The organism is Undibacterium sp. MH2W, assembly GCF_049340215.1.
Taxonomy (GTDB): domain Bacteria; phylum Pseudomonadota; class Gammaproteobacteria; order Burkholderiales; family Burkholderiaceae_D; genus Undibacterium.
Genome location: NZ_JBMPPA010000003.1, coordinates 460,651 through 575,993 on the forward strand (window position 1 = coordinate 460,651; position 115,343 = coordinate 575,993).

At 47.4% G+C, this 115,343-nt stretch carries 100 protein-coding genes (1 of these 100 running past the window's edge); 41 read left to right on the plus strand and 59 right to left on the minus strand.

All coding sequences use genetic code 11. From position 1 onward, the window contains the following. The 4 genes from ACO0K2_RS10020 to ACO0K2_RS10035 form a co-directional block, all read right to left on the minus strand. Window positions 1-739: the 5' portion of a PilW family protein gene (locus ACO0K2_RS10020; RefSeq protein ID WP_423018261.1), read on the minus strand. Its footprint begins 155 nt before the window's first position; only the first 739 of its 894 coding nucleotides appear in the window; its start codon is at window positions 737-739; its stop codon lies off the left edge, out of view. Then, a complete protein-coding gene (pilV, locus tag ACO0K2_RS10025) occupies window positions 736-1,317 on the minus strand; it encodes a type IV pilus modification protein PilV (protein WP_423018263.1) in 582 nt (193 codons plus the stop codon). Before pilV ends, ACO0K2_RS10020 begins: the two co-directional genes overlap by 4 nt. Then, window positions 1,314-1,862, minus strand: a complete 549-nt coding sequence (locus ACO0K2_RS10030) for a GspH/FimT family pseudopilin (protein ID WP_423018264.1) — start codon at window positions 1,860-1,862, stop codon at window positions 1,314-1,316. The genes pilV and ACO0K2_RS10030 overlap by 4 nt, the downstream gene beginning before the upstream one ends. 591 nt (window positions 1,863-2,453) lie before the next feature. Next, window positions 2,454-3,545, minus strand: a complete 1,092-nt coding sequence (locus tag ACO0K2_RS10035) for a site-specific integrase (RefSeq protein ID WP_423018266.1) — start codon at window positions 3,543-3,545, stop codon at window positions 2,454-2,456. Between the two features lie 175 nt (window positions 3,546-3,720). On the opposite strand from ACO0K2_RS10035, the gene ACO0K2_RS10040 reads away from it, so the two are divergent. From ACO0K2_RS10040 to ACO0K2_RS10055, 4 genes are all read left to right on the plus strand, one after another. Then, window positions 3,721-4,797: a DNA-binding protein gene (locus ACO0K2_RS10040; protein WP_423018268.1), complete on the plus strand. Its 1,077-nt coding sequence runs from the start codon at window positions 3,721-3,723 to the stop codon at window positions 4,795-4,797. A 190-nt stretch (window positions 4,798-4,987) separates the two neighbouring features. Continuing rightward, window positions 4,988-5,377 (plus strand): FeoA family protein, encoded by a 390-nt coding sequence (locus tag ACO0K2_RS10045; RefSeq protein ID WP_423018270.1) that lies wholly within the window; start codon window positions 4,988-4,990, stop codon window positions 5,375-5,377. Then, the gene (gene feoB, locus ACO0K2_RS10050) at window positions 5,377-7,266 is read left to right on the plus strand and encodes a ferrous iron transporter B (protein ID WP_423018272.1); all 1,890 of its coding nucleotides are present in this window, start codon (window positions 5,377-5,379) and stop codon (window positions 7,264-7,266) included. The genes ACO0K2_RS10045 and feoB overlap by 1 nt, the downstream gene beginning before the upstream one ends. Before the next feature lie 485 nt (window positions 7,267-7,751). Next, window positions 7,752-8,249: a hypothetical protein gene (locus ACO0K2_RS10055; protein ID WP_423018274.1), complete on the plus strand. Its 498-nt coding sequence runs from the start codon at window positions 7,752-7,754 to the stop codon at window positions 8,247-8,249. Window positions 8,250-8,298: 49 nt separating this feature from the next. Here ACO0K2_RS10055 and ACO0K2_RS10060 read toward each other — a convergent pair whose 3' ends face one another. The 16 genes from ACO0K2_RS10060 to mltG all read right to left on the minus strand — a co-directional run bounded on the left by ACO0K2_RS10060 (window position 8,299) and on the right by mltG (window position 26,469). Then, window positions 8,299-9,900 carry an ABC-F family ATPase gene (locus ACO0K2_RS10060; RefSeq protein ID WP_423018275.1) on the minus strand — a complete coding sequence of 534 codons (1,602 nt, stop codon included), beginning with the start codon at window positions 9,898-9,900 and terminating at the stop codon, window positions 8,299-8,301. A 121-nt stretch (window positions 9,901-10,021) separates the two neighbouring features. Beyond that, on the minus strand, window positions 10,022-11,263 hold the full coding sequence (locus ACO0K2_RS10065) for a voltage-gated chloride channel family protein (RefSeq protein WP_423018277.1): 1,242 nt from the start codon (window positions 11,261-11,263) through the stop codon (window positions 10,022-10,024). A 71-nt stretch (window positions 11,264-11,334) separates the two neighbouring features. Beyond that, the gene (locus ACO0K2_RS10070) at window positions 11,335-12,018 is read right to left on the minus strand and encodes a GAF domain-containing protein (RefSeq protein WP_423018279.1); all 684 of its coding nucleotides are present in this window, start codon (window positions 12,016-12,018) and stop codon (window positions 11,335-11,337) included. A 186-nt stretch (window positions 12,019-12,204) separates the two neighbouring features. After that, on the minus strand, window positions 12,205-14,283 hold the full coding sequence (locus ACO0K2_RS10075; protein ID WP_423018281.1) for a 3-hydroxyacyl-CoA dehydrogenase NAD-binding domain-containing protein: 2,079 nt from the start codon (window positions 14,281-14,283) through the stop codon (window positions 12,205-12,207). 149 nt (window positions 14,284-14,432) lie between these two features. Then, entirely contained in the window at window positions 14,433-15,146 is a 714-nt protein-coding gene (locus ACO0K2_RS10080) for an ABC transporter ATP-binding protein (RefSeq protein WP_423018283.1), read from the minus strand. Beyond that, window positions 15,143-15,910 (minus strand): ABC transporter ATP-binding protein, encoded by a 768-nt coding sequence (locus ACO0K2_RS10085; RefSeq protein WP_423018286.1) that lies wholly within the window; start codon window positions 15,908-15,910, stop codon window positions 15,143-15,145. The genes ACO0K2_RS10080 and ACO0K2_RS10085 overlap by 4 nt, the downstream gene beginning before the upstream one ends. Continuing rightward, window positions 15,907-17,193, minus strand: coding sequence for a branched-chain amino acid ABC transporter permease (locus ACO0K2_RS10090; protein WP_423018288.1), 1,287 nt, complete (start codon window positions 17,191-17,193; stop codon window positions 15,907-15,909). The genes ACO0K2_RS10085 and ACO0K2_RS10090 overlap by 4 nt, the downstream gene beginning before the upstream one ends. Before the next feature lie 3 nt (window positions 17,194-17,196). After that, the gene (locus ACO0K2_RS10095; protein ID WP_423018290.1) at window positions 17,197-18,144 is read right to left on the minus strand and encodes a branched-chain amino acid ABC transporter permease; all 948 of its coding nucleotides are present in this window, start codon (window positions 18,142-18,144) and stop codon (window positions 17,197-17,199) included. Window positions 18,145-18,318: 174 nt separating this feature from the next. Continuing rightward, window positions 18,319-19,554, minus strand: a complete 1,236-nt coding sequence (locus ACO0K2_RS10100; RefSeq protein ID WP_423018292.1) for a branched-chain amino acid ABC transporter substrate-binding protein — start codon at window positions 19,552-19,554, stop codon at window positions 18,319-18,321. Between the two features lie 183 nt (window positions 19,555-19,737). After that, window positions 19,738-21,390, minus strand: a complete 1,653-nt coding sequence (locus tag ACO0K2_RS10105) for a 3-(methylthio)propionyl-CoA ligase (RefSeq protein ID WP_423018294.1) — start codon at window positions 21,388-21,390, stop codon at window positions 19,738-19,740. A 355-nt stretch (window positions 21,391-21,745) separates the two neighbouring features. Next, window positions 21,746-22,672, minus strand: a complete 927-nt coding sequence (locus ACO0K2_RS10110) for a 23S rRNA (adenine(2030)-N(6))-methyltransferase RlmJ (protein WP_423018296.1) — start codon at window positions 22,670-22,672, stop codon at window positions 21,746-21,748. Between the two features lie 202 nt (window positions 22,673-22,874). Continuing rightward, complete coding sequence (locus tag ACO0K2_RS10115; protein ID WP_423018298.1) at window positions 22,875-23,378, minus strand: GNAT family N-acetyltransferase; 504 nt, start codon at window positions 23,376-23,378, stop codon at window positions 22,875-22,877. A gap of 6 nt (window positions 23,379-23,384) precedes the next feature. Beyond that, window positions 23,385-23,765, minus strand: a complete 381-nt coding sequence (locus ACO0K2_RS10120) for a PilZ domain-containing protein (protein ID WP_423018300.1) — start codon at window positions 23,763-23,765, stop codon at window positions 23,385-23,387. A gap of 17 nt (window positions 23,766-23,782) precedes the next feature. Further along, window positions 23,783-24,817 (minus strand): DNA polymerase III subunit delta', encoded by a 1,035-nt coding sequence (holB, locus tag ACO0K2_RS10125; protein WP_423018302.1) that lies wholly within the window; start codon window positions 24,815-24,817, stop codon window positions 23,783-23,785. Then, window positions 24,810-25,460, minus strand: coding sequence for a dTMP kinase (gene tmk, locus ACO0K2_RS10130; protein WP_423018304.1), 651 nt, complete (start codon window positions 25,458-25,460; stop codon window positions 24,810-24,812). The genes holB and tmk overlap by 8 nt, the downstream gene beginning before the upstream one ends. A gap of 22 nt (window positions 25,461-25,482) precedes the next feature. After that, window positions 25,483-26,469 (minus strand): endolytic transglycosylase MltG, encoded by a 987-nt coding sequence (mltG, locus tag ACO0K2_RS10135; RefSeq protein ID WP_423018306.1) that lies wholly within the window; start codon window positions 26,467-26,469, stop codon window positions 25,483-25,485. Window positions 26,470-26,989: 520 nt separating this feature from the next. Between mltG and ACO0K2_RS10140 the strand changes: the two genes are divergently transcribed. From ACO0K2_RS10140 to ACO0K2_RS10150, 3 genes are all read left to right on the plus strand, one after another. Beyond that, a complete protein-coding gene (locus tag ACO0K2_RS10140) occupies window positions 26,990-28,027 on the plus strand; it encodes a YgfZ/GcvT domain-containing protein (protein ID WP_423018308.1) in 1,038 nt (345 codons plus the stop codon). A 64-nt stretch (window positions 28,028-28,091) separates the two neighbouring features. Beyond that, window positions 28,092-28,379, plus strand: coding sequence for a DUF4936 family protein (locus ACO0K2_RS10145; protein ID WP_423018310.1), 288 nt, complete (start codon window positions 28,092-28,094; stop codon window positions 28,377-28,379). Next, window positions 28,370-29,113 carry an NRDE family protein gene (locus tag ACO0K2_RS10150; RefSeq protein ID WP_423018312.1) on the plus strand — a complete coding sequence of 248 codons (744 nt, stop codon included), beginning with the start codon at window positions 28,370-28,372 and terminating at the stop codon, window positions 29,111-29,113. Before ACO0K2_RS10145 ends, ACO0K2_RS10150 begins: the two co-directional genes overlap by 10 nt. A 20-nt stretch (window positions 29,114-29,133) precedes the next feature. Here the strand turns inward: ACO0K2_RS10150 and ACO0K2_RS10155 are convergent, their stop codons facing one another. From ACO0K2_RS10155 to ACO0K2_RS10165, 3 genes are all read right to left on the minus strand, one after another. Beyond that, window positions 29,134-30,375, minus strand: a complete 1,242-nt coding sequence (locus tag ACO0K2_RS10155) for an MFS transporter (protein WP_423018314.1) — start codon at window positions 30,373-30,375, stop codon at window positions 29,134-29,136. Window positions 30,376-30,544: 169 nt separating this feature from the next. Next, on the minus strand, window positions 30,545-31,855 hold the full coding sequence (locus tag ACO0K2_RS10160; protein WP_423018316.1) for a homoserine dehydrogenase: 1,311 nt from the start codon (window positions 31,853-31,855) through the stop codon (window positions 30,545-30,547). A gap of 24 nt (window positions 31,856-31,879) precedes the next feature. Beyond that, window positions 31,880-33,109: a pyridoxal phosphate-dependent aminotransferase gene (locus tag ACO0K2_RS10165; RefSeq protein ID WP_423018318.1), complete on the minus strand. Its 1,230-nt coding sequence runs from the start codon at window positions 33,107-33,109 to the stop codon at window positions 31,880-31,882. Window positions 33,110-33,500: 391 nt separating this feature from the next. Between ACO0K2_RS10165 and ACO0K2_RS10170 the strand changes: the two genes are divergently transcribed. The 14 genes from ACO0K2_RS10170 (at window position 33,501) to ACO0K2_RS10235 (ending at window position 48,551) form a co-directional block, all read left to right on the plus strand. Continuing rightward, the gene (locus ACO0K2_RS10170; RefSeq protein ID WP_423018320.1) at window positions 33,501-33,878 is read left to right on the plus strand and encodes an Mth938-like domain-containing protein; all 378 of its coding nucleotides are present in this window, start codon (window positions 33,501-33,503) and stop codon (window positions 33,876-33,878) included. Further along, window positions 33,875-35,572, plus strand: a complete 1,698-nt coding sequence (locus ACO0K2_RS10175) for a glycosyltransferase family 39 protein (protein ID WP_423018322.1) — start codon at window positions 33,875-33,877, stop codon at window positions 35,570-35,572. The genes ACO0K2_RS10170 and ACO0K2_RS10175 overlap by 4 nt, the downstream gene beginning before the upstream one ends. 27 nt (window positions 35,573-35,599) lie before the next feature. Then, window positions 35,600-35,971, plus strand: coding sequence for an EamA family transporter (locus ACO0K2_RS10180; RefSeq protein WP_423018324.1), 372 nt, complete (start codon window positions 35,600-35,602; stop codon window positions 35,969-35,971). Window positions 35,972-36,089: 118 nt separating this feature from the next. Beyond that, window positions 36,090-37,217 carry a DegT/DnrJ/EryC1/StrS family aminotransferase gene (locus ACO0K2_RS10185; protein ID WP_423018326.1) on the plus strand — a complete coding sequence of 376 codons (1,128 nt, stop codon included), beginning with the start codon at window positions 36,090-36,092 and terminating at the stop codon, window positions 37,215-37,217. Window positions 37,218-37,235: 18 nt separating this feature from the next. Next, a complete protein-coding gene (locus ACO0K2_RS10190) occupies window positions 37,236-38,201 on the plus strand; it encodes a glycosyltransferase (protein WP_423018328.1) in 966 nt (321 codons plus the stop codon). Window positions 38,202-38,246: 45 nt separating this feature from the next. Further along, window positions 38,247-39,164 (plus strand): formyltransferase, encoded by a 918-nt coding sequence (locus ACO0K2_RS10195; RefSeq protein WP_423018330.1) that lies wholly within the window; start codon window positions 38,247-38,249, stop codon window positions 39,162-39,164. Between the two features lie 63 nt (window positions 39,165-39,227). Continuing rightward, on the plus strand, window positions 39,228-40,268 hold the full coding sequence (locus ACO0K2_RS10200) for a bifunctional UDP-4-keto-pentose/UDP-xylose synthase (RefSeq protein WP_423018332.1): 1,041 nt from the start codon (window positions 39,228-39,230) through the stop codon (window positions 40,266-40,268). Window positions 40,269-40,294: 26 nt separating this feature from the next. Beyond that, window positions 40,295-41,230 carry a polysaccharide deacetylase family protein gene (locus ACO0K2_RS10205; protein WP_423018334.1) on the plus strand — a complete coding sequence of 312 codons (936 nt, stop codon included), beginning with the start codon at window positions 40,295-40,297 and terminating at the stop codon, window positions 41,228-41,230. A 43-nt stretch (window positions 41,231-41,273) separates the two neighbouring features. Then, window positions 41,274-41,750 (plus strand): peroxiredoxin, encoded by a 477-nt coding sequence (locus ACO0K2_RS10210; protein ID WP_423018336.1) that lies wholly within the window; start codon window positions 41,274-41,276, stop codon window positions 41,748-41,750. Between the two features lie 116 nt (window positions 41,751-41,866). Further along, complete coding sequence (locus ACO0K2_RS10215; protein ID WP_423018338.1) at window positions 41,867-43,594, plus strand: PhoH family protein; 1,728 nt, start codon at window positions 41,867-41,869, stop codon at window positions 43,592-43,594. Between the two features lie 118 nt (window positions 43,595-43,712). Then, entirely contained in the window at window positions 43,713-44,183 is a 471-nt protein-coding gene (locus ACO0K2_RS10220) for a MarR family winged helix-turn-helix transcriptional regulator (RefSeq protein WP_423018340.1), read from the plus strand. Window positions 44,184-44,239: 56 nt separating this feature from the next. Beyond that, window positions 44,240-45,760, plus strand: a complete 1,521-nt coding sequence (locus ACO0K2_RS10225; protein ID WP_423018342.1) for an efflux transporter outer membrane subunit — start codon at window positions 44,240-44,242, stop codon at window positions 45,758-45,760. Next, window positions 45,760-46,989 carry an efflux RND transporter periplasmic adaptor subunit gene (locus tag ACO0K2_RS10230; RefSeq protein ID WP_423018344.1) on the plus strand — a complete coding sequence of 410 codons (1,230 nt, stop codon included), beginning with the start codon at window positions 45,760-45,762 and terminating at the stop codon, window positions 46,987-46,989. The genes ACO0K2_RS10225 and ACO0K2_RS10230 overlap by 1 nt, the downstream gene beginning before the upstream one ends. Next, entirely contained in the window at window positions 46,989-48,551 is a 1,563-nt protein-coding gene (locus tag ACO0K2_RS10235; protein ID WP_423018346.1) for a DHA2 family efflux MFS transporter permease subunit, read from the plus strand. The genes ACO0K2_RS10230 and ACO0K2_RS10235 overlap by 1 nt, the downstream gene beginning before the upstream one ends. Window positions 48,552-48,679: 128 nt before the next feature. Here the strand turns inward: ACO0K2_RS10235 and ACO0K2_RS10240 are convergent, their stop codons facing one another. From ACO0K2_RS10240 to ACO0K2_RS10260, 5 genes are all read right to left on the minus strand, one after another. Beyond that, complete coding sequence (locus ACO0K2_RS10240) at window positions 48,680-50,566, minus strand: MFS transporter (protein ID WP_423018348.1); 1,887 nt, start codon at window positions 50,564-50,566, stop codon at window positions 48,680-48,682. A gap of 150 nt (window positions 50,567-50,716) precedes the next feature. After that, window positions 50,717-51,451 carry a polysaccharide deacetylase family protein gene (locus tag ACO0K2_RS10245; protein ID WP_423018350.1) on the minus strand — a complete coding sequence of 245 codons (735 nt, stop codon included), beginning with the start codon at window positions 51,449-51,451 and terminating at the stop codon, window positions 50,717-50,719. Then, window positions 51,451-52,761 (minus strand): hypothetical protein, encoded by a 1,311-nt coding sequence (locus tag ACO0K2_RS10250; RefSeq protein ID WP_423018352.1) that lies wholly within the window; start codon window positions 52,759-52,761, stop codon window positions 51,451-51,453. Before ACO0K2_RS10250 ends, ACO0K2_RS10245 begins: the two co-directional genes overlap by 1 nt. 37 nt (window positions 52,762-52,798) lie before the next feature. Continuing rightward, the gene (gene lolD / locus ACO0K2_RS10255) at window positions 52,799-53,500 is read right to left on the minus strand and encodes a lipoprotein-releasing ABC transporter ATP-binding protein LolD (RefSeq protein ID WP_423018354.1); all 702 of its coding nucleotides are present in this window, start codon (window positions 53,498-53,500) and stop codon (window positions 52,799-52,801) included. Continuing rightward, on the minus strand, window positions 53,493-54,749 hold the full coding sequence (locus tag ACO0K2_RS10260) for a lipoprotein-releasing ABC transporter permease subunit (protein WP_423018356.1): 1,257 nt from the start codon (window positions 54,747-54,749) through the stop codon (window positions 53,493-53,495). The genes lolD and ACO0K2_RS10260 overlap by 8 nt, the downstream gene beginning before the upstream one ends. Before the next feature lie 318 nt (window positions 54,750-55,067). Between ACO0K2_RS10260 and ACO0K2_RS10265 the strand changes: the two genes are divergently transcribed. From ACO0K2_RS10265 to ACO0K2_RS10290, 6 genes are all read left to right on the plus strand, one after another. Then, on the plus strand, window positions 55,068-55,991 hold the full coding sequence (locus tag ACO0K2_RS10265) for a hypothetical protein (RefSeq protein WP_423018358.1): 924 nt from the start codon (window positions 55,068-55,070) through the stop codon (window positions 55,989-55,991). Next, window positions 55,988-57,679, plus strand: a complete 1,692-nt coding sequence (gene recJ / locus ACO0K2_RS10270) for a single-stranded-DNA-specific exonuclease RecJ (RefSeq protein WP_423018360.1) — start codon at window positions 55,988-55,990, stop codon at window positions 57,677-57,679. The genes ACO0K2_RS10265 and recJ overlap by 4 nt, the downstream gene beginning before the upstream one ends. Window positions 57,680-57,897: 218 nt before the next feature. Then, the gene (locus ACO0K2_RS10275; RefSeq protein ID WP_423018362.1) at window positions 57,898-59,055 is read left to right on the plus strand and encodes a hypothetical protein; all 1,158 of its coding nucleotides are present in this window, start codon (window positions 57,898-57,900) and stop codon (window positions 59,053-59,055) included. 79 nt (window positions 59,056-59,134) lie between these two features. Beyond that, window positions 59,135-59,548 carry a hypothetical protein gene (locus ACO0K2_RS10280; protein WP_423018364.1) on the plus strand — a complete coding sequence of 138 codons (414 nt, stop codon included), beginning with the start codon at window positions 59,135-59,137 and terminating at the stop codon, window positions 59,546-59,548. Between the two features lie 533 nt (window positions 59,549-60,081). Continuing rightward, window positions 60,082-62,142, plus strand: a complete 2,061-nt coding sequence (locus tag ACO0K2_RS10285; protein ID WP_423018366.1) for a M13 family metallopeptidase — start codon at window positions 60,082-60,084, stop codon at window positions 62,140-62,142. Between the two features lie 436 nt (window positions 62,143-62,578). Continuing rightward, on the plus strand, window positions 62,579-63,328 hold the full coding sequence (locus ACO0K2_RS10290) for a substrate-binding periplasmic protein (protein WP_423018368.1): 750 nt from the start codon (window positions 62,579-62,581) through the stop codon (window positions 63,326-63,328). An 18-nt stretch (window positions 63,329-63,346) separates the two neighbouring features. Here the strand turns inward: ACO0K2_RS10290 and ACO0K2_RS10295 are convergent, their stop codons facing one another. After that, a complete protein-coding gene (locus ACO0K2_RS10295) occupies window positions 63,347-65,380 on the minus strand; it encodes an ATP-dependent DNA helicase (protein ID WP_423018370.1) in 2,034 nt (677 codons plus the stop codon). Between the two features lie 37 nt (window positions 65,381-65,417). Then, complete coding sequence (locus ACO0K2_RS10300) at window positions 65,418-65,618, minus strand: YdcH family protein (protein ID WP_423018372.1); 201 nt, start codon at window positions 65,616-65,618, stop codon at window positions 65,418-65,420. A gap of 91 nt (window positions 65,619-65,709) precedes the next feature. Here ACO0K2_RS10300 and ACO0K2_RS10305 point away from each other — a divergent pair, with 91 nt between their 5' ends. Continuing rightward, window positions 65,710-66,510 carry a PP2C family protein-serine/threonine phosphatase gene (locus ACO0K2_RS10305; RefSeq protein WP_423018374.1) on the plus strand — a complete coding sequence of 267 codons (801 nt, stop codon included), beginning with the start codon at window positions 65,710-65,712 and terminating at the stop codon, window positions 66,508-66,510. A 122-nt stretch (window positions 66,511-66,632) separates the two neighbouring features. Here ACO0K2_RS10305 and ACO0K2_RS10310 read toward each other — a convergent pair whose 3' ends face one another. Together ACO0K2_RS10310 and ACO0K2_RS10315 are read right to left on the minus strand one after the other, a co-directional pair. After that, window positions 66,633-68,459 carry a type IV pilus assembly protein FimV gene (locus ACO0K2_RS10310; RefSeq protein WP_423018376.1) on the minus strand — a complete coding sequence of 609 codons (1,827 nt, stop codon included), beginning with the start codon at window positions 68,457-68,459 and terminating at the stop codon, window positions 66,633-66,635. 285 nt (window positions 68,460-68,744) lie between these two features. Continuing rightward, window positions 68,745-69,503, minus strand: a complete 759-nt coding sequence (locus tag ACO0K2_RS10315; RefSeq protein ID WP_423018378.1) for an RNA methyltransferase — start codon at window positions 69,501-69,503, stop codon at window positions 68,745-68,747. Between the two features lie 158 nt (window positions 69,504-69,661). Between ACO0K2_RS10315 and ACO0K2_RS10320 the strand changes: the two genes are divergently transcribed. The 3 genes from ACO0K2_RS10320 (at window position 69,662) to mutS (ending at window position 74,968) form a co-directional block, all read left to right on the plus strand. Continuing rightward, window positions 69,662-70,465, plus strand: a complete 804-nt coding sequence (locus ACO0K2_RS10320) for an inositol monophosphatase family protein (RefSeq protein WP_423018380.1) — start codon at window positions 69,662-69,664, stop codon at window positions 70,463-70,465. 99 nt (window positions 70,466-70,564) lie between these two features. Further along, the gene (locus tag ACO0K2_RS10325; protein ID WP_423018382.1) at window positions 70,565-71,956 is read left to right on the plus strand and encodes a DEAD/DEAH box helicase; all 1,392 of its coding nucleotides are present in this window, start codon (window positions 70,565-70,567) and stop codon (window positions 71,954-71,956) included. 372 nt (window positions 71,957-72,328) lie between these two features. Beyond that, window positions 72,329-74,968, plus strand: coding sequence for a DNA mismatch repair protein MutS (gene mutS, locus ACO0K2_RS10330; protein ID WP_423018384.1), 2,640 nt, complete (start codon window positions 72,329-72,331; stop codon window positions 74,966-74,968). A 38-nt stretch (window positions 74,969-75,006) separates the two neighbouring features. Here mutS and ACO0K2_RS10335 read toward each other — a convergent pair whose 3' ends face one another. Further along, window positions 75,007-75,564, minus strand: a complete 558-nt coding sequence (locus ACO0K2_RS10335; RefSeq protein WP_423018386.1) for an FKBP-type peptidyl-prolyl cis-trans isomerase — start codon at window positions 75,562-75,564, stop codon at window positions 75,007-75,009. A 77-nt stretch (window positions 75,565-75,641) separates the two neighbouring features. On the opposite strand from ACO0K2_RS10335, the gene ACO0K2_RS10340 reads away from it, so the two are divergent. Together ACO0K2_RS10340 and ACO0K2_RS10345 are read left to right on the plus strand one after the other, a co-directional pair. Next, window positions 75,642-76,775 carry a JmjC domain-containing protein gene (locus tag ACO0K2_RS10340; RefSeq protein ID WP_423018388.1) on the plus strand — a complete coding sequence of 378 codons (1,134 nt, stop codon included), beginning with the start codon at window positions 75,642-75,644 and terminating at the stop codon, window positions 76,773-76,775. A 304-nt stretch (window positions 76,776-77,079) separates the two neighbouring features. Beyond that, window positions 77,080-77,298: a hypothetical protein gene (locus ACO0K2_RS10345; RefSeq protein ID WP_423018390.1), complete on the plus strand. Its 219-nt coding sequence runs from the start codon at window positions 77,080-77,082 to the stop codon at window positions 77,296-77,298. A 192-nt stretch (window positions 77,299-77,490) separates the two neighbouring features. Here the strand turns inward: ACO0K2_RS10345 and bamC are convergent, their stop codons facing one another. From bamC to ACO0K2_RS10425, 16 genes are all read right to left on the minus strand, one after another. Then, the gene (gene bamC / locus ACO0K2_RS10350) at window positions 77,491-78,654 is read right to left on the minus strand and encodes an outer membrane protein assembly factor BamC (protein WP_423018392.1); all 1,164 of its coding nucleotides are present in this window, start codon (window positions 78,652-78,654) and stop codon (window positions 77,491-77,493) included. Window positions 78,655-78,732: 78 nt separating this feature from the next. Then, complete coding sequence (dapA, locus tag ACO0K2_RS10355; RefSeq protein WP_423018394.1) at window positions 78,733-79,617, minus strand: 4-hydroxy-tetrahydrodipicolinate synthase; 885 nt, start codon at window positions 79,615-79,617, stop codon at window positions 78,733-78,735. A gap of 110 nt (window positions 79,618-79,727) precedes the next feature. Further along, complete coding sequence (locus ACO0K2_RS10360) at window positions 79,728-80,312, minus strand: class I SAM-dependent methyltransferase (protein WP_423018396.1); 585 nt, start codon at window positions 80,310-80,312, stop codon at window positions 79,728-79,730. A 14-nt stretch (window positions 80,313-80,326) separates the two neighbouring features. Continuing rightward, the gene (locus ACO0K2_RS10365; RefSeq protein ID WP_423018493.1) at window positions 80,327-80,998 is read right to left on the minus strand and encodes a site-2 protease family protein; all 672 of its coding nucleotides are present in this window, start codon (window positions 80,996-80,998) and stop codon (window positions 80,327-80,329) included. Between the two features lie 92 nt (window positions 80,999-81,090). Beyond that, complete coding sequence (locus ACO0K2_RS10370) at window positions 81,091-81,714, minus strand: L-threonylcarbamoyladenylate synthase (protein ID WP_423018398.1); 624 nt, start codon at window positions 81,712-81,714, stop codon at window positions 81,091-81,093. Window positions 81,715-81,764: 50 nt separating this feature from the next. Beyond that, complete coding sequence (htpX, locus tag ACO0K2_RS10375; RefSeq protein ID WP_423018400.1) at window positions 81,765-82,649, minus strand: protease HtpX; 885 nt, start codon at window positions 82,647-82,649, stop codon at window positions 81,765-81,767. 63 nt (window positions 82,650-82,712) lie between these two features. Continuing rightward, on the minus strand, window positions 82,713-83,567 hold the full coding sequence (locus tag ACO0K2_RS10380) for a 3',5'-nucleoside bisphosphate phosphatase (protein ID WP_423018402.1): 855 nt from the start codon (window positions 83,565-83,567) through the stop codon (window positions 82,713-82,715). 81 nt (window positions 83,568-83,648) lie between these two features. Then, window positions 83,649-85,967 carry a TonB-dependent receptor plug domain-containing protein gene (locus ACO0K2_RS10385; RefSeq protein WP_423018404.1) on the minus strand — a complete coding sequence of 773 codons (2,319 nt, stop codon included), beginning with the start codon at window positions 85,965-85,967 and terminating at the stop codon, window positions 83,649-83,651. Window positions 85,968-86,218: 251 nt separating this feature from the next. Continuing rightward, window positions 86,219-87,739: an amidophosphoribosyltransferase gene (gene purF / locus ACO0K2_RS10390; protein WP_423018406.1), complete on the minus strand. Its 1,521-nt coding sequence runs from the start codon at window positions 87,737-87,739 to the stop codon at window positions 86,219-86,221. Between the two features lie 22 nt (window positions 87,740-87,761). After that, window positions 87,762-88,250 (minus strand): CvpA family protein, encoded by a 489-nt coding sequence (locus ACO0K2_RS10395; RefSeq protein WP_423018408.1) that lies wholly within the window; start codon window positions 88,248-88,250, stop codon window positions 87,762-87,764. Window positions 88,251-88,262: 12 nt separating this feature from the next. Further along, a complete protein-coding gene (locus ACO0K2_RS10400; RefSeq protein WP_423018410.1) occupies window positions 88,263-89,351 on the minus strand; it encodes an SPOR domain-containing protein in 1,089 nt (362 codons plus the stop codon). A 79-nt stretch (window positions 89,352-89,430) separates the two neighbouring features. Next, complete coding sequence (folC, locus tag ACO0K2_RS10405) at window positions 89,431-90,720, minus strand: bifunctional tetrahydrofolate synthase/dihydrofolate synthase (RefSeq protein WP_423018412.1); 1,290 nt, start codon at window positions 90,718-90,720, stop codon at window positions 89,431-89,433. Window positions 90,721-90,777: 57 nt separating this feature from the next. Continuing rightward, window positions 90,778-91,650 carry an acetyl-CoA carboxylase, carboxyltransferase subunit beta gene (gene accD / locus ACO0K2_RS10410; RefSeq protein ID WP_423018414.1) on the minus strand — a complete coding sequence of 291 codons (873 nt, stop codon included), beginning with the start codon at window positions 91,648-91,650 and terminating at the stop codon, window positions 90,778-90,780. 91 nt (window positions 91,651-91,741) lie between these two features. Continuing rightward, window positions 91,742-92,539: a tryptophan synthase subunit alpha gene (trpA, locus tag ACO0K2_RS10415; RefSeq protein WP_423018416.1), complete on the minus strand. Its 798-nt coding sequence runs from the start codon at window positions 92,537-92,539 to the stop codon at window positions 91,742-91,744. A 207-nt stretch (window positions 92,540-92,746) separates the two neighbouring features. Further along, complete coding sequence (gene trpB / locus ACO0K2_RS10420; RefSeq protein ID WP_423018418.1) at window positions 92,747-94,027, minus strand: tryptophan synthase subunit beta; 1,281 nt, start codon at window positions 94,025-94,027, stop codon at window positions 92,747-92,749. A 50-nt stretch (window positions 94,028-94,077) separates the two neighbouring features. Next, the gene (locus tag ACO0K2_RS10425; RefSeq protein ID WP_423018420.1) at window positions 94,078-94,737 is read right to left on the minus strand and encodes a phosphoribosylanthranilate isomerase; all 660 of its coding nucleotides are present in this window, start codon (window positions 94,735-94,737) and stop codon (window positions 94,078-94,080) included. A 134-nt stretch (window positions 94,738-94,871) separates the two neighbouring features. On the opposite strand from ACO0K2_RS10425, the gene ACO0K2_RS10430 reads away from it, so the two are divergent. Continuing rightward, window positions 94,872-95,663 carry a WecB/TagA/CpsF family glycosyltransferase gene (locus ACO0K2_RS10430; RefSeq protein ID WP_423018422.1) on the plus strand — a complete coding sequence of 264 codons (792 nt, stop codon included), beginning with the start codon at window positions 94,872-94,874 and terminating at the stop codon, window positions 95,661-95,663. Between the two features lie 134 nt (window positions 95,664-95,797). On the opposite strand, the gene aceA is transcribed toward ACO0K2_RS10430, so the two are convergent. Then, complete coding sequence (gene aceA / locus ACO0K2_RS10435; protein WP_423018424.1) at window positions 95,798-97,096, minus strand: isocitrate lyase; 1,299 nt, start codon at window positions 97,094-97,096, stop codon at window positions 95,798-95,800. A gap of 417 nt (window positions 97,097-97,513) precedes the next feature. Further along, window positions 97,514-99,787 carry a hypothetical protein gene (locus ACO0K2_RS10440; protein WP_423018426.1) on the minus strand — a complete coding sequence of 758 codons (2,274 nt, stop codon included), beginning with the start codon at window positions 99,785-99,787 and terminating at the stop codon, window positions 97,514-97,516. A 197-nt stretch (window positions 99,788-99,984) separates the two neighbouring features. On the opposite strand from ACO0K2_RS10440, the gene ACO0K2_RS10445 reads away from it, so the two are divergent. Continuing rightward, the gene (locus ACO0K2_RS10445; protein ID WP_423018428.1) at window positions 99,985-101,343 is read left to right on the plus strand and encodes an O-antigen ligase family protein; all 1,359 of its coding nucleotides are present in this window, start codon (window positions 99,985-99,987) and stop codon (window positions 101,341-101,343) included. Here ACO0K2_RS10445 and ACO0K2_RS10450 read toward each other — a convergent pair. Genes ACO0K2_RS10450 through ACO0K2_RS10470 form a run of 5 tightly spaced genes read right to left on the minus strand, consistent with a single transcriptional unit; the run spans window position 101,314 to window position 106,682 of the window. After that, window positions 101,314-102,363 carry an acyltransferase family protein gene (locus tag ACO0K2_RS10450; RefSeq protein WP_423018430.1) on the minus strand — a complete coding sequence of 350 codons (1,050 nt, stop codon included), beginning with the start codon at window positions 102,361-102,363 and terminating at the stop codon, window positions 101,314-101,316. The genes ACO0K2_RS10445 and ACO0K2_RS10450 overlap by 30 nt on opposite strands. A gap of 24 nt (window positions 102,364-102,387) precedes the next feature. Then, window positions 102,388-103,323, minus strand: a complete 936-nt coding sequence (locus ACO0K2_RS10455) for a glycosyltransferase (RefSeq protein ID WP_423018432.1) — start codon at window positions 103,321-103,323, stop codon at window positions 102,388-102,390. A gap of 3 nt (window positions 103,324-103,326) precedes the next feature. Beyond that, on the minus strand, window positions 103,327-104,295 hold the full coding sequence (locus ACO0K2_RS10460; RefSeq protein WP_423018434.1) for a polysaccharide biosynthesis tyrosine autokinase: 969 nt from the start codon (window positions 104,293-104,295) through the stop codon (window positions 103,327-103,329). A 17-nt stretch (window positions 104,296-104,312) separates the two neighbouring features. Beyond that, window positions 104,313-105,722: a Wzz/FepE/Etk N-terminal domain-containing protein gene (locus tag ACO0K2_RS10465; RefSeq protein WP_423018436.1), complete on the minus strand. Its 1,410-nt coding sequence runs from the start codon at window positions 105,720-105,722 to the stop codon at window positions 104,313-104,315. A gap of 9 nt (window positions 105,723-105,731) precedes the next feature. Further along, the gene (locus ACO0K2_RS10470) at window positions 105,732-106,682 is read right to left on the minus strand and encodes an SLBB domain-containing protein (RefSeq protein ID WP_423018438.1); all 951 of its coding nucleotides are present in this window, start codon (window positions 106,680-106,682) and stop codon (window positions 105,732-105,734) included. Window positions 106,683-106,899: 217 nt separating this feature from the next. On the opposite strand from ACO0K2_RS10470, the gene ACO0K2_RS10475 reads away from it, so the two are divergent. Next, the gene (locus ACO0K2_RS10475) at window positions 106,900-107,847 is read left to right on the plus strand and encodes a glycosyltransferase (RefSeq protein ID WP_423018440.1); all 948 of its coding nucleotides are present in this window, start codon (window positions 106,900-106,902) and stop codon (window positions 107,845-107,847) included. A 25-nt stretch (window positions 107,848-107,872) separates the two neighbouring features. Continuing rightward, the gene (locus ACO0K2_RS10480) at window positions 107,873-109,291 is read left to right on the plus strand and encodes an undecaprenyl-phosphate glucose phosphotransferase (RefSeq protein ID WP_423018442.1); all 1,419 of its coding nucleotides are present in this window, start codon (window positions 107,873-107,875) and stop codon (window positions 109,289-109,291) included. 52 nt (window positions 109,292-109,343) lie between these two features. Here ACO0K2_RS10480 and ACO0K2_RS10485 read toward each other — a convergent pair whose 3' ends face one another. Together ACO0K2_RS10485 and ACO0K2_RS10490 are read right to left on the minus strand one after the other, a co-directional pair. Further along, a complete protein-coding gene (locus tag ACO0K2_RS10485; protein WP_423018444.1) occupies window positions 109,344-110,399 on the minus strand; it encodes a GNAT family N-acetyltransferase in 1,056 nt (351 codons plus the stop codon). Next, a complete protein-coding gene (locus tag ACO0K2_RS10490) occupies window positions 110,396-111,640 on the minus strand; it encodes a YihY family inner membrane protein (RefSeq protein WP_423018446.1) in 1,245 nt (414 codons plus the stop codon). The genes ACO0K2_RS10485 and ACO0K2_RS10490 overlap by 4 nt, the downstream gene beginning before the upstream one ends. An 87-nt stretch (window positions 111,641-111,727) precedes the next feature. Here ACO0K2_RS10490 and wrbA point away from each other — a divergent pair, with 87 nt between their 5' ends. Genes wrbA through ACO0K2_RS10510 form a run of 4 tightly spaced genes read left to right on the plus strand, consistent with a single transcriptional unit; the run spans window position 111,728 to window position 114,610 of the window. Continuing rightward, entirely contained in the window at window positions 111,728-112,339 is a 612-nt protein-coding gene (wrbA, locus tag ACO0K2_RS10495; RefSeq protein WP_423018448.1) for an NAD(P)H:quinone oxidoreductase, read from the plus strand. Beyond that, on the plus strand, window positions 112,336-112,716 hold the full coding sequence (locus ACO0K2_RS10500; protein ID WP_423018450.1) for a DUF2069 domain-containing protein: 381 nt from the start codon (window positions 112,336-112,338) through the stop codon (window positions 112,714-112,716). Before wrbA ends, ACO0K2_RS10500 begins: the two co-directional genes overlap by 4 nt. Further along, window positions 112,709-114,115: an FAD-binding oxidoreductase gene (locus tag ACO0K2_RS10505; protein ID WP_423018452.1), complete on the plus strand. Its 1,407-nt coding sequence runs from the start codon at window positions 112,709-112,711 to the stop codon at window positions 114,113-114,115. Before ACO0K2_RS10500 ends, ACO0K2_RS10505 begins: the two co-directional genes overlap by 8 nt. An 18-nt stretch (window positions 114,116-114,133) precedes the next feature. Next, window positions 114,134-114,610 carry a hypothetical protein gene (locus tag ACO0K2_RS10510; protein WP_423018454.1) on the plus strand — a complete coding sequence of 159 codons (477 nt, stop codon included), beginning with the start codon at window positions 114,134-114,136 and terminating at the stop codon, window positions 114,608-114,610. 234 nt (window positions 114,611-114,844) lie between these two features. Here ACO0K2_RS10510 and ACO0K2_RS10515 read toward each other — a convergent pair whose 3' ends face one another. Continuing rightward, the gene (locus ACO0K2_RS10515; protein ID WP_423018456.1) at window positions 114,845-115,045 is read right to left on the minus strand and encodes a hypothetical protein; all 201 of its coding nucleotides are present in this window, start codon (window positions 115,043-115,045) and stop codon (window positions 114,845-114,847) included. Window positions 115,046-115,343: the final 298 nt, after the last annotated feature.

Below are 115,343 nucleotides of genomic sequence, written 5' to 3' on the forward strand. Positions count from 1 at the left end.
AGCATAATTGGGCCGTTTGAGGTCCCTTTAACCCAGAAGCATCAACGTAAGCATCCACGTTTAATGGCGGTGCCTGCTGAGCATTCAAACAATTTGGCATTTGTGACTGCACGCCATACACAAATTTCATCGAAGAAATATTATCCGCGAGAACTGTCGGCGTTCCTGGTGCCTGACCGTTTACACTCACGGTGCAGACCAACTGATTTGATGCATTGATGGAGAGACTGCTTGTCCAAATAATGGGAGAAGCCGTTTTATTCAAATCACCTTGGCAATTCGTAATTGTGCCGTTACTCGGCGCGATCACTCTGACGTTGATGGTGTCACTTCCCCCTGCTACCGTAGTGCCAACAATGACCTGCCCAGCAGCAAATGTTGTCCCATCCGGATTCGCGACCGTCGTCGCGGGATACGCATTTAATTGCCCCGCTGCTTGGGTAAAGAACTGCACACCACCTGGCGTAGAAAAATTCTCGGCACCGGGGAAATATCCAGTATTTCTGATGGTTGAATCGAGCACAGAAATTGCAAATCGTTCGTTTTCCTGCGTTTGGGTCATTGCATCTTGCGCCGTAAAGCTACGTGTAAGATTGACGATCATGCCAACGATCCCAGCAACAAGGACCAAAGTGACAGTGATGGCAATCATCAATTCAACGAGCGTGAATCCTCGCTGAAAAGTACTATGCGGCGTCAAAACGCTACGGTTGGATCTAAAACTAAATGAACGCTTCATGGTTTTACGTAAACACTAAAAGACTGAGTGGATATCTGCGTCGCAGAACCTGTGGCGGTGTTCGCATTAACAGCAAGCTGCTTCTCCGTCCAAGTCACATTGATCGAACAGTCGATTGGCGCCGGCGCTGTTGATGATGTCGTAATTTGTATCTGCGCAGCAGCACTACACGTGATTGTTGCTCCATAGGTTGGGAACTGGTTATTCATATCGTTAACCCATTTATTGACATCGACAGCCGCAATTTGGGCAGGCGTACAAATTGCCGGTGCAACGCACCCATTGCCTGGGAGTGCTGTTAAATTATTGGTTGCATCGGTAATCGTGGTGCCGCTGGCAGTAAATGAGGTAATGGTCCCCGATTGCCAGAAATTCCGATTGGCGTGCATCATCGACGCGAGACTCTCCATCTGCACCGCAATGAGCGACCTCGACCCAGCATTTTGCGTCGTTGAGACGGCCAACGCCGCCATTTTCGCCAAACCTAACAAGCCGATCGCACAAACAACCATCGCCACCAAGACTTCAAACAAGGTAAAGCCAGTGCCATATCGGGAATTTTTTATGTTTTTTATCATGATGGACAATTTCCTGTTGCCGCTTTTTGCATCACATGCCGACCAGCGATATTGATTGCTACGCACTGTGTTAATGACGTTGTTACCGGCGACGTTTGCAACGCAAATGTTACGGGATTGCCCGGCAATGAGACGGTGAACCCTTCACTCGAAAAACTAATCGCGGATGTATTGTTATCACTGACCAACTTGTCAGTAGAGGTAAAAGCCACCTGTTTGCGAAGTGGCGTGCCGGCTGGATTGGCTGAGAGCGTCGGATTAGAAAAAATGATCCACCCACTCTGCCACGACGTACTTCCCGAACATTTCGCGCCGTCGGAAGAAGCACATATTGTCACTGGCACCCCTTCCTTGATGGCCTCCGCACGCGCAAAACCGAGGTCGCCAACAAACGCATTGATCTCGCGTGTCGTACTCGCGGTTTGAATTGCGGACTTAAAACTCGGCACGACAATCGCAATCAAGACAGCAGCGATTGCCATGACCATAATTAATTCAATGGTCGTGAACCCAGCATGACGCAAAAATTGTCTTTTACTTACCATTAAAAATGCTCATTAGAAAAATGAATATATATTGAATAAAAATACAAATAAGTACCGGAAATTGGCCGTATCAACAAAACAAGCTATACGGACCTGTCGCATTCAATTGACATTGCAAGGACACCAATAAGGCGAAACTGTATCGATATCTACGCAACAACAAAATTAAAGAACGATTATATCTCTATGATTTAACAATGCTTTTCAAAGTTTATTTCCTTACCGCAACTAACTCAAGTACTTCTTCATCATTGCCAATCAGCTACCAAACATCGTCGTCACCAAAATAATCTAAAAACGACTTCCAACGTGCGGCATTGGCACAAAAAAATGAAAGATGCACAAAATAAACCAACCAAATAGGTCGTTAAATTCAATTTAATGCAAACTAAATAACGAATTTTGTTTTCTCGTCTATTGTGGCGATACATTTACTTACACTTAAATCGTGTGTAATGCGGGGTCATTTTCAGCAAATAAACCACAAGTGTGCGTACGGAGTACTGAATAGAACAAAATCAACAAGACCTATCCATCAAATATTGCGTCAATTTTCCCTTTTTCTCCATTGCCGCTGTAATGCTCTCCACATCAAAGACCGCCACTTTTAGGCTTGAGTAAGCTATTCACGGCATTCTCAGTAAAACGATCGGCATCATCAATATAGCCTTGCACCGTCCCATCAAATCGCCAACCACCTTGTCGTTTAATATCCCTAAAACTTGCTCCTGCACGATAGGCGCTGGTAGCCATACCCCTTCGAAGACTATGACTGCTCATTTCCTTCATGTGCGTAAGGCCAGCAATGCTTGCCCAGCGAGCCAAAATTGGATTAACGCTCCCAGCATGAATAGACAACTCCCCTATTTCACCCCACTTATTAACGCTCCTAAATATGGAGCCATTATGAATTTTCGCACTTTCCAGCCATTTTTTTAGGGCTGTAGCAGGACAGCAAACACCTTTACCATAAGGAATCGCCTTGGTGATCCCTTGCCCCGTTTGATCGGTCTTTGATCGAGGTAACAAAAGAAGCACACCCTCCTTACCCCAAGTCACATGATTCACTTGCAAGCTGACTAGCTCAGAGCGCCGAAAACCACCAAAGAAACCAATTTGTAACAAAGCGCAATCACGCAACGCTTTTAGAGATGCGTCTTGCTGTTGCACCAGCACCATTTTCTCAAGGTCATCCAATAGCAATGGTGGCGCTTTACTTTTGGGCTGACCGCGAGCACGAGTGATGCCAAGAAGTAGTTTGCGTACCCCGAGGGTCGCGCATGGATCGACAAATCCTTGGTGACGATGCCATTGGGAGATCGCCGTCACCTTCAAGCTCAATGTCCTAGGATTAAGCGAATCGGAAAAACTAAGCAAGTAGCTCACCACCATTGATTCATCCGCAGGCAAACGCCCACCCCAAGTTAAAAAATGACGAATGGCAGAACGATACGTACGTCGCGTGTTCTCCGACGTTGCCGCAGAAACAAACTCTTTCTTCAAGGCGTTAAGCGCCTCCACTGACAACCCGCCCTCGCCAACACTAACAAGATCAACGGGCGCAACACCCTGCCCCCGTTGCTGCCCTTGATTTTGCAATTGGGGTAGTTGCGATGGTTGCGATGGTTGCCATGGGCGCGTTAGTTGCGCTTGTCGCGCTTGGTCATTGTTGAATTTTTTCATCTTACATTTTTACGTTTCTAGCATCGGTTCTTGAAAACGTACCGCGAATCGGTATTACGCAAAGAAAGCTAGATTATAACATGCGATAAATTACCTTATCACATGTTACAACTTACTAATATAAATCGCATTTTATATGTTTTGTTATGTAATATTACGTATTATGTAATTTGACATGAAATTTGAGGATAATATGGCACGCGCAGGAATTCTGTATTCAGATGTCGTAAGGGCAGCGGAAAAAATTAGCCAATCAGGTGTCGCGCCCACCGTCGATAAGGTTCGGGCGATGCTCGGCGATACAGGAAGTAAAAGCACCATTGCACCCATGCTAAAACAATGGAAAGACGCGCATTCAAGTGATGCCGCCGCGATAAAGTCTGGGCTACCCGAATCCATACTCAATGCAGTAAGGGCTGTTTATGAGCTAATACAAGCAGAGTCTGACAATGCGATCTCTCAAACGAAAGCCGAGTGCGATCAACAGCTAGCGGAGAAAAACAATCAACTCTCCACCTTAACGAAAAAAGTCACCCTCCTCGAAGAGACTCAACGCGCATTGCAAGAACAGCTTTCACGCGAACAAACGAGCAATCAGTCGCTGAATAAGCAACTAAACGAATGCAAGACATCCCTATCAACGCTTGAGAGTGAAAAATTAGGGTTAACGTCGCGCTTGATTGATAACGAAAAGCAACTTGACGCCCTTCACCATCAACTCACTTCTTCAAGACAGCAGTTCGAACACTTTCAAGCCGCGAGCGCAGAGCAACGTAATGACGATCGCCGTTTGTACGAAGCAAAAATAACGCGACTTGAAAGCGAGTTGCGCCAGATGCACGCGATCAATGCAACAACACAAACGGAAACAGCGCAACTCAAGGCCGAGATTCTGCGTTTGGAGACAACCCAGTCGAAAATGAAAGAATTCGCGCAAATTCAACTTAACGAGCTCTCATCACTCGATGCGAACTACAACAAAACGACGTTTAAACTAGAAGACGCCGAACGACGCAATGGGTTGCTGTCTGAGCAATTGCGGGAAACGACCCAACGTCTACAAGATGCATCCATTCAAATCGCATTACTCTCAAAGAACCAAACACTGCTTGAGCAACAAATTACTGAATTACAAGAGAAAGATGCGAGCGATGAACAGGCGAAACTGCACCTGATTGCGCGTATCCTCGAAAAGCATGAAGCAAACGCGAGCAGGGCCTCAGAAAACCTCAAAGAGGATCAGGGGAAATAGATCAAATTAGCCCATAGCGCTCACCTATTCGTTCATGATCACGCATAGATAGTCGCCGCGCTCGACTATCTATGTAGGATGACCATACACACAGCTGATATCAGAGAGTCAACATCTCAGGTTGAGCAAGATTAAATGCGGGCGATATTCAGCCCTTGGAACCTGCTCCAGCGCGCATTTCGTTTGTACGATGAGTCATATTGATATATATTCTCATTATCATTTAGAATTACAACGTGCGTTAATGCAATGTAATTCCCTTCTCAAGGTACAAGCGAAGTCACTCATGGATAAAATATCCACATCACACCTCCCAACCACTACATTAAATCAACTTAATGTTGGTGAAAAAGCAATCGTTCGAGGGGTCGCTGATCAAGTTCAGCAAAAACAAACGCATTTGCTTGATATTTCGCGCCGATTAAAAGAACTGGGATTTGTCGAGGGTGAAGAGCTTGCGATATTGCACAAAGGCTACTTTGGTGGCGAACCTATTGCTGTACGCATCGGTCAATCTACATTTGCATTACGTCACTTTGAAGCCGCATTGATCGGCGTGACAAAGCTCGGGCAACATTAATGACAGTTACTACTTTATTCTCTCCACGTATTGCCCTGGTTGGTAATCCAAATTGCGGAAAGACGGCACTTTTCAACCGACTTACCGGCGCACGACAAAAAGTTGCCAACTATGCCGGTGTGACGATTGAGCGAAAAGAAGGTAAATTCACCTCACCGACCGGACGCCACTGGAACGTTTTAGATTTACCTGGAACCTATAGTCTGAGGGCACTCACCCCAGATGAAAAAATCACCGAAGAGGTCGTCACGGGTGTGCGCGCTAACGAGGCGCTGCCTGATGCTGTTTTATGCGTTGTTGACGCCACTAATTTGAAGCGTGGTTTGCGTTTGGCGCTGGAACTTAAAGCATTAGAAATCCCGCTTATTCTGGCCGTCAATATGATGGACTTAGCGAAAAAGCGCGATATTCATATTGATATCAAAGCACTTCAAACTCAGTTGGGCTTTCCTGTGATCGAAACGATTGCTGTTGAAACGGATGGCGTGAGCAAGCTTCTTGCCGAAATGGAGACACTGGCCCAACAGTTGCCAGAAAACCCACCAGCGCGCGTGATTACGCTCGACCAGCATTCGCCAGAGGACATACAAAAAAGTGTGAATGCACTTCTCGCACAGTGTGTAAAACAGAATACAGACAACGCCTCCGCTGTACTGCCTTTAAGCTACAGGATCGATAACTTTCTCCTTCATCCCATTTTAGGTCCAGTCATCTTTGCCTTTTTGATGTTCTTTGTGTTTCAGGCAGTGTTCACATGGGCGCAACCGCCGATGGACTTCATCAAAGACACGATGGAAAGCCTAGGCGGAAAGATCGAGGGATCAATGGCACCAGGTATGCTTCAAGGACTCTTGGTGAAAGGCGTCGTTGGAGGCGCGGGAAGCGTTTTGGTATTTTTACCGCAAATTGTTATTTTGTTCTTCTTCATTCTGGTCATGGAAGACTCGGGGTATCTGCCACGCGCCGCGTTTCTGCTCGACAGAATTATGGGGAAAGTAGGTTTATCTGGACGTGCATTTATCCCCCTCTTGTCTAGTTTTGCTTGTGCAATCCCAGGCATTATGGCAACGAGAACAATTCAAAATCCGCGCGATAGACTGGTGACGATCATGATCGCGCCCTTGATGACCTGCTCGGCGCGTCTTCCTGTCTATGCCTTGATTATTGCCGCCTTTATCCCTGACCGTACTGTATTCGGCATCTTGAGCCTCCAAGGATTGGTTCTCTTCGTTTTATACATTGCTGGCATCGTATCTGCGATGCTTGTAGCACTGGTATTTAAACGAATTTGGGGCAAAGCTGAACAGCACCCGCTCATGCTCGAGTTGCCTGATTATCGCTGGCCTAATTCGCGTAATTTGCTACTCGGCCTCTGGGAGCGAATCAAAATTTTCGTGACGCGCGTGGGCACGATCATCCTCTCGCTCATGGTCTTACTATGGTTTTTAAGTAGCTTCCCTGGCGCGCCGGAGAATGCACCACAGCCAGCTATTTACTACAGTATTGCTGGATATCTAGGGCGCATACTCGAATACGTTTTCGCACCGATTGGGTTTAACTGGCAAATTTGTATTGCATTAGTACCCGGCCTCGCAGCAAGGGAAGTAGCAGTCGCGGCGCTTGGAACAGTCTATGCGTTATCTCAGACGGGTGAAGAATTAAGTCATTCCCTTGAGCCACTGATCGCGCATTCTTGGAGCTTGCCTACCGCCTTGTCTTTGCTTGCGTGGTATGTCTTCGCGCCACAATGTATCGCAACACTGAGTGTCGTTAAACGCGAAACGAACACGCTTCGCTATCCAGTTCTCATGGCGGCATATTTGTTTGGATTAGCGTACTTTGCTTCGCTCATCACATTCCAAGTCGCGCGCTTATTGACAGGAGCTTGAACATGCAAACGGCAATTACATTCGCACTTTTGGCGGCATCTGCGCTGTACCTGTTTTTAAAATGGATGCCAATCTCATTGAAAGAAAAAATTCGGACACGGCTGTCGACAACGCATCCGCGCTTAGCTACCCATTTCGAGACTACGGTCAAAAAATGTGCATCCTCCTGCTCCTCGTCTTGCAACAACTGCGAAACGTCAACAATTGTTAATCGTCAAACTGAAGTGAAACCAATTCACTTCATTCACAGATCTTGACATATTTATCGTAGAGGCAAGAATTTAATACAAATTAACCTATGGCATGACATTGCAAGCTGTTGTATCCTTTTGTCAAATTTCCAGAATCAAATTCTGGCTTACTGACAATACTCAGGGTCGCAACAGAACATGCTAAGTTACACGTACGACAAGACAGAAAAGGGTCGGGAAGAAATAGCCACGAGAAAGCACCAACTGGCAAATCGTCTCAGGACATTGCTAGTCATGGTTGACGGCAAACAAAGTGCAGCGCAACTTCTTAAGAAGTTAACCGCCATTGGCTTGAACGAAACAAGTTTAAAAGAACTCATTGACCTAGGCTTCATTGCTGCGACAGCCCCGATAGAATCGGCTACGGAACACCTGGCTGACGACGTCAACGCGACATTGGAAAACCACGACGATTTATCCGATGCAAAAGCCACTGAGGATACGTTAGAGAAGACCGAAGCAGAACAATTTGAATTGCTGTACAGCTTCTTTAATGAAACGATCAAAAGCGTGCTTGGCCTGCGCGGAATCCCGCTGCAACTGAAAGTAGAACGCGCTAGAAATATCGATGATCTGAAGGCGCTACGACAACCATATCTAGAGGCTGTACTAAAATCCAAAGGTCGTGAAATCGCGAGGAGCCTGCGAGATCGACTTGATATGCTGCTTTACGAGAGTGAGAAAGCAAGACAAAACAGTTTGACGAGAATGTCGATGCTCGATTTTGAATAAGTCCATAAAAAAACCCGGATTCAACCGGGTTTTTTATGAGATAAACAGCTTATTCAATACCTTGGCTGGTCAGGTACTCTTCGTAGCTACCGCGGAAATCAATAATCTCGTTTTCTTTGATTTCTAAGATACGGTTTGCGAGCGACGAAACAAACTCACGATCGTGAGAAACAAACACTAATGTACCAGCGTACTTCTCGAGAGCGATATTCAACGACTCAATGGACTCCATGTCCATGTGGTTTGTTGGTTCATCAAGAAGCAACACGTTATGACGTCCCAGCATCAGTTTTCCGTACATCATCCGGCCTTTTTCACCACCAGACAACACTTTGACTGATTTTTTTACATCGTCACCACCGAAGAGTAAGCGACCGAGAATCGAGCGCACTGCTTGATCATCGTCACCTTCTTGCGTCCACTGTCCGATCCAATCCGTGAGGTTTTTATCGACAGCGAATTCTTCTGTAGGATCTTGCGGCATATAGCCGACGTTCGCGTTTTCAGCCCATTTCACTGTTCCGCTATCCGCACTCAATCCAGTGATATCCGCACCGCCAATGCAGCGCAACAGCGTGGTTTTACCAATACCGTTAGAACCAATAATCGCAATGCGTTCACCCGCTTCAACCATCAATTCAACGTTCTTAAACAGAGTGCGATCGTAAGATTTCGTAATTCCTTGCACTTCAACAGCAAGACGGTGTAATTTTTTCTCGCCATCGAAACGGACAAATGGGTTCTGGCGGCTAGAAGGCTTGAAGTCTTCAATTTTAATTTTTTCAATCTGCTTCGCACGCGACGTTGCCTGACGTGCTTTGGATTTGTTTGCAGAGAAACGACGAACGAAGTCCTGCAACTCAGCCACTTTTTCTTTTGCTTTCGCGTTATTGGCTAATTGCTGCGCACGTGCCTGCGAAGAAGCAAGCATGTAATCATCATAGTTGCCCGGATAGATCTTCAGCGTCCCGTAATCCATGTCCGCCATGTGTGTGCACACTTGATTGAGGAAATGGCGATCATGGGAAATGATGATCATCGTTGAATTACGCTGGTTCAACACATCTTCCAGCCAACGAATGGTATTAATATCCAAGTTATTGGTTGGTTCATCGAGCAACAGAATATCTGGGTTCGAGAACAGCGCTTGCGCAAGTAACACACGCAATTTCCAACCCGGTGCCACTGCGCTCATGGTGCCTTGATGTTGTTCGGTAGGGATACCTACACCTAACAACAACTCGCCTGCACGCGCCTCTGCAGTGTAGCCGTCGTATTCAGCGAATTTGGCCTCCAGATCGGCCGCTTTCATATAATCGTCGTCAGTCGCTTCTGGATTGGCGTAAATCGCATCACGCTCAGACATAGCAGCCCACATCTCTGTGTGGCCCATCATCACAACGTCGAGCACGCGCATATCTTCAAAAGCAAACTGATCTTGGCGCAATTTACCGAGACGCTCATTCTGATCCAGCATGACGGTGCCAGACGATTGTTCGAGATCACCACCCAGAATTTTCATGAAAGTGGATTTGCCGCAGCCATTCGCGCCGATCAGGCCGTAACGGTTGCCTTCGCCAAATTTGACGGTAATATTTTCAAACAGCGGCTTAGGGCCGAACTGCATCGTGATGTTAGCTGTGGAGAGCACGGAAAACCTTTTGCAATAATGATATGAATTAACCTTACATTATAACATTGCATTGGTCCAAGATTTTAACTCTGACGAGTAAGGTCGGCGATTTTTATCCAAGCCCCCACGTTACTCGCCTCTACGACGCCGCACCAACATCATGTTTGTGCTTTGCTTTTCGTTGCGCCCGATAAATACCTGTCTCGCCAGAAAATAAGTAACTCATGACACATGCGAGAGCTGCGAACACCGCCACATCCGTACCGAAGAGCTCGACGGCCATGAATGTGGATGCAATGGGCGTGTTGGCTGCACCCGCAAAAACCGCCACAAACCCTAGTCCGGCAAGAAAAGCAAACGGCAAATGAAATAGCGGTGCTAGCGCATTTCCCAGCGTTGCGCCAATGTAAAACAAGGGAGTGACCTCGCCCCCCTTAAATCCTGAGCCGAGCGACCCCATGGTAAATAATGCTTTTTCTGCAAAATCGTAGCTCAACGCTGGATGTTGAAATGCATCAACAATGCTTGGAATCCCGAGACCGATAAAGCGATCTGCAGATAATCCATAAAATGCCAGCACAACCACAACACCACCGACAAGAGGACGTAACGGCGCATAACCGATGTGTTTTTTCATCTGCGCGCTCAACCAGTGGGTACCAGTGGCAAATACCCTCCCCGCCAAACCAAAAATGCCGCCAGCAAGAATAACCGCGAAGAGTAAAAAGAATGAAAACTCAGGAATTACACCGATAGCATAATGTGTATGATGAACACCCAGCATCAACCCCACTCTGTCGGCAATGATCGCAGCGATCAGACACGGTAAAAGCGAGTCGAAACGCAAGCGTCCTACTGCCAAGACCTCCAAACCAAAAATCGCCCCTGCCAACGGCGTCCCAAACACCGAAGCAAACCCGGCACTAATCCCCGCCATCAATAGAATGCGTCTGTCTCCAGTTTTTAATCGACATAAATGCGTGAGCTGATCGGCAAGCGCCCCTCCCATTTGAACTGCAGTACCCTCCCGCCCGACGGAGGCCCCGAAAAGATGCGAGATGACAGTTCCTGCGAGCACCAAGGGCGCCATACGCAAGGGAATGACTTTTTGCGGATCATGAATCTCGTCAATCAATAGATTGTTACCTGCCTCTACTTGCTGCCCAAACCGTAGATACATCCAGCCGACAAGAAAGCCAGCCAACGGCAACAGTAAAATCAAATCGCGATGGGCGATACGCGTCGCAGTTGCCCATTCCAGAGAAAATAAAAAAAATGCAGATGCCACGCCAGCCAACACCGCGACAATGCTTGCCAACGCAAGCCATTTGACGATATATCTCATCAACATGACGCTCTCTACACGCTCTTTATTTTGCATTCTTATCCAATCAAAAATTCAAGCCCACTTCAACGTCACCATACACAGGGAGGAATGGCAACAACGGAGTTTTAACTAAGAATAGCGCCTAGTTTCACCGCTACGGAGAGCAATAATGATAATTCTTTCTCGACGAAAACATTTTTAGCAAACGCTTCAGAGTCGATAATACCAACAAGTCGTCTATCTTCAGCAAATAACGGCAAACAAGCCTCCGACTGCACCTTAGGGTCACACGTGTAATACTCCCCACCTGCAGAAAGGTACACACCAACATCATTGATAATCCGTGCTTTACCAGACAATCCAACGGTACTGTTATTGCTCATGGCAGCAAATTCTGGTGTGAGAGGAAATTCCGCACGCGATGCTGCACCGTAATAAGCCAACTTGACGAGTACGGTCTCTCCTTGAGGATTGATTCTCTTTTGATACACACCAAACCACTGACTACCACTATTCTTTTGGTAAAAATCAACAATCGCTGTAACCCGTGCTAGCAGTGCTGTCGTCAGCTCCGTCTTACCTCCCAAAATAGGTTCAAGGTCATACGGTTGCGCTGCTAACTGGTCAAACAGCGAACACGATCCACCCTCGCCCAATTCGGGAACTTGATATTGCCACTTCAATTGATCAGTGGAAGCCTCTTTTTCATTGGCGAGTGCCTGTTGATACGTGTCGATTTGCCGATAGAATTGGTCCGGCACCTGCGTAACGTCGATGCCACTCAGGGAGATGTACTGTTCAATTAACATAATTAATCCGACGATAAAAATGCTAAGAAGTGTAGCAGAACCGTCGCATGCCGTCAGACCCAAGACACGCCTTCGATGATCTTCATGCCACCATCAATATGAAGTGAGTAATGTAATAAAAAAACGCAGCTCAGAGGGAGCTGCGTTGATGGGAGCAAAACGAACTAAAACGAACTAGGCCGACATTTAATTAAAGGTCTTGCCCTCTTCTGCCAATTTTGCAAGCAAGGGAGCAGGTTTCCATGCATCACCGTGGCGACCTTTGGCATATTTATCCATCGAGCGCACCACGTTTGCCAAACCAACTGTATCAGCATAGAACATCGGACCACCTGTATGGAGTGGGAATCCATAGCCTGTCAGGTACACCATATCGATGTCGGATGCACGAGTCGCAATGCCTTCTTCAAGAATATAGGCAGCTTCATTCACTAAGGCATAAATCAACCGTTCAACGATTTCCTGATCGGAAATTTTCCGACGTTCAATACCAAGATCAGCAGAATGTTTCACGATCATGTCGTTGACGATCGTTGATGGATAGGCCTTGCGATCACCCGGTTTGTAGTCATACCAACCTGCACCCGTTTTTTGACCAAAACGTCCCATTTCACAGAGTAAATCTGCTGTTTTTGAGTAGGTAATTTGTGGTTTTTCAACGTAACGGCGCTTACGGATATACCAGCCGATATCATTACCAGCCAAATCGCCCATACGGAATGGTCCCATCGCAAATCCCAGCTTTTCAACCGCTTTATCGACCTGCTCTGGCGTGCAACCTTCCTCTAGCAGGAAACCTGCCTGACGGCTGTATTGCTCGATCATACGGTTGCCGATAAAGCCATCACAAACACCTGACACCACGCCCGTTTTTTTGATTTTTTTAGAAATCGCCAAGATCGTCGCCAGCACATCTTTCGCTGTCTTCTTACCGCGAACGATTTCCAATAATTTCATGACGTTCGCAGGGCTGAAGAAATGCGTTCCGATCACATCTTGCGGACGCTTCGTGAAGTCAGCAATCTTATCGACGTCTAATGTCGATGTGTTAGACGCCAAAATAGCGCCAGGCTTCATGACTTCATCGAGCTTTTTGAACACTTGCTCTTTGACACCCATGTCTTCAAAGACGGCTTCAATCACCAGATCTGCTTGGCCAATGTCGTCATATGACAAAGTGCCTGTAATCAAAGAAACACGTTGGTCAAATCTTTCTTGCGTAAGTTTTCCCTTTTTCAAGGTATTTTCGTAGTTCTTGCGAATCGTTGCCAAACCTTTGTCCAACGCTTCTTGCTTCATTTCAAGAATTTTGACTGGAATGCCGGCGTTAGCGAAATTCATCGCAATACCACCACCCATCGTACCGGCACCAATCACTGCAACAGATTTGACGGAGCGCAGCGGTGTATCTTCAGGTACATCTGGCAATTTACTTGCGGCACGCTCACCGAAGAAAGCATGGCGTAAGGCCTTAGATTCTGTGGACTGGACCAGTTCGAGGAACAGGTCTCGCTCGACCTTCATGCCATCATCAAACTTCTTCGTCACTGATGCAGCAACGGCTTCGACACACTTCAATGGCGCTGGGAATGGCCCCGACATTGCACGCACAGTGTTGCGTGAGAATTGCAAAAATGCCTCGTAGTTTGGATAATCCACTTTGATATCGCGCACTTTTGGCAATGGTCGTACTGCAGCGACCTTGTTAGCAAAGGCGATGGCTGCCTGCATCAAGTCACCTTCTGCGACTTCATTAAACAGAGCGGTTTTCGCCAGCTTTTCGGAAGCGATTGGTGTCCCTGACACGATCATATTCAGTGCCAACTCAAGACCAACCACACGCGGCAAACGCTGTGTACCACCTGCACCAGGCAAGATACCTAATTTGACTTCAGGCAGCGCGATCTGCGCGCCAGGGCTTGCAATCCGGTAATGGCAACCCAACGCCAATTCAAGCCCTCCGCCCATGCAAACAGTGTGGATCGCCGCAATGACTGGCTTTTCAGACGATTCGATCACATTGATGACGGTGTGCAGGCTTGGCTCGGCAAACGCCTTGGGAGAATTAAATTCTTTGATATCAGCACCACCGGAAAACGCTTTACCAGCGCCAGTGATGACAATAGCGGTGATCTCGCGATCGTTCAGAGCTTGCTTCATGCCCTCCACAATCGCATGTCTAGTTGCAAAACCTAATCCGTTGACCGGTGGATTATTCAGGGTAATAACGGCAATATTCCCCTCTGCTTTGTATTCTGCGCTCATGTCTCTTCCTAAGGTTTGATTACGATTGAACTACGTAGCTAATCAAGTTTTACTATAACCTAAAAATAGTACGATCGTATTATTTTTTTCAAAAAAGGTAAAAAAAGGGTGGGAATATTGTCATGGGTGGGTCAGGCTCATCGACGGACTTATACCTCTAACCACTCTTGGCGTATCTGAGAATTGGCCATCAATTCGTCGGGGGTTCCCTCAAAAACGATGCTGCCATGTCCCATCACGTAAACACGTTGCGATATCTGCAGGGCAATCGCCAATTTCTGCTCTACGAGCAACACAGAAATTCCCCGGCGACGGAGTTCTTCAAGATAATCGGCAACCAATTGGACAATCATCGGCGCAAGCCCTTCAGTAGGCTCATCGATCATGATCAAGTCGGGGTCACCCATGAGGGTTCTGCAGAGCGTCAGCATTTGCTGCTCGCCACCAGACATCACCCCCGCAAGCGTATTTCGTCGCTCCCGCAAACGTGGAAACATCTGGTACATGTCCTCAATCGACCAACGCGACGGCACCAATTTATTGCGTCCTGATTTTTCACCAAGTAATAGATTTTGCTCTACTGTCAACGTCGGAAAAATGTCACGATTCTCTGGCACATACCCTACGCCTTTGTGAGCGACCTCAAAGGCCTTCAACCCAAGCAGTTGCTCTGATTTAAAGAGAATCGAGCCTTGGGTCTGCACCTGTCCCATAATTGCCTTGACCGTCGTGGAGCGTCCCACGCCGTTACGACCCAGCAAACTCACGATCTCTTTTTCATGGACCTGTAAATTGACGCCATGGAGAACATGACTCTTGCCATAAAACGCGTGTAAATCCTTTACATCTAAAAGTACGGTCATGCTGCATTCTCCACTGGGGCATGGCCGCCAAGATAGGCGTCTTTGACGGCCTGGTTATGACGAATATTTTGGGGCGTATCACAGGCGATGACCTCGCCGTAAACAACAACGGCAATCTTGTCCGCCAACCCAAAGACCACGCTCATATCGTGCTCCACCATGAGCAACGTCTTGTTGACCGTCATTTTTCGAATGAGCTCAACGGCAGCATCGGACTCAGACCGGCTCATCCCTGCTGTTGGTTCATCCAGCAATATCACCTCCGCACCACCAGCAACCGTAATACCAATTTCAAGCGCACGTTGTTCCGCGTAGGTCAGCAACCCTGCAGTAACGTTCCGCCGCGCGGTCAATCCAATTTCCTCCATGATTGCCACGGCTCTTTGGTGGACATCCTTGAGGGCATTGAGACGATGCCAAAATGAATAGCGATACCCGAGCGACCACAAGACGGCACACCGGAGGTTCTCATACACGCTCAAGCGATGGAAAATGTTCGTAATTTGGAAGCTACGTGACAGCCCGCGACGATTGATTTCGTAGGGCTGCAATCCCGCGATACTTTGACCATGTAAAAGAATATCGCCAGAGCTAATGCCAAATCGTCCAGAGATCAGATTAAACAGCGTCGATTTGCCCGCGCCGTTAGGACCAATGATCGCCACCCTCTCTCCCTTAGTGACTTGCAAATTCGCACCGCGAATAATTTCAGCAGAGCCGAAGCTTTTACGAACATCTTTTAATTCAAGCGAAAACTGACTCATTCAGCCCCCTTCAAAATCGCCGCTTCAATTTCACTGACTGCCGTGCCCCACGCTGATGTAAATGCTGTTTTGAACAAGGAAAGTAAAACAAACCCAGCCATGACCAATACACCCGCGATAAGCCAAGAACTATTTTCCATGACGTTGAGTGTCATGCCAAAGATCGTCACTTCGGGTCCCTGATCCAAGGCGAGCGAGCGTTGATACAACATTTCAATCGCCATCACACATCCCACAAAGATCAACGCACTTGCTAAGAGCACTTTCCAAAGCGACGGCAACAGTTGTTGCCATTTTTTAAATTTCACCATTCGGTAATTGGCGACCCAAATACCCGCCAAACCACCTGGGGCATACATCACAATCAAAATAAAAAAAACACCAAGATACAGCTGCCACGCCTTCGTGAAGTCCGACAACATCACTGTCAGAAACACGCCGACGACAGCACCAATCATCGGACCAAAAAAATAGCCAATCCCGCCAATAAAGCTGAATAGCAGGACGGCCCCCGAGCGAATGGCACTGACATTTTCAGCAGTGACGATCTCGAAGTTGATCGCCGACAATCCGCCCGATATGCCTGCGAAAAACGCGGACAAAATCAACGTCAAATAACGCACCCACTGGGTGTTATAACCAATAAACTCGGCGCGTTCCGGATTATCTCTAACGGCATTGATCATCCGACCTAACGGTGTTTGCGTGAATGCAAACATCGCGATGGTGCAAATAAACAGCCAGAAAGCGATCAGGTAATAGACTTCAATTTGTGGACCGTACGTAATTCCCCATACGGCCTTACCGATCACTCGGTTCGTCGAAATACCGCCTTCACCCCCGAAGAATTTTGGAAACATCAGTGAAGACGCAAACACCAACTCGACCATACCCAAAGTGATCATCGAGAACGTCGTACCTGATTTTTTTGTTGTCACGTAGCCGAATAGCACGCCAAAAAACATACCTGCGACACCGCCGACAAGCGGAATCAGTGAAACAGGGATGGGGAGCGTCCCTTCTGTTGCTAGATTCATCGCATGGATGGCAAAGAATGCACCCAAGCCTGAGTACACAGCATGTCCAAAAGAGAGCATTCCTCCTTGCCCTAACAACATGTTGAAGGACAAACCAAAGATCATCAATGTACCGATCTGCGACAACAGCGACAGAGAGGCACCTTGGCTAAAAATCTTTGGTGCGATCACCAAGGCAACGGCGAATCCCGACCAGATCAACCACCGTCCGGCAGACGATTTACTGATATGCATTGCTGTTTTCATCCCTTAACCCTCTCTTGTACCTAATAAACCACGTGGTCTGAATATCAGAATCAATACCAGCAAGAAATAAGGCATGACTGGCGCAACTTGGGAAATAGTGAGGCTCAACAAGGCATACAGAGGTGAGCTCGGTGTCATGACGATTCCACACTGCTGCAGAATACTCGACAATGAATAATCCAAAGCGACGGCGAACGTCTGCAAAATACCGATCAGTAATGAGGCGACAAATGCACCAGCCAACGACCCCATTCCTCCAACGACAACAACGACGAAAATAATACTGCCAAGTGTCGCCGCCATCCCGGGCTCAGTGACGAAAGCGTTTCCACCAACGACCCCTGCGAGTCCGGCTAACGCGCATCCTCCACCAAACACCAGCATGAAGACACGTGGAACGTTATGCCCCAACGCCTCGACGGCATCAGGGTGAGTCAATGCGGCTTGAATAATGAGCCCAATTCTCGTTTTGGTCAGTAGCAAGTAGATGGACATCAACATCGCGACAGCGACCAGCATGATAAAGCCACGATAGATAGGAAACGTAGTGGTGTAGAGCGTGAATAATGGTCCATCCAGACTTGCTGGAATAGGGTAAGGAATGCTTGCCCTGCCCCAAATCAATTGCACCACTTCAACAATGACATAAGACAAACCAAACGTGAACAAAAGCTCGGGGATATGACCGTATTTATGGACCGTTCGTAGACCATAACGCTCAACGAGTGCGCCAAGAACGCCTACCATCAGCGGTGCAACGACCAAGGCCGTCCAGAAACCAAAGTGAGCGCTGAGCATCGCCGCAAAATACGCGCCGATCATGTAGAAACTAGCATGTGCAAAGTTCAGTACACCCATCATGCTGAAGATCAGGGTGAGCCCTGAAGAGAGCATGAACAATAACAACCCATAGCTCACGCCGTTGAGCAAGGTGATCAGTGTAAATTCCAAAATGAATATTCCTTTTGTGTCAGGGCACCAGATACGCATTTTGGTAGCAAACGTGTCGCCATCAGAAATGCAGAACCGCTGCCCAATGTCGAAGACAATTGCACGATCGTACTAATTTTTCGCATAAAAAAGAGCAGATAAGCCGCAACAACGCCCCCTGCTCTTTTGCCTTGATTAGCCCGGTCTCTTCATTTGGCAAGACGATGGTTGTGCAGCCACATAGGAATCGATCTTGACGTCCGTTCTCCATCCAAGACCTGTGTTTTCCTGATCAAACAACACATCTTTTCCATTGGTCTTCACCCATGTAGCAATGTACAGAGGTTGTTGGAGTTGGTGATCCATCTTGCGCATGCTGACATCGCCGTTCAGACTCTTGAAATTCGCTCCCTCTAGAGCAAACGCCACTTTGACAGGGTCTGCAGATTTGACTTGCTTCACGGCTTGGGCCATTGCCGTCAAAATGGAATACGTTGCCATGGAATAATAATCGTCTTTGTACTTCGTCTTAAAGCCTTGGACGATATCTTTACCAACAAACCCTTCGTTATTCGTATTCCAGTAAGCGACATATTTCACTTTATCAATACCCGAAGCCCCCATCGCAGTAGGAACACCGGTGGTCGACGCATAGTAAGTAAAGAAGTTCGCTTTAAGGTCAGCATCCTTTGCCGCTTTGACCAACAACGCTAAATCCGCGCCCCAGTTTCCGGTGATGACCGTATCGGCACCAGATGCTTTAATTTTTGCGACGTAAGGTGAAAAATCTTTGACCTGACCGATCGGATGTAAATCATCACCCACAATTTGAATGTCTGGGCGTTTTCTTGCGAGATATTCTTTCGCGGCTCTTGTTACCTGATGGCCGAAAGAATAGTTCTGACCAATGATATAGACCTTCTTGATATTCTTATCGTTCGCCAGATAAGTGGTTAACGCTTCCATTTTCATGTCAGAGTTAGCATCAAACCTGAAATGCCAGAAACTACACTTACTGTTAGTCATATCAGGATCAACGGCTGCATGATTTAAGAAGACAATTTCTTTGCCAGGATTCCGTTCGTTATATTTATTCACCGCGTCCAGCAAAGCAAGACCCACACCCGAACCGTTACCTTGCGTAATATACCGGTAGCCTTTATCGATCACCGTTTTCAACACATTCAACGACTCTTGTGGGCTACCTTTATTATCAAACCCATCAACCTCAAAGGTATTATTGCCAGCCCATTTTTCTGCGTTCGCTTTGGCAGCGATGAATTGAAATGAATTCAGAATATTTTGACCCACTGGCGCGAAAGGCCCAGACAAGGGATCAATATAAGCAATTTTGATAGTCTCTGCCGTTGCGAGCGGCGCGACGATGGTGAATGCGACTGCGACGACCGATGCACGTAGTGGGAATTTCATTTGTCTCTCTCCAATTATTTTATGTGGAAATCTGTTTTTACCCTAGCGAACGACTTGCTGCCTAAACTGACGCGGTATTACTAATCATCCATTTTTGACGTTGATATATCCTTTTGAGAATTGACATTCATTCAAAGGAAAGAAGCTGCCGTAACGCGCCTCTTTCCCTGCCATGATTTACGGTTAAGCGGTGGGTAATTGGTGATCTTTGAACTGATCTCGTAATTTATTTTTGAGGATTTTCCCAGTGGCGCCAACGGGTAAGGCATCAATAAATACAATATCGTCTGGCGTCCACCATTTGGCTACTTTACCTTCAAAGAAAGAAAGCAGCTCTTCTTTTGATACGTCGGCACCCGCTTTTTTGACAATTAACAACAATGGACGCTCATCCCATTTAGGATGGAAAACGCCGATACATGCTGCCTGCAATACTGCGGGATGCGATACAGCAACATTTTCAAGGTCGATCGTGCCAATCCATTCCCCCCCTGACTTAATCACATCTTTGCTACGATCAGTAATTTGCATGTAGCCGTCTGGATCGATCGTTGCGACGTCACCGGTAGGGAACCATCCGTTTTCTAACACGTCCCCGCCCTCTGCCTTGAAATACGATGCGATGATCCATGGACCTTTCACCAAGAGATTGCCGTAGGTTTTGCCATCCCACGGTAACTCTTTACCCGCATCGTCCACAATTTTCATATCAACGCCGTACAGGACATGCCCTTGCTTCGCGAGAATTTTTTCTTTCTCTTCCTCACTTAAATCGTGGTGACGGGACAATAAAGTGCAGGCTGTTCCCAATGGAGACATTTCTGTCATCCCCCAAGCGTGAACCACTTCAACGCCATAGGTTTGCCGCAGGGTTTTCATCATTGCTGGAGGACATGCAGAGCCCCCGATGACGGTGCGTTTAAACGTGGAGAAGGTCAAATTATGCTGTCCCACATAAGTCAGCAGCCCCAGCCAGACCGTCGGCACACCGGCAGAAAAAGTCACTTTCTCTTGCTCAAATAATTCATACAACGATTTGCCATCGAGATGCGGCCCGGGGAAAACAAGCTTCGCGCCGGTCAACGGTCCTGAGTACGGCAAACCCCAAGCGTTCACATGGAACATGGGAACCACTGGCAAGATCGAATCTCGTGCTGAAACGTTGAGTCCATCTGGCAAGGCGGATGCATAGGAGTGCAATATCGTCGAGCGATGAGAATACAGTGCTCCTTTGGGATGGCCGGTCGTGCCGGAGGTGTAACACAAACTAGAAGCAGAATTTTCATCAAATTCCGGCCAAACGAAATCATCTGTATGTTGAGCGATTAAATCCTCATAACACCATAGATTTGGCACACCGCTATCGGATGGCAGTCGGTCTTTATCGCACATCATAATGTAGCCTTTGACGTGTGGACAATGTGGCGCTATCGCCTGAATAATCGGCAAGAACGTGATATCAAAAAATAGATACTGGTCCTCAGCATGGTTGACGATGTACGCAATCTGCTCGGGATGAAGGCGAGGATTGACAGTATGTAGCACGGCACCAGAGCCTGACACCGCGTAATAGATCTCTAGGTGACGATAGCCGTTCCATGCGAGGGTCGCAATCCTATCACCAAGTTTAACCTCTAATTGTTTGAGTGCATTCGCTAATCGCTTGGCACGGCGATGACATTCTGTGTAGTTATAACGATGAATGTCCCCTTCAACCCGCCGAGAAACAATCTCGTTTTTCCCAAAATATCGATCCGCATGTTCAATAATGCTGGAGATCAGCATAGGTTTGTTCATCATCTGACCTACTACCGGACTCATTGCATAACCTGACATGTGCGCTCCTTCAATTTGGTTCTAAGGGACAAAGGGAAATAGAAATACGACTGTTGCTGAATAGCTAAATTAGAGTACCTGATCGATTTTTGTACGACCGTTCTAATTCGTCAATCACTATTTCTCCTGCGCCGCACAAATTACAACGGCAATATCAAGGCGCAATGCCAAATTCATCGACAAATCAATACAAACTCTCGTTCCGCATCGCACCAAAATGAATGTTGAAAGTTCTCTTATTTGTCACACGCAATCAAAAGAAAAGTAAAAAAAAGCCAAGTGGATTGATCTCCACTTGGCTTTCTTTCGGTAAAAAGTACCCTGACGCAATGACCTACATCATTGATGTGCGTTTTTAGGTGCGTTTTGGGCGCAGGTTCACACCTGCACCGGTCACAGGCGCGCCGGATTCGAGCACAAAATTGGCCTCTTTATCTGTGCCTAGTGCGGCAACCAGATACGGCATCACTTCTTTGAGTGTGGCCATTAATGTCCAAGGTGGGTTCAATATGAACATGCCACTGCTGCGCAATCCAAAACCATCAGGTGTTGGCCCACTGATCGATAACGTCACATTTAACCAATCTTTACTCGGCAGTCGCTTCAATTTATCAGGCAGCTGACGAGATTCTTGCCTATTTAATGCCGGATACCAGATCGCATAGGTTCCTGTTGGAAAACGCTTTAGCGCATCCTCTAATGCGACCTTAACGCGCCGATAATCATCTTTCACCTCATAAGGCGGGTCGATCAAGACCAGACCTCGACGGGAAGGTGGCGGCAGAAGCGCTTTCAAGCTTTCAAACCCATCCGCGTCAGAAATAATCACCCGCTTACCGCGAACAGTCGGACGACGCCCTTGTTCGGCAGCGTGGGCGTCGAGTTTTCTGAAATTTTCGCTCAGAATTTTGATTTCGCTCGGGTGCAGTTCAAACAAGCGCAATCGGTCTTGCTCACGCATCACTTTATCGGCGCAATAAGGCGACCCTGGGTAATAGCGCATTTTGCCGCTCGGATTCAATGCTTTTACCAGATCCAGATAATCGGCCAACGCAGGTGGAAGATCTTTTTTATCCCACAGAGGCGCGATGCCAGTCTCAAATTCCGCGTTTTTACTGGCATAGCCGCTGTCCAGCGCGTACAAACCCGCACCAGAGTGCGTATCGATGTACGTGTAGGCAGCTTCTTTTTGATTCATATATTGCAACAATTGAATCAACACAAAGTGTTTGAGCACGTCGGCATGATTGCCAGCATGGAAGCCATGGCGATAGCTGAGCATGATGTAATTCCTATAAAAATGAAAGGCAACTTACAGTCGTAAGTCGCCAGTGTAATGATAAAGATCGATTGTTGCTATCAAACTCGCGTGCTGGCATTGAGGACAATTTCTTTGTCCTCATGCGTCCAAACACCAGAGAGAAATCAGTCAATAATGCAATAGAGCGATATGCTTCTTTTTCTTATGTTATCTATCGCAACTATCAATCGATACGCTTACCCAAGATAATTAAATCCCGTTCAATGCCATCTAAGTTGGCAACGCAAGGCATGTTTGCCCAAACGGTAAAATCGAACGCCTCGAATAACTTGAGGCTAGGCGTGTTGTGACCAAAAATAAATCCTAGCAAGGTATGCACACCAATCTTTGGGGCATGCTCGATAGCAAGTGTTAAGAAGCGACGGCCCAAACCTTGCCCTCGCGCGTCTTCATGGAGATAAATAGACAACTCAGCCGTGCCAGAATAAGCCGGACGACCATAAAAATTAGAAAAAGAAAGCCAACCCGTAATTTTACCATCAGATTCACTCACCCAGAGCGGACGGCGTTCGGGTGTGTGTTCATGAAACCAAGCATGTCGGGATTCGACAGAGACAGGTTCGGTATCCGCAGTGACCTGGCGAGACGCAATCGTTGAGTTATAGATAGCAACAATTTGTGGTAAATCGTCAAAGCGAGCGATTCGGTATGAAAAGTGATCTGCCATATCGTTTTAAATAGTGTGTGTAGGACGGCTTGAACGTAAAGCAGCGCCGAGTGCTTCCTCCACGCGCAGACGAATACGCTTTCCGCTTTCGTCATCAGGAAAATGGACTCCGATGCCCTGCGTCTTGTTGTTTCCCGCGCCAGCTGGCGTAATCCACGCAACTTTGCCTGCAATCGGGTACTTCGCTGGGTCGTCCAACAAGGTCAAGATGAGATAAATTTCCTCACCCAAGCGATAATTTTTATTCGTTGGAACAAAAATACCGCCATTCTTCAAGTAAGGCATATATGCCGCAAATAATGCGGCTTTTTCTTTAATCGCCAACGACAAGACTGACGGGCGATTCGGTGCACTTGAGGCACCTAAATCTGGTGATAAATCGGACATTTTGTATTTCCGCAGGTTTATGCAAAAAGAGAAGAATACTCCAGCAACATATCTTCTAAAAATAACTTCGCTGACAGTGGATGGCTCGAGATTGCCTGTCGTTCATTCGTGCTTTTGATGATTCTCAACAATGAATTGACATCGACACGCATGACCAACGCCTTTATTTCACGTTCATAACGAGGATAATACCGGATTCTCGCTGCTTGTTTGTACGAAAAAAGATCATATAACCATCGCTGCATCCACGCCACGGTCATGGTCATTTCCATCTTCTGCATTTTATCTGCCAACTTAAGACTACTATCGGCGCTCGGTTTGCTTAATTGTCGGAGAAAGTCATCCAGCTCATCACGATAATCCGATTGCGCGACATCCAACGCTGCCAACGGCGCTCCGCCTTGCTGCGCTAACCATACATCAGCATCCTTCACACCCTGCGCGGTCAACCAAGCAAGCGCCTGCTCTTTTTCTGGCATCGCTAAGGCAAATTTGTGGCAACGAGAGAGGATCGTCGGCAATAATTTGTCCAAACTGTTACACACTAAAATGAACACAGTGTCGTTACTTGGCTCTTCAAGCGATTTTAATAGCGCATTGGCTGCCGGAATATTCAGCGCTTCAGCGGGGTATAGGACAATGACACGCCGCCCTTGACGATGCGTTGAGATATTCATGAAATCGGACAAGCCACGAATCTGATTGATCACAATCTCTTTCGATGGAGCCTTACTCGTCTTAGCGGTCTTCGTCGTGGCCTCTGCTTCTGATTCTGCTGCCGACGCATCCTCTTCATCTAATAATTCAGGCCGGACCCGTCGGTAGTCAGGATGGCTATATTGCGAAAACCATCCACAGGAACCACATTGCTGACATGCGTGCCCATTCGCATCGGGATGTTCGCACAACAGCGATTGCGCCATGTGCTCGGCGAAGAGCGTCTTCCCTATCCCTTGAGGACCATAGAGTAAGAAAGCATGCGGCATACGATCACGAAGGGACTGAAAATAATCCCACGCAGACGTCTGCCAAGTGAATAATGGATTACTCATCGCTCACCATTGATGTCGCCACCAGCGTGTCGATCAGTCCATCGAGCTCGCGACGAATCGCTTCAATGCTCTGGGTTGAGTCAATAATTCTGAACCGTGCTGGGAACTGCGCAGCGCGTCGTAAATACTCATTGCGCGTATCAAAGAAAAAGTCGGCCTTCTCTTGCTCAAACTTATCCAATTGACGGGTCGCATCGAGTCGGGCTCTCGCCACTTCCAAGGGCACGTCAAATAAGAAAGTTAAATCCGGTTGTAAATGCGGATGCACCCATTGTTCAAGCGCATCGAGTTTTTCCAGCGACAAATGGCGACCGCCCCCTTGATACGCGAAACTTGCATCAGTAAATCGATCTGAAATGACCCAATCGCCACGTGACAACGCAGGCTCAATCACTTGGGCGATATGCTCACGACGCACGGCAAACATTAACAATGCCTCCGTTTCCAGATGCATTTTTTGTTGGAGCAGTACTTCGCGTAGCGTTTCTCCGAGAGGGGTTCCTCCTGGTTCGCGAGAGCATACGACTTGTACTTGATGAACAGACAATGCCGACTGCAAACGTTCAGCGACATAGGAGATATGAGTCGACTTACCGGCACCGTCGATCCCTTCAAAGCTGATAAATTTTGCTGTTGGTTTCATAATGAATGATTAAAAGAAGCGATCAACGCTGGTATTTGTTCACGGCACGGTTATGTTCGGAGAGATTCTCGGAGAACACACTCGTGCCATCGCCACGCGCTACGAAATAAAGCGCCTCACTTTTAGCAGGGTTGAGAGCAGCATTCAACGAAGCGAGCCCAGGTAACGCAATTGGCGTTGGTGGCAAGCCTGCTCTGGTGTACGTGTTATAGGGTGTATCAGTTAATAAATCTTTTTTATGAATTTTACCTTGATAGCGATCACCCATTCCATAAATCACTGTGGGATCGGTCTGCAGCAACATCCCAGAGCGCAGGCGATTGGTAAATACCGCGGAAATCATCGATCTCTCTTCTTTTTGCCCAGTTTCTTTTTCAATGATGGATGCCATGATCAGCGCTTCATAGGGATTTTTGTACGGTAACCCTTTCGCACGTTTTTCCCAGGCTTCATTCAATTTTTTTATTTGGGCTGTGTACGCTTGCTGAAATACTTGGAAATCACTGGTTCCTTTTGCGAACAAATAGGTATCGGGGAAAAACAGCCCTTCAGGATGAGTTTGATCGGCATGAAGCTTTTCCATCAAGGCGCTTTCAGACATCGCTTTGGTGTCATGCTTGAGATCTGGATTCGCGTCGATCGCTTTTCGCATCTGACCGAAGGTCCACCCTTCAATCACAACCACCGCTCCTTGAGAAAATTCACCATTGACGATCTTATCTAACAATTGCAATGGCGTCTGTCCGGGGGATAATTCATAAGAGCCCGCTTTGAGCCTGCCTGCCTTAGCGGTGGCACGAGCCAGTAACTCAAAAAAGAGCGCAGGCATCGGGACACCAGCTTCTTGAATTTGCTTACTCGCACTGCGAACACTGCTACCTGGTTTAATCGAAAACTCAACAGGTTGATCATCCGTCACTAACGGTTGACCAGACCAATACACCATGCCGCCCACGCTCGCGATCGAGAGCAACAACAATAACAAAATTAAATTTCTTATCAGACGCATCGTTAGCTATGTATGGTTTTTCGTTTATTTCGTTGGAATCAAATCACTGTGTGGCGATCGCCTTACTTTTACATTCTTTGCTTTTACTTCAAAGCATTTCACAGTCTCAACGATTCAACGTTTTTCTGGTTAATGCGTTATCACATCAAGAGGTGCGCAGTTTATCAAGTAAATGATATATTTAAAGCATGTAAGAAATGCAGAAGCATGGAATCGATGCTGTTCTAGTAACCATCTGCCAAATGATACATGGTCGCTATTGTAAAGCCTTCATGCCATGAAATTAAAGAACTTAGACCATAACATTATTTACCAAATGAAAAGATTGCCGAAGCTCAAACTCCTCAAAACACAGCAAGGGCAAGCGAGCAATTGATATTTGCGCTAAGCTTGAGTGAAGGAAGTGACTGATCGGGGTGAAAAATCGTGTCATGGTTGCACGGATGTCCACAAGCACGGGCGCCCTATCGCTCTCTGAACATTGTTGTAGAAGTCGTATGAATAGAAGGTTGAATAACTTATGTCTCAAGAAATGATTGCTCCATCGTTAGATCAAAGCTGGATTGCGTCGTTGCCCCAGATGGAATCGCTCTGGTCCACTCCCGCTTTTGAAGCAGGATACGTTACCGCATTAACACAAACTGGCCACATGCTTGTCCAAGGTGACGATGCTGCGACTTTTTTGCACAATCAGTTAAGTAACGATGTTGAGCGACTACAGCAAGGAGAGATGCGCCGCGCTGCCTACTGCACAGCAAAAGGTAGGATGTTGGCGAGCCTTGTATATTGGAAAGCAACGGATGGGATCACTCTCCAGTTACCTATCGAGTTACTCCCAGCGATCAAAAAACGATTGGGCATGTTCATCCTCCGTGCGAAAGTGACCATCACTGATATCAGTACCGAGCACGTCGTCTTTGCACTCGGCGGCAAACAGGCTGCCGATGCACTCTCCGCTTGGTTTCCAACGCTTCCTCCAACAGAAAATACGACCATCAGTAACGAATACGGCACACTCATTCGTTACCATGCAGACCAAGCCGCGCCGAGATATCAGTGGATTTGCCCGTCACAGCACGCAACAACAATGTGGAACGCACTGACGAAAACCCTGCAAGCATGCGATCCAAACGACTGGCAGCTTGCAGAAATAAGTGCTGGCATCCCCACAATTACCTCTCGCACGCAAGAAAAGTTTGTCCCGCAGATGATTAATTTTGAGTTAATCGGCGGTGTCAATTTCAAAAAAGGCTGCTACCCAGGGCAAGAAATTGTGGCTCGCAGCCAGTATTTGGGTAAGTTGAAACGCCGCATGTCGTTAGCATCCCTACCAGCAGTCGATCTTGTCGAAGGCACAGAAATATTCAAAGAGAGCGACCCAACCCAACCGTGCGGCATGATTGTCAACGTCGCAGTGAGTGGCCAACAGCGTAGTCTTGCGCTGATTGAAATGAGTCTCGCCGACCAAGAAGGAGGCGGACTTCGTTGTGGCAGCGCCGAGGGGCCACCGGTAACGATACTACCCTTGCCTTATGAGATTACGGATATCACTCGTTGATGTACATGATCAACGAATATCACTCAGCTCTTGAATTTGTCAGCTTTACACCAAAATGCGCACCATGAATTGCTATGTTTATTTCAAATCGGCGATTGAAAAAGAATCGACAATCATTGCCGAGGAAAAGGTGTTGCAACATGCTTTACGGTCCAATGGCATGACATCGATGTCATTGGAAAGACGCCCCGAAGTCGTCAATGGTATGCAAACCTGGATGGAGACGTATAAGAACGTTCCGGATCATTTCGGGACGTTGCTAGAGACAACCGTCGCTCAAACGGCATTGCCGGTTTTGCAGTCCTGTGAACGTCACGTAGAATTTTTTTTGAATGTCGAAGTATGTGCCTGATTGTCTTTGCCTGGAAATTACTTCCTTGTAGCCCCCTCGTTGTTGCTGCTAACCGCGACGAATTTTATGATCGCCCAGCGAGCCCAGCAACATGGTGGCCTGACGCGCCGCAGGTGTACGCCGGACGCGATCTACAGTCAGGAGGAACTTGGCTCGGTATTCAGAGCAACCAAGACGGCTCGCCAGCGAAAAAATTCGCAGCAATTACGAACGTGCGAGCACCATCAGAAAAACGTGAAGATGCGCCATCACGCGGTGAATTGGTGGCGAACTTTTTACGCTCTGACATTTCCGCCCAAGACTATGTCAATGCGCTCAAAGGCCAAGTTGATGATTACAACGGTTTCAATCTGATTGTGGGTGATGAAAATACGTTGATTTGGTATTCCAACCGGCATCAAGATCATCCTAAAAATGGCGTCCCATTACCTCCAGGAATCTACGGAATCTCGAACGCAGCCCTAGACACATGCTGGCACAAAGTCGTCCGCACCAAAGCGGAATTTGCGAGTTTGATTTGTCAATTGGCACCAGAAGACGCGTTTTTTGAAATGCTAGGCAACACTACACAAGCACCCGACTGTCGCCTGCCAGATACCGGTGTCTCTTTTGAGATGGAACGCTTGCTATCGTCGCCGTGTATTGTCTCTGAGAGTTACGGGACGCGGGTCTCCACCCTACTCAAAATCCACGCGCATCAACCGGCTGAATTTCACGAAAAAATCCTGCGGTAATCCGTGAACGCCAATTGACGTCAGAGTGATTTCAGCGATGATCGCCAAAGTAAAACGGCGGCAATGCATTTTAAAAGACAAGGAATGATTGCATAGGCAACGCCTAATGCAAAGAGTCCGTCTTGCGACGTCACGTCTGGTCGATAGCCCAATAGTTCGAGTAACGGCAAGGCCAATCCAGCCGCTAACGCAAGATTCATTTTGCCTGCCCAACTCCACACGCCAAAATAGCTCCCTTCATAACGCTCACTATGGCCCGCTCCATGAATAACCGCAGCAAGTAAGGCCGGAGGAAGAGCCAGATCGGCCCCCAAGGAAAACCCAGTCAGCACACAAATAATGCTAAACCCGATAAGTCCATTCGCCTGCAAATTAAATACCCAAATAAAACTGATGATCGTCATTCCCATCGACAACAGCCATGCGTCTCGCTCATGACTGCGCCGTGCAATCAACAACCAAAACGGCATCGATAGCGCCGCTGATAGAAAGTAAATGAGAAGGAGATAGCCTGACTGCGCCTCCAAATGCAATTGGTCTTTTGTGAAGAATAAAAATAAGGTTGCGGGTATCGCCGCAGCAATACCGTTCAGTACGAAGACGAAAAACAAGCGACGAAAAGTGGGATTCGCCAACATATCAGCCCATCGCAATGACGCTTTTCCCTTATCTTGTCGAAGCTGAATAACAGGGATCCAACGCACTAAGCAAGCCGCCCCGATACAAAGACTGATTGCTAACGTCCACGTCAGCCACGTGAAATCAGCAAGTTGCCCCATCAACGCCGCACTCAACACACCAAGCAAACCACAGCCCTCACGTACTGAACTAAGCTTTAATCGTTGGTCAGGCCATTGACTCAATGCAGCGCCCCACGATTGATACGCAATGCTAGCGAGACTAAAGCCTGCATAGACAACGATAAGTGAAACGAAGAACCAGACAAAGACCAACCATCCGCGTAGCACGGGGGGATGAAAAAGTGCGCCAAAGCCGACAATCAGTAGCGGGATGGCAAAGACAATGTACCTTGCATATCCCTGTCCCTGTGGTCGACGGTCAATAATGCCACCAATATACGGATCAAAAAAGGCATCCGCCATGCGAGAGAATAACAAGGCAGTACCAATGTAGCTCAAGGAAATACCAAAGTGCTCCGCATAAAACTGTGGGACATAGACATAGATGGGGAGTGCCACAAAGGCCAAGGGAAACGCAAGCAGACCGTAAGCCAATAAACGTTGAAACGATAATCGAATCATTACCCGATGCCTTTCGATTGGAGCAGCGAAGATCACGGAAGGTCCCCATAGGGACATAAAAAAAGCGCGCCCATTATTTCATGAACGCGCTTTTTCTGCTTTCGTGTGATCACGCCAATGGCAGGCAGACACTTTCGTTGCTGTCTCTCTTGCGTCGGCGTGTAGGCGATTAGCTCAATTCTTCTAAACGCAACTTGGTCACTTGACCAAACACAGCGGGTAAACCCTCAATTTTCTCAATCGCAGCGACAATATTCTTTTCCTTCGTCTGGTGCGTGAGGATAATGATATCCGTCCGCGTTTCGCCATCACCAGGCTCTTTTTGTAGCATCGCGTCAATCGAAATGGTCAGATCTGCGAGGATGCGCGTGACATCAGCTAACACGCCAGGGCGATCTTCCACATGCATTCTCAGGTAATAGCTCGTCACCACTTCAGACATCGGCAGAATCGGCAAATCACTGATGGAACCTGGTTGGAACGCCAAATGTGGCACACGGTGTTCTGGATCAGCGGTTGCAAGACGCGTGATATCGACCAAATCAGCGATCACAGCAGATGCGGTTGGCTCTGAACCAGCGCCCTTACCGTAATACAGTGTCGCACCGACGGCATCGCCTTGTACTAACACCGCGTTCATCGCTCCTTCAACGTTAGCGATCAGGCGCTTAGACGGAATCAATGTCGGGTGAATACGCAATTCAATACCATCCACAGTGCGCTTTGCGATACCAAGCAGCTTAATCCGGTAACCGAGTTCTTCGGCATAACGAATGTCGTTTGCCTCTAACTTTGTAATTCCCTCAACGTGTGCTTTGTCAAATTGCATCGGCACACCAAACGCGATTGATGCCATGATGGTCGCTTTATGACCAGCGTCAACGCCCTCAATATCAAACGTAGGATCCGCTTCCGCGTAGCCAAGCGCTTGAGCTTGCTTGAGCACGGTGGCGAAGTCCAATCCTTTGTCTCGCATTTCTGACAAAATGAAATTGGTCGTACCGTTGATGATGCCTGCAATCCATTCAATACGGTTGGCAGTGAGGCCTTCGCGCAATGCTTTGATGATCGGAATACCACCAGCAACCGCCGATTCAAACGCGACCATCACACCTTTGTCATGGGCGGCTGAAAATACCTCGTTGCCGTGTATTGCTAACAATGCTTTGTTCGCGGTAATGACATGCTTACCATTGGCAATTGCTTGCAAGACGAGGTCTTTCGCAATACCACAACCACCAATGACTTCCACAACGATTTCAATATCCGGATGATTTACGACCAACATCGGGTCGCTCACCACCTCAACGCCATCTCCAACGATGCCACGTGCACGTTCTACATTTCGGGCTGCGACCATTACAATCTCAATCGGACGTCCGGCGCGGCGAATAATCTCTTCCTGATTCCGCTTTAATACATTGAAGGTGCCGGTACCAACGGTGCCTATGCCTAACAGACCTACTTTGATTGGTTTCATATCTTTTTAAACAATAAAATTAAATTAATTAGTGCCGTGGCGCTTTCGATAACTTTCAAGGAAGTGATCAATGCGTCCAAATGCCTCAGTCAAATCATCCGTATTTGGCAGGAAAACCACCCGGAAGTGGTCAGGTTTGATCCAGTTGAAACCTGTTCCTTGTACCAACAACACACGCTGCTCGGTTAATAGCTCGTGGATAAACTCCTGGTCATCTTTGATCGGATAGATCTCAGGGTCCAGTTTCGGAAACATATACAACGCCGCTTTGGGCTTCACGCATGTGACGCCTGGGATGGCGGTTAAGAGTTGGTGGGCGAGATCACGCTGCTTCAGCAAGCGCCCTCCTGGGCCAACCAAATCTTGAATACTCTGATAACCGCCCAAAGCGGTCTGAATGGCAAACTGCCCCGGTGCGTTCGCACACAAACGCATCGAAGCCAACATGTTCAAGCCTTCGATGTAGTCTTTTGCATGGCGCTTTTCACCAGAAATAACCATCCAACCCGCTCGGTAACCACAAGAACGGTAATTTTTTGACAAACCATTGAGCGTTAAAAATAACACATCATCTGCCAATGAGGCGATCGAAACATGCTCCGCTTCATCGTACAGGGTTTTATCGTAGATTTCATCTGCAAAAACAATCAACTGGTGTTGACGTGCGACCTCAACAATTTGTTGCAATACCGACACTGGGTACAATGCCCCAGTTGGGTTATTCGGGTTAATGACGACGATCGCTTTTGTATTTGGCGTAATCTTGCTCTTAATGTCGTCAATATCTGGCATCCAGTCTGCGGATTCGTCGCAGACATAATGAACTGGCTTACCACCAGACAGACTAACCGCCGCAGTCCACAAAGGATAATCAGGCGCAGGGACCAATACTTCGTCGCCATTGTTCAGTAAGGCATTCATGCCCATAACAATCAACTCTGAAGCGCCGTTACCTATATAAATGTCTTCGATCGTGACGCCGCGGATTTTCTTTTCCTGGGTGTAATGCATGATCGCTTTTCTTGGCGCAAACATCCCCTTGGAATCTGTATAACCGGCAGCGTTATGCATGTTGCGAATCATATCCTGCACAATTTCGTCAGGCGGATCGAAGTTAAACACGGCCAAATTACCGATATTTAACTTGATGATCTTATGACCCTCGTCTTCCATTTGTTTGGCTTTTTCAAGCACTGGACCACGAATGTCATAACAAACGTCAGCTAATTTTTGTGATTTTTGTATAGGTCGCACTAGCAATTTCCTTCTTATCATTTGGCATGCAAATCGCCATGCAGCAACCAAGAAGTCTTTGCTTATGCTGCACTGCCGAACGAAGCATTTTGCACAAGGAATGCTGTTTAATCAAATTGTTTTAGGATTATTTGTCTTTCTATGGACAATTTAGCGAAACCTTATACCTTTCAGCTATAAACTTATATGTCTAGCGAATGAAAGACTCTCTAACATTGATTCTTGCCCAAGGAAGCGAAACAGAAGTAGGAGCAGAAGCAGGAGCAACAATCACACGATCCAGCGTCGCGGAGTAAATTTCCAGGAAACAAGCGTCATCCCTTGGAAAACCGTAAAAAAAAGTTACAATGCCGCACTCACTCGGCACATTAATTAGCATAGAGCCATTATTATGAAGTTGCATTCGACACAAACTCAGCAGTACCAGACAATCACTGGCTATGAAACAGACAGCGTTGAGATCAATGCCATCACATTCAAGCACAGTCTCATTGTTCTCCCAGAAACAAAGCCGGTCGAATGGCCCGTTAGCCGTTTTGAGACTTTAACGGCCAATGATTTTGCACAAATCGATGCGACCCAACCGGATGTCGTCATCCTCGGTACTGGAAACAAACAGCGATTCATTCACCCAAAACTAATCGCGGCGCTGACTGCGCGGCGCGTCGGTGTTGAATGCATGGATAACAAAGCCGCATGTCGCACGTATAACATCCTGATGGCTGAAGGACGCAAAGTGGCGCTCGCCTTGATCATGGAAAACGAATGAGTCAATTAAACAAAAACAACCTACTTCCACTTGAGTCACCCAAGGTCCTGTGGGCTGTTGCTATCAGTTTCCTGTGTATCTGGTTTTACATGTTAGGTGCAAGAACCCTTGTACCGACCGATGAGGGTCGCTACGCCGAGATGGCGCGTGAAATGTTGGCGACCGGCGATTGGATTACATTGCGCCTCAATGGCATTAAGTACTTCGAAAAGCCCCCGTTACAAAATTGGATGAATGCGCTGACCTTTGCTGCCTTTGGGCTGGGCGATTGGCAAGCACGTCTGTGGACGGGGTTGTGCGGTCTCATCGGGGTATTCTCTGTTGCGTACACTGGTCGCCGATTATTCGGTGCCCGCACAGGGACTATCGCCGCCATCGTCCTCGGGTCGAGCTTCTATTGGGCGGGTATGGGCCATGTCAACTCACTGGACATGGGCTTGTCTGGCATGCTGGCGATTACCATGTGCGGCTTACTGCTCGGCCAAGATGAGTCGGCATCACCCGCCGCAAGACGCAATGCCATGCTCATTTGCTGGGCTGGTATGGCACTGGCAACCATGTCTAAAGGCTTGATTGGCTTTGTATTACCTGGGGCAGTGTTAGTGATTTATACCTTGGTCACCCGTGACTGGCGCCTCTGGGCGCGCCTTTATTTTGGCCGTGGACTCATCCTGTTTTTTGCTATCACCGCACCGTGGTTTATCCTCATCGCACTCCGCAACCCCGAACATCCGCATTTCTTTTTCATTCATGAACATTTTCAACGCTTTACGAGCGATGTTCACCACCGATCAGGGGTCTGGTATTACTTTTTCCCCTTTTTAATCCTAGGGATCGTCCCATGGATAGGGCTGCTTGTTCAAGGAATGTGGACGGGCGTCAAAGAACAACAAAAAGGATTTAAACCGCTTTTGATGCTGTTAATTTGGGCAGTATTTTTCTTTTTCTTCTTTAGTATTTCGCATTCAAAATTGCCTGGCTATATTCTGCCGATCTTTCCAGCGCTCGCATTAATGATTGCCGTCTATCTGGAAAGCGCAAAACCCAACGCTCTGAAGCTGGCTGCAGGATTACTGGGACTGTTAGGCGTCGTCGGACTCTTTAGCGTCAACAAAATAGCGCATATGGGCAAAGATGCGATCGACATTCCACTCTATGCTAACGCGGCACCTTGGATCGCCGCTGCCAGTGCGATTGCGTTGGCTGGTGCTCTCGTTGCATGGTTTTTTGCTGGACGAGAAAAAGTCGGAAAAGACATCGCCATTTTAAGTCTTGCATTTGGTGGCTTCTTGGCGGGACAGGTCGCATTTTTGGGACACAATCCTTTTGGTCAGTATATCGCTGGCACTGCCCATGTCGCGGCGATTAACGCTGAACTCACATCGCCCACGACACCGATTTACGCAGTCGGGCGTTATGAACAAGCTTTACCCTTCTATTTACAACGCACAGTCACGCTCGTTGAATTTCCAGATGAAATGGAATTCGGCCTACAACAACAACCGGAGTTATGGATTCCGACACGCGCAGGTTTTGTGAAGAAGTGGCTCGCACATCAAGCCAATCATGAACATGCTGTGGCGATTGTCAGAACGGATATTTTTGAAGAATTCCAGAAACAACATGTACCGATGCGCGTTATCGGTCAAGATCCACGGCGCGTGATTATCGCGACACCCGTACCTTCACAATAATAAAACGACGATCCACTTATTTCTATTATGAATCTCACTACTTTCGGTTTCATTCTCACCGGCATCCTCCTCAACGCCGTCGCACAAGTTTTGTTAAAAGCCGGCACAAAAGCCGTTGGGGCCATTCATCTCAATGCAGAGAACTGGTTTTCGATCGGTTTGCAATTAGCAACGCAATTACCCATCATTGGCGGCCTGAGCTGCTATGTCATCTCCGTGGTTGTTTGGATTATTGGCCTCTCTCGTGTTGACGTATCGATTGCCTATCCGATGCTGTCTATTGGGTATATCGTCGCCGCACTTGGTGCTTGGTATTTCCTCGGAGAAGCCTTATCAATGCAACGGATTCTGGCTATTTGCGTCATTATTTCAGGGGTAGTTCTTCTGGTAAGAAGCTAATTTGCCATTTTTTTCGAACAAATAGAACCACTATCCTCACAGAGAGTCAGATGGTAACGATTCAACCCGTTCAATCGCGCCAAACGCCGCGCAGTGAACACAAGTAAAAAGGACGACAATGAACGACTCAATGGCTTTTTTGCCTTTCACCAAACCTACTATGGATGAAGAAACCATCGCTGCTGTCGGCGAGGTCATGCGCTCGGGTTGGATGACGAGCGGCCCGAAGGTTCAGGCCTTGGAAGCGCAACTTTCTGACTATTTTGGTGGTCGCCCGGTCCGGACATTTAATTCCGGTACCTGTACGATGGAAATTGCCCTACGTATCGCGGGTATCGGTGCTGGCGATGAAGTCATCACCACGCCAAATTCTTGGGTTGCCACCGCCAACGTTATTATTGAAACGGGTGCAACGCCAGTATTTGCGGACATCGATCCTAAGACCCATAACATCGATCTCGACAAAGTCGAAGCAGCGATTACGCCGCGCACCAAAGCGATCATTCCTGTTCACATGTGTGGATTACCCTGTGACATGGACCGACTATATGACATTGCTCGCAAATATAACCTTCGCGTCATCGAAGATGCTGCGCAGGCAATCGGTTCAAGCTGGAAAGGTAAGCGCATTGGCTCTTTTGGTGATTTTGTTTCATTTAGCTTTCAAGTCAACAAAAACATCATGACTGGCGAAGGTGGCTGCCTCGTGTTGAACAATGCAGAAGAAGCGCGCCTCGCTGAAAAATACCGCCTACAAGGCGTCTCACGTAGCGGGCTCGATGGCATCGACGTTGACGTGCTCGGTGGTAAATTCAACATGACCGATATCGCCGGCGCGATTGGTCTGGGTCAAATGAAACGTCTTGCTGAATTTAATGCAAAACGTCTCGAGTTGGCAAAATACTATTTTGAACAGTTTGGACCCGACTTCGAAACCCAGACTGGCGCAGAATTACCGGTCGCAGACTTCGAGCAATCCAATTGGCACATGTTCCACCTGGTTTTACCAGAAAGAATCAATCGTGCCGAGTTTATGCAACAAATGTTGGATGTCAAAATTGGGCTGGGCTATCATTACCGCGCTATCCATTTGTTCACTTACTACCGTGAACGCGGCTTTACGGATGGGATGTTCCCCATTGCAGAACGCGTCGGAAAACAGATCGTCACGCTCCCTTTGTTTCCATCAATGACAAAGGAAGATGTCGAAAGAGTCGTGTCTGCGGTAAAATCCCGCCTTCTTTGAAATTTGCACGTATAAATAATGAAACCCGAACTCTCCGTCGTCATCCCTGTCTACAATGAAGAAGCTGGCCTGGCAAAGCTTTTTGCGAGGCTGTATCCAGCACTAGACACGCTGGCAGCCCGTGGCGTCAGTTATGAAATTGTTTTTGTGAACGACGGAAGTCGTGACAACACGGCACTGATTTTGTCTGATCAGTTCCGTTTACGTCCCGACGTGACACGTGTCGTCTTGTTCAACGGCAACTATGGCCAGCATATGGCGATTTTGGCGGGATTTGAGGCGACTCGCGGCGATATCGTGGTCACGCTGGATGCCGATCTGCAGAATCCTCCAGAAGAAATTGGTGCCTTGGTCGATAAAATGCGTGAAGGATACGATTACGTTGGTTCTATTCGCCGCAAACGCCAAGACAGCGCATGGCGCACGTATGCCTCTAAAGCGATGAATCGTTTCCGCGAAAAAATCACACGGATTAAGATCACAGACCAAGGTAACATGTTGCGTGCTTATGGCCGTAACGTCATCAACTTGATGAATCAGTGCAGTGAAGTTAACACGTTCGTCCCTGCCCTTGCTTATACATTTTCGCGTAATCCGACTGAAATCACGGTTGAACATGAAGAGCGATCCGCTGGGGAATCAAAATATTCCATCTACAGCCTGATTCGTCTTAATTTTGATTTAATGACCGGCTTTTCCATCATGCCATTACAGTGGTTCTCCATGTTAGGGATGATTTTGTCTGCATTGTCTGGCGGACTGGTGAGCTTATTGCTGATTCGACGCTTCATTTTCGGCGCAGAGGCAGAAGGTCTGTTCACGCTGTTTGCGATTGCCTTCTTTATGATGGGCGTGATTTTGTTTGGTATTGGGTTGCTTGGTGAGTACGTGGGTCGTATTTATCAACAAGTTCGCGGACGTCCTCGCTATGTCGTGCAAACAATTTTACAAGACATAGGCAACGACCAGCCGAGTAATCACTAAGCAGAAGCCAAGATCAACACCGCTATGACTACAAAAGAACCACGCATGAATCAGCCCACCGCAACCGCTGTCGTATTCGCCTACCATAACGTAGGTGTACGATGCATCAAGACACTGCTCGCTCGTGGTATCGACATCAAATTAGTGGTTACCCATGAAGATAATCCGGCGGAAACCATTTGGTTTGAATCTGTCGCTGCCTTGTGCAAAGAACACGGGATCGAAAGCATCAGCCCGAGCAATCCTGCCACGCCAGAACTCGCAGCGAGGATCGCAGCCATCGCACCGGAATTTATTTTTAGCTTCTACTATCGCCACATGCTTCCAGTTGACATGCTCGCATTGGCCAAGCGTGGTGCCTACAACGTGCATGGATCGCTACTTCCCAAATACCGGGGTCGCGTTCCAGTCAATTGGGCTGTGTTGCATGGGGAAACAGAAACCGGTGCAACCCTCCATGAGATGGCGGCAAAGCCAGACGCAGGCGCTATCATTGGTCAAACCGCTGTTCCTATTTTGCCTGACGACACCGCCTTTGAGGTTTTTGGTAAATTGACAGTTGCTGCTGAACAAACCTTGTGGCAAGCTCTGCCATCACTGATTAATGGCACCGCATTACCGTTACCCAACGACCTAGCCAATGGAAGTTATTTTGGTGGTCGTAAGCCAGAAGACGGACGCGTCGACTGGTCGAAGAGTGCCAGCGAGGTCTACAACTTGCATCGTGCAGTTGCGCCTCCCTACCCCGGCGCTTTTTTTGAGCAATTTGGCCATCATTTTGTTATTGAAAAAGCACGTTTATCAGATTTATCCGCAGCAAATTTGCCGACAGGCTTACATGTAGTGGATAATGCTATTTTGGGCGTGTGCGGCGATGGCCGTGCATTGCGAATTATCGAATTACGCTGTGATGGCAACATCGTCACAGCAAAAGAATTGCAGCAATTGACATCCAATGCTTGATAAAAGCAGCAACATCAAGGTCAACGCAGTACAGCAATCACATTTACTAAAGAAGAACTCACCATGAAAAAAGTCCTCATTCTCGGCGTGAACGGTTTTATCGGTCACCATTTGTCCAAACGCATTCTCGAAACCACTGACTGGGAAGTCTACGGTATGGACATGCAAACCGAGCGTTTAGGCGACATGATCAACCATCCTCGTATGCACTTTTTTGAAGGTGATATCACCATCAATAAAGAATGGGTTGAATACCATATCAAAAAATGCGATGTCATTCTGCCGCTGGTCGCGATTGCCACGCCTTCCACTTATGTCAAGCAACCTTTGCGCGTCTTCGAACTCGATTTCGAAGCGAACTTGCCTATCGTTCGCTCTGCTGCAAAATACGGAAAACACCTCGTATTCCCATCAACTTCTGAAGTCTACGGCATGTGCCACGACGACGAATTTGATCCAGAAGAATCTGAACTGATCTGCGGTCCAATCAACAAACCACGTTGGATCTATTCTTGCGCGAAACAATTGATGGATCGCGTGATCTGGGGCTATGGCATGGAAGGCTTGAATTTCACACTGTTCCGTCCGTTCAACTGGATCGGCGCAGGTTTGGATAACATCAACACACCAAAAGAAGGCAGCTCACGCGTTGTGACGCAATTCTTTGGTCATATCGTTCGTGGCGAGAACATTTCCTTGGTCGATGGCGGCGCACAAAAACGTGCGTTCACTTACATCGACGATGGTATCGACGCTTTGATGCGCATTATCGATAACAAAAATGGTGTTGCTTCTGGCAAAATTTACAACATTGGTAATCCAACCAACAACTACTCCATCCGTGAGTTGGCACACATGATGCTGGAATTGGCCACTGAATACCCAGAGTACGCTGAATCCGTTAAGAAAGTACAACTGACCGAAACCACATCGGCCGCGTACTACGGCAAAGGCTACCAAGACGTTCAGAACCGTGTTCCAAAAATCACAAACACCTGTGAAGAGCTGGGCTGGAAGCCTGTGACGACAATGAAAGATACCATGCGCAATATTTTCGATGCGTATCGTTCACAAGTCGCTGAAGCTCGCGCATTGATGGACTAATTGGTAGCGTCAACGATTACATATACATGCCTTCTATCGTACTAAAGATTGATGTCGATACCTTTCGCGGCACAAAAGAAGGCGTACCTAACTTGGTACGCCTTTTAAAGCAACACGAGGCCGGTGCTACTTTCCTTTTTTCTCTTGGTAAAGATCACACCGGCTGGGCATTACGCCGCGCCTTCCGTCCTGGTTTTTTTCAAAAAGTCTCCCGCACCTCGGTCGTTGAACATTACGGCGTGAAAACGCTTATGTACGGTGTTCTTTTACCTGCACCAGATATCGGCTCCTGTGTGACAGAAATGCGCGCAGTTCAGGACGCCGGTTTCGAATGCGGAATCCATACGTGGGATCACGTGGTCTGGCAAGACAACGTACGTCAACGAGATGCGCGCTGGACCCAGCACCAGATGCTCCAAGCTCACGCCAAGTTCAAACAGATTTTTGGCAGCGTTCCAAAAACACATGGTGCCGCAGGCTGGCAGATGAACCCATATGCATTTGAGCAGCTCGATCAATTTGGCATGAAATACGCCTCTGATGGTCGTGCCATGCTCAATGAGGATGGAAGCCTTTCGAATCCCGGTTATGGGCCTTATCGATTAAAAATCGGCGAGGACGTGCGTACCTGCATCCAAATGCCAACCACACTTCCCACGTTAGACGAGTTATTAGGTCGCACACTGAGCGGTAAAGAGATTACCACCGCGAATATTGCCGATCACCTCCTCAGTTTAACGAAAGACCCTAGGGATCATGTGTTTACTCTGCATGCAGAACTTGAAGGGCAGAAACTTGCCCCCATATTCGAAGAATTGCTGATTGGCTGGCGTAAGCAAGGATACCATTGCGTCTCCATGGCTTCATATTACGACACCATTCAAAACACCGATTTACCTGTACATTCGCTGTCCTGGGCAAGCTTACCAGGACGTTCCGGAGAGCTCGTCGCCCTGGTCTAAACGGTGAGCAGCGAGTTCTCCCACAATTATTAAGGAGATCACAGTGGCTGATACCCCTTCTGCGCTGAATTGTTTAGTACCAGACTTCACCGCCACCATGACTGGTGGCAAAGCGTTTGAGCTACAAGAATACGCTGGCAAGAATATCGTCATTTATTTTTACCCTAAAGACAACACACCAGGTTGCACGACAGAGAGCATCGCCTTTCGGGACTTGCACCCGCAATTTTTAGAGAAAAATACCGTCGTCTTTGGCGTAAGCCGCGATAGCCTTCGCTCTCATGAAGGCTTTAAGAACAAGCTGGCATTGCCTTTCGAGCTCATTTCTGACCCAGATGAGACACTCTGCACCATGTTTAACGTCATGAAAATGAAGAATATGTACGGAAAAAAGGTGCGCGGTGTCGAACGCAGCACGTTTGTGATTGACGCCACAGGCAAATTAGTGAAAGAATGGAGAGGCGTCAAAGTACCAGGACACGTTGATGACGTACTTGAATTTGTGAGCGCCCAAACCTAATTGAACTCGCCAGAATTTATATTGAATAAAGCCGCCAATGGCAAAGCCAGCTTACTGCTGGTAATGCCTTGGCGGCTTTTCATTTTTTTAGCTCTCACTTTTTAATTGAGGTTTTCATGCCATTGCCCAAAATGCCGACAAAACCCGCTGCATTGCTTTCACCCAAAGAATATCCGAAAGCAGAAAAAGCGAAGCCCACCAAGGCGACCAAAGCTGTATTGCCTGAAAAAACAAAAGCTGACAATGCAGTGAGTGCTTCACGTAAGAAACCGGTCTCCACAGAGACAGCACAAGTCGCGAAAACCACCCGCGTCACGGCGGAGAAATCTGCACCTGCAGTAACAGCCCCGATCGCTACAGCGATCGTCGCAGCAGCAAAAAATAAGCTGGTCTCCAACCCCAATAAATCGGGGACAAGTCGCGCTGCAGATAAGTCTGGCATCACGAAGCTGTTCGTTCTCGATACCAACGTCTTAATGCACGATCCAACGTCGCTTTTCCGCTTCGAAGAGCACGACGTTTACCTGCCAATGATTACGCTCGAAGAATTGGACGACCATAAAAAAGGGATGTCCGAAGTCGCGAGAAACGCACGTCAAGTCTCTCGCTCTCTTGATGCCTTAGTGGGTGATATTTCGCATCAAGATATCGAAAAAGGTATTGCCCTTTCTAAACTAGGTAACAAAGATGCCGGTGGACACCTGTATTTCCAAACCAAATTGCAAATTGGCGCGTTACCAGTCGGCCTACCTCAAGGTAAAGCAGACAACCAAATTTTGGGCGTCGTTCGGGCGTTAGAACAAGAATTCCCAGGTCGTCCTATCGTCTTGGTGTCTAAAGACATCAATATGCGCATTAAAGCACGGGCGATGGGCTTACCCGCCGAGGACTATTTCAATGATCATGTTCTCGAGGATTCCGATCTGCTCTACTCCGGCATCGTTCAATTACCAGATGATTTCTGGAATAAGCACGGTAAAGGCATTGAGACTTGGCAAGAAAATAAGAATGGTCTCAGCAGCACGTTCTACCGAATTACGGGCCCAGTCATTCCGAGCTTGCTGGTGAATCAATTTGTGTACTTAGAACCTAAAAATGGAGAAGCCTCCTTTTATGGTCAAGTACGACAGATCAATGGTAAAACCGCCGTTTTACAAACCTTACGCGATTACGGACATATCAAGCATAGTGTCTGGGGTATCACATCACGTAACCGCGAACAGAATTTCGCACTCAATCTGTTGATGGATCCAGAATGCGATTTCGTGACCTTGCTCGGTCAGGCAGGTACAGGCAAAACATTACTCGCCTTAGCCGCAGGCTTAGCACAAGTGCTGGAAACGAAAACCTACAACGAGATTATCGTCACACGGGTAACCGTTCCCGTTGGTGAAGACATTGGCTTTTTACCAGGTACCGAAGAAGAGAAAATGTCACCATGGATGGGGGCTTTTGACGACAACCTCGAGGTATTGAATAAATCAGATAACGATGCCGGCGATTGGGGACGCGCCGCTACGCAGGATTTGATTCGCTCGAAGATCAAGATCAAATCCTTGAACTTCATGCGTGGTCGTACGTTTGTGAATAAATTCCTGATTATCGATGAAGCGCAAAACTTAACACCAAAACAAGTAAAAACCTTGGTGACACGTGCTGGTCCTGGAACGAAAATCATCTGCTTAGGTAACATCGCGCAGATCGATACACCGTACTTGACGGAAGGCTCCAGTGGATTGACGTATGTCGTGGACCGCTTCAAAGGCTGGGCGCATAGCGGGCACGTGACGTTAGCTCGAGGTGAACGCTCGCGCTTAGCGGATCACGCAAGCGAGATCTTATAAGTTTCCGCCAGTCAACAACACCCATCACAAGGCGCTGCAATGCAGTGCCTTTTTTTACGTCCTGCAAAAAAAATTTAGTTGCGGTAGACTATTGCCTAGGCAACGATTTATTGCATGTATGAATGACGAAATTCCCTCTTTACAGTTTGATGTCAACCAAGTCGAAGACAACGTAGGCTATCTGCTCGCCCGAGCAAGAACAATGCTGTCACGCGGCGTGGATGAGTCTCTTCGATCACTTGATATCACGCATTCTCAGGGAAGCGTCTTCATGATGCTATCGATTGGAAAATGCAATACAGCGGCCGAGTTGTCGCGTGATTTATTCATCGACTCAGCCGCGATGAAGCGCACACTAGACAAACTAGAGTCAAGAGGGTTCATCCAACGGATCACCGACCCAAATGATAAACGTTTGAATAAGCTCGAGTTAACCGCCGCAGGGAGCGCATTGGCACGACAACTCCCAGCAATTTACAAAGAAGTATTGGACATTGGTTTTACTGGTTTTACCAATGAAGAAATAGGTTTTCTGAAGTGTTTACTCAGAAAATTGCTTGCCAACCGCGGATTATTTGAATCACGCTAATATCGTTGCTATGACAATTAATTTAAAATCAACATTTAAATGTTGAATGGTCCACTATGAAGCCACTAAATACACCTCATTTCACTTCACGCAGTATTCTCAGCCTTGCTGTGACCACTGCCGCGCTGGCAATGCTAAGCGGCTGTGTGAGTTACAACGGCATTGAGAGCAATGCCAAGCTCAATGCTGTCGCGCAGACCGCGAATCTCGACATTTACGGCCAACAGAATGGTCAATGGCCAGACAATCAATGGGCAAAAACCATCGGTGGTCAAGACCTGCAAGACGCCATTGATTATGCGTTAGCAAACAGCCCAACACTGCAAGTTGCTGCGGCCAGAATTAGTGCTGCACGCGCCCAGAGTGACTATGTTGGTGCTAACAAGCTACCGACCGTCAACGCTGGCTTTGAGAACACCTATGAGCGATTCACCGAACACGGTTTAATCCCTCCACCGCTCGCTGGCAACTACTATTCAGATAACGAACTGACACTCAGTGCGTCTTATGATGTTGACTTCTGGGGCAAGCATAAAGCAGAAATGCGCTCTGCTCTCTCACAAGAGCAAGTCGCCGCTGCCGAACAACAAAGCGCCCGTCTGATGCTGAGTAATGCGGTCGCACGTAGTTGGATACAATTAGCCCGCCAATACGCTCAGCTGGATTTGAGCAAACAACAGTTGGCAGTCCGGGAAAAATTTGACGAATTGATTGCCCAACGCGTCAAAGCTGGCCTCGATACAAAATCGGATATTCAACAAGGTTTGATTCAGATTTCTGCACTGAAAAATGATATTTCAGCATGGGAATCAGCGATTGCACTCACGCGCAACCAACTTGCCGCTTTAATGGGACAAGATCCAACGCAGGGGCTTCAGCTACCACGACCACAGTATCGTCCTGACCTTCAGACCCAGTTGCCAGCAAACTTACCACTCGAGTTGCTCAGCCGCCGCCCCGATATCGTTGCAGCACGTTGGCGCGTGGAAGCAAGTCAAGGTGATATCGATATCGCCAAAAAACAATTCTATCCAAACATTAACATCGTTGGCTTTGCTGGTCTCTCTGACATTGGACGAGGCGCAGGTCTGGATAATTTGTTTCAAAGTAGCAGCCGAATACTAGGTATCGGACCATCAATCCACTTGCCGGTCTTCGAGGGCGGTCGTTTGCGTGCCCAGTTAAAAACGAAGGTGGCTGGTTATGACATGGCTGTTGCCACTTACAATCAAAGCCTGACGGATGCCTTGCGTGACGTTGCTGATCAAATCCAAACGATGCGATCCAGCGACATTCAGTTGACTGAACAAGCCAAAGCAGAGCAAGCAACAAAAATCAATTTGCAATTGGCTCAGCAACGTCAAAAGGCGGGCACGGCCAACATGCTCCCTGTGCTTGCGGCTGAGAGCGCATTACTCACCCAACAAAAACAAACGATCGACATCACTTTCCGTCGCGCTGAAAGCCACGTCAATCTGATTAAAGCGCTTGGCGGCGGCTATGACAGCAAAGCTGAGCAACAAAATTCCGCAATGACCCCAGTAACCACTGTATCTAACAAACCGGAGGCAGCGTAATGAACGCTCCATCTCAACAAACACAAAATACCTCTACTTCCCCTGCAACCACAGTCGAGGCAGCGCCTGATTCCAACAAGCGCCGCGGATTATTGATCATCGTGACGACACTGCTCGTACTCGGGATCGCTGCTTATGGCGTATGGTGGACGTTGGTAGGAAGCCACTATGAACATACCGATGATGCCTATGCAGCAGGTAACGTCGTTCAAGTAACACCCCAAGTCGCCGGCACAGTTGTCGCTATCCACGCAGACGATACCGACTTGGTGCAAGCAGGAAAAGCATTGGTTGATTTGGATAAAACCGACGCGAAGGTTGCGCTCGACCAAGCAGAAGCACAGTTGGCGCAAACAGTGCGTGAAGTCAAAGTCTTGTTCGCCAACAATGCAAGCCTGCAAGCAAATATTGATGTACGTAGTACTGATGTCGAACGCGCCAAATCTGATCTGGCACGTCGTCAGCAATTATTGAGCACGGGTGCTATTTCTTCCGAAGAATTGGAACACGCACGTAACACGCTCAAGACTGCGGAAGCGGCATTGATCGCCGCGCGTGAACAATTAGCATCCAACCACGCGCTCACAGAAAATACAAACGTTACCCAGCATCCAAACGTCTTGCGCGCCGCTGCAAAATTGCGCGAAGCAATGCTCGCTTACAGCCGCACGAGTTTGCCTGCACCATTAACTGGCTACATCGCAAAGCGCGCTGTGCAAGTAGGACAACGTATTGCGCCAGGCACTCCGCTGCTTTCTATCGTGCCACTCAACTCTTTATGGGTAGATGCCAACTTTAAGGAAGTCCAATTAGCGCATATGCGCATCGGACAAGACGTTGTATTGCACTCTGACTTGTACGGCAGCGACGTCGAATTCCACGGCAAAGTGTTAGGTATGTCGGCTGGTACTGGTTCAGCGTTCTCTTTATTGCCTGCGCAAAATGCAAGTGGTAACTGGATTAAGGTTGTTCAACGCGTTCCAGTACGTATCTCGCTCGATCCAAAAGAATTAGCACAACATCCGCTGCGTATTGGCGTGTCGATGCAAGTTCAGGTCAACATCTCACAAGAGCAAGGTGCGCCTATCGCGTCAACACCAAAAGTAGGCGAAGTACCCGTCTATCAAACAAATGTATTTGAACAAGCGGCGAAAGATGCTGATGCGCGTATCGCACAGATCATCAACGCTAATCTGGCAACGGCAGCAGCCTCAATGAAGGCAAAGTAATGAGCTCTGGAACAAGTACACCACATGCACCTCATCCTCCCCTTGAGGGAGGCAAGCTGGCATTGGGTACCTTAGTACTCTCGCTTGCGACGTTTATGAATGTGCTGGACTCATCGATCGCGAACGTGTCGATTCCAGCGATTTCAGGTAACTTGGGCGTGTCACCGCAACAAGGGACGTGGGTCATTACGTCTTTCGCGGTTGCTAACGCGATCTCGGTACCGCTGACAGGTTGGCTGACAATGCAGTTTGGTCAGGTGCGTCTGTTTATGACCTCCATTCTGCTCTTTGTGATTTCGTCTTGGTTGTGCGGCATGGCACCCAACATCGAAATGCTCATCGCAGCGCGGATCTTGCAAGGGGCAGTTGCTGGCCCGATGATTCCATTGTCACAGGCCTTGCTACTAGGTAGCTACAAGCCTTCGAAAAGTTCGATGGCGCTCGCGCTTTGGGGGATGACGACGCTTGTCGCTCCCATCATGGGGCCATTACTCGGCGGGTGGATTTCAGACAACTATTCGTGGCCGTGGATTTTTTATATTAACGTTCCGGTTGGTCTCTTTACGGCGTATGCCACATGGGCACTGTATAAGACGCGCGAATCACAGATCAGAATTCTTCCGATCGATAAAGTTGGTTTGTTCTTGTTAGTTGTCTGGGTCGGTGCATTGCAGATTATGCTCGATAAGGGCAAAGAATTAGATTGGTTTAATTCTGGTGAAATTATTCTCCTTACCGTCATTGCTGCTGTGGGCCTGATCTACTTCATCATCTGGGAGCGCGGACAGGAACATCCCGTCGTTGACCTGACGTTGTTTAGCGGCCGAAATTTCTCGGCGGGTGTGTTAGCGATTTCCATCGGTTACGGGTTGTTCTTTGGTAGCTTGGTCATTATGCCGTTGTGGCTGCAAACGCAATTGTCTTACACAGCAACAGAGGCTGGGAAAATCATGGCACCCGTAGGTATCTTCGCCATTATTTTATCGCCAGTCATTGGAAAAACCTTACCCAAAGTCGACGCCAGAAAAGTAGCCTCGATGGCGTTCATTTTGTTTGCTGTTGTATTTTTTCTTCGGGCGAGGTTCACGACGGACGTTGATACGATCAGCTTGCTCATCCCTACCTTGATTCAAGGGGCGGCGATGTCCATGTTCTTTATTCCATTGACATCGATCATCCTCTCCGGCTTAAAACCAGAGAAGATCCCAGCAGCATCAGGTCTGTCGAATTTCGTCAGGATCATGTGCGGCGGCATGGGTGCATCCATCATGACAACGCTGTGGGATAGTCGAAGCACACTACACCACGCACAAATCACTGAAAACACTGGTAGCAGCTTCCCTGTGTTTGTACAGACGGTGCAGTCGCTGGGACAGCAAGGCCTCCCCGAAACAGGCGCTTATGCTGTGATTGATCGCTTGATCTCTGTGCAAGCAAGTACGATGGCTGCCACTGATATTTTTTATCTTGCAGCGTTTATGTTTTTAGGTTTGATTGGCTTTGTTTGGCTGACGAAACCGAAGAAATCCTCAGCACCTGTGGACGCAGGCGGAGCGCATTAACTTCCGTTATCAAAGAAAAGGCCGACTGGATTCACAGTCGGCCTTTTTTTTCATCTTCTTTGCGCCACGCTGAGATGAATTTCTATTCAGATACCATCAACCCATATGGATATGACCTGAACTGAAGACTACTTCCACTCGCCACGTAATTCTTTGACTTTCTCTTGTAGCACCAATGGCGTCACCAAATCCGGTGCCATGACGTCACCAACCACAAGCTCTAGTTTCGAAAATGGATAGCGTCTGAATGCGCGCTCAAAAGGATTACTTTTATCTCTCGAGAAAATACTACCCCATAAACCCCGCAACGCCATTGGATAAACGGGAACAGGAGAACGATCAAGTATTTTACGGATACCGCCTTTAAACTCATTCATGTCGCCTGTGCTTGTCAGCTTGCCCTCAGGGAAAATACACAAGAGCTCCCCCTCATGCAGCGCTTGTGCAATATCAACGTACGCTTTTTCCATAATCCATGGATCTTCTTTGGCTGGTGCGATAGGAATCGCTTTCGCTGTTCTGAAAATCCAAGATAAAAATGGAATCTTAAAAATCCGATGGTCCATGACAAACCGAATCGGCCGTGGACTACACGCCATAATCACGATCGCATCCATGTAACTAACATGATTACAGACCAACACCCCGGCACCCTGTTCAGGAATCACGGCTGCATTCACCGTCTTCACTTTGTAGACGGTCTGAATCAATATCCATGCAATAAACCGCATCAAGAATTCTGGTACAAGACTAAAAATATACGCAGCAACTATCGCATTCAAGATGGCAGTTGCCATAAATAGTTGAGGGATCGTCACCCCTCTCACCAACATTGCCGATGCCGTCAGTGAAGCCACCACCATAAACAACGCATTGAGAATATTCATACCGGCAATGGTGCGCGATAAATGCTGCGGATCACAACGCGTCTGAATCACGGCAAACAGTGGGACAACATACAGACCACCAAAAACGCCTAACATGACAATATCAAACAAAATCCTGACGCTACCCGTCTGTTCAATAAAGTGCCAAAGATCAACTGCCCCCGTATTGACATAGGATTCACTGGCCAAATACAGTTCAAATCCAAAGACAGACATACCAATCGCGCCAAAAGGGACAAGACCGATTTCTACCTTATGACCAGAGAGCTTCTCACATAACAACGATCCTGCTCCGATACCGAAAGAAAACACCGTCAGTAACAAGACAAACACCGTGTGATCGCCATGCAAATAGTTTTTTGCATAAAGAGGAAACTGCGCCAGCACAATCGCGCCGTAAAACCAAAACCAGGAGTTACCGAGCAAAGACAGAAAAACAGGGCGATTCTTTTTGCTGAATGCGATGTTACGGATCGTTTCGCTCAATGGATTTTTGTTGATGACGAGTTCGGGCGCAGGTGCAGGAGAGTACGGTATCCGCAAGCTCGTGACATACCCTACCACTGCAATGGCAATGGTGCCGAACGCCACGAGTTCAATACCCCATGACTCATGGACAACGAGCATCGCACCCAAAATCTCGCCCAATAAAATCCCAACAAACGTGCCCATTTCAATGAGACCGTTACCACCAATGAGTTCATCGGTTGAAAGATGTTGCGGCAGATAAGCATACTTCACCGGACCAAATAAGGTTGAGTGAATACCCATACCAGCAATCCCAGCGATCAATACCCACACGTTATGTGTCATCCAGCCATAAGCAGCAAGGCACATAATGGCAATTTCAAGCAGTTTCACCTTTCTTGCCATGCCCCCTTTTTCAAACTTATCTGCCAACTGGCCAGACGTCGCGGAGAACAATACAAAAGGCAGGATAAACAAACCGGGAATGAGCTGATTTAACAAGCCGACATCTAATGTCGTCCAATGCAACGCATCAAAGGTTAATATCGTCAACAGTGCTGTTTTGAACACATTGTCGTTAAAAGCGCCTAAAAATTGCGTCCAAAAAAATGGCGCAAATCGACGCTCGGTCAGCAGGCGAAACTGGCTTTGTTGACTCATGGTTCCTCTTATTAAAATGAAACTAAAACTGATTCAAATCTTAACCTAAATTCCAGCAAGGACGCCGTATTTAGACTACTTATTGTCGAACTCAACAACCAATCTCAACAGACAACTTCAACAGACAAAGCCATCCCCTCATCAACCCATCTACGGCTGCCGAAAATAGTCAATCGCGCTTTGCACTGGCAGAATTTCACATGACATCTGTCGTGCAATCCGAAGCGCAGATTCGAGTTGTGTAGGTGACGTGCCCCAAGGTCCCGTGGATGAAGACACTTCATGGGAATAAAAAATGAGCCAACCACCCTCTTCAGCCGTGTTCTGAATTAAATTCAAGATCGTCTCATCGGATGTCACGCCAGCATACAAAGACTGTGCGCGAAGGGCATTGAGGTCGGCTCTTCCAACATGAGTACCGCCACCCGTAATACGGCTATAAGAAAATAAGCTCGCCGCAGCCAGCTTACTCGGAAAATCATAAGCACCGAAAGGAAACGCAAAGCCGCTATTCTTGACATTATGTTCGGTAAAGAAATCTTGATTCTTGCGCCAATCGTCACGGAGAAAGCGGAGGTTAGCTTCTGCGCAATTCGTATGCGAAAAAGTGTGGCACCCTACTTCATGGCCGCGTGACACCAACCTCTGCAGGTCGCTCACCTGGTGGCAAGGCTGGTTTTGTTCGACACCATCCGTCAAACCACCGCATACATAAAAAGTGCCTCTGGCCTCGTACCGCTCTAATAACGCTGCACCTTCTCGGCATGCACTCGCTGGTACGTCATCGAAAGAAAAACTAACCACGCCCTTCCCCTTATTCAAGGGAAGCCATCGATGTGCTGTATGACGCGCCAGCAGGCGACTCATTCTTTTATAGATAGACATTATCGTGGGGTCGCAGGAGACGCGCTCAGGTAGTCTTGATACCGCGCTAAATTCATCCGAGCCGCGCTACCGGGAAGATTTTCAAAGGTATATTGAATTCCGACTTTAATGACAGATTGGCCAAGATTTAAATTGGGCACATCCCCGCGGTCTTTTTCAAAATAACTATCAGCAAAAATTCTAAACCCACGTTCGATCTCATAACTTGCCCCTACCCCAGCACGACGCATGCGACTCGTCTGTGCTGCACCCACATTTGTCGGCACACCGGGGATATAGACTTGAGAGCTATTCTGAAAAATAGCCGACGCGTTGAACTGCAATTTATCCGAATATAACCACAACGTATCAACCCGAGCGCCTTTGCTCACGACATAAAGAATGCTGGGATCCACAATCGGAAACGGCTGATCGTACAACTGCATGTCGAGGCGCAATTGCGGGGAAAATCGATACGTCAATCGCGCAATCGCGTTCGTGAGGTTCGTATCGAGATTATTGAAGGTACTATAACGACGCCTCACCATGCCAATATGGGCGCTTGTCGTCGTCTTGACGCTATAGCTCCATTCGGTATCAAAGTAGTACTCGGTTTCTTTGTACTGCGTGTCGTATTCGGGTTTTAATTTGCTATCACCATACGGTATATCGTAAAAGGCGATTTGTGCGGGATTGCGATCAGTGAAATTGGTCGTTGATAGCCTAATGCCACCTTCAATACTCGAACCTGTCGGCGAGAAGTAGCGTAAGCCAAGCTGTTTGCCGTTTTGTTTATTGTTGTAGAGTTGATTGACGGGCAGATCATAGTACAGCTGCGTATAGAACAATTTGGGCATGACCGACCAACTATCAGTGATCTTGAAGTTCACATCGACGCCCGCATTCCGATCGTGCTCGATATCTTTTTGACTCAGTCCACCATTAATATAGTTGAATAAATGCTGCGCCTCGCCAGCAACTACTCTCCCATTGACTAATTTACTTGCAACCCATTCGACATCTGCATCAACGCCCCCTTGAAAATGATCAAGGGTTTTATCGTCAAGGTAACGTCGCTTACCAAGTGAGCCTGTAAGAATCAGTTTTGTATCATCCGATAGCAGTGGCAGAACAACGCCAGCACGGAGGTCGACGCCCTCTACGGTATCACGCTCATGGGGGATGATTTGCGTACCGTCGGTTTGTCCGTTGTAGTAACGAAATGGATTATAGGTCTGGCCTAATGATGTCTCCATCTGCAAAACTAAGTCATTCGTCGCATGGACATTCAATGTCATCAGCGCCCCAAACAACAGGACAACGGGTTTCATGCCGTTTGTTATCTGAGCAGAAGGATTCAGAAAACAGTTATTCATACAAAGGGGCTAATCCAGCAGATGTGAGGCGGTAGACGTGATCACAACGACGCGCCAACTCGGCATCATGCGTCACAATCACAAATGCCGTTCCTAGCGTTTCGGATAACTCTAGCATCAAATCAAACACTTGATTGGCGGTACCACCATCAAGATTTCCGGTCGGCTCATCAGCAAGCACGCAAGCCGGCTGAGTTACCAAGGCGCGCGCCAATGCGACACGCTGCCGTTCACCGCCTGATAGTTCACCCGGAACATGCTTGACACGATGTCCCAAACCCACGCGAGCGAGAATGGCATTTGCTTGCTGTTGCGCCTCTTTTCGGGGTACACGTCGAATCAACAATGGCATTGCCACGTTGTCTAATGCAGAAAACTCTGGCAAGAGATGATGAAACTGGTAGACAAAGCCTAATGATCTATTGCGCATCGTCCCTCGTACCGATTCGCTCATTTCGGCAAGGTTTTCTCCGAGCAAATGGACCTCTCCTGCCGTCGGCGTATCGAGTCCACCGAGCAAATGCAAGAGTGTTGATTTGCCAGAACCGGATGCACCGATAATGGCAATCCTTTCGCCAGCGTTGATACGCAAATGAATGTTTTTCAACACCTGCACTGCCTCAACACCCTCATTAAAGGTCTTGCCTAAGTCAGAACAGCTGAGAATTAACTGTTGATCTATCGCATTACTCATAGCGCAACGCCTCCGCAGGTTTAACACTTGCTGCACGCCAGCTTGGATAAATCGTCGCCATAAATGCGAGAACTACCGCCATCAAGCTGATTTGTATCACATCGGGCCAACGCAAATCCGACGGTAATGCACTCACAAAATACAAGTCTCTCGGTAAAAGATCAACGCCGAGCATGCGTTCGATAAAAGGCACAATCACATCGATGTTTAACGACACCAAAACGCCAAAACCAACACCTAACGCTGTTCCAACCAAGCCAACGATACCGCCTTGAATCATAAAAATTTTCATGATCGAACTAGGTGAGGCACCCAGCGTCCGCAAGATAGCGATGTCTGCTTGTTTATCGGTCACCGTCATCACCAAGGTTGACACCAAATTAAAGGCAGCGACTGCAACAATCAGCGTGAGAATGATGAACATCATCGTTTTCTCTGTCTTCACTGCCGTAAAGTAGTTTTTGTTTTGCTGCGACCAATCCCGAATAAGCAAGTCACCCGTGAGCGTCCGCGATAACTCAAGCGCAACTTGGGGCGCTTTCAACATATCTTTGATTTTTAGTCGCAATCCAGAAGGCGAACCCAACCGGAAAAATTTCTCCGCATCGTCAATCTGCATGAATGCCATGCCAGAGTCATACTCATAGTGCCCGGCCTCAAAAATGCCAACGACGTTAAACGCCTTAATTCGCGGCAACATCCCGGCAGGGGTCATTTGTCCGTCGGGGGCAGCAAGTCGTATCTTGTCTCCCACACCAACGTGTAACGCACTCGCGAGTGCAGAGCCCAAGATAATATTAAATTCTCCCGGCCGCAAATCCGTCCATTTACCGAACTTCATCTTGTCGGCAACTTCAGACACAGTCGCTTCCTGATTCGGCAAGACCCCGCGTAGGACAACGCCCCGCATCACATCGTCGCCGATGATCATGGCTTGGCCGTCAACGTACGGTGCTGAAGCAACAACTGATGGATTTTGTTGCGCCTGCAGCGCGGTCGCCTTCCAGTCGGGAATAGCGCCACTGGCGTCAAACACTTCAATATGCGCTAGTACAGAAAGCATGCGGTCGCGCACCTCTTTCTGAAAGCCATTCATCACCGACAAAACAATAATCAGTGCGGCAACCCCCAAAGCAATTCCCGCCATGGAGATCATAGAGATAAAGGAAATAAAGCTATTCCGACCACTCCGGCGACCAGCCCGCGTATAACGCAAGCCAACGAGCCATTCAAATGATGTGTTTTTCACTGCAAATGTCATTTCAAAAAATCAAGACAGCCAGCAGTTTGCCACACTAAAATAGTTTCTGATAGAGAGGGATCTCACCAAGATTACATAAAAAGCAATCAAACCAGCGCAAAATGGTAGACGCCTATTGCATGTTTTTCTGAAAAAACATATCGATGCCGCCATCGTCTGCCACCCAGCGCCTAGCCTCAGGCAAATCTCCCCTACTTATCCCCTTCTTGCATCGTTTCCCCTACAATGATGCCTATGAAAAAATTAGACCTTATTTTACCGTTTAGCATACCGCCGTCAGGTCTAGAAAAAGACTTGCTGAGGTCCATGAAAACACCTGCTTTGGCAAAGCTCATTGCGCCATCCACACGATCATCCCTACTACAGATCGAAGAATTCTCTAAAGCACTGCCACACGAGTTTCTCATTGCGGGACAAACTTCCTCTGAACATCTCGGAAACAGTCCTGCAGATACCTGGAATCGCATGCAGCACCTCGGCCTCGTACCTCAGGGGGGAGCTTGGTTCACATTACAACCCGTGCATATCCATTTTGCCAGCGATCATCTGGTCTTGATGGATACACGCAGATTGCAGCTCTCCGACGCTGATTCAAGGGAATTATTTACTGTTGCAAAGGCGATGTGCGACGAATTAGCCATGGAATTACGCTACGGAGACGCCAATACATGGTTTTTGCGAGCGGATGCTTGGGCGGGGTTAATCACTTCCACAGCGGACGCGGCATGTGGACATAACATCGACATTTGGATGGCACAGGGACAGCATGCTAGAGCATGGCGCAAGCTACAAAATGAGATCCAAATGGCATGGTTTAGTCACACTATTAATCAAGCACGGGAAGATCAAGGGCTCAATCCGATCAACTCGCTCTGGATTTCTGGGGGCGGAACACAACCCCTCCCGCAACAACCAAAGACAGCGCGCAATCCGGATGTCCTCGCATTCATTGAACAAAACGATGCATCGGAATCGATGATTGTGTTCGATGCACTTATTGGTGCTGCGATTAATAGTGACTGGGGTTTCTGGCTCGAAAACATGCACATGTTAGAAGAGAATTGTTTTACGCCCTTGCTGTCGGCACTTCAACAAAATCGCTTGCAACAACTCAATTTAATTTGTACAGACGCTACCCGCGCGTATCAATTTACGTTGACGCCCTGGTCGTTACGCAAGTTCTGGGTAAAACCATCATTGACACAGCTCTTTTCTCTTCATTCCCAATGACGCGCATCGCCATCAGACAACATCACCCCCAAGACGTTCTTCAATTGGAACGCCAAGGCTTGCATCCGGTCTTAGCGAGGTTGTATGCCGCAAGAGGTGCAACGAACATGAGCGATCTTCATACGGACTTGGCGCACTTATCGCCACCGTCGGGGCTCCTCCAACTCGACAAAGCTGCCGTCTTCTTAGCCGACGCGATCGCTGCGAGAAAAAAAATGGTGATTGTGGCCGACTATGATTGTGATGGAGCAACAGCCTGCGCTGTAGGTTTGCGTGGTCTCAAGATGATGGGTGCGATTGTTGACTTTATCGTTCCAAACCGATTTGAATATGGTTACGGTTTAACACCGGAAATTGTGGCATTAACCGCTAAAGAAAAATCCCCAGACATCATCATTACCGTTGATAACGGCATTGCCAGCGTTGAAGGCGTGGATGCGGCAGCAGCAATGGGTATTGATGTCCTTGTGACAGATCACCACTTGCCCGGAGACCAATTACCGAAAGCAGCAGTCATCGTTAATCCGAACCAGCCAGATTGCCCTTTCCCAAGCAAAAATTTGGCAGGGGTTGGCGTTATTTTTTATGTACTGTTAGCCCTACGTGCTGAATTGCGAAGGCGTCACATTTTTGATCAGCACACACAGCCAAAGCTTGATAGCCTGCTTGATCTTGTTGCATTAGGTACCGTCGCAGACGTGGTAAAACTCGATGCCAACAATCGTATTTTGGTTGCCCAAGGTCTCAAGCGCATGCGTCAGGGGCGAATGTGTGCTGGCGTGGCAGCATTATTCCGAGTGGCGGGCCGTGATCCAAAGTCCGCAGCACCTTTTGATCTTGGTTTTGCCATTGGTCCGCGTCTCAATGCGGCAGGACGTCTCGCCGATATGTCCCTCGGCATCGAATGCCTCACAACAGACGATGCCACATTGGCGTGGGAAATTGCCCAAGAACTGAATGGAATCAATGCTGACCGCAAAGACATTGAGCGAGAAATGCAAGACGTTGCCTTGCTCCATCTCGATACCTTTGAACCGAGTGCAAGCCACACGATCACCGTTTTTGATCCCCAATGGCACCAAGGGGTCATCGGTATCGTCGCGTCGCGCTTGAAAGACAAGTTCTATCGCCCAACAATCACGTTTGCACCGGGTGATGACGGGCTGATCAAAGGTTCTGGAAGGTCTATCCCTGGGTTTCATCTGCGGGATGCGCTTGACCTGGTCTCTAAACGGTCGCCAGCATTAATTCAAAAATTTGGCGGACATGCCATGGCCGCTGGTTTGACGCTGCGCCAAGAAGATTTTGAGACCTTCCAGCAAGAATTTGAGGCGGTCGGTAAAGCATGGCTTACGAAAAGTCAGCTGGAGCGCGTGATTGAAACCGATGGGAAACTCGAAGAACATTACTTCAATACCGATTTTATTTCGCTCATCGATAGTCAGGTCTGGGGACAGGGATTTCCACCTCCCATGTTTTTTGACGAATTCAGGCTCGTTTCTCAACGCGTTTTAAAGGAACGTCATCTAAAATTGGTTCTGGATAAAAATGGACAACGTTACGACGCCATCTGGTTTGGTCATACGGATACGTTGGCTGATCAGGTCCATGTGGCCTTTCGACTCGATGCAAACGAATATAACGGCATAACAAAAGTTCAATTAATCGTCGAACATATTGAATGCTGAATTGAAATGGTTGCGAGTTAGCAACCATTTCACGATATTTTATGCATTTTTCCCTCATTTCCCTTCTCTTCATTCTCTTTTTGCGTAAGAGTAAGATAAAGCTTGAAACGTAGTTAGTCTGCTACGTTCACGAACGGCTTCAATACCTCTGATGTAAGAACAGCTTAAAAGCACGGCTTCAAATCCCAACGAATTTGCATTGTCTAAAGGATTTCATCATGGCATTAGTCAACCTCCCATTCAGGCGTCATTTGATTGCCTGCATCGTGGGCAGTCTCAGCTTCACTGTCAGCGCAGCGTTTGCCCAAGAAAATGATGCACCATCTAACTTCAAGTTCAGTGGTTTTTTCTCGGCAGTCGCAGGAAAAACGTTCAATGGAGACATCCCTGCGAATTATTCTGGTAGTTCGAGCATCAATGGAACCGTCTGCCCTTGTTACACCGCAGACTGGTCAAATGCGGGGGTGTACAACAACAGTTTCTCATTAGCGCCAGAATCCAGGGTTGGACTGCAAGCGGGCTACACCATCAACAAAGACTTCAGTCTGACAGGGCAAGTCGTTGTTCGAGGAAGTGATACAACCCCAAATGTGCAGTGGGCTTACGCAAGCTACAAACTTGATAATGCTTGGGAAGTGCAATTTGGGCGCAAGCGCATCCCGCTTTATTTTTACTCAGATTTTGAGGATATCGGCGTCTCGTATCCTTGGGTGAGCCCTCCACCAGAGCTTTACGGTTGGGAGGCAACCAATTATAACGGAGCCAGTATCCGTTACCGCACCAGTTTCGGCGACAACAATCTCTCTGTCAGCGGATTTCTGGGCAAAGAAAAATTGAATGACTCACTCTACGAAAAACTGTCCTATGCAGGTCAAACATCTGTCACATGGAATAACATTCTCGGTGCAGATGCAGAACTCGATCGTGGCCCGCTCACTATAAGGGGCGTCTACGTACAAGCGGATGTGCACGTCACCAACAACTCAATTGCCCTCGACAGTACAGCCAAACTCAAAGCGTACGGCATCGCCATCAATGTGGACCTCGACGACTGGTTTTTACTCAGCGAGTTGACCCAACTTTCAAGAAGCTTTGAATCTGCGGGATATAAAATCACCGCTCCTGCTTACACTATCGGAGCAGGTTACCGTCTTGGCGCATGGACGCCTTTCATCAACTATGCGAGCTATCGTGAAAAGTCGACTGATCTCAGCCAATACCAGCCACAATCTTACAAAAGAGCGTCAATGACAGTGCGATATGACATCGATGCGAAAAGCGCTGTCAAAGTGCAACTCGATAGAAACCAAGACGTCACGAATAACTATGGTGGCAACGTCAATGTTTTCCGCATTGCGTACGATCGACTGTTTTGATAGGTAAGCACATGGATCGATGTCGTTCGTCATTGCACGGATGATGTCGAGCTGTCCAACAAATGGTAAATGAGGAACGATGATGAAAGCACGACTGATCCGGCTGATCGTATTACCGATGCTCTTATTGAACGCATTCCCTGCGCTAGCAGAGATCGTTGTGGTCACCAACACTGCAAACCCAGCTACTCGGATGCTCCCAGACCAAGTTGCTCAGTTTTTTTTAGGTGGTTCAACGATCTTTACGCCTTTCGACCATCCAAAAGACTCCGCTATCCATAAAGAGTTCTACGAAAAAGTCATTAAGAAAACCCCAGCCCAAGTCGAAGCCATTTGGGCAAAGGCAACGTTTTCAGGTAAAGGGGCACCTCCAAAAGAATTGTCTTCAGACGCAGCAGTCAAAAAAGCCGTCGCTGCGGAACCTACCGCCCTTGCATACATCGACAAGGCCTCTGTCGATAGCACAGTCAAGGTACTGTTGACCGTGCCGTAACAAGCGCATTTTTCAGATACAAACAAGCCAAGAGTAGATGACGCTCCCGACGCAAGCAATTCTTCGGGAGAGCTCATTCTCGTAGTCTACCTGCGCAGTAGTTAAAGTATGGTTCCCCATGACGATGTAGAGCTGAAGATGCTGCGATAGGCGCTTACCTGTCACATGCATCGCACGAAGGTCTGTGTTAAGGTCTTCGCTTCAATGAACACAAACACAGCGCATGGGACGCTCACTCATGATATTCGATCACGAATTTTGTGTTCATCTCACGCCCCTAGACCAAGTTTCCCCCACTCTTTTCGTTGTCGACGTCAAATAAGTAGGAAACCTCGATGAAAATATTTGTAGCAAGAGTGGAACCAATTTAACATGTTATTTGTCAAAACCACGTATCGGTGATGGCTGCTTTCGTTACAACGGTGCCATAGCACCGAAGAAGGCTTCAACAAGCTGACGACAATATCGACCCTTTTGAAAATATTGCATAAACAATATTAACATGTTCATTCCTACTGAGGAGATCCTGAAAAGTGAACGCTAAAATAATGAGCGCCATCGCGCTGATGATTGCAGGTACAACAAGCACTGGCTACGTTTTTGCTGCTGATACCGCCAAAACAACCGCTCCAACAGCCATGCTCTCCGGTATCGACACGCAATTCGGTGATAAATCGGTCAAACCGCAAGATGATTTCTACCGCTACATTAATGGCGGCTGGTTAAAAACGGCACAAATTCCGTCCGACCGTTCATCCGCCGGCGCGTTCATGGATCTGCGCGAAGCGGTCGTTCCACGTTTGCACACAATCATTGAAGGTTTATCTAAGGCAAAAAATGCCAACGGTACAGACGCGCAAAAAATCAGCGACTTGTATTCCAGCTTCATGGATACGAAGCATATTGATGCTTTAGGCCTAAAGCCTTTGCAAGCCGATTTTGCAAAAATTGATGCATTCAACGATAAAAAGCAATTGCCAGCCCTGATGGCATGGCTCAATCTGAATAGTATCAATGCGCCAATCGATACCCAAGTACACTTGGATAACAAAGATTCCACGAAATATGTGCTGGATATCTCCCAGTCCGGTTTGAGCCTGCCAGACCGCGATTATTACCTCAAGGACGATGACGCTAAACTCAAAGATACGCGTGCTAAGTACCTTAAGCACATCGAAACAATGTTGACCATGTCTGGCGATAAAGACGCTGCAAAAAATGCGGCCGCGATCCTCGCATTCGAAACTGAATTAGCAAAAATTCAATGGACAAAGGTCGAATTACGCGATCCAATCAAAGCGTATAACAAAGTTGAACTGAACAAACTGAACGAAGTAACGCCAGGCTACGACTGGGATGCTTATCTCGCCGATCTGGGCGTGAAAGGTAAGATCACGTATCTGAATCTTGCTCAACCTAGTTACATGACTGAAATGAGCAAAGTGCTGGCGGCTGCACCGATCGACACGTTAAAAGCTTATTTCAAATGGAACATTCTGTCTTCTGCTGCGAATCAGTTACCGAAACAGTTCAGTGATGAAAGTTTTGCGTTCTTCGGAAAAACCTTGCGCGGTGTTCCAGAACAAGAAATCCGTTGGAAACGTGGCGTACGCTTGGTTGATGCCGGTATGGGCGAAAGCTTAGGGAAAATGTACGTAGACAAATACTTCTCAGCTGACAGCAAAGCAAAGATGGAAGCACTGGTCAATAACTTACTTCTCGCCTACAAGAAGAGCGTCGACACACTGGACTGGATGAGCCCAGAAACGAAGAAAGAAGCCTTAGCAAAACTCTCTACTTTTATGCCAAAAGTGGGCTACCCCAATAAATGGAAAGACTACAGTTCACTGCAAATCACCAAAGGTGATGCGGTCGGTAACTTGCGTGCCATCCGTCTATTTGCAGCGAAAACTGAGTTAGATAAATTAGGTAAGCCAGTTGATCGCGACGAATGGGGTATGACACCACAGACAGTCAATGCCTATTACAACCCTGAGATGAATGAGATTGTGTTCCCTGCGGCGATCTTGCAAGCACCTTTCTTCAATCCTAAAGTCGATGACGCTGTGAACTACGGTGCGATCGGTGCCGTCATTGGTCACGAAATCAGCCACGGCTTCGACGACCAAGGCGCTCAGTACGATGGATTGGGCAATCTGCGCGACTGGTGGACAAAAGAAGACCATGAGAAATTTGCTGCAAAAACGGCGGCATTGGTGAAGCAATACAGCAGCTTTAGCCCAGTACCAGGCTATAACGTCAACGGTGAGCTCACTTTGGGTGAAAACATTGCGGACAACTCCGGCCTGTCAATTGCCTACAAGGCCTATCAACTGTCTCTGGGCGGCAAGCCAGCGCCAGTCATCAATGGACTGACAGGTGATCAACGCTTCTTCATGGGATTCGCACAAGTCTGGCGCGGTAAAATTCGTGAACAAGAAGCGATTATCCGCATTAAAACGGATCCGCATTCGCCAGGAGAATTCCGCGCAAACGGAACACTGCGAAACATGTCGCCATTCTACAAAGCCTTTGATGTGAAAGAAGGCGATAAGATGTATCTGCCTCCTGCAGAGCGCGTATCCATTTGGTAAGAATGATAAACAGGGGTATTTATTGACCTGTTTTAACGAACTCTCGGCATAGCCACAAGGTGCACATGATCATGTGCACCTTTTTTTTCATGTAACTGATACCCGCCACGATCTTCTCTCCAGAAACTGTCTCCATTGAGACACCATTCCACTTTCAAATCGAAAAAGATTATTACATCAAAGAAATTTTGCTTCTATTTCGGCATTTCAACGCTACACTCCACGTAACATCACCATACCCCAAAAGGTACATAATCGATTAAACTCCCGTACTTTTTGCTGATGATGACACCGCTTGGTTGACTTTATGTTACTAATACGATGTTTCATGTTATTGAGCAACTGACTTTTTAAATCCGATTCAAGCAGCACAATTGTTTCAATTAAGAATACGACGTCGCACTATTTGCTTGCAATACTCCATGAAAGGCTAAATATGCGCTTATTTGAAATTCTGATTTTTCTCATCACGATCCTCTGCGCATGCATGAAAGCGAGTGCTGAACAACTCGTCGTTTACGCTGAAGATGCGCGCCCATTCGTCTATCTTGAAAATGACAAAGTAACTTCACCCACTTCTGACTATATCCGCGCATTGGTTACCCGCGCTGGATACACACCCGATATCCGATTAATGAGTTGGTCTGGCATTATGCACACGGCAGAGGCAAACCAACCTGTGGTCTTCTTCCCTCTGGCCCGTACAAAAGAGCGTGAGGCAAAATATCAATGGATAGGTACCATCGTACGATTTCAGGACTACCGTTTATATCGATTGACGAAGAGAACGGATATCGTCGTCAAAAAACTTTCTGACGCAAAAAAATATCGTATCGGTGCCATCGAAGCAGACGCACGGGAACAATATCTATTAGAAAACAACTTTCGATATCGAAAAGAGGCCGAACTCACCTCCATTGTTGATAACAAAGAAGGCATGCGTTTATTGCAAGTCGGACGACTTGACCTGCTGCCCTTATCCTTAGAGAACTTCAACGCACTCTGTCCGCCACATTGCGCAGACTACGAGAGCGTTTTTAATTTGAATTTGAATCTTGATCTTCAGTTAGCAGCAAACAAAGCGACGCCACACGATGTGATATCCCGATTACGACGAGCTTACGACGCCCTCGAAAAAGATGGTACGCGCGCCAGAATGGTCACCACCAACCAGCGCGCCCAATAGCACCAATCTCTCCAACTACTAATTCGCCACATCCTTCGTTTGGTGAGCTTCTCGCTGGATTTTTTCAAAAAAACCGACGACATCCGCTTCGACACGTGTCCGAGCGAAACTGGGAAGACTTTGCCATATCCGCTTGCCATAAGGCTTAGAGATGAGGCGCGGATCACAAATCATGAGCACTCCGCGATCAGTTTCATCTCGAATTAAGCGCCCTGCTCCTTGTTTAAGATTGATAATCGCCTCTGGTAATTGGTGATGCACAAAGCCATTCATACCTTTTTTTTCCATGGCGGTTATGCGTGCCGCCAGTACTGGATCATCGGGCGGTGAAAAAGGTAATTTATCGATAATCACAAGCGACAATGCATCTCCACGCACGTCAACGCCCTCCCAGAAACTTTGACTACCAATCAGCACGCCATTACCCGCCGCGCGAAAACGGTCGAGCAACTCAGTGCGCCCCGCATCCCCTTGAATAAATAAAGGAAAATTCAGACCCAGTTTTTCAAATTCTTCTCTGAGGCGTTCAGCGGAAAATTTAACGGCTTTTAAGGTTGTACAAAGGAGGAATGTTTTACCGCCGGCGGCGGCAATCACAGGCAATGCGGCAGCAATAACGGCTTCAGCATAATCCCGGGAATTAGGATCAGGCATTCCTTCTGGGACATACAAAAAACCTTGTTTTTGGTAATCAAAAGGACTTGGCCACGTCCGTGCTGGTTCGTTCCACAACCCCATCTGTGACACAAAATGGGTGAAGTCACTTTTTACCGCCATCGTTGCGGAGGTAAAAATCCACGCACGAGGAACACCTTCTCTTTGCTTATTAAAAATAGGCGCAATCGACAGAGGTGTGCGATGTAATTGCAATGACACCGAGAATGCCTCTACCCACAGCACATAATCGCCTTCTTTTTCTTTTCCCGAGGGGGCTGCATTCCATGCTTCAATTTGATCGCTCAGCATAATCGCTCGCCCGCGACACTGCTCAATGGTCTCGGCACGTTCCGCTTGTTTTTCAAGCACAGCAATTAAATCGCTCATACTCGCTTTGAGCGCATCAAGTGCCTCAAAAAATGGGCTTGATGGTGCGATTTGATCAATCGACAGTCGGACAATATCCTGAGGAAAAGCGAGTCTCAAATCTCTTGCTGCACGCTCCACAGGTGCGACTATTTTTGCCCATTCTGCACCATCTCTGGCATGAGAAAGACCTTCGGCAAGCGTATCGCGGCACAGTTCCAATACTTGCGAGGTCGACACCGTATCACCGAAAAATAAAGTCGCCGTATCTGGAAGCTGATGCGCCTCGTCGAAGATGACAGTATTAGCGGAGGGAAGTAATTCAGCAATCCCTGTATCTTTTAATGCGACGTCTGCAAAGAAAAGATGATGGTTGACAACCACCACGTCCGCCTGTTGCGCTTCCTTCCGCGCCTTCATGACAAAACAATCTTGGTAGTATTGGCACTCAGACCCCATACATGTGTCTTTGGTCGACGTCACTAAATTCCAAACACTGGCATTTTCCGGTACACGCGACAATTCCGCTTTATCACCGCTACTTGTTGTCTTGACGAACCGAGATATGTCGCGCAGGTATCCAACGTCTTCACGAGAGCTTAAACGCCCATTTTGTAGCGTTCGCTCAAGATGGTAGTGGCACAAATAATTTGCACGCCCTTTCAATAACGCGACAGAAACGGGAGCCTTCAACACCTTCTTAATCGTCGGAATGTCCCGCAAATACAATTGGTCTTGTAGATTTTTTGTACCCGTAGAAACGATGACTTTTCCACCCCAAAGTAAAGCTGGCGCTAAGTACGCATAGGTCTTTCCCGTCCCAGTACCCGCCTCTGCTAACAATGTACTCTGTCCGGCAATTGCGCTGGCAATCGCTTTTGCCATCTCGGTTTGGGCGTCTCGTGGGCGATAACCCGGAATGGCGGCACTCAACGGGCCAGAAAGACCAAAAATATGCTCTATGTCCGCATCATGTATCGCTGCGGACGGTTCTTTAGTTGGATTTTCAATCAAAATGGGGACAATCAAAAACGAAAAACATATAAAATCGCGCGGAATAAAAAAACTACGCCGGGACGTCTGGAGTTAATTGAATCTTGAGCAGAGTGATATGATCCTTCAATTGCAACTTACGTTTTTTTAAACGACGCAACTGAAGTTCATCATGGTTAGGATCTTTTGTTAGCGTTTCAATAACAATATCGAGATCTCTGTGTTCAACTTCCAACTCTATAATTCGTTGTCGCACTTGTTCAGGATGGCTCATAGCCTTCAGCTTAAAGTAAAATAGTGATTATTAGTAACAAACCTTGGCAAGCCAAATTCTGACTTTCCGATAGTGTAATCTACCACGACGTATGAGCCAATATAAGATAGAAGCAGGCACCGGGCAGCACATCGGTGACCGACAAGAACAACAGGATCGTGTTGGGCTCTTTGCAGCCCCTCACGCTCCAGGTTATATGATGGCAGTGGTCGCTGACGGAATGGGCGGTAAAAGCGGCGGCGCGCTTGCCGCAGAACAAGTCATTCGCACCAGTAAACAACTTTTTGATGTATTTTATCCCGGCAACAGTGTAGAGGAACTTTTACAAAGCATCCTCCACGAAGCCCACACGATCATTAAACTCACTGCCGTTTCCTCCGAAAAAGAACCCCACAGCACGTTTGTTGCGCTTGTTATTACTCCTCAGCAAGAAGCCATCTGGGCGCACGCTGGAGACTCTCGTCTCTATCGCTTCAGTGGTCCCAATTTCAGCGAAAAAACAAGGGATCACTCGTACGTTGAGAAACTTGTCGACGAAGGTAAGATTCGTCCCGACGAGGCAAAAACACATAAACTCTCTAATATTCTCATCAATGTTCTCGGGTCGACCAATAACACACCGTATATGACCAGCGGTAAATACTCGAACCTTAAAGCTGGCGATAGCTTTTTGTTATGTACCGATGGACTATGGCATTATTTTGATGATATCGAGCTTTCGGCAGCAGTCGCTGCAAATACGCCCCGTCAAGCCTCGGAACTGTTAATCAGAAAAGCGAGGGACCGTGGAACACCAAGAGGTGACAACTGCACTTTTGCCATTGTCAAACTCGTCGTTCCGCCAGCAGAAGTCAAGAGTTATACCGTTCAAAAGATGCGCAGAGCCGTGTAATCATCGCAAGACAATGCCTGCTAATTTTTTTAGGGGGCACGCTGCGTAGGTGCTAGCAGCGTGTGTGCGCATTAAATGACGCGGTTTGTTGTTTGCGTCAATTGCTTTAGATGCCGACGACCTTAGGCAACATCATTATTCTTAGGAAAATCAATCACTTCGAAATTAATGATATTGCTGTCTGCGTCAGCGTGTTGAGTGACGTCTGGTGCAATAACATGGGCAGGTACAGCATCCCAACCTTTCCCCGCACCACTTAAGGTTTTTTGGCGCTCTAACTCATTAGCGATTGATATGAGCAGTAGAATGTCACGGTAGACTGGCAATTCAAAGCCCATACGCTTACCATCACGATCATCAATCAGCAAACTCTCTAAGAATGGCAAAATATCGTTCGTGTTCCACATCGAACAAATTTTCTTAGATAGATGCTCAAAGTCGTCTAGGTGTCTGCTTGGCAGCGTTGCAGGATCCACCTCAAATTCTGGCACATTCGCATTAAAGAAAACAACGAATCGATCTCGTAAGGGATCGTACTTTTCTTTATTGCCGACCACACGATATAAATCCAACAGATAAAGCCAAGGTACTGGCGAATCAGGATGATCAAGCTCTGCTTGAGGCTCCAAAATCTCAATTGCGCGTTCAGGATCGTTGACGGACATCCAAAACTCGGCCTCTTGCGTCACATCTGAAATTTCTTCCACTTTGACCGAATTGGTTCGTGTTGAGAAAAAATTGAACGTGCTGCTATTTGTGTCCTCTAATGATGGCGTGTAGTTGCGACCAAAAACGGATGGTGCCTCCATGTTTCCTAACGAGCGCTCTACTACTGGTTTGTTGATCGCACCTTGTGAGGGCGCCACAGTGGCGATGTTATTTACTGCCGCAGAAACAGGTGCCGTTTCTTTGTTCGTCGTCGTTCCATAACTTGCTTGCACGCTATTGACTAACTCTTCAATATTGGGTCGAGCCTCAGCCATGGGGCGTGCTTCCTTTTGCTCCCACCAAGTTGAAGATGTTTTTTTATGTACGCGTCGAATGTAGGCCACCAGCAAACCGACAAGAGCAACCGCACCAATGATCAAGGCAAGCAGCGTATAGAACCACTCTTTCGGCACAGAGGCGTCTTTCAACTCCTCTATCGATGCTTTTTCCCTTTGTAATTGACGCTTCAACTCCAAGGTTTCCTTTGGTGTTGCAGCAGTCTTGACTTCGACTGGCGCAGTTTGCTGCGGCACACTCGCGGGAACACTCTCACCACGCATCATCGCTGCATATTGTGCCTGCGCAAGACGCAATTGCGCTGAACGTTCGTTATCACTGCTTGTTGTTTCAGTTGATAAGGTACTTGCTAGTTTTAAGCCGCGTGGCAACACATCCGTCTCGTCAGAGAGTTTCAATGCATCTCTGGCTCGAACAGGTTCGTCACGTTTCTCGGCAATTTTAGGTTTTTTCGTTGAACTTGCCATCACACGCGCTGGTGGATTGCTCACAATTTCTGACTCTGTGCGCTGCGGTGCTTTTTTAGGCTGTTTTACAGGATTGTCTTCCGTTCGGGGCGCCCGTGCCACAGCTTCGACAGCAGGAAGTACCGAGATCGACGGCATTTTTTTGTAATTTGGTGCTAATTCTGGTGGATCAAGTAGAACGAGATATTCGCGGTGCAATTGCACATCACACGACACATTCAAAATGACCTTCACAGCAGGCTCATCAATATTCTTGCGCGTTGTGAGCGTCAAAAATTTTGCGTTACCCTGCTGGGAAATCCGAAGATCGACCGCAGACAAAAACACCCCTTCGGCTGATTCTATATTTGCTCGAAAGCACCCCAGATCAATATCCTGCGGCTCTACCCCAGTTACATCTAACTGCGCCTTGAGCTGTTGTCCGAGTGCAGATTGCACGCGAATATTGCCCACGCCGAGTGCGTGAGCATTCCCCATTGCGCCTGTAATCAGAGCTCCTAAGCACAATAGGTGAAAAACCGGTCTGGAAGATGAAACAGAAATAATAATGCCCTCAGTGAAGTATAGGTGACAGTAATCAAATCGCAGTGGTTAGCTATGCAATCTTACTAGGGTTATAACAAAACTAGGTGGATATGAAAATGCTAAATGACCAATAATTTACCTTTAAGCAAAGAAATTCATCGATATTTGATAATATTTATCAATTTAAACAACATCAATATTAAATTCAATTATTGCAAGTATCGAAAACGTTACCAATCATTTCTTTAGACGATCCAAAATTTTTTTTGAAATTCCGCGAAGGATGTTCACTTCCTCGGTTTCCAACTCTGTTCTCGACAGCAGGCGTTTAATTCTAGGCATCAGTTTTTTAGGGTTGTCAGGATCAAGGAAATCGATCGCTACAAGTGCCTGTTCAAGATGTGCGTACATGCCTTCCACCTGCTCTGTCGATGCGAGTTGACCATGAAAACCAATGTGACTGTTCCCACCCTGCTTCACATCCGCTGCCATCCGAGATTCATAGGCGAGTAACTGCACCGCTTGAGCTAAATTCAACGATGAGTAAACCGGATTTGCTGGAATATTAATAAGCACCTGGCAGTTCATTACGATCTGATTCGGAAGACCATACCGCTCGCTTCCAAAGAGCAACGCAACCTCTCCTTCTTCCGGAGCCGCGATGCGACTTGCGAAAGCGCGAGGATCTAAAATCGGAGGAGAAAATTCTCGTAAGCGCGCGCTCACGGCTGCGACAAAATTACATCCTGAAACAGCTTGCTCCACAGACCCAACAATCTGCGCCGATTCCAAAACATCTAACGCACCGCTGGCAAATGCAATCGCCTCAGGATGGCTTAGCGCATCGTCAAACCGTGGATTAACGAGAATTAATCGACCAAACCCCATTGTTTTGATCGCTCTGGCGGCAGCGCCAATGTTGCCGGGATGGCTCGTCTCTACGAGGACAAAGCGCAGTCTTTGAAAAAGAGATGTGTCAGTTTCGGTCAAGTTCATTTAAAATAGTAATATTACGCGTTAATTGTTATGGTTAAGCTACGTATTGGCTTATAAAAGACAACAGCGCACGCTCTTTATCATTTTTGTGTAGCAAGCCACGCCCGCTCGTCACAGGACGAGTGGACTGCGTTTGCCATCATTTTATCGGAAACTATATGCACCCAATGCTCAATACGGCTATCAAAGCCGCTCGTCGCGGCGCGACTGTCATCAATCGCGCTTCTTTTGATCTCGATCGCGTCAGCGTAACAGAAAAACACTTCAATGACTTTGTTACTGAAGTCGATCAAGCCGCGGAAGCTGCCATCATTGAAGTCTTGAAAACTGCTTACCCAGACCACGCGATTCTGGCTGAGGAGTCGGGTGCATCCGCTAATTTGCATGACGAAAGTGAATACGTCTGGATCATCGATCCACTCGATGGCACGACAAACTTTATCCACGGGTTCCCACAATACTGTGTTTCCATCGCATTGCAACACCGCGGAATTATTACACAAGCCGTCGTCTACGATCCTACGCGCAACGAAATGTTTACAGCCACAAAAGGTGGCGGCGCCTTCCTGAACGATAAACGTATCCGCGTTACACGTTGCGACAAAATCGCTGACGCATTAATCGGTACTGGATTCCCATCCCGCGACTTATCTGGATTGGATCAGTACTTAGAAATGTTTAAGGTGATGACAGCAAAATGCCAAGGACTCAGAAGACCAGGATCAGCAGCATTAGATTTAGCGTACGTTGCAACAGGCCGCCTCGATGGCTTTTTTGAGAAAGGCTTAGCACCTTGGGATATCGCTGCAGGCTCGCTACTGGTAACAGAAGCAGGCGGTATCGTTGGCAATTTTGTTGGCGACTCTGATTACCTGCATAAAGGTGACGTCCTCGCTGGCACTCCAAAGGTATTTGGTCAAATGGTGAACTTACTTCAACCATTCGCTGCATCCGTAAAATAAGTCGTCATTATCCCTTTTTACACCCAGTGCTTTCGCTGGGTGCCTTTTCACAGGACTGGTCAAAATCAGTCCTTGCGTTTACAAGATCAGTAGAAACACATGCCCTCATTTATTGAACTCGGCTTATCCGAGGACATTGTTCGTGCCGTCAGCGAACAAGGTTACACATCACCAACCCCTATTCAATTGCAAGCAATTCCGGCAGTGATTAAAGGCGGTGATTTATTGGCTGGCGCACAAACTGGCACAGGTAAAACAGCTGGCTTTACGCTGCCTGTTCTGCAGCGTTTGTCCACTGCCACCAATGCACCAAAAGATAAACTGTCCAAACGTCCGATTCGCGCACTTGTTCTGACGCCGACCCGCGAGTTAGCTGCGCAAGTCCACGAAAGCGTTGAAACTTACGGCAAGTATGTGCCTTTAACGTCAGGCGTGATCTTCGGCGGTGTTGGCATTAATCCGCAAATCAAGCTTCTGAAACATGGCGTTGATATCCTTGTCGCCACACCAGGTCGCTTGCTCGATCATCATCAGCAAGGAACCATCGATTTACGTCATATCGACATCTTGATTCTTGATGAAGCTGACCGCATGCTGGATATGGGATTCATCCATGACATCAAAAAAGTTTTGGCGATTCTCCCTCCAAAACGTCAGAATCTTTTATTCTCTGCAACCTTCTCCGATGAGATCAAAGTGCTCGCGGATCGGCTGCTGAATAACCCAGAAATGATCGAAGTGGCGCGCCGCAACTCGACCGTCGAGGTGATTGCACAAAAAATTCACCCTGTAGACCGAGACAAAAAGCACCCGCTCTTAGCGCATTTGATTAAAACGCATCAATGGTCTCAGGTACTGGTCTTCACACGTACCAAACACGGTGCCAATAAGCTCGTTGAACAACTTGCTAAAGACGGTGTTGCTGCGATGGCGATTCACGGAAACAAAAGTCAATCTGCCAGAACCAAGGCCTTAGCAGAGTTCAAAGATGGCAGTTTACCGGTGTTGGTTGCAACTGACATTGCAGCTCGAGGCATCGACATCGACCAGCTCCCTCACGTTGTTAATTACGACTTGCCTAACGTTCCAGAAGATTACGTCCATCGCATAGGCCGTACTGGTCGTGCTGGAGCAACAGGTGAAGCAGTATCATTGGTTTGCGTCGACGAATTTAAATTATTGGCTGACATTGAAAAATTCATCAAGCGCCAGATTCCGCAGGAAATCATCGACGGATTTATCCCCGATCCAAATGCGAAAGCGCAACCGATTCAGCTCCGTAGTTTCGAAGGACGTTCTCCCCATCCTGCAGGTCGAGGACAACGACCTGCCGGTAGTAAAAAACCCGCTCAACAACGCACACCAGGTCGTACTCCGAGCGCAGGTGGCGCACCCAGCAAAGACGCAAGCGGCAAACCGCGCTCTGCTGGTCCACGCCCAGCCGTAAAACAATCGACTCCACGTCGATCCGGCGGACGCGGCAACGGATAAGATCTGCTGTTAGCTGACCCCGCCAAAGGGCAATAAACACGGAAAATTCCCTCCCTGTTTATTGCCCTTATTTTATTAAATAGCAATATCAGAGTCATTGTTCGCGCATAAACAATAAAAATAAAGTGCGATGTTCACGTCTCCTGCAATACCACGATGAGTGGTCGTCTATAATGGCGACCGAATCACGATTTTTGCCCATTGCGCAATTGAAATGTCAACACCCGCATTCCAACGACGACATCACGAATAACTAAGTGAGGATGTAGATACCGCATCAATCATATTGATGTGAATGATGGAATGGCCGTTGCAAATCAACAATACATAAGCACATTATTTCACCAAAAAAATAATAAATTCAGCGGATTTATGAGTACAGAAAAAACAAACCATACCCCCATGATGACGCAATACTTGCGAATCAAAGCGGACTATCCTGACACCCTGGTCTTCTATCGCATGGGAGACTTTTATGAATTGTTTTTCGGTGATGCAGAGAAAGTATCGCAGTTGCTGGGCATCACACTAACGCAGCGAGGCAGCTCAGGCGGCAATCCAATCAAGATGGCGGGCGTTCCTTTTCACTCGTTGGAGCCCTACCTCGCCAAGTTAGTCAAAATGGGAGAATCCGCTGCGATTTGCGAACAAATTGGCGATCCTGCGACGAGCAAAGGTCCCGTTGAGCGTAAAGTCATGCGCGTGATCACGCCAGGAACATTGACTGACACCGATTTATTACCAGAGAAATCAGAGCGCCCCCTTCTTTCGCTTTGCTTGTTGCAGCATCGTAAAACCGTCACTGCTGGGTTATCGTGGCTATCTCTCGCGAGCGGCACCTTGAAGTTGATGGAATTCTCGTCGGATGAAAAATCACTTTTACCGCGTCTCCAACAAGAGCTTGAACGTATTTCCCCAGCAGAAATTCTTATCTCTGCTGGCACCCTACTGTTGGACGAGCATTATCAGTCGCTTCCGGGAAAATTCTCAGAAGTACCTGACTGGCATTTTGATGTCAAACAAGGTCAAAAATCTCTGCAAGAGCAACTGGGTACAACTACGCTGACAGGCTTTGGCGTTGAAAACTTGAGTGCCGCGTTGGGCGCGTCTGGTGCACTATTGCGTTATGCCGAGAGTACGCAAGGTCGCGGGTTAAAACACGTCAATAGTCTGACCGTTGAAACAGAGGACGAATTTATCGGCCTCGATACAGCAACACGACGCAACCTAGAAATCACGGAAACTTTGCGCGGGCAGGAATCTCCAACCTTATTCTCCCTCCTTGATCATTGCCGAACAGCGATGGGCTCTCGCCTACTTCGCCATTGGCTCCACCATGCAAAGCGCAATCAGACTATCGCCATTGCAAGGCATGACGCAATCAAAGCCCTCATCAATGCCGACTCAACCGAGGGATTGGCGACAACCTTAAGTACGATTCCCGATATTGAAAGGATCACTACTCGGATTGCACTCCAATCAGCACGCCCTCGTGATTTATCAGGCTTACGCGATGGATTGCAATACCTGCCGAATCTACGCAATTACGTGAGCATGTGTATCGCGGACAATCAAACAAGTGTCCTGACATCAATCCTTGCAAACCTCGCCACACCTGCTGAATGCCTCGATTTACTCGAACGCGCGCTCATGCCTTTGCCTGCCACGATGGTGAGAGACGGGGGTGTTATCGCTACGGGATTCGATCCAGAACTCGATGAATTGCGTGGTTTGTCTGAAAATGCTGGGCAGTTTCTAATTGACCTTGAAATTTCCGAGAGAGAACGTACCGGAATCGCGAATCTACGTGTCGAATACAACCGTGTCCATGGCTTCTATATTGAAGTCACTCATGGCCAAACCGATAAAGTGCCCGAACATTATCGCCGACGCCAGACGCTCAAAAATGCAGAGCGCTACATTACACCTGAATTAAAAGCATTCGAAGACAAAGCTCTCTCTGCACAAGAGCGCGCCTTGGTGAGAGAGAAAGTCCTTTACGAAAAACTGTTGGCGGATTTATTACCGCACATCAGCTTGCTACAAGCCATTGCGCATGCTGTTGCAGAGCTAGATAGTTTTGTGAGCCTCGCTGAGCACGCGACCAAAAATAATTGGTGTGCACCAAAGTTAGTCGCGGAGCCCATGCTTCAGATTCATCAAGGTCGCCATCCCGTCGTTGAAAATCAGATTGAGCGATTTATCGCCAATGATTGCGAGCTATCGCATGAGCGCAAGTTATTGCTCATCACTGGACCTAACATGGGTGGTAAATCAACCTTCATGCGACAAGTCGCGTTGATTACACTCCTCGCTTATGTCGGTAGTTATGTTCCAGCAAGCGCTGCAACGATTGGTCCGATTGATCGCATATTCACACGAATTGGCGCCGCCGATGATTTGGCTGGTGGCCGTTCGACGTTCATGGTGGAAATGACAGAATCGGCAGCGATTTTGAACGGTGCGACGGAACACTCATTGGTGCTCATGGATGAAGTCGGACGTGGGACATCCACCTTTGACGGCTTGGCACTGGCGTGGGCAATTTCCAAGCATCTCATTCAGGTATCAAAAAGCTTCACGTTATTTGCAACGCATTACTTCGAACTGACACAGTTACCCGACATGCATCCAACCGCAGAAAATGTGCATCTCTCTGCTGTTGAGCATAAAGAAAACATTGTGTTTTTGCACGCCGTTCAAGCAGGCCCTGCGTCCCAAAGCTATGGACTCCAAGTAGCACAGTTGGCGGGCATTCCACAGGCCGTTATCCGCTCTGCCCGTAAGCATCTCGCTGAATTAGAAGCACACTCACTTCAGTCGACACCGCAATTTGATTTATTTTCGTCTGCACCAGCGGTTTCAGAACTTGAGCCTGACGCGATCGTCGAAGACAACATCAACGTCGAACTCATCGAAGCATTGGATGAAATTGACCCTGATGCAATGACACCGAAGCAAGCCCTCGATGCGCTGTACGAACTCAAAATGCTGCATCAAAAAACAAAATAACGATAAAAAAAGCCGCTAAGCGGCTTTTTTTTGATCAATCAATGCAGGGGATAACTGCGGTACTCATCGCCTGTCAAACCATCATCCTCATCATCCTCGTGATGATGGCCGTGAGCGCCATGAACGTGCCCATGAGCGATTTCTTCATCGCTCGCAGCACGCACATCTTCCACCGTCAATGAAAAACGCAAGGCGATACCTGCGAGGGGATGATTACCATCCAAAACGACTTTATCTTCAGCAAGATCTGTCACTGTGAAGATATGCGCCTCTTCCATTGACTCATCTGCATCATCCGCATCCTCAGGCATTCCTTCGAATTGCATCCCAACTTCTAATGGTTCTGGAAAACGCGAACGTGGCTCCACTTTCACCAGGGTCGCGTCATAATCACCGAACGCATCCTCAGGGTCCAATTGCAAGGTCGTAGCAAAACCGATTTCTTTACCTTCTAAAGCCTCTTCGATTTTCGGAAAGATATTATCGTATCCGCCATGAAGATAAACCATAGGCTCTTGCCCTTCTTCAATCAGATTATCTTGCGCATCTGTCAATGTATAACGGGCTGTAACTACTGAGTTTTTGACAATCTTCATACAACGTCCTTAAAAAAATATGCATCCTTGATTATACCCGTCTGGAACAAGCAATCATGCAAGCCTATAATGACGACATGAAAAAAAATTCCCTACCCCTACCGCTCCTGGGCGGAATCAGCCCCGATCAATTCTTTAGCGAGTACTGGCACAAGAAGCCACTGGTGATCCGGCAAGCAATTCCAGGATTTACCCCGTTATTATCCCCTGACGAGTTATTCGAACTCGCGGGGTTGGATGATGTTGAGTCCAGACTGATCACGTTTTTCAAACAACGTTGGGAAATGAAAAATGGTCCCATAAACAAAATACCTGTCAAAGAGAAAAAAGACTGGACGCTCTTGGTACAAGGCGTCAATCTTCATGACGATGCTGCTGATCAATTATTGCGCCAGTTCCGCTTCATTCCGGACGCGCGACTAGATGATCTTATGATTAGTTATGCTGCTGACGGCGGCGGCGTGGGTCCGCATTTCGATTCCTATGACGTCTTCTTATTGCAGGCACATGGCCAACGTCGCTGGCAGATCAGTGCTCAAAAAGATCTATCGCTCGTAGAAGGCATGCCACTAAAGATCCTGAGCAATTTTACGCCTGAACAAGAATTCGTTCTGGAACCCGGCGATATGCTTTATCTACCGCCGCAATATGCCCATGACGGTGTTGCCATTGGTGAATGCATGACCTATTCCATTGGCTTTCGCGCACCTTCTTTCCAGGAATTAGGGGAATCATTCCTGAGCTTTATGTCGGATACGATCGATTTACCTGGCCGCTACGCAGATCCAGACCTCAAGCCTACGGAGCATCCTGCCGAGATCAGTAACGCGATGGTAGAAAAAATCGCTGAACACATCGCAAAAATCACCTTCTCACCGGATGACATTGCGATCTTTATCGGTGAATATTTGTCCGAGCCGAAAGCAAGTGTCTATTTTGAATCGCCAGAAAAACCACTTTCTCCAAAACGCTATGCCCAAAGTGCGCAAAAGCGCGGTATCAAGTTATCGCTTAAATCAAGCATGCTATACAAAGGTAAGCACGTCTTCATCAATGGTGAATCGTTTGCCGTTGATGAAGATGACGCGTTGTTGCTGACCAAACTCGCCGACGAGCGCCAACTGTCAGGTGAGGATCTCGTCAACACGACACCGGATGTACTCGAGGCTTTTTGCCTTTGGTATGAGGATGGCTGGTTGCAATTAAGATAATTTTTTGTTCAGAATAAACGATAAGCACGTTGAAAAAGGCAGATTTTTTAGGAAAATCTGCCTTTTTCCCGTTTAGACGGTTTACTCAGATGAAAATTTTAAGAAATTGGAGACAAATAGGCATCAATCTCTATTCCATTACCGGAAAAATCATTATAATCATGGGCTAGGAAACTTTCGGAGGAGCCGGCTGCATTATTGCATTCGAACTCGTTCGAGTAAGCCTATAGAGCGATAATTACCGGTAATTATTCATCGCAAAATTTTGATCTTATTTTTTGATCTACTTATTGAAAGTACAAACATGAAAAAATCACTCTTGCTCGTATCCCTGTTAGCAATCGCTTTGGTAGCTTGCGGTAAAAAAGACGAAGCTCCAGCATCTGCAGCTGCACCAGCACCAGCTTCCGCAGCAGCTGAAACACCAGCAGCAGCACCAGCACCAGCTGCTGCTTCTGACGCAGCTCCAGCTTCTGACGCAGCTCCAGCTGCTTCCGCAACAGCGGCACCAGCTTCCAAGTAATTTTTTATTGCTTGTTAAAAAGCCGACCAATTGGTCGGCTTTTTTATTGCGCACCGAAAACGCATGTAGCGTGCAGTACTGTGAAGCGACATCGTTTCGATACAACATGACATCGATTCGACGTAACACATAAAGAAATAGACATAAAAAAACGCGGCTAGCCGCGTTTTCTTTTTAAAACAACACCTAAGATTACTTCAACTGATCTTGCAACAGTTTTAAAATCTTATCGGCAACTGCGGATGAGTCTGGTTTTCCGTCAGCATCGAGGACGCTCACATTACTCAAATCACCCGTTGCAGCATTCTTGATGTAAACACGGTATTTCTTCGCGTTTTTATCTGCGTCAGAAGAAGAGCCAAAAGAGAATAATTTAGAGAAGAAACCTTCACTAGCACCCTTTGTTTTTGCCTCGATATCCTGATCAATGTAACGTACAAAGTAAAGGCCTTTAGAGCGATCACGGTCTTCAACTGTAAAGCCGACGCGATCAAGCGCCAAGCCAACACGACGCCATGCGCGATCAAAACCTTCATCAACCTCAATCGAAGTTGTGTCACCATTTTGAATCAACTTGGCGTGTGGTTTTGCATTGACATCAGTCGATGCCACTGCCTGCTTCGCACCTTCAGCATCAGCCCCCAAGCGCACCATCAGGCGTGTTAAGAACTCAGCTTCCAGACCTGGGTCCTCAGGACGAGATGTCCAGATGATGTTGTCTTTTTGCGATCCCGTAGCAACCTCTTGTGCACCACGATGACTGATATAAATCTCAACTTGACCGTTCACGCCGCGTTCGATACGCGTGCGAAATTTATCACGTTCACCAGTAGAATATAACGAGTCAAGCACCTTGCCGAGCGTGTCGCGAATGATATCCTGAGGAATCTTTGCACGGTTTTCAGCCCAGTCTGTCTCCATCACGCCTGCCTCTTGATTTTCAACATTAATCAAAAAGCCGAGTTCTTGCCAAAAATCCTTCAATTGAGGCCACAGCGCCTCTGGTGTTTGATTTTTTAATACCAACCAGCGCTGATTACCCTCACGCTCGATATGCATATCTTTCAACTGAGAAGGTGCAATCGTCGAACTTGTTGCTGTCGCTTTATCACCTTTTTCCAGATTGTAGCCAGAGGCTGTCGCTGTTGATTTATTCGCTTCAGGAATGGCAAAACGGCTATCACGACGAATTTGAGTCAAGTCAGGAGGAACTTCCAGAGAGACCGTTGTCACTTTTCCTGCGCTTTTGTAATCGATTTTATTGGGCTCAAAAAGGTTAGTCACAGTACAACCTGACAACCCAATTAGCGCAGCAGCGCCGATGATCCCATTTTTAGCAACAAAGCTTTTTGCCATGTGAAAGTCCCTACGATTTATTATCAATTTAAACAGCTTAAAGCAAACGGCTTGCATGCAAGCCGTTCAGGATGGTACTTATTGTAATACACCTGCCTCACGCAAAGCAGCGCGGACGGTCTCATGATACTGAGCAGACATAGGCACCAAAGGAAGACGCATACCTGGAGGGATTAAGCCCATTTCGCTCATTGCCCATTTTACAGGGAGAGGGTTTGGCTCAATAAACAGTTTATTGTGCAATGAAAATACTTTGTTATTGATCGCAATCGCGGTTTGAATATCACCGTTCATTGCTGCCACACACATTTCGTGCATTGCCTTTGGCGCAACGTTCGCCGTGACAGAAATGTTGCCTTTACCGCCGCAGAACATCAATGCCATCGCTGTCGCATCATCACCGGAATACACAGCAAACTCAGGAGGCACCGAGCGGATCAAATCAATTCCGCGACCAATATTGCCTGTTGCATCCTTTACACCAATGATACCTGGCACATGCGCCAAACGAACGATGGTTTCGTTTGACATATCAGCGACGGTCCGACCAGGAACGTTGTAAAGAATGACAGGAATATCAACGGACTCAGCAATCTTCTTGAAGTGTTGATACATACCCTCTTGGGTCGGACGGTTGTAATAAGGCACAACCTGCAGGGAAGCATCCGCACCAATGTCTTTTGCAAATGTTGTCAGGGCAATTGCTTCGGCAGTTGAATTACCGCCTGAACCAGCAATCACTGGCACACGCTTGTTCACGTGCTCAACTGCGACGCGAATTAACTCGCAATGTTCTTCCGGTGAAACGGTTGGTGATTCACCCGTCGTACCGACAATCACGATGCCATCAGTGCCTTCGGCGATGTGCCAATCAATCAACTTACGCAAGCAAGGTAAATCAAGACTACCATCTGCATGCATAGGGGTCACAATAGCAACCAGACTTCCCTGTATCTTTGTCATGTTAGTGCACGAAAAAAGTAAAACCCCGATTGTAGCGGATTGACTGCAAATCGGGGCGTAAATAGGTGGGTTTTGGATTCAAACTTTTCAACTAAACGACCATACATCAATCAAAGCACGTCTTTTTCTGACGATTGCGCCGCTTTCCGAGCGCAAATACGCTGCACCATTGCAGGCTTAGGCACCCGAACAAATCCATCCTCATAAGCAATCACTTGCATCCTGACTGATGAGTTAGAGGTCGTTTGTTGAAAAAGTTCACCCGGTTGCAATAAGAAATGGGGATTTGAAGGTTTCCCGTATTCAGCATTGCCCATCGCGAAGGTTTCGTAAATGAGTATCCCATCCGGTGTAAGGCTGGAGAGCAAATACGGAAACAGCGGACGATGCAGATAATGGCAGACAATAATTGCTGAAAATAAATTCTCTTCAAATGGCCAACTTGCCGACTCTGGCGTTGGCTCAAGATCGTGCAAAAGGACGTCCGCTCCCAACGCTTTCAGTGGGGGCAATACGTCATGATTCCGATCTAGTGCGAGTACGTCAGCACCTTGGGCGAGTAACCACGCAGTATGCCTGCCCTGCCCACAGGCCAAATCAAGCACCCGACCACTAGGGGCCAGTGAAATAAACCGCTCCACCCAAGGAGAAATCGCCCCTCGATGAGCAATATCAACACCAATCTGATTGTCCACTTTTGACATCATGACTAAAAGACTGGAACGCCGAGCAGCATTGCAAACGGTGAGACAATCAGTTGTAGCACCATATTGGCAACCAGCATCACAGGAACGAGCCAAAATTGTAGCCAATGCACCATCACAAGACCCATCACAATAAAGAATCCATACGGTTCTATCTGGGCGAATTTAAAAGCAAGTTTATTGGGTAATAGACTCACGACAATACGCCCACCCGCCAGTGGCGGAATAGGGAATAAGGTAAATGCAAACATGACGAGATTAGTGAGCAAACCTGCACTCGCCATTTTGATGAAATAGGCCTCAGTCACATCAGCAGCCTGCAAAAGCACCCCAAATAGCAACCAGCAAAATGCCATCGCAAAATTGGCTGCGGGACCCGCAAGTGAAACCCACGCCAAGTCACGCTTTGGATTTTTTAAACGAGAAAAGTCAACCGGTACAGGCTTGGCGTAACCGAACAAAAATGCACCACCAGTGGCAAGGTAGAGGGCTACGGGAATAATAATGGTGCCGAACAGATCGATATGCACCATGGGGTTAAGACTAAGACGCCCCTGACTAAACGCCGTCATGTCCCCAAAATATTTCGCTGCATAACCTCTTGCCGCTTCGTGGAGAGTGATTGCAAATACGACTGGTAACGCATAAATCAGTACGGTCCTGATTAACTCACTTATTTCATTCATAGATTACTTATAAAAATTATTATTTAACGAGATTACAGGACTTGTGGCACATAGCCCGTGCTACCGGTGAGCAACAAGGAAAACTATAAACCAAATAAACTAATATCACCCCTACCCTGCCGAATTAACATCAGCTCATCCGACGTCATATCAATCACGGTTGTGGGTGTAAGACTACACGGGCCGCCATCGATAATCAAATCGACGACTTTCTCTAGGCGCGCACGGATGACTTCAGGATCGGTAATTGGCTCGGGATCATCAGGCAGAATAAGTGTCGTCGCAAGTAGAGGTTGACGCAGCTCCTCAAGAAGCGCATGGATAATTTTATTCTCTGGAACGCGCAATCCAATTGTTTTTCTAGAGGGGTGACTAAGACGACGAGGTACTTCTTTTGTCGCCTCTAAAATCATCGTGTAAGGACCCGGCGTCGCTGCTTTTAACAAGCGATATTGGCGGTTATCCACCTTCGCATAGAGCGCAATTTCAGATAAATCCCTGCACAGGAGTGTTAAGTGATGTTTTTCATCGACCCCACGTATCCGGCGTAAGCGCGTCACGGCATCTTTGTCATCCAAATGACAAACCAAGGCATAACAAGAATCTGTTGGCACGGCAACGATTCCGCCGCCATCGACAATTTGCACTGCCTGCTTGATGAGACGTAGCTGTGGATTGTCTGGGTGAATTTGGAAAAATTGGCTCATAAAAGAATAAAGGCGGTAGCTTTTGCTACCGCCACACTGTTAATTTGTATTTATTTTAAATTTTGCAAAGCGGCGATGCGTGCTTCCATCGGTGGATGCGACGAGAACAGCGCTGAAAAGCCTGGTTTATCACTGATACCCGCGGCTGCGATGGATTGCGGAAGCTCACCTGGCTGCATCCCTCCCAAACGTGCTAGCGCATTGATCATGGGCTGCCTATTCCCGAGCAAGTGGGCAGATCCCGCATCAGCTCGGAATTCACGCTGACGAGAAAACCAAGCAACAATCATGGAAGCAGCGATACCGAAGACAATTTCACAAACAAACACGGTAATCATGTACCCAATACCCGGGCGATACTCTTCGTCACGATCATTGCCACGCAGCAAGGTTTGATCGACAAAATACCCGACAACACGCGCTAAAAACACCACAAACGTATTTACCACACCTTGGATCAGCGTCATAGTCACCATATCACCATTGGCGACGTGCGCAATTTCGTGACCGAGGACCGCCTCCACTTCTTCGCGCGTCATGGAGTCAAGCAGTCCAGTGGATACAGCGACCAATGCGGAGTTTTTAAAGGCCCCCGTGGCAAATGCGTTTGGCTCGCCTTCATAAATTGCAACTTCGGGCATCTGAATGCCTGCCCGTTCGGACAAGGTGCGCACTGTATTCACTAACCAGAATTCAATCGAAGAGCTCGGTGAATCGATGACACGTGCACCTGTAGACCATTTTGCCATTGGCTTGCTGATAAGGAGCGAAAAAATGGCACCTGTAAAGCCAACAACCAACGAGAACGCCAAAAGTGTCCCCATTTGTAGACCATGCGCAGTCAGAAAACGATTGACACCCAACAAAGAAAGCACGATGGACATCACGACCATCACTGCTAAATTAGTTAACAAAAATAAAACAATGCGTTTCATGCCACCCTCCCTTTGCCGGAAATTACCAAACTTGCATGGAATATGTGGGCATTTAAAAAATTTTCAAGCGGCAAACCAAGCGTCCCACACCGGGCGAGATCCCTTCGGCATTGTGGGTAATTTGCCTATATCGACTTCAGCATCCTGCGGCGAATGAAAATCCGAACCGCGAGAGACTAAAAAACCGTACTGATTTGCTATTTTGGTGAACTCTTCATACTGATCGACTGTATGACTGCCAGTCACAGTCTCAATCGCGACGCCACCAAGTGCTTTAAATTCGGTAAAAAAACTGTCATAGGCAATCGGCGACAGATCATAGCGACCAGGATGGGCAACGATAGCCACGCCACCGGCACCGATAATCCACGAGACCGCCTCTTGCAACGTTGCCCAGCGATGTGGAACAAAGCCAGGCTTACCATCACTCAAATAGTGTTTAAAGACGTCAGAAACAGAATCACACACCCCTATTTCGACCAAATAACGTGCGAAATGTGAACGTGAAATCAAATCCGGATTGCCGACATACTTCAAGGCGCCCTCATACACACCATGAATACCAGCGCGATTGGCTAGCTCTTGCGCCATATCACGCGCACGCCGCTCACGCCCAGAGCGCGTTCTTGCCAGCCCCTGTACGAGCGTCGGATTTTTCTCATCGATATTGAGCCCAACGATATGTATCGTCTTACCCGCCCAAGTAATTGAAATCTCTACTCCCGCAATGAACCGCAAACCAAGCGCTTTCGCCGCCGCACGGGCTTCAGCGATACCGCCAACCTCGTCATGGTCCGTTAATGCCCATACATCGACACCGTTACGCTTGGCGCGCTCGGCGAGAGCGGAAGGTGACAAAACGCCATCAGATACCGTAGAGTGGCTATGAAAATCGACATTAAGAGCAAGAGCAGACATGGCAGGATTTAACAAAAAAAGGCAATTCAGACTTTCATTGTACTCCTGCCTCGTCAACAATGCTGCATCGCAAGAACGTCTCTATATTTTCATTTCCAAACGGATACTAAACGTGGTGTAGGTCTTATTGGTAACATAATCAAGTCGATTGACACCCCCAAGACTCACATCCGAGCTGCTGACATAATTGTTTGCTCGGAAATTATTGGCCGCTATGCGCAACTGAAGGTCTGGATTTAATTTCCACAAGCCATATAAATCGATTTGACGCTTCAACCCTGTCATGTTCAACTGTGTATCGGTGCTCTGGGTAAAGTACCCAGGTGTGATATTCAGGTTCCCACCCAGCGTCAGCGGAATACCTTTGATGCGATAATCGATGCCGGCGTTTGCTGTGTACGGTGGCTGCTGATCGATTCTGTTATTGCCCCCTTGAATATCCTCGACGTTAGACCAGAACCGGCTGTAGTTACTCCGAAAATCAATTGCGGGACCCGTGGGGAAAAATTCTTGCAACTGAAATTTCGCCTCTAACTCGATACCCTTGGTTGTTGCGGAACCAATGTTCGTCGGCGAAGAAACCCAACGCGGTCCGGTAGGTTCATTGACCAACTGGGTGGTTCTACGCATCAAATTACCGATGTCGCGAATAAAGAAATTCGCACTCATCAAACCAGCACGGCTCAAATAATGCTCAAATGCGATATCAATCCCTTTTGACAACTCAGGTTTCAGTAAAGGATTACCAATTCTATCTGGACGCGTCGGGCTATTGAGATTCGAAATACTTGGAATGGCAATCAAGTCATTTAATGACGGGGCCCGGTAAGTTGTGGCATAACTCACTCTCACTTGGTCTTTTGAATCCCCGGGCAAGCGCCAAACGGCATGCGCGATCGGACTCCAGACGCTACTTGTATTCCCTACATCCATGCCAGCCAGCGTACTGGTCGTTTTAATACCTTCCCAACGCAAACCAGCATATGCCGAAAATTGCGGCGTAATATCGGCTTCATCCTGCACAAACATAGCAAAACGTCTCGTGCTGGCGGTTAAATCATCACCTGAATCCTGAAATTGCGGCTTGCCATTACTAAGGGAAGTACTTGTCTCATCGCGTTTCCCCAGCTCAAGTTCCCACCCAGCAGCAAAAGTTTGCCCCTCACCAATCGGTCTTGTGTACTTCCCACCGTTATTGAGGGTCTTATCTACAATACTACTGTTAACCGTCACCACAGCAACAGGAGTACCGTTGGTATCAAATTCATTGCTCACGGAAGCGTTATTGATTTTGCCGTAACCACCACCAAAACGAACTGCGAGCTTGGCATTGTCGTCAAATTTATGCTGCCAATTACCGAAGCTACGGAAGAACGTCGTGTCGGCTGTACCACTATTATTCGCCACCGCATAAGCGACAGGCTCAAGCGCTGACGGGGCACGATAGATTTGATCAACCAGACTGACCCCATTCGATGCACTTTCTGAATGCGTGATGAAAGGCTGGAACATCAGCGTATCGCCGTTTTCAAATTTATAGCTCAAACGCGGCGTGAGAAAGACACCTGTTGTGTGACGACGTGTTTCATCAGTTTCGTTTTGCAGTAGATTAGTTGTACCGTCTGCCGCGGTCTCCACTGAATTCGTCGTGCTTTCATCGCGCTGGCGATTTTGATAAACCGTCGCATTCAATGCATAGCTCAGACTTCCAATTTCGCCCGGAATAGACAGTGACACATTGGGCGATAATCTATTTTGTTCAGCGCTGAGACTGGTTTTTAATTCAATATTTTTTTGTTTGTAATCTTCTCTTAACACGATATTGATCGTGCCAGCAATCGCCTGTGTGCTGTATTCAGCGACAGCACCACGAATCACTTCTATTCGCTCAACTTGATCCGGTGACAATGAATCCATTGAGAAACCACGGGGTGCTCGCTCTCCGTTAATCAGAATTTGTGTGTAACCATTCCCCATTCCACGCATGCGGATGTCACCGCCTCTACCTGGCTTCCCACCAATCGTTACACCCGGAAGCCGCTTTAATACTTCGCCGAGGTTCGTATCACCATTACGATCAAGCTCTTCACGCCCGAAAATTAATTTAGCTGCAGTCGACTGTCGACGAGCATCGTCATCTGTACGACCTCCATCAATAACGACCTTCTGTATGCTGTCGCTTTTTGCTGGTTCCGCTTTTTTCGCGCGCCCTTGCGCTGCGTTTGAGCTATCCTGCTTTGTCGTTGTATCGCCTTTTTTGTCAGATGTTGGCTCCGCGGCCGTTAGATTTGGATCAGCGACAGTAGACTGAGCAAAAGACACTTGTGCATTGGTGGCAGTACCAGCAAAGGCTGCCAGAATACTCAATGTAAGATAAGAAGAACGAAACGGAAGAGGCATAGGAATAACCGCAAATGAAAGGTGAAATACCAAAATAATTGTGGTCGATTGTATTTTTAAAACAGGCAAACAGCCATCGAATTCATTGATATTTTTGTATGAAAATGAAACACCCCGTGTTTCACGTTACTTTGCGATACGTCACACCTTCTAAGTTCTCAAACAACGATAAAGTGATCTCCGTTTTGTTACAAAAAAAAACCTGCCATCAATCGGCAGGTTTCTGTAACAAGACTCACATTGGAATGATGTTAGTCGGTTGTATTGGCAAGATTAAGATTCAATTGTGAGCGCAACAAATCCTCTGTATCTGGACGTGGTTTATTGCGTGCCGCTTCTAATGCATCCAAGTAGCCGGATGTCACATCACCTGTAATGTAGAACCCATCAAAGCAAGATGCTTCGATGTTTTTCAGGCGTGGATTCACGTCTGAAATAGAACGTTTCATCGCAGAGACGTCTTGATAAACGAGTGCGTCAGCGGTAATTTCACGGCAAACCTCTTCTTCCGAACGACCGTAGGCGATCAGCTCACTACGGGTTGGCATATCGATACCATAAACGTTTGGAAACTGCACCGGAGGCGCTGCAGAGGCAAAAATAACGCGTTTCGCGCCAGACTCACGTGCCATCTGGACGATCTCACGGCTCGTCGTTCCACGAACGATCGAATCATCGACTAGTAAAACGCTTTTCCCTTTGAATTCAGAACCGATTGCATTAAGTTTCTGACGAACCGATTTACGACGAATCGCCTGACCAGGCATCATAAATGTACGGCCAATGTAGCGATTTTTAATAAAACCTTCGCGGTAATCGAGGTTCAGCTTCAATGCTAATTCCATCGCGGAAGGACGTGATGAATCTGGGATCGGCATTACGACATCAATTTCACCATCACGGAACTGGTTACGAACCTTCTCAGCCAAGTATTCGCCCATTTTCAAGCGGGTCAGATACACCGACGCACCGTCAATAATCGAATCTGGACGAGCGAGATACACGTATTCAAATGAGCAAGGGTTCAGGCTAGGATTTTCTGCGCACTGTTGAATGTGGAGATTACCATCGAGGTCGATGAACAAGGCTTCACCGGGCTCTACATCGCGCACAAATTTGAAGCCAAGGCCTTCTAATGCGACCGATTCACTCGCAATCATGTACTCGGTGCCAGACTCTGTTTGAGAGACGCCGAGGCATAATGGACGAATACCAAACGGATCACGGAAAGCCAGCAACCCGTATCCCGCGATCTGTGCGACCACGGCATAAGATCCGCGAACACGACGATGCAACATTGATACGGCGCGGAACAAAGACTCTGGATCAAGGGAATAACCGCTGGTCACTTCCTGAATCTGATGCGCCAAAATATTCAGCAGCACTTCTGAGTCTGAATCGGTATTCAAATGACGGCGGTCATTTTTGAATAACTCGATTTTGAGCTCAACAGCATTCGTCAGATTGCCGTTGTGCGCGAGGACGATACCGAAAGGCGCATTCACATAAAATGGCTGCGCCTCTTCTTCGCTCGTTGAGCCAGCTGTTGGATAACGAACTTGACCAATACCAACGTTACCAGGCAAAGAGCGCATGTTGCGCGTACGGAAAACGTCGCGAACCAGACCATTCGCTTTGTGCATGGCAAACTTGTTGCCATGACTTGTTGCAATACCTGCCGCATCCTGACCGCGATGTTGCAACAACAACAGCGCATCATAAAGCAATTGATTAACAGGACCATTTGAAACTACACCGACGATGCCACACATGGTGGACTCCTAAAAAGACAAGTTAAAACCGAACATGGCTGGAGATGGACGTAGGCAAAAACGGAATCACAGTTTGAGCTGCAGTCTCTGCCAGCGGACTAAATAAAGCATTCTTCCAAAATGATTGTTGCGGGATGGTGGTCATGCCACACACCAATACTGCCGCCAACACAAACACGCAACCGCGTGCTAAACCAAATAATCCACCTAATCCCCGATCGGCAAGCGACAGCCCCGACGCGGTGATGATCGCATTCACCGCCATCATAACGAGTGCCATTAACAGTCGCACTCCAATAAACAAGGCGATAAACGCAACGATTAAGCGAATAATCTGGCCGGGGAAAAATGGTGGTAACCAACCCGCTAATAATTCACTGTAGGCATTGGCAACAACAAAGGCCACGATCCAACTGACCAGCGACAAAATTTCTTTAATCAGACCGCGCATCATGCTGATAACAACAGAACACACCAAAATCACAATCACGATGTAATCAAATAAGGTCACGATCGATCCAGTTTAGTTCGGTACAAGGCTACCATTCAAGCCTAACTTCACCAATTTAGCACGCATTTTATCGGCTTCCTCTTTCGACTCAAATGGTCCCACCCGGATCCGGATTTTGTCACCTGAGGATGTCGCGACCTTTTGGGTGTACGACTTAATATTTGCGGATTTTAACTTAGATTGCAATTCATCCACTTTTTCTTGGGTAGCCAACGCTGCAACTTGAACCACATAAGAAGAGTGCTCACTGTCAGCCGCTTTGGTCGCGCTAGATTTCGCCGGTGCCTTACCCTCAAGGATCGCCATCGCTCTCGCAGCGTCATCATCAGGTGCCTGCTTTGTCACCTTCATCGCGTCACTTTTCGTGTCACTTTTCGCGTCTGATTTCGATTCAGATTTACTTTCCTGCTTGCCATCGACTTTTACGTCAGCACGCGCATTGGTTTTTACTTCTGATTTAGCGTCGCTTTTTGACTCTGCCTTCGTATCCGTTTTTTTGTCAGTTTTGCTGTCGGTCTTCAAAGACGACTTTGACTCTACAGGTTTTTCTGTCACCGACGTCGGCACCTTGGCATCTACTTTTGCGGGTGCTTCGGTTTCCGTTTTTTGGGGGGCATGCTCGGTGACATTGAGTGGAGTAACGTCTCTTGGACTTTCAGCAGTCTTCACGACCGTCTTTGACGGGCTATTAGCAGGCGATACTGGGTCAATAATTTCTTCGTTTGGATCGACGTCGATAATGTTATTTTTTCTAGGCGGTGCAGGTTCTGCAGGCTTGACCGCCTCTAATTCCGGCATTTTATCCTTGGAGGGAATGCGGATTGCGATGTCATCGGGAAGAGGTTTCGGTTCGGAATCAAAGACCATCGGCAAGCCAATGATGGCTGTCAAAGCAAGGGCTGTGGCACCAATTAAACGCCGTCTCGCGCGCTTCTTTTCCGGCAAAACAGGGTCATTCACCTTGCTTTTGCGTGCATTTTCAGACTTCTTACCACGCGAGCGTGATTGAATACTATCTTCTTCAGAACGAGAGCGAAATTCGCCGCTATCGTGGCTGTCAGATGATGCTTTCTTTTGTTTAAAGCGCGAGAGCAAACCCATGTGCAAATGTCTGGTTGGTTAGCGTTTTTTACCGCCCGACACAACATGTGCCGTGGCAGGTAAATAACGCAAAATCACATCAATGCAGTGCAGTCCTTCTGGCGCGCATCACGCCGGCAACCGTCAGGAAAGAACCAAAGACCGCTATTCTATCATTTTCGCCCGCTTTACTGATGGCAAGTGTGTAAGCTTCTTCGGGAGAATTGAAAGTTTGTACAGTTTTTTCGGGATCAGCCAACACGCCAGCCTCAACGATCTTATCTTTCAGATATGCCGCACTGGCTGCGCGAGGCAATGGAAGATCACAGACATACCAGTGATCGACTTTACCCTTCATTTGTTCAATGACGCCGTCGATATCTTTATCAAGCATTGAACCAAACACGGCATAGGTGTATGCGTGAAAGCCCATGTTATCGAGATTCTGCGCGAGCGTTGCTGCCGCATGGGGATTATGGGCAACATCCAACACCACGGTTGGGCGTCCGGGCATGACTTGGAAACGTCCAGGAAGATCAACCATCACCAAACCAGTCCGGACCTCTTGTGCACCGACAGGTAACTCGTTTCGCAGCACTTCGAGCGCAGCGAGGACCGCAGACGCGTTCAATAATTGATTAGCACCCCGCAGACTGGGGTAACCGAGCGAATTACGGCGCTGTGTGCGTCCAGCGAAATTCCATTGTTGTTTATCGCCGTTGTAATTGAAATCTCGGCCAAACAGCCACAAATCTGCGCCGATTTTGTTAGCGTGATCAATGAGTGACTGTGGCGGCAAAGGATCACCGCAAATGGCAGCCTTGCCAGGACGGAAAATTCCCGCCTTTTCAAATCCTATTTTTTCGCGCGTGTCGCCAAGATAATCAACGTGATCGATGTCAATACTTGTCACAATAGACACATCAGCATCAATCACATTAACAGCATCCAGTCTACCGCCAAGCCCTACTTCCAGAATCACCACGTCAAGCTCTGCGTTAGCAAGCAATTTGCAAATAGCTAATGTTGTGAACTCAAAATACGTGAGCGATACCTCTTCACGCTTTGCCTCTACTTCGGCAAAAACATCGACAAGCGCTTGATCTTTCACGTTTTCGCCATTAATCCGAGCGCGTTCATTGAAATCAAGAAAATGCGGCTTGCTATACAAACCAACGCGATAGCCAGCTTGGAGTAACACAGCTTCTAACATCGCGCATGTCGAACCTTTGCCGTTGGTACCGGCAACCATGATGACAGGACAACGATATTGAATTTCAAGGCGATTTTTTACTGCGGCCACACGATCGAGGCCCATATCAATTTCTTTGGAATGACGCTTCTCAAGCAGCGCCAGCCATTCAGACAAACTTACAGGTGTTTTTGACATAAGATAAAAAAAGCCCGAATTAAACTAGTTCGGGCTTTTCGAAAAAAAGTAGAGGATTTAAGCCACAGCTTCAGCTGGCTGATTCTGTAATAGCGCCAATAAACGGGCAAGTTCTTCGCGCATTTTACGACGGTCAACGATCATATCGATTGCGCCCTTTTGCAGCAAAAATTCAGAACGCTGGAAGCCTTCAGGTAATTTCTCGCGAACGGTGTTTTCGATCACACGAGGACCAGCAAAACCAATCAATGCTTTTGGCTCACCAATAACGACATCACCCAAGAAAGCAAACGACGCTGAAACACCACCCATCGTCGGATCGGTCAATACCGAGATGAATGGCAGACGCTTCTCGGACAGCTTTGTCAGCATCGCGGTCGTTTTTGCCATTTGCATTAATGACAATAAACCTTCTTGCATACGAGCACCGCCAGTTGCAGTAAAGCAAATAAATGGTACTTTTTGCTCAAGCGCCGCTTGTGCCGCACGCGCAAAACGCTCACCAACGACAGAACCCATGGAACCGCCCATGAATTCAAATTCAAAACATGCCACCACTACTGGTACGGACATGATCGATCCACCCATCACAACCAAAGCATCTGTTTCACCGGTTGTTTCTAAGGCGTCTTTCAGGCGATCCGGATATTTTTTGCTATCTTTAAACTTCAGCGTATCGACAGGCATGACTTCCTGACCGATCTCATAACGTCCACCCGCATCAAGCAATGCATCGAGACGTTCACGCGCACCAATGCGCATATGATGGCTGCACTTAGGACAGACATGGATATTCGCTTCCAAATCCGAGCGATACAGCACTGCTTCGCAAGAAGGGCATTTCACCCACAATCCCTCTGGGATGGATTTGCGATTTGCAGATTCCGAGCGCTGTATGCGCGGTGGCAACAATTTTTCTAACCAACTCATGTTTTCTCCTCTTTGCAGCCAGCGTTATTTCCTACGCTGGCATCTGGTTCGATCTGGTCAAAGAACCATTCAGGTTATGTTGGACCGTATTTTACTCGTCCAACGCCCGTCTGACACCAGAAATAAAACTTTTCACTGCGGCAACGCCATTTTCGGGCGTTGAATTTTCTAATTCCTGAATAATGCGCGAACCAATAACGACCGCATCAGACACTGAGGCAATCGCCTTGGCTGTCGCGCCATCACGGATACCGAATCCTACACCAACAGGGACACGCACATGCTTTTTGATCCGAGGAATCATTTCAGCAACGGCGCCGAGATCGAGATTACCAGAGCCAGTCACCCCTTTCAGGGATACATAATAGACATAGCCACTCGCAATTTTCCCAACCAAAGCAATACGCTCCTCTGTCGAAGTCGGTGCAAGCAAGAAAATGGTATCCATGCCATTTTTTTGCATTTTAGCAGCAAATTCTTCGCATTCTTCCGGCGGATAATCAACCACTAACACACCATCAACACCCGCATTTGCTGCCTCAGAAATAAACAAATCCTGCCCCATTCTCTCGATCGGATTGGCATATCCCATGAGCACAACAGGTGTTTTTTGATTGTTTACTCTAAATTCGCGGACGAATTGTAATACATGACGCAAACCAACTCCAAATTTCAATGCACGTTCGGAGGCGCGTTGAATCACAGGACCGTCCGCCATTGGATCTGAAAATGGGACACCCAACTCGATAATATCCGCGCCACCGTCGACAAGGGCGTGCATTAAGGGCACTGTCATTTCAGGGGAAGGGTCACCTGCGGTAATGAATGGAATCAAGCCTTTTTTTTGCGTCAGTGCCAACTCGGCCAACGTAGATTGTATTTTAGACATAAGCGTACCGGATATAAAATGAATAAATTGATATTATTCGGCATCAATCAACGTGCTATCTCATTTGAGATGGACTATTCCGCCGCGTCACGATGCCGAAAGATTGGAGAGTGGACCTCAGAAGACCAACCACGCCAAACTATCTTCCATGGACAGATACTCAACATACCCGACCCTGTAAATAAGTTAGCGCGATTGTCTGGCGTCTTAGAGTGCCAATCCCGCGCGTTCAGCGACGGTGTGCATATCTTTATCACCTCGTCCGGACAAGTTGACTAAAATGATTTTATCTTTTGGCAATGTCGCAGCTAATTTGCATGCATAGGCCAAAGCATGACTCGACTCCAGCGCTGGAATAATTCCTTCGATGCGACAACAATCATGAAACGCTTTCAACGCTTCGTCATCCGTAATGCCGACATACTGCGCCCTGCCGATATCTTTGAGCCACGCATGTTCGGGGCCAACTCCTGGATAATCCAAACCAGCAGAGACAGAGTGCGTTTCAATCACTTGTCCATTTTCATCCTGCAACAGATAAGTACGGTTACCATGGAGAACACCGGGTGATCCCGCGCTCAACGACGCCGAATGACGACCAGTCTCAATGCCATCACCTGCGGCTTCCACACCAATCAGTTGTGTATTAACTTCATCAATGTAGGGATAGAAAATCCCCATGGCATTCGAACCGCCACCGACACAGGCAATCACGTAGTCTGGTTGACGCCCCGTTTGCTCAGGCATTTGCCATAAGCACTCTTCGCCAATCACTGCTTGAAAATCGCGAACCATCATTGGATAAGGATGCGGCCCAGCGACAGTGCCAATAATGTAAAACGTATTTTCTACATTAGTGACCCAATCACGCATTGCTTCATTGAGAGCATCTTTCAGCGTTTTAGAGCCGGACTCAACAGGAACGACCGTCGCCCCCAAGAGTTTCATGCGGTAGACATTTTGCGCTTGACGCTTAACGTCCTCAGACCCCATGTAGACAACACACTCTAGTCCGAAACGTGCGCAAATTGTGGCTGTTGCCACGCCATGCTGTCCAGCACCGGTCTCTGCAATCACGCGCGGTTTACCCATGCGTTTTGCTAATAACGCCTGACCAATCACGTTATTGATTTTGTGTGCACCAGTGTGATTGAGGTCTTCGCGCTTAAAGTAAATCTGTGCGCCACCCATCATTTCAGACCAGCGACGAGCGTGGTACACGGGGGATGGACGTCCAACGAAGTATTTCAGTTCGGTACGATATTCTTCGAGAAATGCAGGATCGTGCTGAAAACGTGCGTACGCCTCTCTCAGTTCCGTCAACGCATGGGTCAACGTTTCAGAAACAAACGTACCACCGTACTGACCAAAATGCCCGCTCGCATCTGGAAATTGATAATCGGTAGCGTGAAAAAGTTCTTGTGGTAACTCAGTAGCACTTGCCAAGGAACCAAGGGCAGAAATGCCCGTTTGAGTAGAATGTTGCATTTTTTTCCTTTACCCGAGCAGCCAGTGGCGTTCACCAGCATAACTCAGTGTCATTGATCGGCTTTTCGTATGGCATCAACAAATGCACATACTTTTGATTCATCCTTCACACCTTTTGACAGCTCAACACCACTACTGATGTCGACGGCAAAAGGCCGCACCTGACTAACTGCGCCAGTCGCGTTGTGTACGCTCAAGCCACCACTTAAAACGACCCGAGGCGCGAGCTCTTTTGGGATGAGAGACCAATCAAAAACCTTTCCACTACCACCATACCCTTCGACAAAGGTATCGAGGAGCAAACCATGAAATAAAGGACTTGCAGCACGAAATGCTGTTTCATATTCTAACAAATCCTGGGCAGTTGTGTCAGCCTTGACTCGAAAGGCCTTGAGAAACGGTCGATTCACTGCCGCCGCCAGTGCAGCAGATACTTGAGGGGATTCGTCACCGTGAAATTGCAGCAATTGCACCGGCGCCTCTGACACCACCGCACGAAGCTCTGATTCTGAAGCATTGACGAATAAACCAACCGAGACAACAAAAGGTGGTATCGCTTTAAGCAAATCGGATGCTTGATCTGGTCGAACATAACGTGGACTAGGGGGATAAAAAACAAAACCGAGTGCATCGACACCCGCTGCAGCTACCATCTGAACATCCGCGACGGAAGTTAATCCGCAAATTTTAATTCTGGTCCGATGCTGCATACAAACTCCTGTCATCAATCTAAGCTAACGTGATTTTACCTTTTTAATCGGAAATATTTACTTTCTGCCACAATCAAACACCCGAACATCTGCGACAATCATGTCAAATGATAAAAAACCACTCTGATACGCGCATGAACGTAAGTAACGCAGACACCAACCAACACACCATCACTCACCTCTTCGGCTTGGGGATTCGTCGCATGACGTTCGATCAAGCGAACACTGAACTATTGAGTGCGGCGCGTCGAACAGGCGAGAAAACGCAAGTTGTCGTTACCCCCAATGTAGATCACATTGTTAGGCTCGATCAACAACCAGTGTTTAAAGCGCTGTATGCGGGTGCTGATTACATTTTCGCGGATGGCATGCCGATTGTGTGGGCGAGCAAGATGTCTAAAAATCCGCTACCAGAGAGAGTGACTGGGGCTGATCTGTTTGTTTCTTTATGCAAAGGTGCTGCAAAAGAAGGCTTATCCATCTTTATTCTTGGTGGCATGCCTGGGCAAGAAGGCGATTTAATGGACTCGTTTGCGCGGGTCTATCCGGGTCTTAAAGTAAACATCCTTTGTCCGTCTATGCAATTCACACCCGATGGACCAGAGGCGGACGCTGCTATACGTCAAATCAGAGAAACACAACCTGCCATTTTATTTATTTGCCTTGGCATGCCCAAGCAAGAATACTTTGCATTCCGCTATCGCAGCGAACAAACCACCCAAAATTGCCCCCTTATTTTGTGCGTCGGTGCAGCGATGGAATTCGCACTCGGTCAAAAGAAACGCGCACCACTTTGGATGCAAAAAATGGGCTTGGAGTGGTTTTGGCGCTTGGTCAGCGAGCCGCGCCGCCTATGGCATCGATACACGGTTCAGGGATCAAAATTTTTCGGCATTCTCTTGAGAGAACGTCAGCACCACAAATAACCCCTCCTCCTTCGCATTCAGCTAAGCCAACAGTAAACCAAAATTTAGGTAATACCAAGGCGACAAAAGACAAAAGCCGACCTTTAAAAAAGGCCGGCTTTTGCTTTGCTACGGGAGAACGTTACAAGGATAGCTTAAGCAACTTTCTTCGCGTCGAAGAATTGTTCATCTTCAGTAGAACCGTGCAATGCGGTTGTCGAAGATTGACCTTGCTGAATCACTTGTGTGACCGCATCAAAGTAACCTGTACCGACTTCGCGTTGATGCTTAACAGCAGTAAAGCCTTTTTCTGCTGCGGCGAATTCAGCTTCTTGCAATTCAACGAACGCTGACATCTGGTTGCGAGCGTAGCCGTGTGCCAAGTTGAACATACCGTAGTTCAATGCATGGAAGCCTGCCAACGTGATGAACTGGAACTTGTAGCCCATCTTGCCGAGTTCTTTTTGGAACTTCGCAATCGTTGCATCGTCCAGATTTTTCTTCCAGTTGAACGACGGTGAGCAGTTGTAAGACAACAATTTACCTGGGAATTTAGCGTGAATAGCATCCGCAAATGCTTTTGCAAATTCCAGATCAGGTTTACCAGTCTCACACCAGATCATGTCTGCGTATTCAGCATAAGCCAGACCACGAGAAATAGCTTGTTCAAGACCTGGTTTCGTTTTGTAGAAACCTTCTACCGTACGTTCACCAGTCAAGAATGGTTTGTCATTGTCATCAACATCCGATGTCAGCAAATCCGCTGCTTCAGCATCAGTACGTGCCAACAACACTGTTGGTGTACCCATGACGTCCGCTGCCAAACGCGCTGCGTTCAATTTTTCAACCGCTTCACGGGTTGGCACCAATACTTTACCGCCCATGTGACCGCATTTTTTCACAGAAGCCAATTGATCTTCAAAGTGAACGCCAGATGCGCCCGCTTCGATCATCGCTTTCATCAATTCGAATGCGTTCAAAACACCACCAAAACCTGCTTCAGCATCAGCAACGATTGGTGCAAAGTAGTCGATATCGCCTTTGCCTTCAGACCATTGGATCTGATCTGCACGTGTCAATGTGTTATTGATACGCTTGACCACCAGAGGTACAGAATTTGCTGGGTACAGGGATTGATCTGGGTACATTTCACCAGCAACGTTTGCGTCGCCAGCAACCTGCCAACCAGACAAATAAATCGCTTTCAAGCCCGCTTTGACTTGTTGCATAGCTTGGTTACCAGTCAATGCGCCCAAAGCATTAATGAATGGCTCGTTGTTGACCAAATCCCACAATTTGATCGAACCATTTTTGGCAAGTGTGTGCTCAACCTTGATCGAACCACGCAGACGTACAACGTCTTCCGCTGTGTAGTTACGTTTAATACCTTTCCAACGTGGATTGGTATCCCAGTCTTTTTGCAATTCAGCTATTTGTTGTTCGCGTGTTGTCATGCTTCTCTCCTGTGGTCAAAAACAAATGAAATGTGTGTCCCGTTGAGATAAATAATAGGAGATTTTTTGCAGAGCAACAAGGTCTTATATAAGACATATAACAAATTTAAAGTCGTTTAAATTCAATTACTTAGTAATCGTATTTTGCGATACGAAATCATTTTTCTTAGAATGAGAAAAAAACTTTGTGCATCACCGATCTCACATTTCATATCGCGGAATGTGATTTTCACATTACAAGAAATTGACCCCAAAATGCCAAAAAAAATTTCCAGTAAGCACATCGACCCTCAAAGTCCCACAAAAAAGTGAAGCAAAAAAACCACAAGCGGCGTTACAACTGTTGTTATAACGCCGCTTGTATCCGTAAACATGACTTTAAAGAAAGTAAATTAACATTTCTTTATAGGACTGAAGTTACTCGCTATCAAAGAGTAGTACCTCGTACCACGGGGAAGCCTTATTGAGAATTACCTTGAACCCCTGATCTGTACGTACCAGATCTCCTGCAGACACGGGTGCGAGGCGTTGACCATCGCCGTCTAAAGGATAAATCACCATACGTTTCGCGGTGGTCGGATGAAAAAATGAGACGCCAATGCGTTCCAGCCAGACAGGCCCTGTTGCATCCCGCGGGCCAGAAGGCTTCGTCGCACCAGAGACATCAGGCTCCAGTGTCCACCAACCAGACTCGCCGGGATAGGTGATTACATTTTTAGGACGCGCAGGTACCGAATCAGGCTGCGTACCAGTGGTTGCTCCACTTAAGGTCAATAATAAGCGCCTTGATTGCGTGAGTGGCTTGCTATCGCGACTCATCAACAGCAAGACACCAAACTGCCGGCTCTCCTTGGGAAAAACAGGTGCAAGCATCGTCGATAAGGGTGATACATGGGACAATCGCGAATACCCAGCAAACATTGCGCTATAAGCACCAACCACACTGAGATTAGGCGCATCTCGGTCCGTCGTCATCCGACCACCATTCACAGACCAGATTGCCGAAGCGCTGACCTCTTCTTTCGTCGCCGCCCTTTTTGCGTTAGGCAACGCGTCCTGTGAACCAAAATTAACACTCACACGTTTTGAAAAAACATCTTTTACATCGATGTCGAGATACTTTTTCAAGTAATCGCCATAAGCATCGGAGCTCACACCCTCCCCTGATGCAGCGAGAATCTGCCTCGCTTCTAAGCCAAGGGGGATCACCATATTCTCTTGCAAAGCGGGAATCTGAAACTGTCTAAACATCGAGGCAGCAATACCGGTCGTCACGATTTGCCCGGCATTTCCACTCAGGCCAAAGCTATCAGGCAAGGCACGCCACGTATTTCCATCTGCATATTGAAAGAAAAAAAGCCCATCCCAATCCTGAGCGCTCGCAATTGCAACCATCACCGGCATGATCTCCGCACTCTGCCTATTAGGATACGCTTGGTTAAATTCACTAATAACAAAGGGCTTTTTCTGATCTCGATAAAATGCCCTCTTCAGTAAGAGCTGAAATCCTTCGCGAACAGCAGACTGATCCCGTATCCGCCAGTCGTTACGATCCCACGATTGATGCGGGAAATCATAATGATCCACATAAAAATGCTCATCCGAATAATCCATATTTTTCTGTGAATCGGCGTTCATCACACCGCCGTAATACATTTGGGTTCCCGTCAACGGCACCAAGTCCCCCACCTCGGCACGAACCGCCTGACGCATTGTTTCTAGATATTGATGATCCATGTCCGATAGAAACCGAACGAAATCCAACACCCGACGCTCAGATCCTGCTTCTGGCACATTAAATTTAGGTTGCAATATAGAAGGTGCATCAAGATCAATTTTTGCCAGTGCTTTTTTTGCCAATTGCCTTCCACGCGCTAACCAGCCATCCCCAAACGCAACAACACGGGCTTCGTCAAAGCGAACAAGCAAACCACCCTGCTTGGTCATGCTGCAACTTGCCCAGATACGGCAGGCTTTATCCATACTGCCATATTGACGCTGCGCCCAGCGCTGCCATTGCAACTGTAACATTCGTTGATATTCGCCTTGTAGGTTATCAAGATCCTTTCGTTGCCACGCGCCGACCAGTGACGATTCGTTATTAATTTCCACCATTGCTAGCGCTGGGTCATTATTGAGATCAAGGCGTCGAATCAAGCGCCGCGCGTATTCCACTTGCAGAGCGACCATACGCGGCTCGAATATATGCAAAGGTGTGCTAGCGAAAGGCATTGTCTCCCCGGGCACTAAGGGGGTTACTTGATCGACTGCATACCGAAACGTATAACCCACATGCAAATTCAAATTGACGTAGATTCCTTCATGTCGGAGCGCGTCGATCAATGTCTTCAATCGATCAACGGCAGTAGCGTTAAAAGTGGGAAAAGCACCGGTTGTCAAAATTCCTTGCGGTTTCTCGTCACTATCACTCAACACCGTGTCGAGGTGATGTAATCTCACCGCATTAAACCCAAGACTTCTGAGCTTTTTAGCGATTTTGGGGGCATCTTCTTCTTTTGGGAAATTCGCAGGACCAGATAAGCTGATACCAAATAGCCTTACCCGTTGATCGTCTTTCGTATTTGCGCGCTTATCCGAGCCAACGCGGTAAAAATGGGCATTTTTCACAAACAAACGATCAGACGTGGTCAATGTGTGATTGAGCCCACTAAAATCAGTCACACTGGACATTTGCTCTTCATTAATAGTGAAGGGGTACCAATCAACACTCGCTGACCACGCAACACTATGCAAAGATAAAAGTAGGCTAAACAAGCAAAAACAGAGCCGTTGCGTGCAGTTTTCCAGAAAATATTTCATGAAATAAATCGCAATAAGAAAGCAAGCCATTAGAATATCGCACAACGAATTCACAATGACAGAGATCGATGAAAATTACCGCAAACGCGTCGCCAAAAGTTGAATTTTCACCGGGTGAAATGATCCTGATTCAACTCATGATCGTTCTGTTTGTGGTGTTCTCTCTTTTGCCTTACGGCATTTCTTGGGATTACACAGGCACCTCCGCATTGACTATGGAGGGCTCTGTAACCACGAAGCTAGAATGGGGAGGATTGATCAGTCTCGCCGCGTTATTGCTTTATCGACATCTACCCATCACTTTCGCCGACATACGCACTCTCAACCCATTTTTAGTGGCGGTGCTTGTGTGGTGTTTGCTTTCTAGCGTGTGGTCCCCCCTCCCCGGCGTTACGTTCAAACGCGCCATCCAACTTTTCGGGATCGTGATGATTGGTTTGAGCATCCAATTAGCACCCAAACCACTCCATCTATTATTACGCTGGATGCTTGTGACGCTCATGAGCATTCTTACCTTGTCGCTGTTCATGGTGATCCTCACACCCTCTATCGGTATCGATTATCAATTGGGCGGCGCATGGCGCGGGGCATTATCGCAAAAAAATGAACTAGGCCAAGTCGCAGCTATTTCCATTCTTCTATGGCAGGTTCGCGCCTGCATAGAAAGAACAGACATTCGCCTGCTCATCGGAGGTCTTTTATTTAGTTTTTTTATGTTGGTCATGAGCAAAAGTTCGACGAGTCTCATCATTGCACTTGCGACGAGCATGATTTTTCATCTCCTTAGAAAACGCCGTATTCATTCGGACTATTCTATTTCTCGCATCATTCTCAGTTTGTTGTGCGTCATGATTCTCGGGCTGTACATCTTCTACATGCAAGAATCGCGCTTCCCGACATGGCCAGAACTTTCTGCACCCATTGCACATATCTTCGGCAAGGGCTCTGATCTGACAGGTCGTACTGATATCTGGGAATTAGTCTGGCTGGAGATCCGGAAACACTGGATCATCGGGTTGGGTTATGGCGCTTTCTGGCTTGGGCCTGACAGCTTATCCCAATTTGTGATTACAGCTCTGCACTGGATTCCATTGCAATCGCACAATGGCTATATGGATATTTTGAATGAACAAGGCATCGTTGGCCTAATTTTGACGATCCTATGTTTGCTCACCCAACTTGTCATGGTCATTAAAATGTCCCACGGAGACCGAGTGCAATCCGCGTTTTGGACATCCATGTTACTTGTTGTGATCGTCACCAACTTTACTGAAAGCAGCTTGTTCCGTGGATTTGGATTTCAGAATGTCTTTTTTATTTTCGCATTAGTTGCGGGTACATCAGTGAACCGGCGACTTCGGGAAGCGGAAGAATTAAATGAGCAGATCAACACCCCCTCAATGCGAAAATTTTCTGCCAACACGTAAGCTTGGCCGTTCGATAAATCGGTAAGACAAATCCGCCAAAAAAATAGATGCGCTAATCAAGAGCGTCATACGGAGAGGAAGTAGCCATTGTGGCATCCATGCAGTAATCACACCCAACACGAGCCAATGATACAAATACAGGGAGTAACTGATCCTCCCTAGATAAATCAATGGCTTCATTTGCAATAAGCGACTCACCACCGTTTCTTTTAATACTAAAAAAGAAAAAACAAAACAGAGCGCCAGCCCTTGAATTGAATAACGAACTGACTCGCGGAACTGCTCTCCCCTCCATACAAGAGAAAAGACAATCAACAAGACACCAATGACAAATGTGTCCCATCGCTGCAAAAAAGAAATGATGCGTGGGTAACGAACCCATAAAATCGCGAAGCCAGTACCGTAAAGAATGGAATCAGCACGGGTATCTGTTGCCTTATAAATTCTGTCATTTGGAAGCTGATTAAGACCAATCACGTCGACAAGATATAGCCGCCATACCAGGAAGAGCACTAGCAGGCAAACAATCACGCTCAAGAACCGCCTTGGCATGCGAATTAGACCAATAAAAATAAACGGGAAAAAAAGGTAAAAGTGTTCTTCTACCGCGAGAGACCATGTAATGGATAATGGAGAGGGCAAAACATTGCTAGTAAAGCCAATGAAAATCCCAAAGTAATTCGCAAAATAAAAAAAGACAGAAGCGAGTTCAACCCAAGTCCAGCGCACTGCCGCCAATTGCATCACACACAGCGAAATCAGAACGAATACAAACAACGCTGGCATCAGCCGAAAAAAACGTCGAAGATAGAATTTTTTAATATCGACGCTGCCCGCGCTATCCCATTCGCTGATCATCAATTGCGTGATGATAAAGCCACTAATAAAAAAGAAGATGGTGACACCAAGACCCCCAGGAATAATGTGCCCTAGCCATGCATGCGAAAACAAGACAAGCAAGATAGACACTGCCCTCAAACCATCGAGTGCAAGAATACGAGTCTGGTGTGTTGGGTTCATGGCGCGTCAATCAGGAGAAACATGTTATTTATCACCGTAAGCCTGCGAAACGGCGCCGCGAAAATGATTTAACTTTCCCACCTGAGAAACAGCGACGCGCATCCAATGAAACGCTTTTACCGGCGCAAATAAACTCAGCACGAGTGCAAAAATGACCGCCGCAAAAAATTGCCCTATCGCTCGAGCGGCCAACCACGCACCGCGGCGGCACGCTGAGATCCCAGAATACATTGCCAATTCTGTTCGCATAAACAGCTGACCTGTTCTGAACGAACGCTGCAATAACCAGGCACCTGTGGCACGATCGACTGGCACAATTTCAGAAACGGGGGCTTCATCGCACCATACCATCTTAGCGCCCAAGGCATCTAGGCTCCGAAACAGCATGCTATCCTCGCCGCCCGTTTTTCCAAAAGCGGGATCAAAAGGCCCTTCTTCACCCTTGATCGTCAACTGATCCAGGAGAGTTCTCCGCACAAGCACGTTACCACTTCGGGCATTTTTATCGTCAATGATCGTCCCTGTTGGAAGCCGCCGGCGATCAAAATATCCACCGCGAATGATCCAAGCTGGCACACCTGCTGCGTACTCAGGGACGACGGGCGCAAACACAACATCAGCGCTATATTGTGCCTGCGTGTTCAAAAGCGTCGCCAACCAGTCATCGTCTGGAAGCTCATCATCATCGACCATGCATATCCACTCACCGGTCGCTGCACGAATGGCAGCGTTTCGAGCAAGAGAGATATTTGATTCACTAAGAGGAATACAAGTCAGTTGCCCAGAAAAGCGCGCCGCCATCTCAGCCAACACTTCAGACGCGCTTTGATGCACATCGTTATCAACGACCACCACATTCAACGCAATGTCGGTTATTTTTTGCGAAAAAACTGCCAATAGCAAGCGTCGCAGCAACGCTGGTCGCCGAAAGGTACAAATGCAGACGCTAACAGACACCATAGACTAGGACTGCCGCGCAGCCGAACGAGAGAATAAACGGTGAAAAAGAGCGCGCAACCAGCGACCACTGATATTGGACTGCACGGCGCTCTTCGTTTGATATTGATTGAACACAGTGCCAATGACTTCGACGCCTGCAGCCTGCATATCGCTTTTGGTCTGACGAAGTTCGCTCAGCGAGGTCACATCCTTTTGCGCCATCAACAATACAGCACCCACTTGATGCGCAACCATTTGCGCATCGGACGCCAACGTTGACGAGTACGTATCAATAACGACTGCATCAAATCGCTCGTGACAAGCGTCGAGCAACTCACGGATCCGTGGAACACGTAAAATTTCCAATGGATTCGGTGGACGTGGTCCAGCAGGTAGGATGTGAAGATTAGGCATCAAAGGGATTTGCGCCTCAGCGAGCGGAATGCGCCCAGCAAGAACAGAAGACAATCCGTCTGGTGCACCCAATGAAAATAATGAATGCAGATCGCCGGTCCGTAAATCAGCATCAATCAATAATGTTCTACGTCCAACTTGCGACAGCGCAATCGCGAGGCTTGCTGCCATATACGACTTGCCCTCTTCAGGACCTGCGCTCACTAAGGCGATATGAATCCTCTCGCTTGCACTGAACTTTAACAATAACTCGCTACGTAAGCGTCGTATTTCTTCCGATTCTTTAGAGAAAGGAAAATGAAAAAATCGTAATTTTTCATTTGCCACACCATTCATTAACTCTTTGGTACCGAATCCAAACTGCTCCCCTAACGCGGAATCAATTTCCGCTTGGCTCAAGAAACCGAGACTTAATGCTGCATCACCAAAACGAAGCTTTTTTTGTCTCTGCTCCGCAGCAATCTGCTCTACTTGCTGCGACGTCAGAAGGCCTTTTTGCAAAAACAAATCACCTAAACGTCCAATTTTTACTGTTGGCGTTGTTGCCTCTTCCATGTTGCCCGGTTCCGACATTGTCATTCTCTTCTGCCTCTTCTTTATATGCGTCCGGAGACTGAGGTTATCTCTTCGAAACCGATTTGGGCAATCACTGGCACATCAAACTCACGTTCAAGATCTTCAGCACAACGCACCTTTCTGTTTAAAAGCTCAAGCAAGAAAGCGAGGCTCAATCCAAATAGCAATCCGCCGATCAAACCAAAGATCAGGTTATTTCTTAAGAGTGGCTTAGCATGTTTTTCGGGTACTTCTGCCCACTGCATCACGGTGGCATCTGAAATAGCGACATTACTCGTCATCAGCAATTCATCAAATTTTTGAATCGCGGCGTTGTATATTTTCTGTACGCTGTCTAATTGACGCTGATACGAGCTAATAACATCACGGTGCTTTTTATTTTCAAATGTCTTTTTCTGATAGTTCGCCAGTTCTTCTTCCATCACTTTTTGCTGGTGCGCAAGGCGACTTTCCACCGATTGCATAGAATCAATCGCAGTCGACGATTCGCGCTTCAGTCTCGCCAATAACGCCTGACGCTCTTCTTGAATTGCAATGTATTTTGGATGCCTAGGTCCCAGTGTTGATTGCACGTTAGCCAATTGGGCGTCGAGTGCAACTAAGGCAGCCTTGATACTGGAAATATTGCTTGCACCAGCTACCTCTGGCAAATCTGAACTCAAGTTTCCTTGTTTCATTAAGCCATCAACACTGTGTTTTTTTGCTTGCGCCTCGACACGCTGCATTTGCACTTCTAAAATGCGAGCGCTCAATGCACTCATTTGACGGGATTCAAGATCAGCACGCTCATCAACGTCAACAATTTGAAATTCTTGTTGGTAACTCGTTAATTTTTTTTGTATGTCATCAATTTGTCTGCTCAAGGTCTCTAATTGCGCATTGTATTGATCCTTACGAGCGCGAGCTGGTGCGTTCATCATTTCTAATGACAAATCGATATATGATTTCACCACAGCGTTGGTGATATCTTTCGCCATCTGTGGGCTGTTAGAAGAATACTGAATTTCGACAACCCGACTATTTTTATGCGGAACGACTTCAACGTGTTGCGTGATCGATTCAGCCAGCAATCGAAGCGCACGTTGCTCTCCATATTTCGACACCAAGGCTCTGTAATCCTCTGTGTCTTGTAAACGGAGAGACTCAATAACACGCTCCGCAACCTGTACGCTACGAATAACATCGAACTGCGTTTCGAGATAGCTCTCGTCTTGCATCGGATTGAACTGCCGTCCATTAATGGGATCGTTGATACGGTAATCAATGTAAATATTGGCACTAGCAACGTAAGTCTTTGGGAGAACGAGGCTGGCGATACCGGCAATGACAACAGCGATTGCTGTCACGGCGAAAATGAATACGCGACGAGCACGCAGCATCGCCCCAATTTGGGTAAATGAAAGAATTAATTCAGTAGGTGAACTTCGCATTGGTTATTTTTAAAAAATGCGTTCGTTAATAAACACGACGTCGCCAGGTAATACGACATCCGTAATGCGTGCAGAAAATTCTTTCATTTCACCGTTCGACAATTTACGATGGATGATGATCCTTGATGTACTGCCGCGATCAGTAACGCCACCACCAATGGAAATAACTCGCATCACATTGAGATCGTCTTCCATGGGATAAGAACCAGGACGACGTACCTCACCATAAACGTAAAAATTCTTCACCTGACCGATCACTAACACATCGTTGGGAAGCACCTTCTGCGTGAACTGTCCGTTATTTTTATCGTTATCAAATTCAAGACGGATGCTTGCATATTCAGTGAGCTCTGCTTTTCCATCAACGCTTGAACGCCTCAGAATTTTCATTGTCTTATCTGCACGCGGCGTGACCCCACCCGCAAGACTTAAGGCATCAAGAACAGTTAAGTTACCCTGCAACACAAAGCGTCCAGGTCGCGCCACTTCCCCTAACACCGAGAAGCTTCGACTCACTTGTTGCCCTATTTTTACCGACACTTTCGGATTGACAAGATACTGCCCAGCTTCAAGCTTACTCGCGAAGATTGAGGCAATTTCGATTCCGCTTTTGCCCTTAACATCGACCGTTCCCACCAAAGGCAAGGTAACGACGCCATTCGCACCGACGATAATATCGGCACTTAAGTCAGGTTGCCCGAATACAGTGACAAGAAGTTGATCACCTTCACCAACAACATCATTTGATATGGCACCGGCATCTGCGCTTCCATCTCCGATGCCAGAAGCTGCGGTAGGGGCATATACTGCGTGAGCAAGGCCGGTGATATTTTGTTCAATTTTTAACTGCGAAGAGAGGTTATTATTGTCTTCTTGGGCCATCAGATTCATCGACACCAAAAGCAAACAGAGTCCAGAGAGGTAAAAACCTGGAAGTCGTCGCTTTAACAGTTTGAACAAGGTGAAAATCATTGAAAACCAAGGATGTGAAGAAAATAGTTTATTTTATCTTGCCACAATCATTTCAGTGACATTTTTTTGTCATAGAAACAAAACCGTACAAGTATAGCTAACTTTACAAGAGTAATTAATCTGACATAACAATAATTTACCATTGATAAATTGTCACCGTTGTTAACCTAAGTTAACATTATGTAATAGACCAGCCGGATAATTTATGACGACGACACAACCAGATCACGACAGCTTCACCTCACAAACATCTTACAAGGCACATGATGTAATCACGGTACCTTTAGTGATCATTGCCCCCGTTCGCGATGAGGCAGATCTCATCCGTCTCACTCTTGATTCCATCGTGCGACAAACTGTAAGACCCGTTGAGTGGATTATTGTGGATGATGGTTCTCGCGACAATACCGCAGCGATCGTCCAAGAATATGCAGAACAATATAGCTTCATCCGCCTAGTGCAACGACCAGATCGTGGCTTTCGCAAGGTGGGCGGCGGCGTTGTCGCGGCGTTCAAATATGGCATTTCCCAGATTCAGCATACCGAGTATGAATACATCGCAAAATTAGATGGCGATATGTCCTTTGGCCCCCGGTATTTGGAAATCATGTTCAAAGAATTTGCTAATGACCCTAAATTGGCAGCGGTCTCCGGTAAAGTCTTCCGCGAAGAAAATGGGCGACGCATTGAGGAACTCATCATCAACGAACACGTCGCTGGCCAGTTTAAACTCTATCGACGTGTTGCATTTGAACAAATTGGTGGTTTTGTGGAAGAAGTATTGTGGGATGGTATCGATGTCCACACTGCGCGCATGAAGGGCTGGAATACAAAGAGCTTCTGCCACCCTGATGCATTCTTAATGCACCACCGTTTAATGGGATCCTCCGATAAGAATGTTTACCGTGGACGATTACGCTGGGGGCGAGGCATCTGGTTCATGGGTTACCACCCGCTCTACGCACTTGCTTCTGGAGTGTTCCGCATGAGAGAGAAGCCATTCATTATTGGTGGCTTGTTAATTATCGCAGGATTTATTGGTGCAGCACTCAAAGGCGCTCCTCGCTATGAGAACCCTGAATTCAGAGCGCATTTGCACCGGTGGCAGTTGGGGCAAATTAAGGGTTTATTCTTTAAAAAGCGTGCGAAGTAGTCTCTTGTCTTGTCACTGATAAATCATGTTCAACTCCCATTCCACAGCGAATGCATCACAGCCCGCACATTTACTTTCGGTACTGACAGGCGTCGCCTTCAGCGCCTCGATATGCCTCACTTTGTACGGCATAATTGAGGTCGTCGGTAACGTCGATGACGATGTCTTCAGCATTCGGTTTGTGATTGCCGCGATGACTGGAATTATTGTTTTTTCAAGTCATAGGTTATTAAATTCTTTGCAAGAAAAAAACGCGTTTTCGCTTCTACCAAAGCTTACTTGGCGCTGGTTTGTCGTTTTTATGGTCGTATTGCTCTCCGCATACGTCGATAAAACTTCAGAACAACTTTCGCGCAAAGTAATGTTGCTGTGGCTGGTGATCTCACCGTTTTCACTGATGGTAATGGCGCTCCTCATTCGTGGCGTTGCGACTGCGTATTACGCCAATCCATACAACCGCCGCAAAGCAGTCATTATTTGGTCCAATTCTGCTTGCGCAGATCTGGTGAGCGCCCTACGCAACGCACCGTTGGCAGCAGTGGACGTGATTGGTTTTTTTGACAACAGAAATGCCTCTCGCCCCCCCGCAAAATTAGAACGCCTTGGGGATTTGAGTGACGCTGTAAGTTGGCTGATCGATCCCGACACTGGAAAAATAAAAGTGGACGTGGTTTTTATTGGCCTCAATACCAAAGAACCAGAAGAGCTCTCTGAAATTCTTGAAATTCTCTACGACAGCACGGCAACCACCTACTTCGTTCCAGAGTCATTGATCTTTGGTATGCCTGGTATTCAGTTACGGGAACTTGCTGGCAGACCAGTTTTAGCATCGGCTGAGACACCTTTTATTGGGTTGGCAGCACTTCCAAAACGCATTGTTGATTTTTTCGGGGCGCTCATTGGTTTATTACTGTTATCACCTGTTCTATTGGCGCTCGGTATTGGCGTTAGACTGAGTTCTCCCGGGCCAATCTTGTTCAAACAAATTCGTTATGGCATCGCAGGAAAGCCAATCAGCGTCTACAAGTTCCGAAGCATGAAAATGGCACCCAAAGACACGCCCGTCATTCAGGCCACAATTGGTGATAGTCGCGTGACAAAGTTTGGGGCATTTATCCGCAAGACCTCGCTTGATGAACTCCCTCAATTGTTTAACGTACTGACGGGAGACATGAGCCTTGTTGGTCCTCGACCTCATGCTGTTGCGCACAATGAACTGTACCGCAAGTTAGTCAACGGCTATATGTTCCGCCATAAAATCAAACCGGGCATTACTGGGTGGGCGCAAGTGAATGGTCTTCGTGGTGAAACAGACACGTTAGAAAAAATGCAGGCACGCGTCGACTATGATCTGTATTACCTACAACATTGGTCGATCTGGTTAGATTTCGTCATTTTATGGAGAACAGTGAAGGTAGTTTTTGGCGACAAAAACGCCTACTAATCTCTTCGGCAAACTAATTCACCAAAAACGAGACGATGGTGCGTCTCGTTTTTTATTTCAGCGTCCGCTTTAACTCTCTCATGTATTTACCCACCGTTGAGTTTTTAATGCCGTGACGCATCTGGACGTACTGAGACTGTAACCTGGAGATTAATGCTGGCGACGACACGGCACCCTCGCACAGATCATGATGCCCAGTAGCGAAACGCACTTTATAAGCCTGCTCTCCTTTACCGAGATCAATTAAACCAATGCCCGCAGATGCCGCTTCCCGCGCACATGACGCAAGCAAAATAAGTCCCGGTGAAAATTCTCCAAATTGCGTGCCATACCAAGGAAACCAATAATGAAACGTGGAAGCAGAGCGCATACCAAAATGGGCAGCAACAAGCGTATCACCAGCATAGAGTGTAGAGAGCACACCGGCAAAATCCGGCGCATTGGCATGATGAATTGACTCCACCACAGAGCGTATCCAAGGCACAGCAAAAACGTCATGATCGTTACCAAGAGTACGGATAAATTGATCAGATTTTCCACGTAAAAGCGCTGCAAATTCGGCAGGAACATGCGTATCAAAATAAAACCGCAATGGCCCCATTTTTTTTGATAATTTCCGCTGGCTTGTTTCAATTTTTTTGAGTAAAGAAGCATCCCTTTTCTCTTGCAATCGCTGCGCATAGGCTGCAAATCCACCCTCAAGATTTAAGGTCAATGATTTACTTTGCTCCCAAGCATTATCAGAAAACTCCCGTCTATCGATAGGCATATGGTTGAATGCCATGTAGCGACAACCCATTACTCGCAACGCTTCGCTAACAGGCATTTGGAAGTCTGGCGCGCAGATAGGTCCCTGATAGTCGGTCAAACCACCACCAATCACATCCGCGCTCAATCGGTTTTTTTGATGGTATGGCAGAAACCCACAAACCATTCCACCGTCTTCCATCACAAGAACGCGTGCATCTTCTCGTGAATCGCCAATGATTTGGGTGTACATGGGATGGTAGTAAGGGCTCTGGTAAATCACACTGGATTGCAGAAACTGCTTCCAAGTAGTTTGCAGGCCAACATCCAATTCCGGACAAGTGATAACGTGAAATTTCATCGTTTTACTAAGACATGGTGAAGCAAATATTGCTCTAAATTTTCTTGCAACTGTGCTTCCATGGCACCCTCAACGATCGTTGATAAACGGCTACCTTGGACTGGCTCGAATACAAAAATACGGTAGATATCTGCTAAGGTCAGTTTTTCTGGGTTAGCGGTTAATGCCCATAATTCACCGCCTTCATTTCTCTTCGCCCACCATAAGCGCCTTGTTTGCTTGACTTCGTTCGACACGATCTGAGAAACCCATCCAGCGTCCTGCATGCGCTGTAAGAGTCCCTCGATTTCATCCAAACCGAACCGCGTTTGTACACGCAATTGCGCCACACTCACAACCGCATCGGTCCGCTCTTTACGCGCCACCACAAGTACCTGCAGTAAGCGCATCGCATCCTCAAAGGCACTACCAGGCGTGGGCACATGCCACCATCGCTCAAATTTCACCACAGGTAGTGATGCAGCAATCACAGCACCAATCAATGTAATCAGCCAGGAGACGTAAATCCATATCAAAAAGATTGGAACCGCCGCGAGTGCACCGTAAACGATGGTATAGGTCGGAAAATGCGCCACAAAAATAGCAAACCCTCTCTTGGCAACTTCAAATGCACAGCCAGCAAACAAACCGCCCCATGCTGCGTCATGCCAATCGACGGCGCGATTAGGCACCGCGAGGTAAAGTAATGTGTAAGCGCATGTTGTAAAAATTAACGAGATAAAGGTGTAAAAGACACCGCCTATAAAGGGTACCGAACCAACGACGCCGCTGGTCGCAGTAAAGAGATAGGACGTAATTGAAATCGAGACGCCAATCAAAAAAGGACCGAGCGTCACAATCGCCCAATACACTAAGATCCGTTGCATGAGCGGTCTAGAGCGTTTTACTTGCCAGATTTGGTTAAATGCACGGTCGATGGTCGCCATGGTCGCAATGGCCGTCATCAATAACGCAACACCACTCACCGCTGATAAACGCGTCGCTTTTGTCGCAAACTGCGTAAGGTAGCCTAAAATAGTGTTAGCGATGCCTTTGGGCATTAAGTTTTGGACGAAATAAGCCTCAAGCGATGTTCGAAAAGTGTTGAATAAGGGAAAAGCAGTAAAGACGGCGAGTGCAACTGTCAATATTGGCACTAGTGCCAATACCGTGGTAAACGTCAAGCTACCTGCAACTTGCGTCAATCGCCCTTCTCGTAACCTTTGTAGTCCGAAGAAAAAGAGATTCTGTAAATGCTTCAAAGACAATCCACGCATATGTTTCATAAAAAAATAAGTTGGCGCTATTTTACTTAGAGTGTGCCTGGAAAGTCTCCTATAATCATCATTATGAACACATTACCTCTCACGATTCTTGTTTTATTTTATTCACGTCACGGTAGCACACGCAAAATGGCAGAATTCATTGCCCAGGGTATAGAAAGTGTTCCCGGTTGTGATGCGCGTCTTCGTACGGTACCTGCAGTCTCTCCGACGATCGAAGCATCTGAAGCTGATATCCCATCCGATGGCGCCCCGTACGTCGAATTGAGCGATTTAAAAGAATGCGCTGGACTCGCACTTGGTTCGCCCACGCGCTTTGGCAATATGGCAGCAGCGATGAAGTATTTTTTAGACGGCACGTCTGCTGACTGGTTATCGGGCACATTATCTGGGAAACCAGCTGCTGTTTTTACATCGACAGGTAGCTTACACGGCGGTCAAGAATCCACCCTGCTGACAATGATGCTGCCACTCCTTCATCATGGGATGGTGATCGTTGGCCTTCCCTACAGCCAACCAGAGCTGATGACAACAAGCTCCGGTGGAAGCCCCTACGGTGCAACGCATTGGGCAGGACTCGATGGGAAAAATCCAATTTCAGACGAGAGTCGGAAATTAGCCATAGCGCTAGGAAAGCGCCTCGCTGAAACAGCACAAAAACTACATCAGCAAACATGATCAATGCACATCAACAAAGGGCCTACGTTGTCGCATCGGGCGCATTAATATCACTCGTCGTACTCTGCATTGCGTGGGAGATGGTACTCGCACCGCTTCGACCAGGAGGATCATGGGTAGTGTTGAAAGCCCTCCCCTTGCTACTACCGTTACGTGGCGTTTTGCGCAAAGAAAACTATACGATGCAGTGGACCTCCATGTTGATATGGCTCTATTTCACCGAGGGTTGCGTTCGTGCCTATAGTGACAAAACAACCCTCTCCACATTTTGCGCCATCATGGAAATTGTCCTTTCCCTACTCTACTTTGTTGCGATTTTGGTTTATTTACGACCACTCAAGCAAGCAGCCAAAGCACAACGACGCGCCAATGGATGATTTTCTACATCAATGCCGCCAAACAATTGGGGCACAGTTTGTTCTCACTGAAGTTAAGGATCGTGAATCCTACGAAACCGAATGGCGAAAACGTTTCAGAGGTCGCGCCCTTGCCGTTGTACGTCCAGGTTCAACAGCGGAAGTCCTCGCATTAGTTCAACTCTGCAACCAATTCAAGATCAGTATCGTTCCGCAAGGCGGCAATACAGGCTTAGTCTTAGGTAGCGTTCCTGACGATTCAGGACGTTCAATCATTTTATCTCTGACGCGTCTGAATACAACTCGGCAAATCGATACTGCAAATAACACGATAACGGTGGAAGCCGGCTGTACGCTTTTTGATGTTCAGCAATACGCAGATCACCATGAACGACTCTTCCCGCTTTCTCTGGCGTCAGAGGGCACGTGCACGATTGGTGGAAACTTATCAAGCAATGCTGGTGGTACTGCGGTCTTGCGTTACGGTAACACGCGCGAACTCTGCCTCGGATTAGAAGTCGTCACTGCAGATGGCGAACTATTGAATGGGCTCAAAGGCTTAAGAAAAGATAATACGGGCTACAGTTTGCGCGACATTTATATTGGTGCGGAAGGGACATTGGGCATCATTACTGCTGCCGTCCTCAAACTGTACCCCAAACCCAAAGCCACGAAAACAGCGTTCGTAGCGCTTTCGTCTCCCGCAGCAGCACTCGATTTACTCAACCTCGCTCGTGACAATGTTGGTGCGTCACTCACAACGTTTGAACTTGTTTCATCAATCTGCCTTGAGTTAGTACATAAACATTTCCCAACCTTACCACGTCCATTTCCATCGGCATCTGCGTACTACGTTTTATTGGAAATCTCTGACCAAGAATCCGAAGAACACGCGCAACGCATCATGGAGCAAAGTTTAGACGCTGCACTCACGCAAGCCATCGCTGATGATGCCGTTATTGCTACGTCAATGGCGCAGGCAAAGCAGCTATGGCAACTGAGAGAGAATATCTCGATGGCGCAAGCCTTAGAAGGAAAAAATATTAAACACGATATTTCTCTTCCGAGCTCTTGCATTCCAGCGTTTATAAAAACGACTGGTCGACAATTGGAAACTGCCTTTCCATCAGCGCGGGTCGTATGTTTTGGTCACATGGGCGATGGTAACCTTCACTACAACATTTCCCCTCCTATCGGCGTTGACGACACCTCTTTTTTGCAATTACAAGCTGCCGTTAATCAACTCGTTCACGATGCCGTTCACTCCTATCAAGGTTCAATCTCGGCAGAACACGGTATCGGCGCTTTAAAGCGCGAGGAATTAACTCGCTACAAATCCGCTGTCGAGCTATCGTTAATGCGGAAAATAAAAAAAGCGCTTGATCCCAACAATTTAATGAACCCTGGCAAAATTATTTAAGTTACCCGCTTCTCACCGATGCAAAGAAAACATAATCGCTCCCTTCGACATCATTCATTATTTTTTATTTTTTTATTGGCGGTGCATGTAGCACCGACTTCAAGCGCCACTGAAGTCTACCAATGCGAAAAAAATGGCGCCAAGCAATTTGCCCAGACTGCCTGCCCAAGCGACACACTTCAGCAAGGCCCAGTAAAAGTAAGCGTCTCCACTCCATCCGCGGAAGAACAGCGAGCTGCTGTATCGCGTCAAAAGAAAGCGCAAGACACGCTCAATCAACTCCAACACGCGCGTGAAAAGGAAGAAGAAAAGCAAGCAAAGGTGGCCACCAAACTAGCGAACAAATACCAGCAACACAAGGCAGCCTGCGATCAAGCGCAGTTACATGCGAAATGGGCGCAAGAAGATATGCGTGAAGCCACTGAAAAGACGGCGGCGAAAGCAAAAATTCGCTCTCGACGTGCGAAAGAAAAAGCAGATCTGATTTGTAAGTAGTAGCACGCTCTTTATGTTGCAGAATGGCCAAGCACTAAGCGGGATGCGTGGCTGATAAAGAGTCTGTTAAGCACTTTTTTGAGAGGTCAATGTGACGGGCTAAGTGCCTTGAATATTTACGAAACAATAAAGGCGTTCATAGAAGATTAACGCGACGCCAGTGTTGTTTCCTGTCACACCAAAGCATGGGACATTAAAATTTTTAAAGTTTTTAAAGGTTTTAAGACTTGACTGCTACGGCACTTCACTCGCATTTTTTAGCACCTCTTGCGCAAGCTTTTGAGCCAATTCTTCTTCATAGCAAGACAATTCATTTTTTTTCATCTGCAAGAATGCAGAGAGTTCAACGAGTTGATTTGTAATTTCATTCAAATCCGATTTCACCTGCTGCCAATCTTGTGTGATATTTGCCGACGAGCTCTCTTTTTCCAACATGAAAGTCACCTTCACCTGAAAGAAGTTTAATTTCCATTTTCACCAACGCCATGCGCTAATCTGATTTTAGTTTTGCGTTGTGGCTTTGCCTATCGCTATAAATTGGATTCGGTGAACGGAAAAAGTGCCAAAATGATCATGCAGATTCATAACCGGCATGCCATAGAACGACGAAAACCACTACCCAAAGTCGATTGCAGAATGCAAAAAGCCCGGACAAAAGTCCAGGCTTTTTACGTGAATCTATTGGCCTGCCCAGCAGGAATCGAACCGTTATCTTAGGTAAAATCAAAATTTT

What these genes read in the sequence shown, in the direction of transcription:
- pilV (WP_423018263.1), bottom strand. Translation starts at nt 1,317, where the DNA reads ATGATAAAAAACATAAAAAATTCCCGATATGGCACTGGCTTTACCTTG.
- ACO0K2_RS10030 (WP_423018264.1), bottom strand. Translation starts at nt 1,862, where the DNA reads ATGGTAAGTAAAAGACAATTTTTGCGTCATGCTGGGTTCACGACCATT.
- ACO0K2_RS10035 (WP_423018266.1), bottom strand. Translation starts at nt 3,545, where the DNA reads ATGAAAAAATTCAACAATGACCAAGCGCGACAAGCGCAACTAACGCGC.
- ACO0K2_RS10040 (WP_423018268.1), top strand. Translation starts at nt 3,721, where the DNA reads ATGAAATTTGAGGATAATATGGCACGCGCAGGAATTCTGTATTCAGAT.
- ACO0K2_RS10045 (WP_423018270.1), top strand. Translation starts at nt 4,988, where the DNA reads ATGAGTCATATTGATATATATTCTCATTATCATTTAGAATTACAACGT.
- feoB (WP_423018272.1), top strand. Translation starts at nt 5,377, where the DNA reads ATGACAGTTACTACTTTATTCTCTCCACGTATTGCCCTGGTTGGTAAT.
- ACO0K2_RS10055 (WP_423018274.1), top strand. Translation starts at nt 7,752, where the DNA reads ATGGTTGACGGCAAACAAAGTGCAGCGCAACTTCTTAAGAAGTTAACC.
- ACO0K2_RS10065 (WP_423018277.1), bottom strand. Translation starts at nt 11,263, where the DNA reads ATGCAAAATAAAGAGCGTGTAGAGAGCGTCATGTTGATGAGATATATC.
- ACO0K2_RS10070 (WP_423018279.1), bottom strand. Translation starts at nt 12,018, where the DNA reads ATGTTAATTGAACAGTACATCTCCCTGAGTGGCATCGACGTTACGCAG.
- ACO0K2_RS10075 (WP_423018281.1), bottom strand. Translation starts at nt 14,283, where the DNA reads ATGAGCGCAGAATACAAAGCAGAGGGGAATATTGCCGTTATTACCCTG.
- ACO0K2_RS10080 (WP_423018283.1), bottom strand. Translation starts at nt 15,146, where the DNA reads ATGACCGTACTTTTAGATGTAAAGGATTTACACGCGTTTTATGGCAAG.
- ACO0K2_RS10085 (WP_423018286.1), bottom strand. Translation starts at nt 15,910, where the DNA reads ATGAGTCAGTTTTCGCTTGAATTAAAAGATGTTCGTAAAAGCTTCGGC.
- ACO0K2_RS10090 (WP_423018288.1), bottom strand. Translation starts at nt 17,193, where the DNA reads ATGAAAACAGCAATGCATATCAGTAAATCGTCTGCCGGACGGTGGTTG.
- ACO0K2_RS10100 (WP_423018292.1), bottom strand. Translation starts at nt 19,554, where the DNA reads ATGAAATTCCCACTACGTGCATCGGTCGTCGCAGTCGCATTCACCATC.
- ACO0K2_RS10105 (WP_423018294.1), bottom strand. Translation starts at nt 21,390, where the DNA reads ATGTCAGGTTATGCAATGAGTCCGGTAGTAGGTCAGATGATGAACAAA.
- ACO0K2_RS10110 (WP_423018296.1), bottom strand. Translation starts at nt 22,672, where the DNA reads ATGCTCAGCTATCGCCATGGCTTCCATGCTGGCAATCATGCCGACGTG.
- ACO0K2_RS10115 (WP_423018298.1), bottom strand. Translation starts at nt 23,378, where the DNA reads ATGGCAGATCACTTTTCATACCGAATCGCTCGCTTTGACGATTTACCA.
- ACO0K2_RS10120 (WP_423018300.1), bottom strand. Translation starts at nt 23,765, where the DNA reads ATGTCCGATTTATCACCAGATTTAGGTGCCTCAAGTGCACCGAATCGC.
- holB (WP_423018302.1), bottom strand. Translation starts at nt 24,817, where the DNA reads ATGAGTAATCCATTATTCACTTGGCAGACGTCTGCGTGGGATTATTTT.
- tmk (WP_423018304.1), bottom strand. Translation starts at nt 25,460, where the DNA reads ATGAAACCAACAGCAAAATTTATCAGCTTTGAAGGGATCGACGGTGCC.
- mltG (WP_423018306.1), bottom strand. Translation starts at nt 26,469, where the DNA reads ATGCGTCTGATAAGAAATTTAATTTTGTTATTGTTGTTGCTCTCGATC.
- ACO0K2_RS10140 (WP_423018308.1), top strand. Translation starts at nt 26,990, where the DNA reads ATGTCTCAAGAAATGATTGCTCCATCGTTAGATCAAAGCTGGATTGCG.
- ACO0K2_RS10145 (WP_423018310.1), top strand. Translation starts at nt 28,092, where the DNA reads ATGAATTGCTATGTTTATTTCAAATCGGCGATTGAAAAAGAATCGACA.
- ACO0K2_RS10150 (WP_423018312.1), top strand. Translation starts at nt 28,370, where the DNA reads ATGTGCCTGATTGTCTTTGCCTGGAAATTACTTCCTTGTAGCCCCCTC.
- ACO0K2_RS10155 (WP_423018314.1), bottom strand. Translation starts at nt 30,375, where the DNA reads ATGATTCGATTATCGTTTCAACGTTTATTGGCTTACGGTCTGCTTGCG.
- ACO0K2_RS10160 (WP_423018316.1), bottom strand. Translation starts at nt 31,855, where the DNA reads ATGAAACCAATCAAAGTAGGTCTGTTAGGCATAGGCACCGTTGGTACC.
- ACO0K2_RS10170 (WP_423018320.1), top strand. Translation starts at nt 33,501, where the DNA reads ATGAAGTTGCATTCGACACAAACTCAGCAGTACCAGACAATCACTGGC.
- ACO0K2_RS10175 (WP_423018322.1), top strand. Translation starts at nt 33,875, where the DNA reads ATGAGTCAATTAAACAAAAACAACCTACTTCCACTTGAGTCACCCAAG.
- ACO0K2_RS10180 (WP_423018324.1), top strand. Translation starts at nt 35,600, where the DNA reads ATGAATCTCACTACTTTCGGTTTCATTCTCACCGGCATCCTCCTCAAC.
- ACO0K2_RS10185 (WP_423018326.1), top strand. Translation starts at nt 36,090, where the DNA reads ATGAACGACTCAATGGCTTTTTTGCCTTTCACCAAACCTACTATGGAT.
- ACO0K2_RS10190 (WP_423018328.1), top strand. Translation starts at nt 37,236, where the DNA reads ATGAAACCCGAACTCTCCGTCGTCATCCCTGTCTACAATGAAGAAGCT.
- ACO0K2_RS10195 (WP_423018330.1), top strand. Translation starts at nt 38,247, where the DNA reads ATGAATCAGCCCACCGCAACCGCTGTCGTATTCGCCTACCATAACGTA.
- ACO0K2_RS10200 (WP_423018332.1), top strand. Translation starts at nt 39,228, where the DNA reads ATGAAAAAAGTCCTCATTCTCGGCGTGAACGGTTTTATCGGTCACCAT.
- ACO0K2_RS10205 (WP_423018334.1), top strand. Translation starts at nt 40,295, where the DNA reads ATGCCTTCTATCGTACTAAAGATTGATGTCGATACCTTTCGCGGCACA.
- ACO0K2_RS10215 (WP_423018338.1), top strand. Translation starts at nt 41,867, where the DNA reads ATGCCATTGCCCAAAATGCCGACAAAACCCGCTGCATTGCTTTCACCC.
- ACO0K2_RS10220 (WP_423018340.1), top strand. Translation starts at nt 43,713, where the DNA reads ATGAATGACGAAATTCCCTCTTTACAGTTTGATGTCAACCAAGTCGAA.
- ACO0K2_RS10225 (WP_423018342.1), top strand. Translation starts at nt 44,240, where the DNA reads ATGAAGCCACTAAATACACCTCATTTCACTTCACGCAGTATTCTCAGC.
- ACO0K2_RS10230 (WP_423018344.1), top strand. Translation starts at nt 45,760, where the DNA reads ATGAACGCTCCATCTCAACAAACACAAAATACCTCTACTTCCCCTGCA.
- ACO0K2_RS10235 (WP_423018346.1), top strand. Translation starts at nt 46,989, where the DNA reads ATGAGCTCTGGAACAAGTACACCACATGCACCTCATCCTCCCCTTGAG.
- ACO0K2_RS10240 (WP_423018348.1), bottom strand. Translation starts at nt 50,566, where the DNA reads ATGAGTCAACAAAGCCAGTTTCGCCTGCTGACCGAGCGTCGATTTGCG.
- ACO0K2_RS10245 (WP_423018350.1), bottom strand. Translation starts at nt 51,451, where the DNA reads ATGTCTATCTATAAAAGAATGAGTCGCCTGCTGGCGCGTCATACAGCA.
- ACO0K2_RS10250 (WP_423018352.1), bottom strand. Translation starts at nt 52,761, where the DNA reads ATGAAACCCGTTGTCCTGTTGTTTGGGGCGCTGATGACATTGAATGTC.
- lolD (WP_423018354.1), bottom strand. Translation starts at nt 53,500, where the DNA reads ATGAGTAATGCGATAGATCAACAGTTAATTCTCAGCTGTTCTGACTTA.
- ACO0K2_RS10265 (WP_423018358.1), top strand. Translation starts at nt 55,068, where the DNA reads ATGAAAACACCTGCTTTGGCAAAGCTCATTGCGCCATCCACACGATCA.
- recJ (WP_423018360.1), top strand. Translation starts at nt 55,988, where the DNA reads ATGACGCGCATCGCCATCAGACAACATCACCCCCAAGACGTTCTTCAA.
- ACO0K2_RS10275 (WP_423018362.1), top strand. Translation starts at nt 57,898, where the DNA reads ATGGCATTAGTCAACCTCCCATTCAGGCGTCATTTGATTGCCTGCATC.
- ACO0K2_RS10280 (WP_423018364.1), top strand. Translation starts at nt 59,135, where the DNA reads ATGATGAAAGCACGACTGATCCGGCTGATCGTATTACCGATGCTCTTA.
- ACO0K2_RS10290 (WP_423018368.1), top strand. Translation starts at nt 62,579, where the DNA reads ATGCGCTTATTTGAAATTCTGATTTTTCTCATCACGATCCTCTGCGCA.
- ACO0K2_RS10300 (WP_423018372.1), bottom strand. Translation starts at nt 65,618, where the DNA reads ATGAGCCATCCTGAACAAGTGCGACAACGAATTATAGAGTTGGAAGTT.
- ACO0K2_RS10305 (WP_423018374.1), top strand. Translation starts at nt 65,710, where the DNA reads ATGAGCCAATATAAGATAGAAGCAGGCACCGGGCAGCACATCGGTGAC.
- ACO0K2_RS10310 (WP_423018376.1), bottom strand. Translation starts at nt 68,459, where the DNA reads ATGGGGAATGCTCACGCACTCGGCGTGGGCAATATTCGCGTGCAATCT.
- ACO0K2_RS10315 (WP_423018378.1), bottom strand. Translation starts at nt 69,503, where the DNA reads ATGAACTTGACCGAAACTGACACATCTCTTTTTCAAAGACTGCGCTTT.
- ACO0K2_RS10320 (WP_423018380.1), top strand. Translation starts at nt 69,662, where the DNA reads ATGCACCCAATGCTCAATACGGCTATCAAAGCCGCTCGTCGCGGCGCG.
- ACO0K2_RS10325 (WP_423018382.1), top strand. Translation starts at nt 70,565, where the DNA reads ATGCCCTCATTTATTGAACTCGGCTTATCCGAGGACATTGTTCGTGCC.
- mutS (WP_423018384.1), top strand. Translation starts at nt 72,329, where the DNA reads ATGAGTACAGAAAAAACAAACCATACCCCCATGATGACGCAATACTTG.
- ACO0K2_RS10335 (WP_423018386.1), bottom strand. Translation starts at nt 75,564, where the DNA reads ATGAAGATTGTCAAAAACTCAGTAGTTACAGCCCGTTATACATTGACA.
- ACO0K2_RS10340 (WP_423018388.1), top strand. Translation starts at nt 75,642, where the DNA reads ATGAAAAAAAATTCCCTACCCCTACCGCTCCTGGGCGGAATCAGCCCC.
- ACO0K2_RS10345 (WP_423018390.1), top strand. Translation starts at nt 77,080, where the DNA reads ATGAAAAAATCACTCTTGCTCGTATCCCTGTTAGCAATCGCTTTGGTA.
- bamC (WP_423018392.1), bottom strand. Translation starts at nt 78,654, where the DNA reads ATGGCAAAAAGCTTTGTTGCTAAAAATGGGATCATCGGCGCTGCTGCG.
- dapA (WP_423018394.1), bottom strand. Translation starts at nt 79,617, where the DNA reads ATGACAAAGATACAGGGAAGTCTGGTTGCTATTGTGACCCCTATGCAT.
- ACO0K2_RS10370 (WP_423018398.1), bottom strand. Translation starts at nt 81,714, where the DNA reads ATGAGCCAATTTTTCCAAATTCACCCAGACAATCCACAGCTACGTCTC.
- htpX (WP_423018400.1), bottom strand. Translation starts at nt 82,649, where the DNA reads ATGAAACGCATTGTTTTATTTTTGTTAACTAATTTAGCAGTGATGGTC.
- ACO0K2_RS10380 (WP_423018402.1), bottom strand. Translation starts at nt 83,567, where the DNA reads ATGTCTGCTCTTGCTCTTAATGTCGATTTTCATAGCCACTCTACGGTA.
- ACO0K2_RS10385 (WP_423018404.1), bottom strand. Translation starts at nt 85,967, where the DNA reads ATGCCTCTTCCGTTTCGTTCTTCTTATCTTACATTGAGTATTCTGGCA.
- purF (WP_423018406.1), bottom strand. Translation starts at nt 87,739, where the DNA reads ATGTGTGGCATCGTCGGTGTAGTTTCAAATGGTCCTGTTAATCAATTG.
- ACO0K2_RS10400 (WP_423018410.1), bottom strand. Translation starts at nt 89,351, where the DNA reads ATGGGTTTGCTCTCGCGCTTTAAACAAAAGAAAGCATCATCTGACAGC.
- folC (WP_423018412.1), bottom strand. Translation starts at nt 90,720, where the DNA reads ATGTCAAAAACACCTGTAAGTTTGTCTGAATGGCTGGCGCTGCTTGAG.
- accD (WP_423018414.1), bottom strand. Translation starts at nt 91,650, where the DNA reads ATGAGTTGGTTAGAAAAATTGTTGCCACCGCGCATACAGCGCTCGGAA.
- trpA (WP_423018416.1), bottom strand. Translation starts at nt 92,539, where the DNA reads ATGTCTAAAATACAATCTACGTTGGCCGAGTTGGCACTGACGCAAAAA.
- trpB (WP_423018418.1), bottom strand. Translation starts at nt 94,027, where the DNA reads ATGCAACATTCTACTCAAACGGGCATTTCTGCCCTTGGTTCCTTGGCA.
- ACO0K2_RS10425 (WP_423018420.1), bottom strand. Translation starts at nt 94,737, where the DNA reads ATGCAGCATCGGACCAGAATTAAAATTTGCGGATTAACTTCCGTCGCG.
- ACO0K2_RS10430 (WP_423018422.1), top strand. Translation starts at nt 94,872, where the DNA reads ATGAACGTAAGTAACGCAGACACCAACCAACACACCATCACTCACCTC.
- aceA (WP_423018424.1), bottom strand. Translation starts at nt 97,096, where the DNA reads ATGACAACACGCGAACAACAAATAGCTGAATTGCAAAAAGACTGGGAT.
- ACO0K2_RS10440 (WP_423018426.1), bottom strand. Translation starts at nt 99,787, where the DNA reads ATGTCCAGTGTGACTGATTTTAGTGGGCTCAATCACACATTGACCACG.
- ACO0K2_RS10445 (WP_423018428.1), top strand. Translation starts at nt 99,985, where the DNA reads ATGAAAATTACCGCAAACGCGTCGCCAAAAGTTGAATTTTCACCGGGT.
- ACO0K2_RS10450 (WP_423018430.1), bottom strand. Translation starts at nt 102,363, where the DNA reads ATGAACCCAACACACCAGACTCGTATTCTTGCACTCGATGGTTTGAGG.
- ACO0K2_RS10455 (WP_423018432.1), bottom strand. Translation starts at nt 103,323, where the DNA reads ATGGTGTCTGTTAGCGTCTGCATTTGTACCTTTCGGCGACCAGCGTTG.
- ACO0K2_RS10460 (WP_423018434.1), bottom strand. Translation starts at nt 104,295, where the DNA reads ATGACAATGTCGGAACCGGGCAACATGGAAGAGGCAACAACGCCAACA.
- ACO0K2_RS10465 (WP_423018436.1), bottom strand. Translation starts at nt 105,722, where the DNA reads ATGCGAAGTTCACCTACTGAATTAATTCTTTCATTTACCCAAATTGGG.
- ACO0K2_RS10475 (WP_423018440.1), top strand. Translation starts at nt 106,900, where the DNA reads ATGACGACGACACAACCAGATCACGACAGCTTCACCTCACAAACATCT.
- ACO0K2_RS10480 (WP_423018442.1), top strand. Translation starts at nt 107,873, where the DNA reads ATGTTCAACTCCCATTCCACAGCGAATGCATCACAGCCCGCACATTTA.
- ACO0K2_RS10485 (WP_423018444.1), bottom strand. Translation starts at nt 110,399, where the DNA reads ATGAAATTTCACGTTATCACTTGTCCGGAATTGGATGTTGGCCTGCAA.
- wrbA (WP_423018448.1), top strand. Translation starts at nt 111,728, where the DNA reads ATGAACACATTACCTCTCACGATTCTTGTTTTATTTTATTCACGTCAC.
- ACO0K2_RS10500 (WP_423018450.1), top strand. Translation starts at nt 112,336, where the DNA reads ATGATCAATGCACATCAACAAAGGGCCTACGTTGTCGCATCGGGCGCA.
- ACO0K2_RS10505 (WP_423018452.1), top strand. Translation starts at nt 112,709, where the DNA reads ATGGATGATTTTCTACATCAATGCCGCCAAACAATTGGGGCACAGTTT.
- ACO0K2_RS10510 (WP_423018454.1), top strand. Translation starts at nt 114,134, where the DNA reads ATGCAAAGAAAACATAATCGCTCCCTTCGACATCATTCATTATTTTTT.
- ACO0K2_RS10515 (WP_423018456.1), bottom strand. Translation starts at nt 115,045, where the DNA reads ATGTTGGAAAAAGAGAGCTCGTCGGCAAATATCACACAAGATTGGCAG.